This window comes from Streptococcus sanguinis (genome assembly GCF_008329445.1).
In the GTDB taxonomy this organism is placed as follows: Bacteria; Bacillota; Bacilli; order Lactobacillales; family Streptococcaceae; genus Streptococcus; species Streptococcus sanguinis_O.
Map to the genome: position 1 here is coordinate 57,387 of NZ_VIBR01000002.1, position 115,343 is coordinate 172,729.

General features: G+C 43.7%; 114 protein-coding genes, 1 tRNA gene, 1 other RNA gene and 2 pseudogenes (2 of these 118 cut by a window edge). 99 read left to right on the top strand and 19 right to left on the bottom strand.

What is annotated here, in order from left to right; genetic code table 11:
• The 14 genes and pseudogenes from adhE to FKX92_RS05300 form a co-directional block, all read left to right on the top strand.
• On the top strand, window positions 1–737 hold the 3' end of the coding sequence (gene adhE, locus FKX92_RS05240) for a bifunctional acetaldehyde-CoA/alcohol dehydrogenase (RefSeq protein WP_149565731.1). Its footprint begins 1,918 nt before the window's first position; only the last 737 of its 2,655 coding nucleotides appear in the window; its start codon lies off the left edge, out of view; it ends in the stop codon at window positions 735–737.
• Between the two features lie 82 nt (window positions 738–819).
• Window positions 820–924: pseudogene (locus FKX92_RS12225) on the top strand (shikimate dehydrogenase); the annotation flags it as partial.
• An 82-nt stretch (window positions 925–1,006) separates the two neighbouring features.
• Window positions 1,007–1,687: a DUF6796 family protein gene (locus tag FKX92_RS05245; protein ID WP_149565732.1), complete on the top strand. Its 681-nt coding sequence runs from the start codon at window positions 1,007–1,009 to the stop codon at window positions 1,685–1,687.
• Between the two features lie 116 nt (window positions 1,688–1,803).
• Window positions 1,804–2,805, top strand: coding sequence for an alpha/beta fold hydrolase (locus FKX92_RS05250; RefSeq protein ID WP_124765073.1), 1,002 nt, complete (start codon window positions 1,804–1,806; stop codon window positions 2,803–2,805).
• Between the two features lie 377 nt (window positions 2,806–3,182).
• Window positions 3,183–3,881: an N-acetylmannosamine-6-phosphate 2-epimerase gene (locus FKX92_RS05255; RefSeq protein ID WP_002898779.1), complete on the top strand. Its 699-nt coding sequence runs from the start codon at window positions 3,183–3,185 to the stop codon at window positions 3,879–3,881.
• Between the two features lie 13 nt (window positions 3,882–3,894).
• Window positions 3,895–5,028 (top strand): ABC transporter ATP-binding protein, encoded by a 1,134-nt coding sequence (locus FKX92_RS05260; protein WP_011836316.1) that lies wholly within the window; start codon window positions 3,895–3,897, stop codon window positions 5,026–5,028.
• 23 nt (window positions 5,029–5,051) lie between these two features.
• The gene (locus tag FKX92_RS05265; protein WP_002894431.1) at window positions 5,052–5,504 is read left to right on the top strand and encodes a YhcH/YjgK/YiaL family protein; all 453 of its coding nucleotides are present in this window, start codon (window positions 5,052–5,054) and stop codon (window positions 5,502–5,504) included.
• Between the two features lie 17 nt (window positions 5,505–5,521).
• Window positions 5,522–6,868 carry an ABC transporter substrate-binding protein gene (locus tag FKX92_RS05270; protein ID WP_002894432.1) on the top strand — a complete coding sequence of 449 codons (1,347 nt, stop codon included), beginning with the start codon at window positions 5,522–5,524 and terminating at the stop codon, window positions 6,866–6,868.
• A gap of 67 nt (window positions 6,869–6,935) precedes the next feature.
• Window positions 6,936–7,820, top strand: a complete 885-nt coding sequence (locus FKX92_RS05275; protein WP_002898777.1) for a carbohydrate ABC transporter permease — start codon at window positions 6,936–6,938, stop codon at window positions 7,818–7,820.
• Window positions 7,820–8,653: a carbohydrate ABC transporter permease gene (locus FKX92_RS05280; RefSeq protein ID WP_002898776.1), complete on the top strand. Its 834-nt coding sequence runs from the start codon at window positions 7,820–7,822 to the stop codon at window positions 8,651–8,653. Before FKX92_RS05275 ends, FKX92_RS05280 begins: the two co-directional genes overlap by 1 nt.
• A 72-nt stretch (window positions 8,654–8,725) precedes the next feature.
• Entirely contained in the window at window positions 8,726–9,829 is a 1,104-nt protein-coding gene (locus FKX92_RS05285; RefSeq protein WP_002894435.1) for a Gfo/Idh/MocA family protein, read from the top strand.
• Window positions 9,830–9,891: 62 nt separating this feature from the next.
• Window positions 9,892–10,809: an N-acetylneuraminate lyase gene (locus tag FKX92_RS05290; protein ID WP_124765071.1), complete on the top strand. Its 918-nt coding sequence runs from the start codon at window positions 9,892–9,894 to the stop codon at window positions 10,807–10,809.
• Between the two features lie 33 nt (window positions 10,810–10,842).
• A complete protein-coding gene (locus FKX92_RS05295; protein ID WP_124765069.1) occupies window positions 10,843–11,727 on the top strand; it encodes an ROK family protein in 885 nt (294 codons plus the stop codon).
• A gap of 45 nt (window positions 11,728–11,772) precedes the next feature.
• On the top strand, window positions 11,773–12,102 hold the full coding sequence (locus FKX92_RS05300; RefSeq protein WP_124765067.1) for a DNA helicase: 330 nt from the start codon (window positions 11,773–11,775) through the stop codon (window positions 12,100–12,102).
• A gap of 59 nt (window positions 12,103–12,161) precedes the next feature.
• Here the strand turns inward: FKX92_RS05300 and FKX92_RS05305 are convergent, their stop codons facing one another.
• Window positions 12,162–13,013 carry a MurR/RpiR family transcriptional regulator gene (locus FKX92_RS05305; protein ID WP_124765065.1) on the bottom strand — a complete coding sequence of 284 codons (852 nt, stop codon included), beginning with the start codon at window positions 13,011–13,013 and terminating at the stop codon, window positions 12,162–12,164.
• A 413-nt stretch (window positions 13,014–13,426) separates the two neighbouring features.
• Here FKX92_RS05305 and FKX92_RS05310 point away from each other — a divergent pair, with 413 nt between their 5' ends.
• From FKX92_RS05310 to thrC, 12 genes are all read left to right on the top strand, one after another.
• Window positions 13,427–13,750 (top strand): hypothetical protein, encoded by a 324-nt coding sequence (locus tag FKX92_RS05310; protein WP_004185100.1) that lies wholly within the window; start codon window positions 13,427–13,429, stop codon window positions 13,748–13,750.
• Window positions 13,740–15,695, top strand: a complete 1,956-nt coding sequence (locus FKX92_RS05315; protein WP_149565733.1) for a V-type ATP synthase subunit I — start codon at window positions 13,740–13,742, stop codon at window positions 15,693–15,695. The genes FKX92_RS05310 and FKX92_RS05315 overlap by 11 nt, the downstream gene beginning before the upstream one ends.
• A 133-nt stretch (window positions 15,696–15,828) precedes the next feature.
• Window positions 15,829–16,308 carry a V-type ATP synthase subunit K gene (locus FKX92_RS05320; RefSeq protein ID WP_002898768.1) on the top strand — a complete coding sequence of 160 codons (480 nt, stop codon included), beginning with the start codon at window positions 15,829–15,831 and terminating at the stop codon, window positions 16,306–16,308.
• 10 nt (window positions 16,309–16,318) lie between these two features.
• A complete protein-coding gene (locus tag FKX92_RS05325; RefSeq protein ID WP_149565734.1) occupies window positions 16,319–16,909 on the top strand; it encodes a hypothetical protein in 591 nt (196 codons plus the stop codon).
• A gap of 10 nt (window positions 16,910–16,919) precedes the next feature.
• Window positions 16,920–17,933 (top strand): V-type ATPase subunit, encoded by a 1,014-nt coding sequence (locus tag FKX92_RS05330; protein ID WP_149565735.1) that lies wholly within the window; start codon window positions 16,920–16,922, stop codon window positions 17,931–17,933.
• Entirely contained in the window at window positions 17,920–18,240 is a 321-nt protein-coding gene (locus tag FKX92_RS05335) for a V-type ATP synthase subunit F (RefSeq protein WP_002894448.1), read from the top strand. The genes FKX92_RS05330 and FKX92_RS05335 overlap by 14 nt, the downstream gene beginning before the upstream one ends.
• Before the next feature lie 7 nt (window positions 18,241–18,247).
• Window positions 18,248–18,943 (top strand): GNAT family N-acetyltransferase, encoded by a 696-nt coding sequence (locus FKX92_RS05340; protein ID WP_149565736.1) that lies wholly within the window; start codon window positions 18,248–18,250, stop codon window positions 18,941–18,943.
• A gap of 174 nt (window positions 18,944–19,117) precedes the next feature.
• The gene (locus FKX92_RS05345; protein ID WP_149565737.1) at window positions 19,118–20,908 is read left to right on the top strand and encodes a V-type ATP synthase subunit A; all 1,791 of its coding nucleotides are present in this window, start codon (window positions 19,118–19,120) and stop codon (window positions 20,906–20,908) included.
• Window positions 20,895–22,289 carry a V-type ATP synthase subunit B gene (locus tag FKX92_RS05350; protein WP_149565738.1) on the top strand — a complete coding sequence of 465 codons (1,395 nt, stop codon included), beginning with the start codon at window positions 20,895–20,897 and terminating at the stop codon, window positions 22,287–22,289. The genes FKX92_RS05345 and FKX92_RS05350 overlap by 14 nt, the downstream gene beginning before the upstream one ends.
• Window positions 22,286–22,909, top strand: a complete 624-nt coding sequence (locus FKX92_RS05355) for a V-type ATP synthase subunit D (protein ID WP_002894455.1) — start codon at window positions 22,286–22,288, stop codon at window positions 22,907–22,909. The genes FKX92_RS05350 and FKX92_RS05355 overlap by 4 nt, the downstream gene beginning before the upstream one ends.
• 285 nt (window positions 22,910–23,194) lie before the next feature.
• A complete protein-coding gene (locus FKX92_RS05360) occupies window positions 23,195–24,292 on the top strand; it encodes a LysM peptidoglycan-binding domain-containing protein (RefSeq protein WP_149565739.1) in 1,098 nt (365 codons plus the stop codon).
• A 112-nt stretch (window positions 24,293–24,404) separates the two neighbouring features.
• Window positions 24,405–25,889: a threonine synthase gene (gene thrC, locus FKX92_RS05365; protein WP_149565740.1), complete on the top strand. Its 1,485-nt coding sequence runs from the start codon at window positions 24,405–24,407 to the stop codon at window positions 25,887–25,889.
• 43 nt (window positions 25,890–25,932) lie between these two features.
• Here the strand turns inward: thrC and pulA are convergent, their stop codons facing one another.
• On the bottom strand, window positions 25,933–28,008 hold the full coding sequence (gene pulA, locus FKX92_RS05370) for a type I pullulanase (protein ID WP_149565741.1): 2,076 nt from the start codon (window positions 28,006–28,008) through the stop codon (window positions 25,933–25,935).
• A 117-nt stretch (window positions 28,009–28,125) separates the two neighbouring features.
• Window positions 28,126–29,109 carry a LacI family DNA-binding transcriptional regulator gene (locus FKX92_RS05375; RefSeq protein WP_149565742.1) on the bottom strand — a complete coding sequence of 328 codons (984 nt, stop codon included), beginning with the start codon at window positions 29,107–29,109 and terminating at the stop codon, window positions 28,126–28,128.
• 435 nt (window positions 29,110–29,544) lie between these two features.
• Here FKX92_RS05375 and malQ point away from each other — a divergent pair, with 435 nt between their 5' ends.
• From malQ to nrdI, 5 genes are all read left to right on the top strand, one after another.
• Window positions 29,545–31,056 carry a 4-alpha-glucanotransferase gene (gene malQ, locus FKX92_RS05380; RefSeq protein WP_002905581.1) on the top strand — a complete coding sequence of 504 codons (1,512 nt, stop codon included), beginning with the start codon at window positions 29,545–29,547 and terminating at the stop codon, window positions 31,054–31,056.
• A 32-nt stretch (window positions 31,057–31,088) separates the two neighbouring features.
• On the top strand, window positions 31,089–33,350 hold the full coding sequence (glgP, locus tag FKX92_RS05385; RefSeq protein ID WP_149565743.1) for a glycogen/starch/alpha-glucan family phosphorylase: 2,262 nt from the start codon (window positions 31,089–31,091) through the stop codon (window positions 33,348–33,350).
• Complete coding sequence (locus FKX92_RS12150) at window positions 33,332–33,457, top strand: hypothetical protein (protein ID WP_262405244.1); 126 nt, start codon at window positions 33,332–33,334, stop codon at window positions 33,455–33,457. The genes glgP and FKX92_RS12150 overlap by 19 nt, the downstream gene beginning before the upstream one ends.
• A 71-nt stretch (window positions 33,458–33,528) precedes the next feature.
• Window positions 33,529–34,047 carry an ABC transporter permease gene (locus FKX92_RS05390; protein ID WP_149565744.1) on the top strand — a complete coding sequence of 173 codons (519 nt, stop codon included), beginning with the start codon at window positions 33,529–33,531 and terminating at the stop codon, window positions 34,045–34,047.
• Window positions 34,048–34,109: 62 nt separating this feature from the next.
• Window positions 34,110–34,598 (top strand): class Ib ribonucleoside-diphosphate reductase assembly flavoprotein NrdI, encoded by a 489-nt coding sequence (gene nrdI, locus FKX92_RS05395; RefSeq protein ID WP_149565745.1) that lies wholly within the window; start codon window positions 34,110–34,112, stop codon window positions 34,596–34,598.
• A 31-nt stretch (window positions 34,599–34,629) separates the two neighbouring features.
• Here the strand turns inward: nrdI and argS are convergent, their stop codons facing one another.
• Window positions 34,630–36,318 carry an arginine--tRNA ligase gene (gene argS, locus FKX92_RS05400; protein ID WP_149565746.1) on the bottom strand — a complete coding sequence of 563 codons (1,689 nt, stop codon included), beginning with the start codon at window positions 36,316–36,318 and terminating at the stop codon, window positions 34,630–34,632.
• Window positions 36,319–36,618: 300 nt separating this feature from the next.
• On the opposite strand from argS, the gene argR reads away from it, so the two are divergent.
• Entirely contained in the window at window positions 36,619–37,056 is a 438-nt protein-coding gene (argR, locus tag FKX92_RS05405) for an arginine repressor (RefSeq protein WP_002894105.1), read from the top strand.
• A gap of 78 nt (window positions 37,057–37,134) precedes the next feature.
• A complete protein-coding gene (mutS, locus tag FKX92_RS05410; RefSeq protein ID WP_149565747.1) occupies window positions 37,135–39,684 on the top strand; it encodes a DNA mismatch repair protein MutS in 2,550 nt (849 codons plus the stop codon).
• A gap of 48 nt (window positions 39,685–39,732) precedes the next feature.
• On the opposite strand, the gene FKX92_RS05415 is transcribed toward mutS, so the two are convergent.
• Together FKX92_RS05415 and FKX92_RS05420 are read right to left on the bottom strand one after the other, a co-directional pair.
• On the bottom strand, window positions 39,733–40,203 hold the full coding sequence (locus FKX92_RS05415) for a DUF3021 family protein (RefSeq protein ID WP_002908482.1): 471 nt from the start codon (window positions 40,201–40,203) through the stop codon (window positions 39,733–39,735).
• Window positions 40,200–40,640 (bottom strand): LytTR family DNA-binding domain-containing protein, encoded by a 441-nt coding sequence (locus FKX92_RS05420; protein ID WP_002922700.1) that lies wholly within the window; start codon window positions 40,638–40,640, stop codon window positions 40,200–40,202. The genes FKX92_RS05415 and FKX92_RS05420 overlap by 4 nt, the downstream gene beginning before the upstream one ends.
• Before the next feature lie 184 nt (window positions 40,641–40,824).
• On the opposite strand from FKX92_RS05420, the gene mutL reads away from it, so the two are divergent.
• Window positions 40,825–42,768, top strand: coding sequence for a DNA mismatch repair endonuclease MutL (gene mutL / locus FKX92_RS05425; protein ID WP_149565748.1), 1,944 nt, complete (start codon window positions 40,825–40,827; stop codon window positions 42,766–42,768).
• 35 nt (window positions 42,769–42,803) lie between these two features.
• Here mutL and FKX92_RS05430 read toward each other — a convergent pair whose 3' ends face one another.
• Both FKX92_RS05430 and FKX92_RS05435 read right to left on the bottom strand, forming a co-directional pair.
• Window positions 42,804–43,325, bottom strand: a complete 522-nt coding sequence (locus tag FKX92_RS05430; protein ID WP_168956407.1) for an RDD family protein — start codon at window positions 43,323–43,325, stop codon at window positions 42,804–42,806.
• Complete coding sequence (locus tag FKX92_RS05435; protein WP_004185136.1) at window positions 43,309–43,812, bottom strand: helix-turn-helix domain-containing protein; 504 nt, start codon at window positions 43,810–43,812, stop codon at window positions 43,309–43,311. Before FKX92_RS05435 ends, FKX92_RS05430 begins: the two co-directional genes overlap by 17 nt.
• Window positions 43,813–43,979: 167 nt before the next feature.
• Between FKX92_RS05435 and ruvA the strand changes: the two genes are divergently transcribed.
• Together ruvA and FKX92_RS05445 are read left to right on the top strand one after the other, a co-directional pair.
• Window positions 43,980–44,570 (top strand): Holliday junction branch migration protein RuvA, encoded by a 591-nt coding sequence (gene ruvA, locus FKX92_RS05440; protein ID WP_009660167.1) that lies wholly within the window; start codon window positions 43,980–43,982, stop codon window positions 44,568–44,570.
• A 9-nt stretch (window positions 44,571–44,579) separates the two neighbouring features.
• Window positions 44,580–45,152, top strand: coding sequence for a DNA-3-methyladenine glycosylase I (locus tag FKX92_RS05445; protein WP_111675155.1), 573 nt, complete (start codon window positions 44,580–44,582; stop codon window positions 45,150–45,152).
• Between the two features lie 9 nt (window positions 45,153–45,161).
• Here the strand turns inward: FKX92_RS05445 and FKX92_RS05450 are convergent, their stop codons facing one another.
• The gene (locus FKX92_RS05450; protein ID WP_149565749.1) at window positions 45,162–46,010 is read right to left on the bottom strand and encodes a helix-turn-helix domain-containing protein; all 849 of its coding nucleotides are present in this window, start codon (window positions 46,008–46,010) and stop codon (window positions 45,162–45,164) included.
• 217 nt (window positions 46,011–46,227) lie between these two features.
• Here FKX92_RS05450 and FKX92_RS12190 point away from each other — a divergent pair, with 217 nt between their 5' ends.
• The 5 genes from FKX92_RS12190 (at window position 46,228) to FKX92_RS05475 (ending at window position 50,066) form a co-directional block, all read left to right on the top strand.
• Window positions 46,228–46,455, top strand: a complete 228-nt coding sequence (locus FKX92_RS12190; RefSeq protein ID WP_392392044.1) for a hypothetical protein — start codon at window positions 46,228–46,230, stop codon at window positions 46,453–46,455.
• A gap of 67 nt (window positions 46,456–46,522) precedes the next feature.
• Window positions 46,523–48,505 (top strand): ABC transporter permease, encoded by a 1,983-nt coding sequence (locus tag FKX92_RS05460; protein WP_149565750.1) that lies wholly within the window; start codon window positions 46,523–46,525, stop codon window positions 48,503–48,505.
• Window positions 48,505–49,128 (top strand): ATP-binding cassette domain-containing protein, encoded by a 624-nt coding sequence (locus tag FKX92_RS05465; RefSeq protein ID WP_002894088.1) that lies wholly within the window; start codon window positions 48,505–48,507, stop codon window positions 49,126–49,128. Before FKX92_RS05460 ends, FKX92_RS05465 begins: the two co-directional genes overlap by 1 nt.
• Entirely contained in the window at window positions 49,125–49,616 is a 492-nt protein-coding gene (locus FKX92_RS05470) for a hypothetical protein (RefSeq protein WP_002894087.1), read from the top strand. The genes FKX92_RS05465 and FKX92_RS05470 overlap by 4 nt, the downstream gene beginning before the upstream one ends.
• 168 nt (window positions 49,617–49,784) lie before the next feature.
• Window positions 49,785–50,066: a hypothetical protein gene (locus FKX92_RS05475; protein ID WP_149565751.1), complete on the top strand. Its 282-nt coding sequence runs from the start codon at window positions 49,785–49,787 to the stop codon at window positions 50,064–50,066.
• 305 nt (window positions 50,067–50,371) lie between these two features.
• Here the strand turns inward: FKX92_RS05475 and FKX92_RS05480 are convergent, their stop codons facing one another.
• A complete protein-coding gene (locus FKX92_RS05480) occupies window positions 50,372–50,782 on the bottom strand; it encodes a helix-turn-helix domain-containing protein (RefSeq protein WP_149565752.1) in 411 nt (136 codons plus the stop codon).
• 270 nt (window positions 50,783–51,052) lie between these two features.
• Between FKX92_RS05480 and FKX92_RS05490 the strand changes: the two genes are divergently transcribed.
• The 35 genes and pseudogenes from FKX92_RS05490 to FKX92_RS05660 all read left to right on the top strand — a co-directional run bounded on the left by FKX92_RS05490 (window position 51,053) and on the right by FKX92_RS05660 (window position 84,062).
• Window positions 51,053–52,309, top strand: coding sequence for a competence/damage-inducible protein A (locus tag FKX92_RS05490; RefSeq protein WP_149565753.1), 1,257 nt, complete (start codon window positions 51,053–51,055; stop codon window positions 52,307–52,309).
• A gap of 58 nt (window positions 52,310–52,367) precedes the next feature.
• Complete coding sequence (recA, locus tag FKX92_RS05495; protein WP_149565754.1) at window positions 52,368–53,516, top strand: recombinase RecA; 1,149 nt, start codon at window positions 52,368–52,370, stop codon at window positions 53,514–53,516.
• 85 nt (window positions 53,517–53,601) lie between these two features.
• Window positions 53,602–54,000, top strand: a complete 399-nt coding sequence (spx, locus tag FKX92_RS05500; protein ID WP_002894078.1) for a transcriptional regulator Spx — start codon at window positions 53,602–53,604, stop codon at window positions 53,998–54,000.
• 140 nt (window positions 54,001–54,140) lie between these two features.
• Window positions 54,141–54,713: an SP0191 family lipoprotein gene (locus FKX92_RS05505; RefSeq protein ID WP_149565755.1), complete on the top strand. Its 573-nt coding sequence runs from the start codon at window positions 54,141–54,143 to the stop codon at window positions 54,711–54,713.
• A gap of 105 nt (window positions 54,714–54,818) precedes the next feature.
• The gene (locus FKX92_RS05510) at window positions 54,819–55,361 is read left to right on the top strand and encodes a hypothetical protein (protein ID WP_149565756.1); all 543 of its coding nucleotides are present in this window, start codon (window positions 54,819–54,821) and stop codon (window positions 55,359–55,361) included.
• A 177-nt stretch (window positions 55,362–55,538) separates the two neighbouring features.
• A complete protein-coding gene (locus tag FKX92_RS05515) occupies window positions 55,539–55,805 on the top strand; it encodes an IreB family regulatory phosphoprotein (RefSeq protein WP_002894075.1) in 267 nt (88 codons plus the stop codon).
• Window positions 55,805–56,224, top strand: a complete 420-nt coding sequence (gene ruvX / locus FKX92_RS05520; protein WP_149565757.1) for a Holliday junction resolvase RuvX — start codon at window positions 55,805–55,807, stop codon at window positions 56,222–56,224. The genes FKX92_RS05515 and ruvX overlap by 1 nt, the downstream gene beginning before the upstream one ends.
• 24 nt (window positions 56,225–56,248) lie before the next feature.
• The gene (locus FKX92_RS05525) at window positions 56,249–56,560 is read left to right on the top strand and encodes a DUF1292 domain-containing protein (RefSeq protein WP_037618287.1); all 312 of its coding nucleotides are present in this window, start codon (window positions 56,249–56,251) and stop codon (window positions 56,558–56,560) included.
• Between the two features lie 181 nt (window positions 56,561–56,741).
• Window positions 56,742–57,974, top strand: a complete 1,233-nt coding sequence (locus FKX92_RS05530) for a bifunctional folylpolyglutamate synthase/dihydrofolate synthase (RefSeq protein WP_149565758.1) — start codon at window positions 56,742–56,744, stop codon at window positions 57,972–57,974.
• Window positions 57,975–58,031: 57 nt separating this feature from the next.
• A complete protein-coding gene (locus tag FKX92_RS05535; protein ID WP_149565759.1) occupies window positions 58,032–58,511 on the top strand; it encodes an SP_0198 family lipoprotein in 480 nt (159 codons plus the stop codon).
• Between the two features lie 194 nt (window positions 58,512–58,705).
• Entirely contained in the window at window positions 58,706–60,241 is a 1,536-nt protein-coding gene (gene cls, locus FKX92_RS05540) for a cardiolipin synthase (protein WP_149565760.1), read from the top strand.
• Window positions 60,242–60,417: 176 nt separating this feature from the next.
• Entirely contained in the window at window positions 60,418–60,561 is a 144-nt protein-coding gene (locus tag FKX92_RS05545; RefSeq protein ID WP_125337586.1) for a hypothetical protein, read from the top strand.
• A 38-nt stretch (window positions 60,562–60,599) separates the two neighbouring features.
• On the top strand, window positions 60,600–62,147 hold the full coding sequence (locus tag FKX92_RS05550; RefSeq protein WP_149565761.1) for a heme transporter CcmD: 1,548 nt from the start codon (window positions 60,600–60,602) through the stop codon (window positions 62,145–62,147).
• 221 nt (window positions 62,148–62,368) lie between these two features.
• Window positions 62,369–64,564, top strand: a complete 2,196-nt coding sequence (gene nrdD / locus FKX92_RS05555) for an anaerobic ribonucleoside-triphosphate reductase (protein WP_149565900.1) — start codon at window positions 62,369–62,371, stop codon at window positions 64,562–64,564.
• A 1-nt stretch (window position 64,565) separates the two neighbouring features.
• A complete protein-coding gene (locus FKX92_RS05560) occupies window positions 64,566–64,706 on the top strand; it encodes a hypothetical protein (RefSeq protein ID WP_002894059.1) in 141 nt (46 codons plus the stop codon).
• Between the two features lie 52 nt (window positions 64,707–64,758).
• Window positions 64,759–65,256 (top strand): GNAT family N-acetyltransferase, encoded by a 498-nt coding sequence (locus FKX92_RS05565; RefSeq protein ID WP_149565762.1) that lies wholly within the window; start codon window positions 64,759–64,761, stop codon window positions 65,254–65,256.
• A gap of 9 nt (window positions 65,257–65,265) precedes the next feature.
• A pseudogene (locus FKX92_RS05570) lies at window positions 65,266–65,772 on the top strand (GNAT family N-acetyltransferase).
• Window positions 65,773–65,781: 9 nt separating this feature from the next.
• On the top strand, window positions 65,782–66,327 hold the full coding sequence (locus FKX92_RS05575) for a GNAT family N-acetyltransferase (RefSeq protein ID WP_149565763.1): 546 nt from the start codon (window positions 65,782–65,784) through the stop codon (window positions 66,325–66,327).
• Window positions 66,293–66,892, top strand: a complete 600-nt coding sequence (gene nrdG, locus FKX92_RS05580; protein WP_187759391.1) for an anaerobic ribonucleoside-triphosphate reductase activating protein — start codon at window positions 66,293–66,295, stop codon at window positions 66,890–66,892. Before FKX92_RS05575 ends, nrdG begins: the two co-directional genes overlap by 35 nt.
• Window positions 66,893–67,133: 241 nt before the next feature.
• Complete coding sequence (gene cpsA, locus FKX92_RS05585) at window positions 67,134–68,606, top strand: LCP family glycopolymer transferase CpsA (protein WP_457654769.1); 1,473 nt, start codon at window positions 67,134–67,136, stop codon at window positions 68,604–68,606.
• Window positions 68,603–69,334 carry a capsular polysaccharide biosynthesis protein Cps4B gene (gene cps4B, locus FKX92_RS05590; RefSeq protein ID WP_002902058.1) on the top strand — a complete coding sequence of 244 codons (732 nt, stop codon included), beginning with the start codon at window positions 68,603–68,605 and terminating at the stop codon, window positions 69,332–69,334. The genes cpsA and cps4B overlap by 4 nt, the downstream gene beginning before the upstream one ends.
• A 7-nt stretch (window positions 69,335–69,341) precedes the next feature.
• Window positions 69,342–70,037, top strand: a complete 696-nt coding sequence (locus FKX92_RS05595) for a Wzz/FepE/Etk N-terminal domain-containing protein (RefSeq protein WP_002894051.1) — start codon at window positions 69,342–69,344, stop codon at window positions 70,035–70,037.
• Window positions 70,038–70,047: 10 nt separating this feature from the next.
• Window positions 70,048–70,746, top strand: a complete 699-nt coding sequence (locus FKX92_RS05600) for a polysaccharide biosynthesis tyrosine autokinase (protein ID WP_002911466.1) — start codon at window positions 70,048–70,050, stop codon at window positions 70,744–70,746.
• Between the two features lie 41 nt (window positions 70,747–70,787).
• Entirely contained in the window at window positions 70,788–72,590 is a 1,803-nt protein-coding gene (locus FKX92_RS05605) for a polysaccharide biosynthesis protein (protein WP_149565766.1), read from the top strand.
• A 15-nt stretch (window positions 72,591–72,605) separates the two neighbouring features.
• Entirely contained in the window at window positions 72,606–73,211 is a 606-nt protein-coding gene (locus FKX92_RS05610; RefSeq protein ID WP_149565767.1) for a sugar transferase, read from the top strand.
• A gap of 6 nt (window positions 73,212–73,217) precedes the next feature.
• The gene (locus FKX92_RS05615; protein WP_149565768.1) at window positions 73,218–74,078 is read left to right on the top strand and encodes an NAD-dependent epimerase/dehydratase family protein; all 861 of its coding nucleotides are present in this window, start codon (window positions 73,218–73,220) and stop codon (window positions 74,076–74,078) included.
• A gap of 6 nt (window positions 74,079–74,084) precedes the next feature.
• Window positions 74,085–74,924, top strand: a complete 840-nt coding sequence (locus tag FKX92_RS05620; RefSeq protein ID WP_187759392.1) for a glycosyltransferase — start codon at window positions 74,085–74,087, stop codon at window positions 74,922–74,924.
• A gap of 90 nt (window positions 74,925–75,014) precedes the next feature.
• Entirely contained in the window at window positions 75,015–75,974 is a 960-nt protein-coding gene (locus FKX92_RS05625) for a glycosyltransferase family 2 protein (protein ID WP_149565769.1), read from the top strand.
• A gap of 5 nt (window positions 75,975–75,979) precedes the next feature.
• Window positions 75,980–76,903: a LicD family protein gene (locus FKX92_RS05630; RefSeq protein WP_149565770.1), complete on the top strand. Its 924-nt coding sequence runs from the start codon at window positions 75,980–75,982 to the stop codon at window positions 76,901–76,903.
• Window positions 76,903–78,228 (top strand): O-antigen polymerase, encoded by a 1,326-nt coding sequence (locus FKX92_RS05635; protein ID WP_149565771.1) that lies wholly within the window; start codon window positions 76,903–76,905, stop codon window positions 78,226–78,228. Before FKX92_RS05630 ends, FKX92_RS05635 begins: the two co-directional genes overlap by 1 nt.
• On the top strand, window positions 78,225–78,947 hold the full coding sequence (gene ispD / locus FKX92_RS05640) for a 2-C-methyl-D-erythritol 4-phosphate cytidylyltransferase (RefSeq protein WP_002894037.1): 723 nt from the start codon (window positions 78,225–78,227) through the stop codon (window positions 78,945–78,947). The genes FKX92_RS05635 and ispD overlap by 4 nt, the downstream gene beginning before the upstream one ends.
• Window positions 78,928–80,013 (top strand): NAD-dependent epimerase/dehydratase family protein, encoded by a 1,086-nt coding sequence (locus FKX92_RS05645; RefSeq protein WP_187759393.1) that lies wholly within the window; start codon window positions 78,928–78,930, stop codon window positions 80,011–80,013. Before ispD ends, FKX92_RS05645 begins: the two co-directional genes overlap by 20 nt.
• Window positions 80,014–80,023: 10 nt before the next feature.
• Window positions 80,024–81,433: a lipopolysaccharide biosynthesis protein gene (locus FKX92_RS05650; RefSeq protein WP_149565772.1), complete on the top strand. Its 1,410-nt coding sequence runs from the start codon at window positions 80,024–80,026 to the stop codon at window positions 81,431–81,433.
• A gap of 453 nt (window positions 81,434–81,886) precedes the next feature.
• A complete protein-coding gene (galE, locus tag FKX92_RS05655) occupies window positions 81,887–82,903 on the top strand; it encodes a UDP-glucose 4-epimerase GalE (RefSeq protein WP_149565773.1) in 1,017 nt (338 codons plus the stop codon).
• A gap of 184 nt (window positions 82,904–83,087) precedes the next feature.
• Complete coding sequence (locus FKX92_RS05660) at window positions 83,088–84,062, top strand: acyltransferase family protein (RefSeq protein ID WP_149565774.1); 975 nt, start codon at window positions 83,088–83,090, stop codon at window positions 84,060–84,062.
• A gap of 74 nt (window positions 84,063–84,136) precedes the next feature.
• On the opposite strand, the gene FKX92_RS05665 is transcribed toward FKX92_RS05660, so the two are convergent.
• Window positions 84,137–85,012 (bottom strand): RluA family pseudouridine synthase, encoded by an 876-nt coding sequence (locus FKX92_RS05665; RefSeq protein WP_149565775.1) that lies wholly within the window; start codon window positions 85,010–85,012, stop codon window positions 84,137–84,139.
• 176 nt (window positions 85,013–85,188) lie between these two features.
• Between FKX92_RS05665 and pbp2a the strand changes: the two genes are divergently transcribed.
• The 4 genes from pbp2a to nusG all read left to right on the top strand — a co-directional run bounded on the left by pbp2a (window position 85,189) and on the right by nusG (window position 88,699).
• The gene (gene pbp2a, locus FKX92_RS05670; RefSeq protein ID WP_149565776.1) at window positions 85,189–87,417 is read left to right on the top strand and encodes a penicillin-binding protein PBP2A; all 2,229 of its coding nucleotides are present in this window, start codon (window positions 85,189–85,191) and stop codon (window positions 87,415–87,417) included.
• A gap of 68 nt (window positions 87,418–87,485) precedes the next feature.
• Window positions 87,486–87,638 carry a 50S ribosomal protein L33 gene (gene rpmG / locus FKX92_RS05675; protein ID WP_002894024.1) on the top strand — a complete coding sequence of 51 codons (153 nt, stop codon included), beginning with the start codon at window positions 87,486–87,488 and terminating at the stop codon, window positions 87,636–87,638.
• 9 nt (window positions 87,639–87,647) lie between these two features.
• The gene (gene secE, locus FKX92_RS05680; protein WP_002894022.1) at window positions 87,648–87,827 is read left to right on the top strand and encodes a preprotein translocase subunit SecE; all 180 of its coding nucleotides are present in this window, start codon (window positions 87,648–87,650) and stop codon (window positions 87,825–87,827) included.
• Window positions 87,828–88,162: 335 nt separating this feature from the next.
• Complete coding sequence (gene nusG / locus FKX92_RS05685) at window positions 88,163–88,699, top strand: transcription termination/antitermination protein NusG (RefSeq protein ID WP_002894018.1); 537 nt, start codon at window positions 88,163–88,165, stop codon at window positions 88,697–88,699.
• A gap of 85 nt (window positions 88,700–88,784) precedes the next feature.
• Here nusG and FKX92_RS05690 read toward each other — a convergent pair whose 3' ends face one another.
• A complete protein-coding gene (locus FKX92_RS05690) occupies window positions 88,785–89,549 on the bottom strand; it encodes a hypothetical protein (protein ID WP_149565903.1) in 765 nt (254 codons plus the stop codon).
• A gap of 129 nt (window positions 89,550–89,678) precedes the next feature.
• Window positions 89,679–89,749, bottom strand: a tRNA-Cys gene (locus tag FKX92_RS05695).
• A 307-nt stretch (window positions 89,750–90,056) separates the two neighbouring features.
• On the opposite strand from FKX92_RS05695, the gene rpsB reads away from it, so the two are divergent.
• A complete protein-coding gene (gene rpsB, locus FKX92_RS05700; RefSeq protein WP_002894015.1) occupies window positions 90,057–90,839 on the top strand; it encodes a 30S ribosomal protein S2 in 783 nt (260 codons plus the stop codon).
• A 72-nt stretch (window positions 90,840–90,911) separates the two neighbouring features.
• Window positions 90,912–91,955, top strand: a complete 1,044-nt coding sequence (gene tsf / locus FKX92_RS05705) for a translation elongation factor Ts (RefSeq protein WP_002894014.1) — start codon at window positions 90,912–90,914, stop codon at window positions 91,953–91,955.
• Window positions 91,956–92,023: 68 nt separating this feature from the next.
• Here the strand turns inward: tsf and FKX92_RS05710 are convergent, their stop codons facing one another.
• Window positions 92,024–92,551 carry a hypothetical protein gene (locus tag FKX92_RS05710; RefSeq protein WP_187759394.1) on the bottom strand — a complete coding sequence of 176 codons (528 nt, stop codon included), beginning with the start codon at window positions 92,549–92,551 and terminating at the stop codon, window positions 92,024–92,026.
• Between the two features lie 146 nt (window positions 92,552–92,697).
• On the opposite strand from FKX92_RS05710, the gene FKX92_RS05715 reads away from it, so the two are divergent.
• From FKX92_RS05715 to FKX92_RS05755, 9 genes are all read left to right on the top strand, one after another.
• Window positions 92,698–93,162: a CtsR family transcriptional regulator gene (locus tag FKX92_RS05715; RefSeq protein ID WP_149565778.1), complete on the top strand. Its 465-nt coding sequence runs from the start codon at window positions 92,698–92,700 to the stop codon at window positions 93,160–93,162.
• On the top strand, window positions 93,163–95,592 hold the full coding sequence (locus tag FKX92_RS05720; protein WP_149565779.1) for an ATP-dependent Clp protease ATP-binding subunit: 2,430 nt from the start codon (window positions 93,163–93,165) through the stop codon (window positions 95,590–95,592). It begins immediately after the preceding gene.
• A 117-nt stretch (window positions 95,593–95,709) separates the two neighbouring features.
• Window positions 95,710–96,420, top strand: coding sequence for a DUF4272 domain-containing protein (locus tag FKX92_RS05725; protein ID WP_149565780.1), 711 nt, complete (start codon window positions 95,710–95,712; stop codon window positions 96,418–96,420).
• A 42-nt stretch (window positions 96,421–96,462) separates the two neighbouring features.
• Window positions 96,463–96,948, top strand: a complete 486-nt coding sequence (locus FKX92_RS05730; RefSeq protein ID WP_187759395.1) for an ECF transporter S component — start codon at window positions 96,463–96,465, stop codon at window positions 96,946–96,948.
• On the top strand, window positions 96,932–97,333 hold the full coding sequence (locus FKX92_RS05735) for a DUF4430 domain-containing protein (RefSeq protein WP_149565781.1): 402 nt from the start codon (window positions 96,932–96,934) through the stop codon (window positions 97,331–97,333). Before FKX92_RS05730 ends, FKX92_RS05735 begins: the two co-directional genes overlap by 17 nt.
• 184 nt (window positions 97,334–97,517) lie before the next feature.
• Window positions 97,518–98,576 carry an AAA family ATPase gene (locus tag FKX92_RS05740; protein WP_149565782.1) on the top strand — a complete coding sequence of 353 codons (1,059 nt, stop codon included), beginning with the start codon at window positions 97,518–97,520 and terminating at the stop codon, window positions 98,574–98,576.
• Window positions 98,577–98,597: 21 nt separating this feature from the next.
• A complete protein-coding gene (pnuC, locus tag FKX92_RS05745) occupies window positions 98,598–99,413 on the top strand; it encodes a nicotinamide riboside transporter PnuC (RefSeq protein ID WP_149565783.1) in 816 nt (271 codons plus the stop codon).
• A gap of 53 nt (window positions 99,414–99,466) precedes the next feature.
• Window positions 99,467–100,255: an NUDIX domain-containing protein gene (locus FKX92_RS05750; protein WP_149565784.1), complete on the top strand. Its 789-nt coding sequence runs from the start codon at window positions 99,467–99,469 to the stop codon at window positions 100,253–100,255.
• A 160-nt stretch (window positions 100,256–100,415) separates the two neighbouring features.
• Complete coding sequence (locus tag FKX92_RS05755; protein ID WP_149565785.1) at window positions 100,416–101,165, top strand: DUF6287 domain-containing protein; 750 nt, start codon at window positions 100,416–100,418, stop codon at window positions 101,163–101,165.
• Between the two features lie 40 nt (window positions 101,166–101,205).
• On the opposite strand, the gene dusB is transcribed toward FKX92_RS05755, so the two are convergent.
• Together dusB and hslO are read right to left on the bottom strand one after the other, a co-directional pair.
• Window positions 101,206–102,183, bottom strand: coding sequence for a tRNA dihydrouridine synthase DusB (gene dusB, locus FKX92_RS05760; protein ID WP_187759396.1), 978 nt, complete (start codon window positions 102,181–102,183; stop codon window positions 101,206–101,208).
• Entirely contained in the window at window positions 102,170–103,042 is an 873-nt protein-coding gene (hslO, locus tag FKX92_RS05765) for an Hsp33 family molecular chaperone HslO (RefSeq protein WP_149565786.1), read from the bottom strand. The genes dusB and hslO overlap by 14 nt, the downstream gene beginning before the upstream one ends.
• 111 nt (window positions 103,043–103,153) lie before the next feature.
• Between hslO and FKX92_RS05770 the strand changes: the two genes are divergently transcribed.
• On the top strand, window positions 103,154–103,972 hold the full coding sequence (locus FKX92_RS05770) for an ADP-ribosylglycohydrolase family protein (RefSeq protein ID WP_149565787.1): 819 nt from the start codon (window positions 103,154–103,156) through the stop codon (window positions 103,970–103,972).
• Window positions 103,973–104,048: 76 nt separating this feature from the next.
• Here the strand turns inward: FKX92_RS05770 and FKX92_RS05775 are convergent, their stop codons facing one another.
• The 3 genes from FKX92_RS05775 to gshAB all read right to left on the bottom strand — a co-directional run bounded on the left by FKX92_RS05775 (window position 104,049) and on the right by gshAB (window position 108,663).
• Entirely contained in the window at window positions 104,049–105,305 is a 1,257-nt protein-coding gene (locus tag FKX92_RS05775; RefSeq protein ID WP_002907849.1) for a toxic anion resistance protein, read from the bottom strand.
• A 24-nt stretch (window positions 105,306–105,329) separates the two neighbouring features.
• Window positions 105,330–106,175 (bottom strand): hypothetical protein, encoded by an 846-nt coding sequence (locus FKX92_RS05780; protein WP_149565788.1) that lies wholly within the window; start codon window positions 106,173–106,175, stop codon window positions 105,330–105,332.
• A gap of 235 nt (window positions 106,176–106,410) precedes the next feature.
• Window positions 106,411–108,663: a bifunctional glutamate--cysteine ligase GshA/glutathione synthetase GshB gene (gene gshAB / locus FKX92_RS05785; RefSeq protein WP_149565789.1), complete on the bottom strand. Its 2,253-nt coding sequence runs from the start codon at window positions 108,661–108,663 to the stop codon at window positions 106,411–106,413.
• 297 nt (window positions 108,664–108,960) lie between these two features.
• On the opposite strand from gshAB, the gene FKX92_RS05790 reads away from it, so the two are divergent.
• The 7 genes from FKX92_RS05790 to FKX92_RS05835 form a co-directional block, all read left to right on the top strand.
• Window positions 108,961–110,253, top strand: a complete 1,293-nt coding sequence (locus tag FKX92_RS05790; RefSeq protein ID WP_149565790.1) for an adenylosuccinate synthase — start codon at window positions 108,961–108,963, stop codon at window positions 110,251–110,253.
• A gap of 243 nt (window positions 110,254–110,496) precedes the next feature.
• A complete protein-coding gene (tadA, locus tag FKX92_RS05800; RefSeq protein ID WP_011837601.1) occupies window positions 110,497–110,967 on the top strand; it encodes a tRNA adenosine(34) deaminase TadA in 471 nt (156 codons plus the stop codon).
• A 34-nt stretch (window positions 110,968–111,001) separates the two neighbouring features.
• An RNA gene (gene ffs / locus FKX92_RS05805) (signal recognition particle sRNA small type) lies at window positions 111,002–111,087 on the top strand.
• Window positions 111,088–111,746: 659 nt separating this feature from the next.
• Window positions 111,747–113,096 (top strand): glucose-6-phosphate isomerase, encoded by a 1,350-nt coding sequence (locus FKX92_RS05820; protein ID WP_071852036.1) that lies wholly within the window; start codon window positions 111,747–111,749, stop codon window positions 113,094–113,096.
• Window positions 113,097–113,230: 134 nt separating this feature from the next.
• Window positions 113,231–114,091, top strand: coding sequence for a hypothetical protein (locus tag FKX92_RS05825; protein ID WP_002926255.1), 861 nt, complete (start codon window positions 113,231–113,233; stop codon window positions 114,089–114,091).
• Between the two features lie 79 nt (window positions 114,092–114,170).
• Window positions 114,171–115,106 carry a hypothetical protein gene (locus FKX92_RS05830; RefSeq protein WP_002926252.1) on the top strand — a complete coding sequence of 312 codons (936 nt, stop codon included), beginning with the start codon at window positions 114,171–114,173 and terminating at the stop codon, window positions 115,104–115,106.
• 30 nt (window positions 115,107–115,136) lie between these two features.
• A protein-coding gene (locus tag FKX92_RS05835; RefSeq protein ID WP_149565792.1) for a hypothetical protein crosses the window boundary here: on the top strand, window positions 115,137–115,343 show its start. Its footprint extends 807 nt past the window's final position; 207 of the gene's 1,014 nt are visible here — the first part of the coding sequence; the start codon lies at window positions 115,137–115,139; its stop codon lies off the right edge, out of view.

The window sequence follows — 115,343 nt, forward strand, 5'->3', positions numbered from 1 at the left end:
ACTACTCTCTGACTCCAACTGTAGCCATCGTAGACCCAGCTCTGGTACTGACTGTTCCAGGATTTGTCGCAGCGGACACTGGTATGGACGTGCTGACTCACGCAACAGAAGCTTATGTATCTCAGATGGCCAGCGACTTTACAGATGGTTTGGCTCTCCAAGCTATCAAACTAGTCTTTGAAAACTTGGAAAGCTCTGTTAAGAATGCTGATTTCCACTCTCGCGAAAAGATGCACAATGCCTCTACTATCGCTGGTATGGCCTTTGCCAATGCCTTCCTGGGAATTTCCCACTCTATGGCCCATAAGATTGGTGCTCAGTTCCACACCATCCACGGTCGTACAAATGCGATCTTGCTGCCATACGTAATCCGCTACAACGGTACACGTCCAGCTAAGACAGCGACATGGCCTAAGTACAACTACTACCGTGCGGATGAGAAATACCAAGACATTGCTCGTATGCTTGGCTTGCCAGCTTCTACTCCAGAAGAAGGTGTTGAATCATTTGCGAAAGCTGTTTATGAACTGGGAGAACGTGTTGGTATCGAAATGAACTTCAAGGCTCAAGGTATTGACGAAAAAGAATGGAAAGAACATTCACGCGAATTGGCCTTCCTTGCTTATGAAGACCAATGTTCTCCAGCCAACCCACGCCTTCCAATGGTTGACCACATGCAGGAAATCATCGAAGACGCATACTATGGCTACAAGGAACGCCCAGGACGCCGCAAATAAACGAGCAGCTTCCTCAATTAAAAATACGACAGTTTGTCGGTCATTCCCCTACCCTTTGGTGGGGGATTTTTCTATGTATCTTAGCGAGGCAAGACCTCTGGTCGAAGCCGAGCTTAGAGACATTGATGCTGAGGAGCGTAGTGACGTGAGCGTTAGGTCTCTTAACGAAAGGAGCTTGCTGGGATAAAAAGACGTAAACCTTCTGACTACTTGTGATTGAGTGAGCTTTTGTGCTAAGATAAGGGGACAATGGAAAAAAGGAGAGCAATGTGATTTTTTTATCTTTATGGGCTGGGCTGCTGAGTGGTCTTTGCTGGTTATTGGGGGATATTCTGCTGGTTGGCTTTGAGGTAGACAAGGAAAACTATGCCTCTTTTACGGAGCAGAGTCGGATTGGCAATAAGAAGCTGGCTATGCTGATGCTGTCTGGCTCTGTCGGTCGGCTGCGTCTGGGCGCTCTGGTGGCTAACTTCTCAATCCCTCTTATGTTAGTCTCGCTTTATGCTCTCTTTGGTTTGACAAATAAGGGCTTTTGGGCCTATCTGTCAATAACCTTGTTAGGAATTGGATTTGCCCTTTCGCCGGTTGCACATGTGGCCTTTTACTACGTTGGGATCATCAGCAAAAAGGCTTATAAACGAAGCGGCGAACAGGTCTGCTCAGACGAAGATAGCGAGCTTATCAATGAAGCAGTGCTCTTTCTAGATATAACCTGGCGGACAGCTATCGCCCTGACCGGTTTAGGCTGGCTCATTTACTCACTGCTAATAGTTACCGGTCAGACAATATTGCCTGCTTATCTGGGGCTGCTGACTCCTTTACCGCTCAGTCTCTTGACTATCTTACTGGTAGAAAAGCTGAGAATCGGACGTCCCTACCTTAACGGGGCTGGCCTAAACATAGGATTTAGTTTGTTCTATTTACTGCTCCTGCTTCATATAGGTTCTTAGGCGGTGAATCGGTAAAATTTCAGAAAAAACAGAAAATCTATATATTAACCTATTGAAGATTTCCTCTTTCTATGGTATGATGAAAGAGGTTTCAAGAATCGTTGGGAGGATAAGACATGAAAAACCCTACTTTACTGAAAGAAATGTTAGATTATCGCGGAAGAGATGAAATGCCCGACGATTTTGATACCTTTTGGAATAAACAAGTGGCGGAGTTGGAAGTGCCTCAGGACTACCAGTTGCTGGAAAAAGATTTTCAAATTGCATATACGACTTGCTATGAGCTAACCTTCAAGTCTGGAAACGGTGGACAAATCTACGCTAAGCTAGTTGTGCCTAAGTTATCAGAAAAAGTTCCGGTATTGTTTCATTTTCATGGTTATATGGGACAGGGCTGGGATTGGGCTGATATGCTGGCCTATACGGCAGCGGGCTGGGGTGTGGTGTCGATGGATGTCCGTGGTCAGTCTGGCTATTCACTGGATGGTAATAGAGAAGTCCGCGGCAATACTGTTAAAGGACATATTATCCGTGGGGCTCTGGATGGACCGGATCAGCTCTTTTTCAAGGATGTCTATCTGGATGTTTACACCTTGGTCGAGCTAGTGGCTGGTTTGGACTTTGTGGATGAAAACCGTTTGTCTAGTTTTGGCGGTTCACAGGGCGGAGCCTTGGCTTTGGTAGCAGCTGCTTTAAATTCTCGGATTAAGCAGACTGTAGCCATCTATCCCTTCCTTGCTGACTTTAGACGGGTTTTGGAGATTGGCAATACCAGTGAAGCCTATGATGAGCTCTTTCGTTATTTCAAATTCCATGATCCTTTTCATGAGACAGAAGAGCAGTTGTTGCAGACACTTGCTTATATTGACGTGAAAAATCTGGCCCATCGTATTAGCTGTCCAGTGCAGATGATTATTGGCCTGGAGGATGATGTTTGCTATCCTATCACGCAGTTTGCCATTTATAACCGTTTGGCGGGAGAAAAGGAGTATCATCTCCTGCCTGAATATGGGCATGAGGCTATGAATGTCCGTGTCAGCGATACTGTCTTTAACTGGCTCTGCGGAACCAAAATAAAAAGACTTTCTCTCATTTCGGACTTTAAATCAGAGAGATAATATTCGTCCCCCCTTTGGGGCTAGGCCTTTGTCTAGCCCTTTTTACTTGCCTGAGGGAGCATAGAAATGAGAATCTTTTTAGAAGTTTGCTTGCTCCTTAAATGGCTTTCCTACAAAACGAATTCCTGAAAGTACTTTCAGGAATTTCTGTTTTTCTGGAAAATTCGGAAACTAAAATCTAAATCTCAAACAATATTGAAAGCGCTTTAAAAATTATTTATAATAACATTATGAAATACTCGAGTTAAAAAATGGAGTCTAGGATAAGGAAGTAAAAATATTTGTTTGCGGCCTTCTTCCCTGCTCTACCTGAGGTCCTAGATAGTTGTTAGACTATCTGATCAGACCGATGTCTTACGAAAGGAGATTGTATATTCATGTCACAGATTTTAAAAGATGACTTGATAGCTAAGATTAAAGACGGCATCATTGTTTCCTGTCAAGCCTTGCCGCAGGAGCCACTTTATACGGAAGCTGGAGGAGTGATTCCTCTCTTGGTTAAGGCAGCTGAGCAGGGCGGTGCTGTCGGTATTCGAGCTAATAGCGTTCGCGATATTCGGGAAATCAAGGAAGTAACTTCTCTACCCATCATCGGAATTATCAAACGCGACTATCCGCCACAAGAGCCTTTCATCACGGCTACCATGCGGGAAGTGGATGAGTTGGCTGCTCTGGATATTGAAGTCATTGCTCTGGACTGTACCAAGCGGGAACGCCATGATGGCCTGACAATTGCGGATTTCATCAAGCAGGTCAAGTCCAAGTATCCTCATCAGCTATTGATGGCAGATATCAGTACCTATGAGGAGGCTGCTGCTGCTGTAGAAGCTGGTGTAGACTTTGTCGGCACTACCTTATCGGGCTACACTTCTTACAGTCCCAAGGTTGACGGACCGGACATTGAGCTCATCCGCCGCTTGTGCCAAGCAGGCTTTGATGTCATCGCTGAAGGAAAGATTCATTATCCGAGTCAAGCCAAGCAGATACATGATTTGGGGGTAAGAGGCATCGTTGTCGGCGGAGCCATTACTCGCCCTAAAGAAATTACAGAGCGCTTTGTTGCAGGATTAAAATAAGTGAGGTAGATGAATGACAACCTTAACACTAAATAAACTATATAAAAAATATCCTAATAGTGATTTTTACTCTGTTGAAAATTTTGATTTGGATATTAAGGATAAGGAGTTTATCGTTTTTGTAGGACCTTCCGGTTGCGGGAAATCAACAACCTTGCGGATGATTGCAGGACTTGAGGATATCACAGAAGGGGAGCTCTATATTGATCAAAATCTTGTCAATGACATTGCTCCTAAAGATCGGGATATCGCCATGGTTTTCCAAAATTATGCCCTTTATCCTCACATGACTGTTTATGACAATATGGCATTCGGACTTAAGCTTCGCAAGTATGACAAGGCTGATATTGACAAAAGAGTCCAGGAAGCGGCGGAAATCCTTGGGCTGAAAGAGCTGCTGGATCGTAAACCGGCCGACTTATCTGGTGGTCAGCGTCAGCGTGTAGCTATGGGGCGGGCGATTGTTCGTGATGCCAAAGTCTTCCTTATGGATGAGCCCTTGTCTAACTTGGATGCTAAACTGCGCGTGTCCATGCGGGCAGAAATCGCAAAAATTCACCGCCGTATCGGAGCGACGACAATCTATGTAACCCACGACCAGACCGAAGCCATGACCTTGGCTGACCGCATCGTTATCATGTCAGCTACTAAGAACGAAGCAGGAACAGGTACTATCGGCCGAATTGAGCAAATCGGTACACCTCAGGAACTTTATAATGAACCAGCTAATAAATTTGTGGCAGGTTTTATCGGCAGTCCAGCTATGAATTTCTTTGAAGTGAACTTAGAGGGCGATCAGCTTACAGATGGACAAGGTTTTGCTGTTGGACTTCCAGACGGTCAGCGTAAAATCCTAGAAGAAAAAGGTTATCAAGGAAAGAAAGTGATACTGGGCATTCGACCAGAGGATATCTCAGCTGAGTTGATAGCTGCTGATGCTTTCCCAGATTCTGTTGTTGAAGCAGAGATTATAGTTTCTGAACTTTTAGGAAGCGATTCTATCCTTTATTGTAAAGTAGGAGTTCAGGAATTTTCTGCACGTGTTGCTGCTCATAATTACCATGAAGCAGGACAGAAAATAAACTTGGTATTCAATATTGCAAAAGCACACTTCTTTGAATTAGAGAACGGTTCACGTATTAAATAAAATTTTATAAGGAAATTTTAATTATGATTGTAACGGAAATTAATAATCTATCAACTTATGTAGGAGTAAATCCATATTTTGAAAGATTAATAAATTTTTTAAAAACAGTTGATTTGGGAAGTCTTCCAGAAGGGAAGATAGATATTGAAGGTGATAAATTATTTGGCAATTGTTTTAGTTATGTAGCAGATGGTCAACCAGGAGATTTCTTTGAAACTCATAGGAAATATCTTGATATCCATCTGGTGTTAGAAAATACAGAAGACATGGCAGTTTCTTCTGTTAAAAGCACAACAGTTAGTCAACCTTATAATAAGGAAAAGGATATTGAATTATATGAAGGAAAAGTGGAGCAGCTTATTCACTTGAAATCTGGAGAATGTTTAATAACATTCCCTGAGGATTTGCATCAGCCCAAAGTTCGTGTAAATGATCTACCCTTAAAAAAAGTAGTATTTAAAGTAGCTATTTCTTAAATAGAAAGAGGTAAACTATGAAAAATCTAAAGAAATTTTTATTCGTTCTTCTAACAGGACTTGTTGCACTGATAATCAGTGGTTGTTCTCCAAGTGGGGAAAATAGTAAAGGAAATGATTCAGGTGAATTATCTGGGGAAATCGTTATGTGGCACTCATTTACACAGGGACCTCGTTTAGAAAGTATCCAGAAATCTGCAGATGAATTTATGAAGAAGCATCCAAAAGTTAAGATTAAAATTGAAACTTTTTCTTGGAATGACTTTTACACCAAATGGACAACAGGCCTTGCTAACGGAAATGTACCTGATGTCAGTACAGCTTTACCGAACCAAGTAATGGAAATGATTAACTCAGATGCTATTGTTCCATTGAATGATACAATTGACAAAATTGGAAAAGATCGTTTCAATAAAACAGCTCTGAATGAAGCAAAAATTGGCAGTGATTACTATTCTGTTCCTCTTTATTCCCATGCGCAAGTGATGTGGGTACGAACAGATTTATTAAAACAACACAATATTGAAGTACCTAAAACTTGGGATGAACTTTATGAAGCATCCAAGAAATTAACAGCTGATGGAGTTTATGGTATGTCAGTGCCGCTTGGTACGAATGACTTTATGGCTACTCGTTTCCTGAATTTCTATGTTCGTAGTGCAGGAGGAAGCCTATTAACAAAGGATAAGAAGGTTGATTTAACTAGCGATTTGGCTCAAGAAGGAATCAAATACTGGGTGAAAATGTACAAGGACGTTTCTCCTAAAGATTCACTCAATTATAATGTATTACAACAAGCCACCCTATTCTATCAAGGTAAGACAGCCTTTGATTTTAACTCAGGTTTCCACATTGGAGGAGTTGAAGCGAACAGTCCACAATTATTAGAATCAATTGATGCCTATCCTATTCCGAAGGTCAAAGCATCCGATAAAGATCAAGGGATTGAAACTTCAAATGTTCCAATGGTTGTATGGAAAAATTCTAAACATCCAGAAGTTGCAAAAGCATTTTTAGAATATCTGTATGAACAAGACAACTATGTTGGTTTCTTAGATTCTACTCCAGTTGGTATGTTGCCAACGATTAGTGGTATTTCTGATTTACCAGCTTATAAGGAAAATGAAACACGCCAAAAATTCCAACATGCTGAACAAGTAATCAACGAGGCTGTTCAAAAAGGTACTGCTATTGGTTATGAAAATGGCCCAAGTGTTGAAGCTGGTATGTTGACAAACCAACACATTATTGAACAAATGTTCCAAGATATTATCACAAATGGGAAAGACCCTATGGCTGCAGCAAAAGATGCTGAAAAGCAATTAAACGATTTATTTGAAACGGTTGCAGTTGATGTGAAATAATACCTAGATTATTAGGGCTATGGTGCAGTAGCGCTATAGCCTCTTATTTTAAAGAAAGGGGTAAGAGATGGTCAGAGATCGTAATTTGACGCGTTGGATATTTGTACTGCCAGCGGTGATTATCGTAGGATTACTCTTTGTTTATCCATTTTTTTCAAGCATCTTTTATAGCTTTACCAATAAGAATTTAATTATGCCCAACTATCGTTTTGTTGGTTTGGATAATTATAAAGCAGTATTGTCAGACCCTAACTTTTTTAGTGCATTTTTTAATTCAATAAAATGGACTGTCCTTTCCTTAGCTGGACAAGTTATCATCGGATTTGTTCTGGCTCTTGCTTTGCATAGAGTGCGACGATTTAAAAAACTTTATCGGACGTTGTTAATCGTACCGTGGGCCTTTCCTACAATTGTTATTGCTTTTTCATGGCAATGGATTCTAAATGGTGTCTATGGGTATCTGCCAAATATCATTGTTAAGCTTGGTTTAATGGAGCATGCTCCAGCTTTTCTGACTGATAGCACGTGGGCCTTTATTTGCTTGGTGTTTATCAATATCTGGTTTGGAGCTCCAATGATTATGGTTAATGTTTTATCTGCACTTCAAACAGTTCCTCAGGAGCAGTTTGAGGCAGCTAAAATTGATGGTGCGACAAGTTGGCAAGTGTTCAGACATATTACTTTTCCGCATATTAAGGTCGTTGTAGGATTGCTAGTTGTACTGAGAACGGTTTGGATCTTTAACAATTTTGATATTATCTACCTCATTACTGGTGGTGGTCCGTCTAATGCGACTATGACCTTGCCGATTTTCGCTTACAACTTAGGTTGGGGAACGAAGTTATTAGGACGAGCTTCAGCAGTCACAGTATTGCTCTTTATCTTCCTATTGACAGTTTGCTTCATTTACTTCTCTGTAATTAGTAAATGGGAAAAGGAGGGTAGAAAATAATGAAGAAAAAATCAAATTTCTACTTAGATATCGGAGCTCATTTAGTTTTGATAATTGCAACAATTGTTGCAATCTTCCCGCTTGTATGGATTATTATATCTTCGATTAAAGGAAAAGGGGAGTTGACACAATTCCCAACTCGCTTCTGGCCTCAGACTTTTACGCTAGACTACTTTACACATGTTATTAATGATTTGCATTTCGTTGATAATATCCGAAATAGTTTAGTAATTTCTTTGTCCACAACAGTTATTGCAACGATTATTTCTTCCATGGCTGCTTATGGTATTGTTCGTTTCTTCCCTAAACTAGGAGCAATAATGTCACGGCTTTTGGTAACAACTTATATTTTCCCACCTATTTTGCTAGCAATACCTTATTCTATTGCAATTGCAAAAGCAGGTTTGGGAAATAGCATCATTGGCCTTATCATCATTTATTTGTCATTTAGTGTACCTTATGCGGTATGGCTGCTGGTTGGCTTCTTCCAAACGGTTCCAATTGGGATTGAAGAGGCAGCCCGTATTGATGGAGCAAATAAATTTGTTACTTTTTATAAAGTGGTATTACCAATCGTTGCTCCGGGAATTGTTGCAACAGCGATTTATACCTTTATTAATGCGTGGAATGAATTCTTATATGCATTGATACTGATTAACGATACAAGTAAAATGACCGTTGCAGTAGCACTTCGTTCATTGAATGGATCAGAGGTGCTAGACTGGGGAGATATGATGGCGGCATCTGTGATTGTTGTATTGCCTTCTATCATCTTCTTCTCAATCATTCAAAATAAGATTGCAAGTGGTCTTTCAGAAGGATCTGTAAAATAGACATTCCGAAACAACATTAGTCAGTATATAAGTTAAAAATAGGATATTGTATTAAACAACAGGAGAATAAAAATGGTTAAATATGGCGTCGTAGGAACAGGATATTTTGGAGCTGAATTGGCTCGTTATATGCAAAAAAATGATGGTGCAGAGATTACGATTGTTTACGATCCAGAAAACGCGGAAGCAGTAGCTGAAGAGTTAGGAGCGAAAGTTGCAGCTTCGATAGATGAATTAGTGGCTAGCGATGAAGTTGACTGTGTTATTGTGGCTTCTCCAAACAATCTTCATAAAGAACCGGTTATCAAAGCAGCTCAGCATGGAAAAAATGTTTTTTGTGAAAAACCAATTGCTCTTTCCTATGAGGATTGTCGCGAGATGGTAGATGCTTGTAAAGAAAATAATGTGACCTTTATGGCGGGGCATATCATGAACTTCTTTAATGGTGTTCATCATGCCAAAGAATTAATCAATCAAGGTGTGATTGGGGACGTTCTATATTGTCATACAGCTCGTAATGGATGGGAGGAGCAACAACCATCAGTATCTTGGAAGAAAATCCGCGAAAAATCTGGTGGTCACTTATATCATCATATCCATGAATTAGACTGTGTTCAATTTCTTATGGGTGGGATGCCTGAAACTGTTACAATGACTGGTGGCAATGTAGCTCATGAGGGAGAAAACTTTGGTGATGAAGATGACATGATTTTTGTCAATATGGAATTTTCAAACAAGCGTTTTGCTTTGCTAGAATGGGGTTCTGCTTATCGCTGGGGTGAACACTATGTCTTGATTCAAGGGACAAAAGGTGCGATTCGTCTGGACTTGTTCAACTGTAAAGGAACTCTCAAATTAGATGGTCAAGAAAGTTATTTCCTAATCCATGAGTCACAGGAAGAAGATGATGATCGTACTCGTATTTACCATAGTACCGAAATGGATGGAGCGATTGCTTACGGAAAACCTGGTAAACGTACTCCATTGTGGTTATCATCTGTTATTGACAAGGAAATGCGTTACCTTCATGAAATCATGCAGGGAGCACCGGTAACAGAAGAATTCAAAAAATTATTGACAGGAGAAGCAGCTCTGGAGGCTATTGCAACAGCAGATGCATGTACTCAGTCTATGTTTGAAGATCGTAAAGTTAAATTATCGGAAATTGTAAAATAAAAGATGTGGGGATGAAACAATGATTTTCGTCCCTCTCATTTCTAAAACATTAGGAGAAAACTATGTCAGATTTAAAAAAATATCAAGGTGTCATTCCTGCTTTCTACGCCTGCTATGATGAGGAAGGTGAAATCAGCCCGGAGCGGACTCGCGCTTTAGTGGAATATTTCATCGCCAAGGGCGTGCAAGGTCTTTATGTCAACGGTTCTTCGGGCGAGTGTATCTATCTGAGTGTAGAAGACCGAAAACGGGTTCTAGAAGAAGTGATGAAAGTTGCTAAGGGGCGTCTGACTATCATTGCCCACGTGGCTTGCAACAATACTAAAGACAGCGTGGAGCTGGCTCGTCATGCGGAAAGTTTGGGTGTGGATGCTATTGCAGCTATTCCGCCGATTTATTTCCGTTTGCCAGAGTATTCGGTTGCCCAATATTGGAATGACATCAGTGCGGCGGCGCCTAATACTGATTTCGTGATTTACAATATCCCTCAGCTGGCTGGTGTAGCCTTGACTCCTAGCCTTTACAAGGAAATGCTCAAGAATGAGCGCGTGATTGGTGTGAAGAACTCTTCAATGCCAGTGCAGGATATTCAGACCTTTGTAGCTCTTGGGGGAGAAGATCATGTAGTCTTTAATGGTCCAGATGAGCAATTCTTGGGTGGCCGTCTTATGGGTGCTGCAGCCGGTATCGGTGGTACATACGGAGCTATGCCAGAGCTCTTCCTCAAACTCAATCAACTGATTGCTGACAAGGAATTGGAACGGGCTAAAGAGTTGCAATATGCGATAAATGGCATCATCGGAAAATTAACCAGCGCCCACGGCAATATGTACGCTGTTATTAAGGGTGTTTTGGAAATTAACGAAGGCTTGACTATCGGATCTGTTCGTTCACCTCTGACACCAGTGCAAGAAAGTGATTGGCCAATTGTGGAAGAAGTTGCTCAGTTGATTAGACAAACCAAGGAGCAATTTTTATAAGCAACAGGATAAACACTAGAGAGAAGGTGTGCTATGAAACACTATGTTGCTATTGATATTGGCGGTACCAATATCAAGTATGGCTTAATCGACGAGGCGGAAATCTTGGTGGAAGCACATGAAATGCCAACGGAGGCCCACAAAGGCGGTCCGGGAATTATGCAGAAAGTTGAAGGCATTGTTGCAGGCTATTTAGAAAAAGGACCTCTGGCTGGGATTTGTATTTCTTCAGCTGGTATGGTAGATCCTGACAAGGGTGAAATTTTCTATGCCGGGCCGCAGATTCCGAATTATGCTGGCACCCAGTTCAAAAAAGTCCTGGAAGAAAAATTCTTCCTGCCTTGTGAGATTGAAAATGATGTCAACTGTGCTGGCTTGGCGGAGGCTATGTCGGGCAGTGGCAAGGGAGCCAAGATTGCCCTTTGTTTGACAATCGGTACAGGTATCGGAGGCTGTCTGGTCGTAGATGGTCAGGTCTTCCATGGCTTTAGTAACTCTGCCTGTGAGGTCGGTTACCTGCATCTACCGGACGGAGCTTTCCAAGATGTGGCGTCTACAACTGCTTTAGTCAACTATGTGGCTGAGCTACATGGAGAAGACGCTGAGCATTGGAATGGCCGTCGGATTTTCAAAGAAGCAACTGAGGGCAATAAACTCTGTATCGAGGGCATCGATCGCATGGTTGGCTATCTGGGTCAAGGAATTGCCAATATCTGCTATGTCGTTAATCCAGAAGTTGTTATCCTAGGAGGCGGCATCATGGGACAAGAAGCTATCCTTAGACCGCGGATTCAGGCGGCTTTGCAGGAAGCTTTAGTCCCAAGCATTGCTGACAAAACCAAACTGGCCTTTGCTCATCATCAAAATACTGCGGGTATGTTTGGAGCCTACTATCATTTCAAAAATAGACAAGTTTAACCTGAGATTTTTCTCAGGTTCCTTGTCTTTCAAGAGGAAAATCAAATGGCAGAAAGAAGTTTCATTCAGGAAGCTGCTCAGCTTCTAGGTTCCTTGATGGAAGATTTTCAAAAGAAGACAATTCAATCAAGTGATGAAATCCGCTTTTACGAGTGCTTAGCAGAAGTTTTGAGGAATTTGGAGAAAACCAAAGCTCTGGATAACCGTCTCCTCATTGCTCTTGAAAGCTTCCATAAAAGTGCTAGTTTTTTAATTGGTCTTAGTAGCCTCAAACTGGATCAGTCTACTTATCAAAAGTGGCGTGCCTACGATGCCTTTCATATGGAAAAAATTCAGCCCCAATTAGAAATCTACGGGCCAATCCTTCCCTTGTAAAAGAAAGAGGAAAAAGTTAGACCAAAAAAGAAAACGAGTCAGAAAATCCTGATTCGTTTTTATCGTTTGTGGGTATTGCGACGGTAGTAACCATTCAATTTCTGATTTTCCCAAAAGCTGTTAAAGATTCTTTCTTTCTTCTCGCGGTTAATCTCGAGGAAAAAGGCATAGATGAGGTCAATCATAAGAAGCATGGGGAATTGTGCGGAAATCCGCAAGATAAACTCAGGCTTGCTTTGAAGAGCAACAGGAACGATTTCAGTGAAGTCTTCTTGAATCTTTTCAGGCTGTCCTGTCACCAAGATGGTTTTCGCTCCCATATTTTTAGCGTCAATCAAGCTGTCAATGATAGACTGGGTCTGTCCGGATAGAGAAAATCCGATAACGAGGCAGTTCTTGTCCAGAATACTAGTTGTCCAAGCGAAGCCATCTTGGTCGGTTAGGGCTTCACAAACGACTCCCAGTCTCATGAAACGCAGCTTCATATCACGTGCTACTAAGCCAGAGCTCCCTGTCCCAAAGAAATAAACACGGTCGGCCTCTTCTAAGATTTGAGCCACTCGCTTCAGCTTTTCCTCATCTATCAGTTCTTTTGTCTGCTGGTGGATTTGATTGTAGTTGTACAAGACATGACGGGATAAGCTGCTTTGCATATTATCCGCCTCGGTTTGCGCCTTTTGTAGGTCCTGTAAATATTGAAAGCTAAATTCCCGATAACCTTTAAAGCCGCATTTTTTGGCGAAACGGGTCAAGGCTGCTTGAGAAATGTGCAAGGTTTGAGCGACTTGCAAAGAGGATAAATCCTCTTGAATACTATTTGGATCCAAAAAATAGTGACCAATCCTCTGTTCCAAGTCGGTCATCTTGTCAAGATGGCTTTCAATGATGGCCAAGATATTCTGCTGACTCATAAAATCACTTTCTTATGGGATAATGTTTAGTAAAAGTTTAAGGGCTGTTCTGGTTGGAAAGTACATTTAAAGCCACTTTTACTTTTCTGCTATTCTATATTTGTCTTAGAATTTGTTTATATTATAACATAGTTATAGACAAATAAACCGTTTACAAGACTGAAACTTATCAAGAGTGTACAGCTGAGACTGATTTGTAAGTATTGAAATGAATCAAATCTATATCGGCTTTTCTATCAGTTTGAGATAGTTATTTAGCAATCTCTGACTGTTTTTCTGAAAATATGTTATAATTTATGCAAGTACGAAGCTGTATTCCAGAAGATGACCTTGCCAGATGGTTGGCTAGTCGCTCAGGAATGCAGATTTTAAAATCCGTTTTCGAAGGTTTTTGAAAACGAGGGGGTGAATAGATGGCCAATGAAACACTTGAAAAAATGCAGGAAATTGAGACTGCTGCAGAAGAAGTTTTGATGGGCTACAGGAAGCAGACTCAGGAGCTGCGACAGCAAGTAGATGAAGATCTCAGGCAGCTGGCTCTGACTTATGACAATGAAACGCAGAAGCTGGCAGAGGAATTAACCGCGTCTTCCCAACAAAAGTTGGTGCTCCTGCAGCAAGACTTGGAGCAGACAACCCAGCAGAATGAGGACAAGGTTGCGGCCGCGCTGACAGACAAAAAAGCAGACTTGGCGCGAGCCATTGTAGAGAAGGTGGTAGAAGCCTATGGCCATTAGTCAAATGCGGCAGCTGTCTCTGCTTCTGCCCAAGGAACTGCTGGATCAGCTTCTCTTTTACCTACAGGGTTTAAAGTCGGTTCAGATTCATGACTTGCGGCAGGAAGAGGATTGGCAGGCAGCTTTTGAGCAGGCTTTAGTCGGCCGGCCGGATCAGCAGTTATCTCAGCAGGATTTGCTCAGTCGTCAAGAAAAGCTCGAGAGGCTAATTGCAGAGCTAGAGCCTTTTATGCCCAAAAAGAAACTGCTGGAATCCTTAAAAGAAGAGCCTTTGGAGCTGTCCTTTTCTGCTTTGGAGCAGGCAGGGAAGGCACGAGATGAGGAGGCGCTGCTGGAAGGAATCAGTAAGCAGCTTAAGGTCTTGCAAGAAGCCAAAGCTCAGATAGAAGCTGACCGCTTGGAAGTGGCTGCGCTGGAGAAGTGGGAGCCGCTGGAGCTAACACCGCAAGCAGCTGCGACTTTCAGTCATCTGGGAGCGTTGATTGGGACGATTCCCAATACAGACGACGATGCTCTGCGCCTGACTCTGGGAGCACATCCCGACCTGAAGTTTCAGGAAGTCTTTACCAATGATACGGAGCATGGAGTTCTTATTTTTTACAAGACAGGCTCTTTGGAAGAAGTTCGCAAAATCTTGAAAGAGTATGGCTTTAAGCCTTTTGAGTATGAACATGCGGAACTGCCTGCTGAGCGGATAGCCCAGCTCAAGGCCAATATTCGACAGCAGGAGGCTGTGGCAGATGCTATGACTAAGAGTCTGGCAGCTTCCAAGAATGAACTGGATCAGCTCAAGGTTCAGCTTGATTATCTCTGCAATCTCTCCTCCCGTCAAGAAAGTAAGAACCAGTTAGCCAGCACACAAAATCTGGCAGCCTTGGAAGGCTGGATCGAAAGCAGTCAAGTTCAAGCTCTTGAGGCATGCTTAACAGAGCAGTTCGGCCAGAGCATTCTCATCCAGACCAGAGAAATCCGAGAGGGCGAGGAAGATAAGGTTCCGACCAAGCTTAAAAACAATGCCTTGGTGGAGCCCTTCGAGCTAGTGACGGAGATGTATTCCCTGCCTAAGTATGGTGACAAGGATCCTACCCCCGTCGTTTCCCTCTTTTATTTTGTATTCTTTGGCATGATGGTTGCCGACATTGGCTACGGCCTCTTGCTCTTTGTGGGCACTAGCCTGGCGCTGCACTTCTTGCATGTCAAGCCGGTATTGGCTAAGAATCTGCGATTCTTCCGCCTGCTGGGTGTGGCAGTCATCATCTGGGGACTGGTTTATGGTTCTTTCTTTGGCTTTGAACTGCCCTTCGCTCTGATTAGCACCAGCTCCGACGCCATGACGATTCTGGTTATTTCGGTTGTCTTTGGCTTTGTTACAGTGCTAGCGGGACTTTTCCTCAGCGGTCTGAAAAATATTCGCCTCAAGGATTATGCAGAAGCTTATAATGCAGGCTTTGCTTGGGTACTGATTTTGCTGGGGCTGCTACTCTTGGCCTTGGGAAATTTCTTCCCATCCTTGGCCTTTGCAGCAACGATTGGTCAGTGGCTGGCCATCATCAATGCTCTGGGCATACTGGCGGTATCCATTGTCAGTGCTAAGAGCTTGGCAGGATTAGGGTCAGGTCTCTTTAATCTCTACAATGTTAGCGGCTATGTAGGAGACCTTGTCAGCTTTACGCGGCTGATGGCTCTGGGACTTTCTGGGGCCAGCATTGGCTCGGCTTTTAACTTGATTGTCAGCCTCTTTCCACCTGTCGCTCGCTTTAGCATTGGCATTCTGCTCTTTATTGCCCTTCATTTGGTTAATATGTTTCTATCTTTTCTGTCCGGTTATGTGCACGGAGCGCGTTTGATTTTCGTGGAATTCTTCGGAAAATTCTACGACGGTGGCGGCAAGCCTTTCACTCCGCTCAAGCCTAGTGAGAAATACGTCCAGCAAAGCAAGAAATAAAGATTAGGAACTATGGTAAGAGATGAGAAGCTCATCTTTAGAAAAACACTTTCTAAAACATCAAAACAAATATTATTCATTCAACTAGCTGTTGGTTTTTACGACGATTACAGCATTTTCATAGGAGTAAATCATGGAACATTTAGCATCATATTTTGGAACTTACGGCGGCGCCTTTTTTGCAGGTCTGGGAGTAGCTTTGGCGGTCTTTCTCAGTGGAATGGGTTCAGCGCTGGGTGTTGGAAGCACTGGTCAGGCAGCAGCAGCCCTCTTGAAAGAACAGCCGGAAAAATTCGCTCAAGCTCTGATCTTACAGCTTTTGCCAGGTACCCAAGGTCTCTACGGCTTTGTTATCGGGATTACCGTCTTCTTTAATATCAAGCCGGAATTGGCTCTGCAATCAGGCGTGGCTTATTTCCTAGCAGCTCTGCCAGTTGCGATTGTTGGTTACTTTTCAGCCAAGCATCAAGGACGAGTGGCGACAGCTGGTATTCAGATTTTGGCCAAGCGTCCAGAAGAGGTCATGAAAGGGGTTATACTCGCGGCCATGGTTGAAACCTACGCCATCTTGGCTTTCGTTGTTTCCTTCATCATGGTTCTGAATGTGAAGTAAGGAGGCTTTTATGTCTGACATATCAGATCTCAAAGCTTCTGTCTTGGAGCAGGCTCACGAGAAGGGGCGTTTGCTCTTGGTCGAGGCTACTGAGAAAATAGAACAGGAAGCCAAGGAACGTGAGGCCCAGCTGGTTCGGCAAAAGCTTGGACAGCGGGAGCAGCAGCTGAAAGAAATCAGCCGGCGTAGTCAGCGCGATATTCAGCAGCTGGAAAATCAAAAACGCCAGTCTACTCTGGTCATCAAGCAGCGGGTTCTCAGAGAGCTTTTTGAGGAAGCTTATGCTCAGATGGTGGCTTGGTCACCAGCTGAAGAAGAGCATTTTCTGAAGAGTGTCCTGGCTAAATATCCAGAGGAAGAATTGGTACTAGTTTTTGGTACTTTATCAGCTGAGAAATTCAGCTCCAGCCAGTTAGAAGGCTTGAAAAAAGCCTTTCCCAAAGTGTCTTTTTCAGACCAATCCATAGCCGGTCAGGCAGGCTTTGTGCTGAGCCAAGGACGGGTGGATGATAGTTATCTCTATCGTGACTTGCTGGACTCAGTCTGGCAGGAGGAAAGCTATCGTCTGGCTCAGGACATTTTCAAAGACCAGGCAGAATAGGAGGCGGATCATGAGTGAAACAAGTTTCTCTCAAGTCAATACAGCCATTAGTGTGCAGGAGGCTTCCTTTTTGACGCCCCAGCAATATGATCAATTGCTGCAGGCTGACGATGCTGCCAGCCGTTCGGCTCTTCTGCAGGGAACGGTCTACGCCATGGATGCTGAAGCGATTAAGGATCTCAATGCCATTGAGCAGGTGCTGATGAAGCATTTGTATTCCGTTTATAATTGGGCGCTTGAGATTAGTCCTAGTAAGGAGCTGGTGGAGATTTTCACGCTCCGCTATACCTACCACAATCTCAAAGTTTTTCTCAAGGGTCGGGCGACAGGTCAGTCCTTGGAGCATTTGCTGATGCCAGTGGGGACCTATTCGCTGGAGGTTTTAGAGCACTTGGTCATGGCCTTTTCGGCTGAGTATTGTCCAGATTTTATGCTGAACGAGGTGCTTGCGACCTGGCAAGAATACCAGGATTATCAGGATGTGCGCGTGCTTGAGATTGGCATGGATATGGCTTATTTCCAGCATCTCAAGTGCCTGACACAGGAGTTGGAAGATGACCGCTTGCTGCAGCTGGTGAATCTGACTATTGATTTTTACAATGCCATCACCGTCAAGCGGGCTGTTGATTTGGAGAAACCTCATAGCTTTATGAGGCAGCTCCTGTCTGATGAAGGAAGTCTTTCTGCTGCCAACTGGATTGCCATGGCAGAGCAGGGAGATTTCTTGACCTGGTTTAGCCAGGTCAATCCTTGTGGTTACGATCTGGATCTGCGCTCCTATGAGGAAAAAATGCGGAACCAGACCTTGACGACGGTGGAGATAGAATATCTAGCGGACCTCTTGCAGGCTAAGTTGCTGGCGACTGGTCAGTTTGAGACAGGTGGCCCACTTCCTCTGGCCCGCTATCTGCTGGGCAAGGAGCTGGAAGTCAAGAATCTGCGGCTGATTTTGACAGGTATGGACAATCAGCTGCCGGTAGAGCTTATCAGAGAAAGGATGCGACCGATTTATGGACAAGACTAGCTACAAGATTGCTGTCGTGGGGAATCGCGACACTATCCTCCCTTTTAAGCTGATTGGTTTTCAGACCTTTCCAGTAAAAGAAGCTCAGGAGACGGTCAATACCCTGCGTCGGCTCGCTCGTGAAGATTTCGGTATTATCTATCTGACGGAGGATATGGCTGCGGATATTCCAGAAACCCTGGCCTACTATGACCAGTTGGAGATTCCTGCTCTTGTGCTCATTCCTACCCATAAGGGGAGCACGGGACTGGCTCTTTCGCGGATTCATGAAAATGTCGAAAAGGCTGTCGGACAAGATATATTGTGAGGTTTTTATGCGAATGAATGAACTAGGCCAACCCATTGGGGATGCTCTGCCGGATTTTCAGCCGGGGGACTTGCCCAATCTGGAGCGAATCGAAGGCCAGTATGTTATTATCGAGCGTTTGTCCAAGGACAAGCATGGAGCGGATTTGTATGAGGTGTATGGCCCAGATTCTCCTGCGGATATGTGGACCTATCTCTTCCAAAATCCTGCCCAAAATCAGGCAGAATGGTCACAGAAGCTAGATCAGATGCTGGCAGCACAGGATCGTTTCCACTATGCGATTGTGGACAAGGAGAGCGGCAAGGCTCTAGGAACTTTTGCCTTGATGAGGATTGACCGAAATAACCGCGTTATCGAAGTGGGAGCGGTGACCTATTCACCCAAGCTGAAGCGCACCAGACTGGCTACGGAAGCCCAGTACTTACTGGCACGCTATGTCTTTGAAGGGCTGGAGTATCGCCGCTATGAATGGAAATGCGACTCCCTCAATCAGCCTTCAAGACGGGCAGCAGAGCGGCTTGGTTTCATCTATGAGGGTAGGTTTCGTCAGGCGGTAGTCTATAAGGGGCGCAATCGAGATACTGACTGGCTGTCCATGATTGACAAGGATTGGCCGGCCGTCAAGAATCGTCTAGAAAAATGGCTAAGCCAAGACAATTTCGACGAAAAGGGCCGACAAATAAAAGCTTTATCTGATTTTTAAAATAAAAAGAAACAATCCTTGCCCTAGAGTTAGCTAAGAAAGATTTCAAACTCGCGGCAAGAATCAAAAAATACTCTTTGGGAATGAAATTCAAACTAGGTCCGTATCTAACTTAGTTTGAGCTTTGATTTTCATTGAAAAGTAACAAAAATCTCCCAAGAATGGAGGAAGATTGTGAGTCAAGGAAAGATTATCAAAGTTTCTGGTCCTCTGGTGCTGGCATCAGGGATGCAGGAAGCGAATATTCAGGATATCTGCCGGGTTGGCGATTTGGGGCTGATCGGTGAAATCATTGAAATGCGACGGGACCAAGCTTCTATTCAGGTTTATGAAGAAACTTCTGGCTTGGGTCCGGGGGAGCCGGTCATCACGACTGGAAGCCCTCTGTCTGTTGAACTGGGGCCAGGCCTGATTTCCCAGATGTTTGACGGGATTCAGCGGCCTTTGGAGCGTTTCCAGACCATCACGGAGAGCGACTTCCTCGTCCGCGGTGTCCAATTGCCAAATCTAGACCGAGAGACTAAGTGGGATTTTGTTCCAAGTCTGTCTGTCGGAGATGCGGTTGAGGCTGGCGATATTCTGGGAACGGTGCAGGAGACCAATCTGGTGGAGCACCGCATCATGGTGCCAGTCGGCGTCAGTGGACGCTTGGTCAATATTTCAGCTGGCAGTTTCACTGTTGAAGAGACTGTTTACGAGATTGAGCAGGCGGATGGTTCTGTCTTTAAAGGGACTCTGATGCAAAAATGGCCGGTCCGTCGTGGGCGTCCTTTTGCTCAGAAGCTGATTCCAGTTGAGCCTTTGGTGACTGGTCAGCGGGTCATCGATACCTTCTTCCCAGTAACCAAGGGCGGAGCAGCAGCCGTACCAGGACCTTTCGGGGCTGGTAAGACTGTCGTCCAGCACCAGGTGGCCAAGTTTGCCAATGTTGACATCGTTATCTATGTCGGCTGCGGTGAGCGTGGTAATGAGATGACCGACATACTCAATGAATTTCCAGAACTAATTGACCCAGCAACTGGCCAGTCCATCATGCAGCGGACGGTGCTGATTGCCAACACTTCCAATATGCCGGTGGCAGCCCGGGAAGCATCGATTTACACAGGGATTACGATCGCAGAATACTTCCGTGACATGGGCTACTCCGTGGCCATCATGGCGGACTCTACCTCTCGCTGGGCAGAAGCCCTGCGGGAAATGTCCGGCCGTCTGGAAGAAATGCCGGGTGACGAAGGCTATCCTGCCTATCTTGGTAGTCGGATTGCTGAGTATTACGAGCGGGCTGGCCGGGTCAAGACGCTCGGTTCGACTGCGCGTGAAGGCTCTATTACCGCTATTGGGGCCGTATCGCCGCCGGGTGGTGATATTTCTGAGCCAGTGACGCAAAATACCTTGCGGATTGTCAAGGTCTTCTGGGGCTTGGATGCTCAACTTGCTCAACGTCGGCACTTCCCTGCTATCAACTGGCTGAGCTCTTATTCGCTCTACCTAGACGAGGTCGGAGCCTATATCGACCAGCATGAGAAGATTGCTTGGGCAGAAAAGGTGACCAAGGCCATGAATATCCTGCAAAAGGAAAGCGAACTGCAGGAAATCGTGCGTTTGGTGGGCTTGGATTCCTTGTCTGAAAAGGACCGCCTGACCATGAATGCAGCCAAGATGATCCGTGAGGACTACCTGCAGCAGAATGCCTTTGATGATGTTGACACCTATACTTCTTTCAAAAAGCAGGTGGCTTTATTGAGCAATATCTTGACCTTCGATGCGGAGGCCAATCGTGCCTTGGAGCTGGGAGCGTATTTCCGGGAAATCATGGAAGGAACAGTGGAGCTGCGTGACCGAATTGCCCGCAGCAAGTTTATCCATGAAGACCAGCTGGGAAAAATTCAGGCTCTCAGTCAGACTATCGAGGAAACCCTGCACCAGATTCTTGCCCAAGGAGGACTAGACAATGAGCGTCATTAAAGAATACCGCACCGTCAGTGAAGTTGTCGGCCCTCTGATGATTGTCGATCAAGTCGCTGGTGTGCATTTCAATGAACTGGTAGAAATCCAGCTGCATGACGGCAGCAAGCGTCAGGGCCAGGTCCTGGAAGTCCAGGAAGACAAGGCTATGGTCCAGCTTTTTGAAGGATCTAGCGGTATCAATCTTGAAAAAGCCAAGGTCCGCTTTACCGGCCGTCCGCTAGAGCTGCCAGTGTCAGAAGACATGGTGGGCCGGATTTTCAATGGAATGGGCAAGCCAATTGATGGTGGCCCAGCTATCTTGCCAGAAAAATATCTGGATATTGACGGTCAAGCCATCAATCCAGTAGCTCGCGACTATCCGGATGAGTTTATCCAGACTGGTATTTCAGCCATCGACCACCTCAATACTCTGGTTCGGGGACAAAAACTGCCAGTATTCTCTGGCTCTGGTCTGCCCCACAAGGAATTGGCCGCTCAAATCGCCCGTCAGGCCACAGTACTTAACTCTGATGAAAACTTCGCCGTGGTCTTTGCGGCCATGGGAATTACCTTTGAAGAAGCCGAGTTCTTCATGAATGACCTCCGGGAGACGGGAGCCATTGACCGCTCGGTGCTCTTTATCAATCTTGCTAATGATCCGGCTATCGAGCGGATTGCAACGCCGCGGATTGCCCTAACAGCAGCCGAGTACCTGGCTTATGAAAAAGACATGCACGTTCTGGTCATCATGACTGACATGACCAACTATTGCGAAGCCCTGCGGGAAGTTTCTGCAGCTCGTCGTGAAGTGCCGGGTCGCCGTGGGTATCCGGGTTACCTCTATACTAACCTATCCACCCTCTATGAGCGGGCTGGACGTCTGGTCGGAAAGAAAGGCTCTGTGACGCAGATTCCGATCCTGTCTATGCCAGAGGATGACATTACCCATCCGATTCCAGACTTGACGGGTTATATTACAGAAGGTCAGATTATCCTTTCACGCGACCTTTACAACAGCGGCTATCGTCCGCCCATCAATGTCCTGCCATCTCTGTCTCGTCTCAAGGACAAAGGCTCAGGTGAGGGCAAGACCAGAGGTGACCATGCCGCAACCATGAACCAATTATTTGCTGCCTATGCGCAAGGCAAGCAGGCTAAGGAGTTGGCTGTCGTTCTGGGGGAATCCGCCCTGTCCGAAACGGACAAGCTCTATGTACGCTTTACCGATCGCTTCGAGCAGGAATACATCAATCAAGGTTTCCAGACCAACCGAACCATTGAAGAAAGCTTGGATCTGGGCTGGGAACTCCTATCCATCTTGCCAAGAACGGAGCTTAAGCGGATTAAGGATGACATGATTGAACAATACCTGCCGCAGACCAAGGAGGAAGAAAGATGACGCGACTCAATGTCAAGCCGACTCGGATGGAGCTGAATAACTTAAAAGCCCGTCTCAAAACGGCTGTCCGTGGGCATAAATTGCTCAAGGACAAGCGGGATGAGCTGATGCGGCGCTTCATTGAGTCTGTCCGTGAGAATAATCAGCTCCGCCAAAAGGTCGAATCCGCTCTGGTCGGTCATCTGCAGGATTTTGTCATGGCCAAGGCGCTGGAGAGCGACCTCATGGTCGAGGAGATTTTCGCTGTGCCCACGCGGGAGGTCAATCTGCATGTGGAGACTGAGAATATCATGAGTGTGCGCGTGCCCAAGATGCACGCTCATATTGACAATCCGCATAGTGATGACGAGGGAGACGTGGTTTATAGCTATGTGGCGTCTAACAGCCAGATGGATGAAACCATTGAAAGCATGAGCGATCTGCTTCCTGACTTGCTGCGACTGGCTGAGATTGAGAAAAGCTGCCAGCTCATGGCGGATGAAATCGAGAAAACCCGCCGTCGGGTCAACGGGCTAGAGTATGCTACCATCCCTGACCTCAAAGAAACCATCTACTACATCGAAATGAAGCTGGAAGAAGCCGAACGAGCCAGCCTCGTCCGAATGATGAAGGTGAAGTAAGATGCGTAGGCGTTAAAAATAGGAGATTTTATCTTTTTTGCCCAGAGCTTAGGTCGGGTTCAGTTCACCAGAGTAGAAAAAATTCAAATAAGCCCAAAAGAAAAAACAGAACCTCTCTAAATGGGGTTCTTTTGCTTGCTGCAATTTTTTATATGTTACAAAAAAATCTCCATGTTACAGGGGGCAGACAGTTTTGTTAAATAGGTCGAAAAAGGCTTTTTTCTTAGAAGATTTATGGTAAGATGGTTTTCGTATCATGAATGATTAGGAAGGTGCATTTTGCATATGAAAATGAATAAGAAATTACTTTTGGCTTCAACTGTTGCTTTGTCAGCATTGCCTTTGTTGACAACGCGAGCTGAGGAGCAGCCACAAAACTGGACTGCCAGAACAGTTGAGCAAATTAAAGCAGATATTACGAGCAATGAAAACCAACAAACATACACTGTTCAATATGGAGACACTTTGGGAAATATCGCCCAAGCGATGAATATTGATCTTGTTGACTTGGCTAAAATCAACCAAATTGCCAATGCTGACTTGATTTTCCCAGGTACTGTTTTGACCATTACAACAAATGGCCACAACGAAATTGCCTCTGTAGAAATCCAAAGCTACCAAGCAGGCAATAATGCAGGTTTGGTAACGGAAGATTATACAGCAAGTGAGATTTTTGGTACTGAACAAGCCGCTCCAGCGGCACCGGCTCAAACAGCAGAAAATCCAGCTCCGGCTGTTGAGGAAGCTGTTGCAGCTCCAGCAGACCAAGCACCAGCGCCTGCTGAAGAAGCTCCTACCCCAGTAGCAGAAGTTGCAAGTGAAGCAGCCCCAGCTGCGGAAGCAAATGCAGCCGCTCCTGTAGAGGCAGCACCGCAGCCAGCAGTTGCTGCAAGTCCAGCAGCTCCAGCAGAGGCGGCTTCAGAAGTGACTGAATTAGGCCAAGACCAAGTCAGTCAAGCAACTGCCGCTGTTGAGCCAACAACTTACAATGCTCCAGCTGTAACAGATGCTGCTAGCGTGACGACTAACAATCCTGCTAATGAAGGTCTTCAGCCACAGACTGCTGCTCTGAAAGAAGAGATAGCAGCTAAATATGGCATTACAGAATTTAGTCTCTACCGCCCAGGTGATAGCGGAGATCATGGTAAGGGTTTGGCAGCTGACTTTATCGTTGGTGAGAATACTGAATTAGGAAACCAGGTCGCAGCCGATGTTACTTCTAACATGACTGAAAGAGGAATCTCTTACGTTATCTGGCAGCAACAGTTCTATGCACCATTTGAAAGCATTTATGGACCAGCTAACACTTGGAACCAAATGCCAGACCGTGGCAGCGTAACCGAAAACCACTACGACCACGTTCACGTATCTATGAATGAATAAGATGAATACAAGCCCAGAAATGGGCTTTTTCTTATATTCTCTGTGAAAAAGCGAGAATTTTCTGATAAATTTTGGTATAATAAAGCGAACTACAGATAAAGGATGAGAGAGAATGACCTTAGTTTATCAATCAACACGCGACGAAAAGAATAGAGTAACAGCCAGCCAGGCGATTCTGCAAGGCTTGGCGACAGACGGCGGGCTCTTTACGCCCATTACCTATCCGCAGGTCGATTTGGACTTTGCCAAGCTCAAAGACGCTTCTTATCAGGAAGTAGCCAAGCTGGTTTTGTCTGCATTTTTGGACGATTTTTCTGAAGAAGAGCTGGACTACTGTATCAACCATGCCTATGACAGCAAGTTTGATGATGAGGCGATTGCTCCCTTGGTCAAGCTGGATGGTCAGTACAATCTAGAGCTTTTCCACGGAGCGACCATTGCCTTTAAGGACATGGCTTTGTCCATCCTGCCTCATCTGATGACAACCGCAGCCAAAAAGCACGGCTTAGAAAACAAAATTGTTATTCTGACGGCGACTTCTGGCGACACAGGTAAGGCAGCTATGGCAGGTTTTGCGGATGTTCCTGGGACTGAAATCATCGTCTTCTATCCGAAAGACGGTGTCAGCAAGGTCCAAGAGCTGCAAATGACGACGCAGACAGGTGCCAATACGCATGTGGTGGCCATTGATGGCAACTTTGACGATGCCCAGACCAATGTCAAACACATGTTTAACGACACAGACCTACGAGCTCGTCTCTTGGAGCACAAACTCCAGTTTTCATCAGCTAACTCTATGAATATCGGCCGTTTGGTGCCGCAGATTGTCTACTATGTCTATGCCTATGCTCAGCTAGTGAAGACGGGAGAAATCACAGCAGGAGACAAGGTCAACTTTACAGTTCCGACAGGGAACTTTGGTAATATCCTGGCGGCCTACTATGCCAAGCAAATCGGTCTGCCAGTTGGCAAGCTAATCTGTGCATCGAATGAGAACAATGTCCTGACGGACTTCTTCAAGACTCAGCTTTATGACAAGAAGCGGAGCTTCAAGGTGACGTCTAGTCCGTCCATGGATATTCTGGTTTCCTCTAACTTGGAGCGCTTGATTTTCCACCTGTCTGGTAACAGCGCTGAGAAAACAGCGGCCTTGATGGCGGCTCTGAATGAGCATGGACAGTATGAACTGACGGACTTTGACGCTGGGATTTTAGAGCTCTTTGCGGCTGATTATGCGACAGAAGAAGAAACAGCAACTGAAATCAAGCGGGTCTATCAAGCATCTGACTACATCGAAGACCCTCATACAGCCGTTGCGTCTGCTGTCTATCAAAAATATCTAGCAGAAACAGCTGATCAGCGCAAGACTGTTATCGCGTCTACCGCTAGCCCTTATAAATTCCCAGTCGTGGCTGTTGAGGCTGTAACTGGCCAAACAGGACTTAGTGATTTTGAGGCTTTGGACCAACTGCACGAACTTTCTGGTGTAGCCCTTCCACCAGCTGTGGATGGCTTAGAAACAGCCCCAGTGCACCACAAAACGACGGTCGCTGCAGACCAAATGCAGGCAGCAGTCGAGGATTACTTGGGATTATAAAAAACAAAAACATCAGCTTATTCATTGGCTGATGTTTTATAATCTATTTCAATACAATCAACTGCTTCCCAGCTAGGCTGTAACTGTCAGCTAGTGGCGCAATTGGTTTTTGGGCATCAATGGCTGGATATTGGAGGTGTAGCTTTTGCTTGTTTTTGTTTTCGTAGACAGCCTCTTGGTTGCCAAAGTTGATGACGATGGTCATACTCTCTTTCCTGTCTTGAATCTTGTACTCCAATAAACTGTCTGTCAGCCAGTTGACCTGACAGGCTTGCTTGATGGCGGTGCTGGTCTTTAGATGCAGCAGCGGGTGTGCCCTGCGAAAGGCAATAAGCTTTTTAAGAAAAGCAATGTCCTCTGTGTAATGCAGGGAGCGCAGCCAGTCTAGTTTATTGATTTCGTCAGGCATATTGTAGGTGTTATCAATCAGATTTTTTGTCCGGAAAAATTCCTGACCGCTGTGGATAAAGGGAACACCTTGAGCTAGGAGGACGAGATGGAGAGCCAGCCGCGAATTGGCCAGCCGATCCCGCAGGGTGATAGCAGGGTTGACGATATCAAAGTAATCAAAAACCGTTGCATTATCATGGCACTCCACATAATTAATAGCTTGCTGGGGCGCAGTGAAGTGGGCCTCGCCTTTTAGACCAACATTGGCTGTCAGGACATTCTCAAGCTGACTGGCAGGAGTCTTGCTCTCGATTTGCCGGCCTTGGGCGATGGTCTGCTTGAGACTGTCGCGGAAATGATCGCTGAAAAATCCATAATCCGGAAGCTGGGCAGCATTGTACTGATGGGCCAATCGCTCACTTGCCAGCCCAGTATCCATCTGCCAGCCTTCGCCGTAGAGGTAGATGTTAGGATAGAGCGTCTTGAGTTCGTCAGCTATCTGCTGCATGGTTTGGATATCTAAAATCCCCATCAGATCAAAGCGGAAACCGTCAAAGCCATAGATGCTGACCCATTGCTTGACCGACTGCTTGATATAGCGGCGAACCATGGCTTTCTCACTGGCTACATCATTGCCACAGAAGGTCCCGTTGGTCCGGTAGCCCATATCATTGAGCCGGAAAAAATAGCCGGGCACGATTTTTTCAAAAGCATAGCTGTTGGCATCATAGACATGATTGTAGACCACATCCATGATGACGCTGATATCAGCATTGTGGTAGGCAGAAATGGCCGCCTGCAACTCTCTGATGCGGGCATAAGGGTCTCGCGGATCGCTGGCAAAACTGCCGTCTGGGACATTGTACTGGACAGGATCGTAGCCCCAGTTGTAGACGAGCTCTGGATGCTTTTCATCAACGCTGCCAAAGTCATAGACGGGCATGAGCTGCACATGGCTGATACCCAGCTCTTTCAGATAGTCCAGACCGAACTTCTGGCCGTGAACGACTGGAGATTCGCTCAGCGAGGCAAACTTCCCGGGATAGGAGAAGCCAATTTCTTTCTGCATAGAGAAATCGCGGACGCTCATTTCATAAATGACAGCTTCTGTCGGATTCAACTGTGTTTTTGCTCGTTTGATAGGCTTTTTAATCTTTTCTAGATTGATGACATAGCTGTTGCCCGAATTGACATCTGAGGATAGGGCGTAGGGATCATGGACTTCTACCCACTTGCCATTGATCTTATGGAGATAAGAATAGGAGGCTCCCTCTAAATCTCCCTCAATGCGGGTATGCCAGACTCCCTTATCCAGACGCTTGAGATGGTGAACCTGGTCTTTCAGATGCAGGAGGACTTTTTCGGAAATCGGCGCCCAGAGTCTGAAGTCGGTGGCTTGGGGACTGTATTGAGCTCCCAAATCGTCACCTGCATAGTCAAAAATCTCATCGAAAATAGGCTTTTTCACGATATGGCGGTACTGTAGGTCGGTATGATTGCGGTCTTGGTCATAGACCTTGTAGGACTGCGTCAGGTCAATGGGCTCATTAGCCGACACGGTGTAGATAATCCGCTCTTCCTGATTGTTGATATTTTTGATAGTTAAGGGACTAGAGCTGTTCTTGTCTTCTAGTGTAAAGTGGATGGAGTAGGCATCAAAGCTCTTTTCCAGTTCGATGGTGATGATATTTTCGTCATCTAAATAGGCTTGAAAAATACGAAAGGCCATGTTTTTCCTCTTTCTTTGTCAGTTTCTCTTCGGGTAATTGTTTTGAGTTCAGGCTCTGCCCTGGGTTGGGACAAGGCCGATATGTGAATCGTTGATAAATGAGCAAAAGCACTCGGATTAGCGAGTGCTGATGCTATGCGGGATCAACTGGCGATAGCAGATTTGCTTGTCCTCTTTATTGTCCTTGATGATTTGGAAGAGGGTCCGGAAAGACTCTTTCCCAAGCTCGAGGGCATTGATATCGATATAAGCATCCACATCAATGCGCGGTTTGAGAGAGTCAAAGGTGATAATGGGAATCTGGTAGTCCTGATCTTTAAGATAGTGCAGGGCACCTTCTGCTACCAAGGTATCAGAGGTCACGATAGCTTCAATCTCATCCAGCGGCAGCTCCTCCATAATCTTGTAACTATTATCTTCCAGAAGGAAACCGAAGGCAAATTTGATAATGCGTTCATCCAAAGGTCGGTCTGCTTCATTCAGAGCTTGCTTGTAGCCTGTGTAACGATCCTGGGAAACGACCAGCTCCTTATTCCCGGCTAGAAAGGCAATTTTCCGATAGCCCTTGTCAAGGAAATATCTGGTCGCGTCATAGCCGGCCTTGATATTGTCATTGTCCACCAGAGAGATGAAAGGTGAGACAGCTTTCCCTAGGATGAGGAAGGGGAAGTTGTTCCTAACTGCAAAGTCGACCAAAGGATCGTCCTGCTTAGAATAAAGGAAAATCAGTCCATCTACTCGCTTGCCCAAGATCATCTGCTTCAGATTTTCCAAGCGATGCTCTTCATCTTGCCCTGTGCTGATCTGGATGGCATAGTCATAGTCAGAAGCGATCTGAGAAATCCCCCGTAATACAGTTGGGAAAAAAGGGTTTTGATAGAAGACATCTGAGTCGTCCGGCAGAACCAAGCCGATGACCTGGCTGGACTGGCTGACCAGACTTCTGGCATTGAGATTGGGATGATAGTCCAGCTCCTTCATAGCAGCACGGACCCGTTTTTTGGTTTCTTCACTAATGGTTGATTTGTTTTGCACGACGCGGGTCACAGTAGAGGGTGAGACGCCTGCTAGTTTTGCGACTTCTTTGATAGTAACTCGCATAAAAACCTCCTAAAGGCCTGCATTTGCTGGAAATCCTTTCTATAACATCAACTATTTTAAACCTACTAGTAGAAGCACTTGCTTTCTAAGAGTCATGCAAACCTGTGCCAAAAATAGCTAGCAGCGACAGTGGTTTTGCCTGACTATTGTGGTCAAAAAAGCAAGTATGAGGCGGATTCTCCACAAACGCAAACGTTTTCTATTTGTAAGAACATTTTAACACAAAAAGAGAACGCTTGCAAGAAGAGAAAAACGGCAAATAATTGGGGCTGTAAGAGAGTCCTAAAAGAGCATTATATCCATTAACCAATAAATTGAAAAAAATCTCAAAAACCCCTTGCACTAAAAAAAAAAATAGGTTATAATCAAGTCGACGCAAACGTTTGCATTAAGTAAAAATGAAAAGGCGTAGAGGAAAAATAACGAGGTGACAAAATGAAAAAACGTCAAAGCGGTGTGCTCATGCACATTTCATCCCTTCCGGGCAAGTACGGTATCGGATCTTTTGGCCAAAGTGCTTATGATTTTGTAGACTTCTTGGTTCGCACCAAGCAGCGCTATTGGCAGATTTTGCCACTGGGAACGACCAGTTATGGTGATTCTCCTTATCAGTCTTTCTCTGCTTTTGCGGGGAATACCTACTTTATCGATTTTGATATTCTGATAGAAGAGGGTTTGCTGGATGAGGCGGATGTTAAGGGAGCTGATTTCGGAGATGATCCTAAAAAAGTAGATTATGCAAAGATTTTTGATGCTCGCCGTCCAATCATGGAAAAAGCAGTAGCTCGTTTCTTGAAAGCAGATGATCTGTCTGACTATGAGAGCTTTGTAGAGCAAAATGCAGCTTGGCTGGAAGTTTTCGCTGAGTACATGGCTATCAAGGAGCATTTTGATAATCTAGCTTGGACAGAGTGGCCGGATGAAGCGATCCGTCGCCGTGACGCTGCTAGTCTCGCTTCTTATCGTGAGAAGCTGGCTGACAAGCTGACCTACCATCGTGTAACTCAGTATCTCTTCTTTAAGCAGTGGTTAAGATTAAAAGCCTATGCTAATGAACATCATATCGAGATTGTCGGTGATATGCCTATCTATGTGGCAGCTGATAGTGCTGATGTGTGGGCACAGCCGCACTTCTTTAAGACAGATGCTGTTGGTAAACCGACTTGTGTGGCAGGATGTCCGCCAGATGAATTTTCAGAAACTGGCCAGCTTTGGGGCAATCCTATCTATGACTGGGAAGCTATGGACAAAGATGGCTATGCTTGGTGGATTGAGCGTCTGCGTGAAAGCTTCAAGATTTACGACATTGTCCGTATCGACCACTTCCGCGGCTTTGAGTCTTACTGGGAAGTACCTGCTGGCTCAGAAACATCTGCTTCTGGTAAGTGGGTCAAAGGACCAGACTACAAGCTCTTTGCAGCGGTTAAGGAAGCCTTGGGTGATTTGAATATCATCGCAGAAGACCTGGGCTTTATGACGGACGAAGTGATCGAGCTGCGCGAGCGCACTGGTTTCCCAGGAATGAAGATCTTGCAATTCGCCTTCAATCCTGATGATGAAAGCATCGACAGCCCGCATCTGGCGCCAAACAATTCAGTCATGTATACCGGAACCCATGATAACAATACTGTTCTGGGCTGGTACAAGGATGAGATTGACGACGCTACTCGCCAGTACATGGCTCAGTACACTAACCGTAAGGAGTACGAAACAGTACCTCATGCAATGCTGCGCACGATCTTTGCTTCAGTCAGCTTTATGGCCATTGCGACCATGCAAGATTTGCTGGAATTAGACAGTGCAGCACGGATGAATTATCCATCCACAATTGGTGGCAACTGGACTTGGCGGATGACAGCTGAAGAGCTGAATCCAATTGTCGAAGGTGAGCTTTACAGCTTGACCAAGACATACCGTCGTATGAATACCGATTTAATTAACAAATAAAGAATAGCTAATTAGACTTGGAGGGATTAATCATGTCAAACTTACAAACTTATATCAAAAATACTTATTCAAAAAATCTTGCTGATTGCAGCAACGAAGAACTCTACCTGGCTCTTTTGAACTACACTAAATTAGCCAGCGCTCAAAAGCCAGTCAACACTGGTAAGAAAAAACTCTACTACATCTCAGCTGAATTTCTGATTGGTAAACTCTTGTCTAACAACTTGATCAACCTTGGACTTTACGATGATGTGAAGCAAGAACTGGCAGATGCCGGTAAAGACTTGATCGAGGTAGAAGAAGTTGAGTTGGAGCCGTCTCTGGGTAACGGAGGCTTGGGCCGTCTGGCTGCCTGCTTCCTGGACTCTATTGCGACATTGGGTCTCAATGGTGATGGTGTAGGACTGAACTACCACTTTGGTCTTTTCCAACAGGTTTTGAAAAACAACGAACAGACAACGATTCCTAACTTCTGGCTGACTGAGCAAAACTGGTTGGTTCGCTCTAGCCGCAGCTACCAAGTGCCATTTGCTCACTTCACCCTGACATCTACTCTTTATGATATTGATGTGCCAGGTTACAAGACAGAAACTAAGAACCGTCTTCGTCTCTTTGATTTGGACTCAGTGGATGCGGATATCATCACAGACGGTATTGACTTTGATAAGACAGATATCGCTCGCAACTTGACCCTCTTCCTCTATCCAGATGATAGTGACAAGCGAGGGGAATTGCTCCGTATCTTCCAGCAGTACTTCATGGTTTCAAATGGTGCTCAGCTGATTATTGACGAAGCGATTGAAAAAGGCAGCAACCTGCACGACTTGGCAGACTATGCTGTCATCCAAATCAATGATACCCACCCATCTCTGGTTATCCCAGAAATGATTCGTCTCTTGACAGAGCGTGGTTTGGATCTGGATGAAGCAATTGCCATCGTACAGAAGATGACTGCTTATACGAACCACACAATTCTGGCAGAAGCTCTTGAAAAATGGCCTCTGGAATTCTTGAAAGAAGTAGTACCGCACCTGGTGCCAATCATCAAAGAGCTTGACAAGCGCGTTAAGGCTAAATACGCAGATCCAGCAGTGCAAATCATTGATGAGGATGATCGTGTGCACATGGCTCACATGGATATCCACTACGGATACAGTGTTAATGGGGTTGCTGCTCTGCATACAGAAATCCTGAAAAACTCTGAGCTCAAAGCCTTCTACGATATCTATCCTGAGAAATTCAATAACAAGACCAACGGTATTACTTTCCGCCGCTGGCTCATGCATGCCAACCCACGTCTGTCTCATTATCTGGATGAGTTGCTGGGCCGCGACTGGCACCATGACGCAACTAAGCTTGAAGGCTTGTTGGAATTCACTGGCGCTGCAAATGTTAAAGAAAAATTGGAAGGCATCAAGGCTCACAACAAACGTAAATTGGCTCGTCACTTGAAGGAAGCACAAGGTGTGGAAATCAATCCAGACTCTATCTTTGATATCCAAATCAAGCGTCTGCATGAGTACAAGCGCCAACAAATGAACGCTCTGTACGTTATCCACAAGTATCTGGACATCAAGGCTGGCAACATCCCTGCTCGTCCAATCACTGTCTTCTTCGGTGGTAAGGCTGCCCCTGCTTACACGATTGCACAGGACATCATCCACCTCATCCTTTGCTTGTCAGAAGTGATTGTTAATGACCCTCAAGTGGCTCCACACTTGCAAGTAGTTATGGTAGAAAACTACAATGTTACAGCGTCTAGCTTCTTGATTGCAGCTGGTGACATTTCTGAGCAGATTTCCCTGGCCTCTAAGGAAGCATCTGGTACTGGTAACATGAAGTTCATGCTTAACGGTGCTTTGACACTTGGTACTATGGATGGAGCGAACGTTGAGATTGCAGAGTTGGTCGGCGAAGACAACATCTACATCTTCGGTGAAGATTCTGAGACTGTTATTGACCTCTACGCAAAATCTGCTTACAAATCTAGTGAGTACTATGCACGTGAAGCTATCAAGCCATTGGTTGACTTTATCGTCAGCGATGAAGTATTGGCAGTTGGTAAAGCTGAACGCTTGGAACGTCTTTACAATGAACTGATCAGCAAGGACTGGTTCATGACCCTGCTGGATCTAGAAGACTATATCCAAGTCAAAGAGCGCATGCTGGCTGACTATGAAGACCGCGATGCTTGGATGGACAAAGTCATCGTCAATATCGCCAAAGCTGGCTTCTTCTCATCTGACCGTACTATCGCTCAATACGAAGAAGAAGTATGGCACTTGAACAGCTAATATTCTTTAAATCAAAAAAGCCGAGACAGCAGTGTTTCGGCTTTGATTTTTTAGTCGAAGAAATGAATAAGGATTTAGCTATTGTGAGAGTTTCTGAAAAGGTGTAAGTCAATCGGCCTTGTCAGCTTTTCCTTTTCGGTGTATAATAAGTGAAAATATTTCTTTACAGGAGGCGTTCATGAAAAAGAAACCAATTTATCTTTATATTTTGCTGGGATTGTCAGCAATCGGAACTTTACTGGGAGTATGGAGTCGTTTTTTCTCCAAGTTTTCTGAGGTAGATTATACACAAATCGGTTTCTCAAAAGAGTTGAGTGATCAGACAAATCAGTTTAATAAACTTTATTTTGAATTTCTTCGCAATGGAATGAATATGCTGATTTTTTTCGTTATGACGGCTCTGTTAATAGCATCTATCGTCTTTTTGGTTAGAAAAAATCTGCAGATGGCTAATATTAGCTATATCGTTTATATACTAATCAGTTTGTTATCTCAAGTTTACGTCTATATTTCATCGAAAGGGATTGTTGGCAAGGTATTTACAAGCCCTGAGAACATTGCAACGCATTCAAACAGTCTTCTTTTAGGAACAGTGCTGGGCTTTATTATCAGTTTAATTTATCTTTCCATCGTCGTCTTTAAGCTAATCCAGCAGCAAAAAGAGGCTGAAAAAGCAGAACTAGCTGCAAAGGAATAAAATTTGACAAATAACAGATAAGTGCTTACAATTTTAAGAAGCAATATCTGTTATTTTTTAGAATGGAGAATAAAATGACAAAAGTTTCCTTGATTTACATCAGCTTGAGCGGCAATACAGAGAGTTTTGTCCGACGGCTGACAGACTATTTGCTGGAGCAGCATCCAAGCCTAGAGGTAGAGAAGATTCATATCAAAGACCTAGTAAAGGAAGGGCAGCCCTTTTTTGAAATGGACAATCCTTTTATCGCTTTTCTGCCAACTTATCTGGAGGGTGGCAATGGTGTGGACAATGGCGATGTAGAAATTCTGACAACCGATGTAGGGGATTTTATCGCCTACGGTCAGAATGCCAGCAAGTGTCTGGGGGTCATTGGCAGCGGCAATCGTAACTTTAACAATCAGTATTGTTTGACCGCCAAGCAATATTCAGAGCGCTTCGGATTTCCGGTTTTGGCCGATTTTGAAATGCGTGGCATGTTGGGAGACATTAAGAAGGTTGCGGGGATTATTGAGGAGCTCTATCATATTGAAAAAAACGAAAACCAGTGAGGTTTTCGTTTTTTGATGTTCTAAATCAAGCTTACATCTTTTCTGGTGCTTCTACTCCCAGCAGGCGCAAAGCTTCTTTGAGGACAACAGCTGTTGAGTAGCTGAGAGCCAGACGGCTGTCGCGCTCAGGGCTTTCATCCAGAATCCGAGTGTGCGCATAGTATTTGTTAAAGGCTTGAGCCAGACTGATAGCGTATTTGGCAATCAAAGATGGCTCATAGTTGTCAGCAGCACGCTTGACAACACGGCCGAAGTCTTGGAGCAACTTGATAATTTCCCAGCTTTCTGGATCATTCAGGCTGTACGTAGCCTCTGCATCTGGCTGGAAGTTAGCCTTGCGCAGGATAGACTGGATACGAGCATAAGCATACTGGATGTAAGGACCTGTTTCTCCCTCGAAAGAAACCATAGCTTCCAGATCAAAGTCGTAACCATTGCGGCGGTCAGTTTTGAGGTCGTAGAACTTAACTGCTCCGACCCCAACTGCGCGAGCAACAGCGTCCTTATTTTCCAAATCTGGGTTTTTAGCTTCAATCTGGCTCTTAGCCCGGCTGATAGCTTCCAGCAGAGTTGGTTCGAGGAGGATGATGTTTCCTTTACGTGTAGACAGTTTTTGACGGTTCTTAGTCACCAGCCCGAAGTCAACGTGAATCATGTCATCGCTCCAGTCAAAGCCCATCTTTTTCAGAACGGCCTTGAGCTGTCTGAAGTGGTTGGCCTGCTCTTGACCTACAACATAGACATTTTTGACAAAGTTGTAAGTGCGAGCCCGGTAGATAGCTGTTGCGATATCACGTGTGATGTAGAGGGTAGCACCGTCTGATTTTTTAATCATAGCAGGCGGAAGGTTAAAGTCTTCCAAGTCTACAATGCTAGCTCCTTTTGACTCCTGTAAAAGCCCTTTTTCTTCGAGGATTTGAATCCCTTCGTCCATCTTATCGTTGTAGAAGGCTTCACCGTTTAAGCTGTCAAATTCGACACCTAGGAGTTCGTAGATACGGTTGAATTCTGTCAGACTTTCGTCGCGGAACCATTGCCAGAGCTCAGTTGCTTCTGGGTCGCCATCTTCCAACTTCTTGAACCAAAGGCGGCCTTCTTCATCCAGAGATGGGTCATTTTCAATCTCGGCATTGATACGCACGTAGAGTTTGAGAAGCTCGTCAATAGGGTTAGCTTCAACAGCTTCCTGACTTCCCCACTTCTTATAAGCTACCATCAAGAGACCAAACTGTTTGCCCCAGTCTCCCAAGTGGTTGATTTTGATGGTATTGTAGCCAATCTTGCGGAAGATGTTGGAAAGAGCATCACCGATAACAGTAGAGCGCAAGTGGCCGACTGAGAAAGGCTTGGCAATGTTTGGACTGGACAGGTCGATGGTGATATTTTCCCCATTTCCTTCATTCTGTTGGCCGTAGTCAGCTCCGTCTTTGATGATTTCTTTGATAACTTGGCCAGAAATTTCAGCCTTGCTGAGGAAAAAGTTGACATAAGGGCCAGTCGCAACGACTTTATCAAAATGCGCTGTATCAATCTTTTCAGCGATGTCAGCAGCGATGATTTGAGGAGCTTTGCGCTCAGTCTTTGCCAGAGAAAAGGCTGGGAAGGCGATATCGCCAAGTTCAGAGCTCTTTGGCTGCTCCAATAAATTTAAAATAGCGTCTTGATCAAGGCTGGCAATAACCTTGGCCAATTCGCCGGCAATCAACTGTTTGTTATCCATATTTGCTCCTTTGTGTCTTTTGTTATTATTTTATCACATTTTTCAAGGAATCTTCAATTTTTTTGGGAATAATTTTTGGGCTAATAGGAATTTTTCTGATATAATAAGAGGGATAAGAACCTGTATTTATAGATGAACTTTTCATCTAAATGCTTCCTTACCTGTCACTCTTCGTTAAAGTTTTTTGTTTATTCTCAGTATTCCTGCAAATCTTTGCCTAGATTGATGGAGAAGCAGCCTTTGATCGGATGAAGTGCCCTTCATGAATGCAGCTTCTAAATATTCAATAATGAGGTAAAAATGAGAAAGAATGACCGTCATCAGTTAGTCAAAACGATGATTAAGGAGGAAAAGCTAGGAACGCAAAAGGAGATTCAGGATCGTCTGGAAGCGCAAGGCATTTATGTGACGCAGACTACGCTGTCGCGTGACCTTCGTGAAATTGGTCTGACCAAGGTTAAGAAGAAGGGCCTGACTTATTACGTTTTGGCGCATGAGACTGAAGAGATTGATTTTATAGAATTTTTAGCCAAGCATGTGGAGAGTGTGGCCAGAGCAGAGTTTAGTCTGGTTCTTCGCACTGGCCTAGGAGAGGCCACAGTGCTGGCCAATGTCGTGGATAACTCGTTCGATAGCCGTATTCTGGGAACCGTTGCGGGTGCCAATACTCTTTTAGTGGTTTGCCGGGATCAGGCAGCTGCTCAGGAGATTGAAGAGCAAATACAGGAAGTGATGTAAGAGTCACAGTTTTTTCAGGAAAAATGGAGAGGTTTGAGACGGATGTCCTGACCTCGTTTGTTTTTAGAAAGGATAGAGATGGCAGTAGAAAAGTTATCGCCAGGCATGCAGCAGTATTTGGATATCAAAAAGGACTATCCAGATGCTTTCTTGCTCTTTCGGATGGGGGATTTCTATGAGTTGTTTTATGATGATGCGGTCAATGCCGCCCAGATTTTAGAGATTTCTCTCACTAGCCGAAATAAAAATGCAGAAAATCCCATTCCCATGGCCGGAGTTCCTTATCATTCGGCACAGCAGTATATTGATGTTTTGGTCGAGTCAGGCTATAAGGTAGCGATTGCGGAGCAGATGGAAGATCCCAAGGAAGCCAAGGGAGTTGTTAAGCGGGAGGTTGTTCAGGTTATCACTCCGGGGACGGTGGTGGACTCCAGTAAGCCGGACTCTGCGAATAACTTTCTGGTGGCTCTGGATTACTCAGATGGCCTCTATGGTCTGGCTTATATGGATTTGGTGACCGGTGAGTTTCAGGTGACCAGTCTAGAGGACTTTGCCTTGGTCTGCGGGGAAATTCGCAATTTGAAGGCTAGGGAAGTGGTGCTGGGCTATGCCTTGCCAGAAGCTGAGGAGCAGGTCTTGGCTGGGCAGATGAACCTTTTACTGTCCTATGTACAGACGGCCTTGGACGATGTCCAGCTGCTGGGCGAGGAGTTGTCTCCGATGGAACGTCAGGCAGCGGGGAAATTGCTTGAGTATGTGCACCGGACCCAGATGAGGGAGCTCAGCCATTTGAAGAAGGCTCAGCATTATGAAATCAAGGACTTTCTGCAAATGGACTATGCCACCAAGGCAAGTCTGGATTTGACAGAAAATGCTCGTTCGGGCAAGAAGCACGGCAGTCTTTATTGGCTGATGGACGAGACTAAGACGGCCATGGGGGGCCGCATGCTGCGCTCTTGGATCCAGCGGCCGCTGATTGATGAAGCGCGAATTAGCCAGCGGCAGAATGTCGTCGAGGTTTTTCTGGATCATTTCTTTGAGCGGAGTGATTTGACGGAGAGCCTCAAGGGAGTCTATGATATCGAGCGGCTGGCTAGTCGGGTGTCTTTTGGCAAGACCAATCCCAAGGATCTGCTGCAGTTGGCAGCAACATTGGGCAATGTGCCTCAGATTAAGGCTATATTGCAAGGAATCGGTAGCCCGCATCTAGCTCGTTTGATTGAGGGCTTGGATCCTATTCCAGAGTTGGCAGGCTTGATTAGCTCAGCTATTTCGCCGGATGCGCCCCATATCATCACTGAGGGCAATATTATTAGGACCGGTTTTGATGAGACCTTGGATCAGTATCGGCTTGTGCTGAGGGATGGGACCGGATGGATTGCGGAGCTGGAAGTCAAAGAACGTGCTAATAGCGGCATCAGCAATCTGAAGATTGATTACAACAAAAAAGATGGTTACTATTTCCACGTGACCAATTCCCAGCTGGCTCATGTGCCTAGTCATTTCTTCCGCAAGGCGACCCTGAAAAATTCGGAGCGTTTCGGAACGGAGGAGCTGGCCCGGATTGAGGGAGAGATGTTGGAGGCGCGTGAAAAATCTGCTAATTTGGAATACGAGATTTTCATGCGGATTCGCGAGGAAGCTGGCAAATACATCCAGCGCTTGCAGGCCTTGGCACAAACGCTGGCAGCTGTAGATGTCCTGCAGAGCTTTGCTGCGGTAGCAGAGCAACTACATTTGGTGCGCCCCGTCTTTACTGCAGAGCGCTGTCTGCAGATTGAAAAAGGCCGGCATGCCGTTGTGGAAAAGGTCATGGGAGCCCAAAGCTACATTCCAAATAGTATTCTGCTGGACCAGGAAACGGACATCCAGCTGATTACCGGGCCGAATATGAGCGGGAAATCGACTTATATGCGTCAGCTGGCTATCATCGTCATTATGGCACAGATGGGCTCTTATGTGCCCGCTCAGTCTGCCAGTCTGCCAATATTTGATGCGATTTTCACTCGCATCGGCGCAGCGGATGATCTGGTATCTGGCCAGTCCACCTTTATGGTGGAGATGATGGAGGCCAATCGGGCCATTCGACAGGCCAGCGAGCGTTCGCTCATTCTCTTTGATGAGCTGGGCCGTGGGACGGCGACTTACGATGGGATGGCGCTGGCTCAGGCTATTATTGAGCATATTCATCATTATACTGGAGCCAAGACCCTCTTTGCCACCCACTATCATGAGCTGACAGCTTTGGAGAATAGCTTGGAGCATTTGGAAAATGTCCATGTGGCAACCTTGGAGAAGGACGGGCAGGTGACTTTCCTGCATAAGATTGAGCCGGGTCCGGCTGACAAGTCCTACGGGATCCATGTGGCTAAAATTGCCGGACTTCCTGAGAAATTACTGGAGCGGGCGGATAGCATTTTGAGTCATTTGGAGAGTCAGGATACAGGACTAGGCTCAGAGCTTCCTACTGCATCCAGACCGAAGCAGTCGCAAGTGGCGGAGCAGATGTCTCTTTTTGCAGAAGGAACGGAAAATCCAGTCCTGACTGAACTACGAGACTTGGACATCTACAATATGACTCCCCTGGAAGTCATGGCAGCAGTGGCCGAGCTCAAGAAGAAGTTGTAAAAACAAAGAACAGACTTGTTAATGCCTCAAGTCTGTTCTTTTTGTTTCTCACGATTTTCTAGACAAACCGCTATTGATTTTTTGAATGTTGCGGTAAGTGCGGTAGTAGATGGCACCTGAAATGATTAGATAGATGAGGGTGAATTCCCCGACGGCAGTCAGTGTCAGGCTGAGTATTTTTTCTCTTGGAAAAAATCCAGCTAGATTAGCCAAAAGTGCAAAGGTCAGAATCATCACGCCAAAGTGGCTAACGACGGAGCGCAGGATGCTCCAGTCTCTTTGGAAGAAGCTTCCACTCCATCTGAAAATAGCTCCCATGATAAACCAGATAAGCATGCAGTAGAGCATGATAAGGGAAACATGGACATGCTGGCTCAAAAAGAAGTGGCCGATAGGAGAGCGAGGATGAAGCGGTAGATAAGCTGGATTGTAAAAATAAGAAACAATCATGGAGAAGAAGAGACCGATGAAAATCCCTCCAATCCCTCCGAAAAAGAGTTCTTTAAGACGAGTTTTCATAATTGCAACCTTTCTTTAATGGATTTGAGATAACGGCGGGACGAGTATGTCTGATCACCGTTTTTCAGAAATATTTGAATCAGGCCATTTGGAGTCAGCTTGAGGTGGCTGATTTGTCGGCTGTTGATAATTTCCGACTGAGAAATCTGCAGAAAATAGTCCGGAAGGATCTGCAGCAACTGATAAAGAGCTTGTTGAGCTCGATAGCCGTCTTTTGCTGTTCGGACCTGAATATAACGATTTTCTGTATAGACTCGGTGGATTTCCTTAGCGTCCAGCAGATAGATGTTGTCTTCTTTCTTGACATGAATCTTGTCTTCTTTGCCTAGATGTTGAGCAAAGTGGACCAATTCCTGAATGCTTTCAGTCATGAGACGAGCTTCAATGCTGACGGAGTCTTCGGCGACTTGAGAATCGATTCTTAGCTTAACTTTCATAACTTCCTCCTTTCACCTTTATTAAACCGCAACTTGGCAGCGAAAACAAGCCCTTTTGTCTATGTGGCAGCTATTTGTGTCTATCTGGTTTGTCTTGTGAGCAGAGTGGTTGAGAAAAGGCTGCCTTCTGATAGAAAGAGCCCAATGTGTTATAATAGATAGCAGAACAAATACGGAGAAAAAGATGTCAAAAATTATCGAACTTCCAGAAATTCTAGCCAATCAGATTGCGGCCGGTGAAGTCATTGAGCGGCCTAGCAGCGTGGTCAAGGAGCTAGTGGAAAATTCAATTGATGCGGGTGCCAGCCAGATTACCATCGAAATCGAAGAAGCGGGACTCAAGAGCATTCAGGTGACGGATAATGGCGAGGGTATAGACCACGAAGATGTTCCTCTGGCCCTTCGCCGCCATGCTACCAGTAAAATCAAGAAGCAGGCGGATCTCTTTCGGATTCGGACATTGGGTTTCCGTGGTGAGGCCATTCCTTCCATTGCTTCTGTCTCGCGTTTTACTATTGAGACAGCGACGGAAGCCGGCCAGCACGGGACTCTGCTGGTTGCCCAGGGTGGCGAGATCGAAGAGCATGAGCCTACCAGCAGTCCGGTAGGAACGAAAATCAAGATAGAAGATCTCTTCTTTAATACTCCAGCCCGGCTCAAGTATATGAAGAGCCAGCAGGCAGAGCTTTCCCATATCGTTGATGTGATTAATCGGCTTAGTCTGGCCCATCCGGAAGTGGCTTTCACCCTTATCAGTGACGGCCGCGAAATGACACGGACTGCCGGCAGTGGTAATCTGCGTCAGGCTATTGCAGGAATCTATGGTCTGGCAACAGCCAAGAAAATGGTGGAAATCTCTGCTTCAGATTTGGACTTTGAGGTGAGCGGCTATGTCAGTCTGCCTGAGTTGACTCGTGCGAACCGCAATTATATTACGATCCTCATCAATGGCCGCTACATTAAGAATTTCCTGCTTAATCGTGCTATTTTAGACGGCTACGGTAGCAAGCTGATGGTAGGCCGCTTTCCACTAGCGGTCATCAATATTCAGATTGACCCCTATCTGGCCGATGTCAATGTCCATCCGACCAAGCAAGAGGTGCGGATTTCTAAAGAGCGGGAACTCATGGCCTTGATTTCGCAAGCCATTGCGACCAGTCTCAAGGAGCAAGACCTTATCCCGGATGCTTTGGAAAATCTAGCCAAATCAACTGTTAAGCGTGCGACTAAGCCCGAACAGACTAGTCTTCCGCTGAAAGAAAATCGCCTCTACTACGATAAAGAGCAGAATGACTTCTTCCTCAAGCCACAGGTGGCAGAGCAGCAGTTATCCTTCGAAGAGTCAGCAAAGCCTTTTCAGGCAAATACTGACGAAAAAGCAGAACCGCAACCGACTTCGGTCAAATTTGCAGAGAGAAGGCCAGTTAGCTATGACCAACTAGACCATCCAGAGCTAGACCAAGCCAGTCTGGAGCGGGCTGTGGATAAGTTGGAACAGGAAGAGAAATCAAGTTTCCCAGAGTTAGAATATTTTGGCCAGATGCATGGTACCTATCTCTTTGCTCAGGGCAAGGGCGGTCTTTACATTATTGACCAGCATGCTGCCCAAGAGCGGGTCAAGTATGAGTATTATCGAGAGAAGATTGGGGATGTGGACAATAGCCAGCAGCAGCTCTTAGTGCCCTATATTTTTGAATTTCCAGCAGACGATATGCTGCGAATCAAGCAGCGGATGGAGCTGTTAGAAGATGCTGGCATCTTTTTAGAAGAGTACGGAGCCAATCAGTTTATCCTCCGTGAGCATCCCATTTGGTTCAAGGAAGAGGAGATTGAAGCAGGTATCTATGAGATGTGTGATATGCTTCTCCTGACCAAGGAAGTTTCCATCAAGAAATATCGAGCAGAGCTGGCCATTATGATGAGCTGCAAACGCTCCATCAAGGCCAATCACAGTCTGGATGACTACTCTGCGCGTGACTTGTTCTTTCAGCTATCCCAGTGTGACAATCCTTACAACTGCCCACACGGCCGGCCGGTCTTGGTCAACTTTACCAAGTCGGATATGGAAAAAATGTTCCGCCGCATTCAGGAAAATCATACTAGCCTGCGGGAGTTAGGGAAATACTAAACTTTATAGAAGATAAAGCAGCCCTAGTCATAGAACTAGAGCTGTTTTTGATGTTTGACCTGAACTTGTGTTCTAGCAAGCAAATCAGCTGGATGGCGTTTGTCCTTGCGAAGCAGTCCCATCAGCAGAAAGATCAAGAAGAGAATCCCTGCTGAAGTTGACAAGAAAATTGACAGGGCATCTGCTTGATAAGCACTACGGATAGCTCCCATATGTCCCAGCTGCCAAGGGAAAAATTTGATAGCAGAGCGCAAAAGGCTGTGGGAAAGGCTCCTATGTTTGTAAACCAACTGTAAACCTGCCCAACGCTTGCCAAGACTTCCTTTTCGATAGTCTAGCCAAGCAAAGATGATAGTTAGAGGCAGGACGGAGCTAGAAAAAGCCAGAAGTTGGCTCTGAGCTTCAGTGAATGAAGGAATGCCTCCTAGAACCAGATTGTAAAAGCCCATAGCTAGTAAAAAAAGAGAAATGAGATAGAATGAGATGAAGAGCCAGTCTCCAAGCAGCTCTTTCAGACGAGTTTTGACAGGTATGGGATTGTCAGTTTTTAGTTTCATCTTGAGCACCTTCTTTCTCAGAATCATCAAGGCCTATAACCTTGTCCAGATACTTTTTCTTAATCTTTAGTGCCTTGTTAATAGCCATTGCTGATGCGATTAAGAGGAAGAAAGTCAACCAGACCAGGGCAGTGAATGTTGCTGGAAAGCTGGAACCTGCGAAGAAGAGAAAAATAGCCAGAGCTGATATAAAAATATACAGAACCTGCCAGAAACCATAAGATTTCACTTCCTTATAGTAGCGATCTTTTTCGTCTTCTGAGAGGACAGGTTTTATTTCTGGTTTGTCACTTTCTTCTAAAAGCAGATAATCTGTCGTCACCTGGAAAATCTTGCTCAGCTCTACAATTTTTTCCAGCTCTGGCAGTGCTTGGCCAGATTCCCACTTGGAAATGCTTTGGCGAGAGACATTGATTTGTTCTGCCAGCTTTTCTTGTGACCAGCCTTTTTCTTTTCTTAGTTCAAATAATTTATCAGCGAGTTTCATCATCACAGCCTCCTTTTTTTCTATCTCTATCCTAACAGCTTTTATTTATCTTGAGAATACAGCTTCCTGTACATTTTGTCAACCGCTGGTTGCACTTCTATTTGCAGTTTCCAGACAGAAAATATGATATACTAGATAGGCAAAATGATACAAAAAGAAGGAAGATTATGTACGAATATTTTAAAGGAATCATCAGTAAAATTACAGCCAAGTACATCGTATTGGAAGTCAACTCTATCGGCTATATTCTTCATGTGGCCAACCCCTATGCATACTCAGGGCGTCTTCATCAGGAAGCTAAGGTCTATGTGCACCAGGTGGTGAGGGAAGACGCGGAGCTCCTGTACGGTTTTGCGACTGAGGAGGAGAAGCAACTCTTTCTCAGCTTGATTTCAGTCTCAGGTATCGGCCCAGTGTCTGCCCTGGCAATTATTGCGGCGGATGATAATGCTGGCTTAGTGCAAGCCATTGAGCAGAAAAATATCACCTACCTGACCAAGTTTCCTAAAATTGGCAAGAAAACAGCCCAGCAGATGGTGCTGGACTTGGAAGGCAAGGTAGTGGCGGCGGATGGTCTGGCAGAAAGCAAGGCACCTGTCCAGACTGTGGATAATCAGGAGCTGGAAGAAGCCATGGAAGCCATGCTGGCTCTGGGCTACAAAGCTGCTGAGCTCAAGAAAATCAAGAAATTCTTTGAAGGAACGACGGATACAGCAGAAAACTATATCAAGTCAGCCCTTAAGATGTTGGTGAAATAGGAGAAAGTTATGACCAAACGATGCGGCTGGGTAAAAATGAACAACTCCTTGTATGTAGCCTATCATGATGAGGAGTGGGGCAAACCCCTCCATGATAATCAGAAATTATTTGAATTGCTCTGCATGGAGACCTATCAGGCTGGACTTTCTTGGGAGACCATTCTGAATAAACGTCAGGCTTTTCGGGAAGCTTTTCATTTCTATGATGCCCAGAAAATTGCTCAGATGACAGATGCAGATCTGGATGGTTTGTTGGATAATCCCGACATCATCCGTAACAAGATGAAGATTTATGCAACTAGGGCTAATGCCCAAGCTTTTTTGGCTGTTCAAAAGCAGTTTGGCTCTTTTAATGACTTTGTCTGGTCCTTTGTAGATTTCAAAACGATTGACAATCAAATTACGAACTACAAGGAAGCGCCAGCTAAGACAGAGCTGTCAGAAAGCATGTCCAAGGCGCTGAAAAAGCAGGGCTTCAAATTTGTCGGTCCCGTTTGTGTCTATTCATTCCTAGAAGCCGCTGGCCTTATCAATGATCATGAAAATGATTGTGACTTTAATCCACATAGAAATACCGTTTGAGAAAGATTCTCAACGGTATTTTTCAATTTCTTCTTTTAGAGATTTTACTAGCTCTTTTTCATCGGTAAGTTGTAGTAGAGCAATCCCTTTTTTTATTAATTCGTTATCATTTTTGCAAATTCCAAGTCGAATCTGTGAAAGCCCGAGGGAATCATAACGTTTTTCTTTTTTTGACAAATCGTAAATGTACTTAGTAATGTCAGCGCATTCTCTCTTTAATCCATTATAAAGATAGATAGTAGAAAGGTTGACTAAGAGTCCGATATGTAGATTATTCCCATAGCGAAATGATTGGTATTTTTTTATGCTATTTAAAATCTTTTGGGTAAATTGTTTGATATTTTCTAAAGGGAAGAAATAAAGGATAGTAGAAAGAAGTCGAAAGTCACTTTCATACCAAGTATCCTGTTTCTCTAAATACGCCCAAATTTTATTGGTAGTAGCATTAATTTCTTTTGTCTCAGAAATGCCATTTTGTCTCAGATGAATAGTAATATTGATGCTATCTAAAGCATGTTTAATCGGAATATCGGAATGTTTATATAGATATGCCTCGCATTCTCTCTTCAATTGTAACAAACCTTTCGTCCCTACAATAGACTCACCTTGGTTATAAAGAGAATTTAAAATTTTCTGCCGTTGACTAGGTTGATAATAATCACAAATGTATTTAAATTCTTCTAGTGTCATATCTATCTGGCGAAGTAAAAAAATCATGGTATCGAACTTTGGCACGACTTGCCCGCTTTCAATTCGTGCCAAAGTTGAGCGAGCTAAAAAATCTCCACAAATTTCTTCTTGAGTCAACCTTTTTGATTTCCTAATTTCTTTATAGATTTTTCCATAATCCCAGCGCATAAGAACTCCTTTTTAAAATGTTACTAAAAGCTACATTTTGAAAAAATATTTTAAAATAGTATATCATGAAATAAAAAGGAGGGCAAAAATGAAGAAAGTGAAATACAATTCTATTTTATTGGCAATGACGCTAATAATGCTTGTAAATGCACTCCCATGGTGGTGGCCGTGGAGTTAAGGTGGATAGGATAGAAGGGGAGTGAGTTCAATGTTCTAAATATTTCAAATTATTGATGAATGGAATTATGGTGTGAATGATAACTATAGTTATTCTAATTACTATGTTAAATCTCCGAATAATATTGGTTCAAAATCTTCGATAACTAATCTTTGGGGAACTGTTAAGTCATCTGATTCTCAAAAATATGGATGGGCAATGTCAAGTTCAACAAAAAGTTGGAATGATGTTCGATTAAATGCACATTGGAACTACTTTAAATTTTAACAATAGTTTATGAAAGTTGGAAGACCCAATAATATTATCGGGTCTTTTATAATATAGGTAGGAGCTTATGAAATTAAAATTAGGTGTTATAGGACTCTTTTTTTGCTTAATTGCTGCCATTGGTCTGGTTAGTATTAGTGATACTCAAAAACCAATACCTTTACCAATTGATGGTGCCTTCTCCATTCAAGGGAAAAGCAATCTTTCTAATGAAGAAGTGTATCAAATGATTAGTGGCCTATCAGAAGAGAAAAAAGTTAAAATATACAAGCCGGTGGTTCAGAATTCAGGACAGTTGACTTATATAAATCTTGATGATGCCAGCCATGAACAATTAAAGTCTATACCGATAACAGGGATGTACTATACTCTAGGGGAAATAGATTCAAATGGTTTAAAAAAACTTACGTCTACAGGTCTGCAAGTAGTATATATGGCTTACCCTTGGTATATGGGAGGAATGATACAATTTACTGGCTCTTTAAGATTTTTGTTAATGATTTCAATTTACTTAACCTTATTAGTTGTTTTATTTGTTGTTAGAGCGAGACAGATTAAAGAAGGAGTGATACGACGTTCTTTAGGATTGCCTGTATATAACCTAAAAAAGGATTATTTAATTTCTGTTACTTTTGAGCTGATTATAGTTGCTTTATTGATGGTTTTCTATGGCTCTTTTCTGGGGAGTGGTCTCTTCACCTATAGTTCCAAGTTATTCTTCTCTCTACTTCTAACCAATTTTATAATTTTTCAAATTATTGATGCTATCACCTTTGTTCTATTTTGGTTGACTATCAAGGTTGAAAAACCTATTGAAATTATAAAAAATAAGGCCAAAAACAGCCTCATTTTTATCGTATGGCTTGCGGTTATTTCTAGCATAATAGTTGTTTCAGGAGTCTTTTTACGGGAAACAAAGGCTAGTCAATCAAAGATAAATATACAGATAAAGCATTTAGAACCATGGAGTGCAGTAAAAGATTGGAAAAGACTAGAGTTTTTGGGTATTGAAAATGAATCTGTTACTAATGGAGAAGAAGCAAATGACTCAGGAGCTAAGTATATAGAGATTGCTAAAGCCTTAAAAAAACTGGATTTTATATATATCAAATCATCTTCAGCCTATGTTCCAGATTTTATGAAAACTTCTCATGTTACAGAAGATTTTTCTAAGCAATTAAAAAGTGATGGGATAACGAATCCAGAGGTTAATAAAGAGCTGGTTTATATCAATCAAACAGGTGCTAAGGTACAAAATAAAGTTAATGGAACAAACTATCGTATTTTAGATAATAAAATAGCAACCATCTATATTCCTAATAAATTTAAAGAGAATAAGGCATCAATCGAGAATACGGTTGTAGCAGAACAATTTACTGGTACAAACTATACAAAAGATGATCTTACGGTGCAAGTCATTCCTGATGGGCAAGAATTTTTCTATTTCAATGAAAATGGCAGTAGTGTCCCTGAAAATAAAGATAATCTACCTTTGGAAAGTGTGACAAATAGTAAGAGTAATATAGTGGTTGTATTAGATACTGATAAAATGGTAGAAACTAACGATTTTATTTTGGCAAGCAATATCATATATAACTCACTTTTTAGTCCAGAAGCAATTAAGGACATCAACGATTTGAGTGCTAGTTTGAATTTTTCAATCAATCCAGTCGAGGTTTACCAAACTGTGAAACTTAATATTCAATCTTTAGAGCACCAAATTCTCCTTTCAAAAATACTGCAAATAATTATTTGTGGAATTGTATTTCTACTCATTTATCAATATGCTCAAATGTTTGTTGCCTTAAAACAGAATGACTATGTCAAAAAAATCATTTTAGGCCTATCGAAAACAGGTATGGCCATTTCAAGTCTAAAATATTTTATGATAACGATTATAATGGTTATCTTATTGACATTTATCATGACAGGACAAATAGAGTTATTGTATATTGGTCTTGCTTCTTTAACGGTTTTAATGATGTCAATAATAATAAGTTTCAGAAAATTATCTGATAGATACACTCAAATTCTAAAAGGGGATGACTAATGACAATTGAAATTGTGAATGTTACAAAAAAATATGGCTCAAAAGAAATATTTACAGATTTAAATTTAACCTTTGAAGCTGGGAAAAGCTACGCCTTGATTGGCGGTTCGGGTTCAGGTAAAAGTACCTTGCTAAACATTATAGGAAGGCTAGAAAAAATTGACAGTGGAAAAGTTTTAGTTGATAAACAGGATATTTGGAAAACCAAAGAAAGAACCTATTTTAAAAATACTATTGGGTATGTATTCCAAAATTATTCTTTGATAGAAAACAAAACAGTATATGATAATTTAAAACTCCTCAATAAAGACAAAAAGATTATATCTGAGATACTTGAAAAAGTAGGCCTTTCTACGGACTATTTAAAACATAAAATATATGAATTGTCTGGGGGACAAGCTCAGCGTGTAGCTATTGCAAGAATGTTAATGAAACCGCGTAAAATTATTTTAGCGGATGAACCTACAGGAGCCTTGGATAGTGAGATTGGGAATGAAATCATCAACTTATTATTGAGTGAAGCAGCCAAGAATAATTATGTTATTATAGCAACGCATGATCCAGCTGTATATAGTAAAGTTGATGTTATCATTGATATAAAAGATATAGGAAGTCAGGCATGAAAAAGAAAATTTATATTAGTTTGCTACTAGTCATTGGAATACTCGCAATCGTCTTAATTGGCAAACAAGTGATTAAAAAAGAAAATTCCAATAAACCTTCGGTGGATTTAACAGTCTATACAATCTCTTCGAATGATACCGAAAGATGGGATAAGGTAAGGCAAGTAGAAACAGAAGATGCTGTCTATCTAATATCTGTCAAAGAAGTAGCATCTTCAGAAGAAGTGTTTTCAAATATTATTGCAGATGGCACTGCTATGGGGTTTGGGGTTAGTGAAGAAGAAGTTAAACAATTTAACAATAATTTAGGAACTACTGTAGTAGATGCTAAAAATAATAAATTGATTGGGATAGAATTCTTCACTTTTTCTGATGATGGCAAGGGATTTTCAGTAGCGAATTTTGATTACGGCAAAAAAGAGTTTAATAATCAAAAAAAAGAAAAGAAAGAGTTCTATAAAAAACTATACGAAGCGTTTAAAAAATAATTTATGATGACACGACAAACGCATAAAGACAAAAGTTCCAATAAATTTTTGAAATACAAATGATTGCTTTATCGGATTTTTTCATACTAATCAGGAAGATATTTGATACAAATTTAGTAAAAAGGAGTCGGATATGTTAAAGGGTTACCAGCGGAGTTAGAAACTGAAATGCAGCAGCTTGGAGTTAGTTATTCAGGTGCGGATCTTCCTTGGTATCTAGTACCTGTTAATTTTCTTTTTATGAATTTACGTTCTCTGGCAATTTGGACTCTATTCTTCGTTTTTGCAGTCCTCTTTTTTGCAGTCAAGATGCTTTATATCAAAAAAGCCATGGTTCAGCGTAGTCTAGGGCTCTTTGATCGGGACTTTAAGCGTTCTCTTTGGTTGGATGCGACCATTCTCTTAGGTGCAGGAATCTTTTCTTGGTTTATGGCAAGGAAGTTTGTCTAATGTCTATGTAAAAACATTCAGCATTCTATCATGTTTAATTTTTTTGGTAAGTATCTGAACAAGGTGATTGCAGTTTTACTTTCCTCTTTTTCTTTGCGACTTTACATTTTAGAGATCTCTTTTTAACAGAATTGAGTCAAACAATTTGCCGATTTTCTAGTGAAATTTTCTTTGCTATCTTATATGTAAAAAGCGAACGCAATCTTTGCTTGCCTGCTCTCTTTCATATGTCTCATAATAGGGTGACTCTGTTTCTTATTTCATAGAAAAAATTCCTTGGTTTTCTAACATCCAAGGAATTTTGTTTAGTTATCCTTCTGCATCCAAATCTTTTCCTTGATAAAGATGCGCAGCTCGAAGAAAAGCATAAAGAGAGTGGAAATGAGGAAGCCAGCCATAAAGATATGGTGTAAATAGGCAAAGATGGCAATTTCAACCAAAGCGGAGAAGAGGTAGAAAATGACCAAATAGTGCCATTTCTTGGCCTTGCTGTCTTCGATGACCTTTTTCTCCAAGCGCTCATCCTCCTTGATGAGTGTGTCCAGACTGATATCAAATTCCCGACTGATAGCGATGAGATTTCCAATATCAGGGATACCTTTTTCGCTTTCCCAGCGGGCAATGGCAGAGCGGGAAACCTTGAGCCTTTCTGCCAAAGCCTCCTGAGTGAGTTGATTTTGTTGACGAATGTCTTTGAGCACTTGTGAAATTTTCATGATGATCTCCTTTCTTCAAATAAAAATATTTAGATGATTTCCTTTTTTCATCTTTATTATAAAAATAATGAAACCATTTGCCAATAGCATTTCCCTAACAATCTAGTTATTCTGCATAACACCAGCCCTTTTTAAAAGTTTTCCACAGCATGTTGACAAGTTTGTCAAGTAGCTTGACAACTCTATTTATTTCCTGAAATGAAAATCAACTTTTTTTAGATTTTTTGTGATAAAATAAAGCCAATTCCGAATAGTAAGGTAGGAGGTTCTATGAAAGCAGAAATTATTGCTGTGGGCACCGAGATTCTGACGGGTCAGATTGTCAATACCAATGCCCAATTTTTATCTGAAAAACTGGCGAGTCTGGGAATCGATGTCTATTTTCAGACAGCAGTGGGAGACAATGAAAACCGTCTCCTCTCTGTTTTGGAAATTGCTCAAGGACGTAGTAATCTGATTATCCTGACAGGTGGCTTGGGGCCAACAGAGGATGATTTGACCAAACAGACCTTGGCTAAGTTCTTAGGACGTGAGCTCAATTTTGACTCACAGGCTGTGGAAAAGCTAGATCGCTTTTTTGCTGGCCGACCAGATTACGCTCGAACACCCAATAATGAGCGTCAAGCTCAGCTGGTCGAAGGCTCAACTCCGTTACCAAATGCGACCGGCTTAGCTGTCGGAGGCTTGTTAGAAGCAGACGGAGTGACCTATGTAGTCTTGCCTGGCCCGCCTAGCGAGCTTAAACCTATGGTCAATAATGAGCTGGTTCCCCTCTTATCCACAGGTCAGAAATTGTACTCACGGGTGCTGCGTTTCTTTGGTATCGGCGAGAGTCAGCTAGTGACTATTTTGTCAGAGATGATTGAGCAGCAGAGTGACCCCACCATTGCTCCTTATGCAAAGACAGGGGAAGTTACTTTGCGATTGTCCACCAAGGCCTTGAGTCAGGCAGAAGCGGATGCTAAGTTCGAGGCTGTGGAAAAGGAAATTTTGGAACATAAGACTTTTGAGGGACAGCCCTTGTCAGAGATTTTCTATGGTTACGGGGATGACAATTCCTTGGCACAGGTGGCTTTTGAGTTGCTGAAGAGTCAAGGGAAGACGATTTCGGCGGCGGAGAGTCTGACAGCTGGCCTCTTTCAAGCGACCTTGGCTGATTTTGCTGGAGCCTCTTCCATTTTTTCAGGTGGCTTTGTCACCTACAGCATGGAGGAAAAGAGCCGGATGCTGGATATTCCGTTGGGAGACTTGGAGAAGCATGGAGTTGTTTCAGCTTTTACGGCTGGGAAAATGGCAGAGCAGGCTAGAAAGCTGACCGAAAGTGACCTAGCTGTCAGTCTGACAGGTGTTGCTGGACCAGATTCACTGGAAGACCATCCAGCAGGGACTGTTTTTATCGGTTTAGCTAGTGCTTCAGGAACGGAAACTATTAAGGTCAATATTGCTGGACGCAGTCGGCGTGATGTGCGGAAAATTGCTGTTCTGCACGCCTTCAACCTAGTACGAAAAACTTTATTAAATAGCTGATTTTTGGTATAATGACAAAGATGGCCAAAAGACATTTTAGAAAAAACAGGAGAAATAAATGGCAAAGAAACAAAAAAAATTAGACGAAATCTCAAAGAAATTCGGCGATGAGCGCCAAAAAGCCTTGGATAATGCTCTTAAAAATATTGAAAAGGACTTCGGTAAGGGAGCCATTATGCGTCTTGGCGAGCGGGCAGAGCAAAAGGTACAAGTTATGAGTTCAGGCTCTTTGGCCTTGGATATTGCCCTTGGTGCTGGTGGTTACCCTAAGGGACGGATTATTGAGATTTACGGACCAGAGTCTTCTGGTAAGACAACCGTTGCTCTTCACGCAGTTGCTCAAGCGCAAAAAGAAGGTGGTATCGCAGCCTTTATCGATGCTGAGCATGCTTTAGACCCGTCATACGCGGCTGCTCTGGGTGTTAATATTGATGAGTTACTGCTGTCTCAACCGGATTCTGGAGAGCAAGGACTGGAAATTGCCGGCAAGCTGATTGACTCAGGTGCGGTGGACTTGGTGGTTGTGGACTCCGTTGCAGCCCTAGTACCACGTGCGGAAATCGATGGCGATATTGGTGACAGCCATGTCGGCTTGCAGGCTCGGATGATGAGCCAGGCTATGCGCAAGCTGTCTGCTTCTATCAACAAAACGAAGACGATTGCGATTTTCATTAACCAGCTGCGCGAAAAAGTTGGCGTAATGTTTGGTAATCCTGAAACAACACCAGGTGGCCGTGCACTGAAGTTCTATGCTTCTGTCCGTCTGGATGTCCGTGGTAATACTCAAATCAAGGGAACTGGCGATGAAAAGGATACCAATGTTGGTAAAGAAACCAAGATCAAGGTCGTTAAAAATAAAGTAGCTCCGCCATTCAAAGAAGCCTTCGTGGAAATCATGTATGGAGAAGGTATTTCTAAGACAGGTGAGTTGATTAAGATTGCGACTGATTTGGATATCATCAAAAAAGCTGGTGCTTGGTACTCCTACAATGATGAAAAAATCGGCCAAGGTTCTGAAAATGCTAAGAAGTACTTGGCTGATCATCCAGAAGTCTTTGACGAAATTGACCGCCAGGTTCGTGTACGCTATGGTTTGATTGAAGGCGATGACTTGGCAGAAGCGGTTGGCAACAAGGCTGACAGTCCTGTGGAAACGCTGGAAGAAGTGACTCTGGATTTGGACGATGCCATCGAAATTGAAGAGTAATTTTACAAAATAGGTCGCAAGACCGATGGTTTTTGTGATATAATAGACTACGATATTAGTATCGTGTAGCGAAAGGAGTACTTACATGATCACAATCTATACTGTCTCAAGTTGTACTAGTTGTAAAAAAGCAAAAACCTGGCTAAACGCTCATCAATTAACTTATAAAGAACAAAATTTAGGCAAAGAAGGCATCACCAAAGAAGAACTTCTGGATATTTTAACCAAAACAGAAAATGGTATCGCGAGCATTGTTTCATCAAAGAACCGCTATGCTAAAGGCTTGGGTGTTGACATTGAGGAATTAAGTGTCAACGAAGTTCTTGACATCATCATGGAGACCCCACGTATTTTGAAAAGTCCCATTTTAGTGGATGATAAACGTCTCCAAGTTGGTTACAAAGAAGATGATATCCGTGCTTTTCTGCCTCGTTCTGTTCGCAATGTTGAAAATGCAGAAGCTCGTCTGCGGGCAGCTCTCTAATCTTTGAATATAACTGAAAGAGTCGGGAAGAGAATTTCGGCTCTTCTTTTTGTTCGGGTTGATAGAGGGGAGGGCTTTGGCGACTGGATGGATTGACAAGGAGCAGAACTGTGATACAATATCTCTGAGGAGGATGGAAGATGAAGAAAATTTTATTAGGACTGGGATTGAGTGTGGCGTTGTTAGCAGGCTGTGGACATAAAAAGATAGAGACGAATTCGAATGCGGCTGACAAGAAAGAAATCAGCAATAATCTGCCTATCATTGATAATGCCAAGCAGCAGGAAGTGATTACTCGGACACTTGTTTTTCCAAAGGATGAACGAGGAAACCAGCAGAGCCAGACAGTGACTTATCAGGGAGAGCATTTTAAACGCTTGGTTATTGAAAGGCTGACTGCGACTGATGATGAGATGAAAGAAGCCATCAAGCAGATGGGGCTGGAGGAAGCGCAGAAGTCTCTCAATGAGTCACTGGAGCAGGATGCAGACTATGTGCAGGCTCGAGGACTTCAAGGCTTTAGCGGTTCAGTGACAATTTTGAATGAGAACGAGCTGAAAATGACTTCTAGCTATGATTTTGAGAGTCTGGATATCGAAAAAGCAGCGGCTATGCCTTATTTTCAAAATCTCAAGCTCAAAGAAATGATTAAGCTGACGCCAGAAGAATATATCAACAATCTCCTGATGAATGGAGCAGAAGAGCAGAAATAAGCTGCTCTTTTTTATTACATTTTAATGACAGAGTGACAATCAGTTTGACAGCGCCGTTTTTATAATGATATGATAAAATCAGCTCAATATTGAAGGAGATAAGACATGAGAAAATTAATTGTCTTTTTGCTGGCAGCTTTGGCAATTTTAACAGCTTGCAGTCAGCAGTCAAATAACAGTTCACCCTCACAGGAAGGAGCTGGAAAAGGAGATATTGTCACTAAGTCCTATAAAACTGAGAAGCAATTAGAACATGGAAAAGAAACCAGAATCTTAACAGTAAGCTACACCGGACAGAAGTATGATAAGGTTATCCTGCATGTCAGCAAGGCTATTCCTGACAACATTAAAGAAGCTCTGTCAAAACAGGATGTTTCCACTGTGAAGAAGGAAATGCTGTCTTTGATCGAGGAAGCACTGGGTCTGAAAGAGGCGGTGAATATCACCGGTCTTGACTTGAAAACAGATATGACAGCGGAAGAGATTTCTCTGGAGATGACTATCGATCCTGAGAACCTAGACTACGAAGCAGCTAAAAAGCTTCCAAATTACGCGCAGCTGTTTGAGCAGATTGAGACCCTGAGTCCGGAAGAATTGCTGAACAAGTTTAAGGGAAGCGACGGCGTGGAAGTGCCCGCTTCAAATTAGGAAGTTTTCATCCAGTTCTCTAAAGAGAGCTGGATTTTTGCTGGATTTTAGAGCCAGGCTTCGGATAAATATTAGCTAAAGTTTATTGAAAAATTAGGGAAATTCAGGTGAATTAAATTTGTGATAAGCCTATAATTATGCTATAATAGGGATATTCTAAAGAAAGAGGGTGTAATTGTGGGATTTACAGATGAAACAGTACGTTTTAATCTCGATGATTCAAATAAAAAGGAAATTAGCGAGACTTTGACCGATGTCTACAAGTCGCTCAATGAAAAAGGATACAATCCAATCAATCAAATCGTGGGATACGTACTCAGTGGCGATCCTGCGTACGTACCTCGCTATAACAATGCCCGCAATCAAATCCGCAAATACGAGCGCGATGAGATTGTTGAGGAGTTGGTTCGTTATTATTTGAAAGGACAAGGCGTCGATCTCTAATGAGAATTATGGGATTAGATGTGGGCTCGAAAACGGTTGGGGTTGCCATTAGTGATCCTCTTGGTTTTACGGCTCAAGGACTGGAGATTATTCCGATTCATGAAGATAAGGGCGAATTCGGCCTAGAGCGTTTGGACGAGCTGGTGAAAGAGTATAAGGTTGATAAGTTTGTTATTGGCCTGCCTAAGAACATGAACAATACCAGCGGACCTCGGGTGGAGGCCAGTCAGGCTTATGGTCAGAGGATTGCTGAGCTTTTTGGTCTACCGGTTGACTACCAGGATGAGCGCCTGACGACGGTGGCTGCTGAGCGCATGCTGGTGGAGCAGGCAGACATTAGCCGCAGCAAGCGCAAGAAAGTCATTGATAAGCTGGCCGCGCAGCTGATTTTGCAGAATTATCTGGATCGAAATTTTTAGAAAAGAAATGAAGGAGACACTAGTATGGCACATGATCATAACCATGACCACGAGCATGAAGAGCGTGAATTAATCACCTTGGTTGACGAGCAAGGGAACGAAACTTTATTTGAAATTCTTTTGACTATTGATGGTAAGGAAGAGTTTGGCAAGAATTATGTTCTTTTGATTCCGGCTAATGCGGAAGAAGATGAGAACGGTGAAGTAGAGATTCAAGCTTATTCCTTTACCGAAAATGAAGATGGTACAGAAGGCGACCTGCAGCCAATCCCAGAGGACTCAGATGCTGAATGGGATATGATTGAAGAAGTCTTCAACAGCTTTATGGAAGAGTAAGACTGGCCTAGTCTCGTTTCCAGAAATGGACAAGTGCGGGCGAAAAGCTGGCTGAACTTGACAGATGAAGGAAGTAGCCAAGGCTCGGCTATTTTCCATCTCATATCATAAAGATTAGAAAGAGGAGCGAGTTGCAATTCAGATTTGAGTTCTGCTTCGCTGCTCTTTTTTGGGTAAGAAAATGAATGAAATTGAAGAATGGCTGAATAGCCGAATTGGTCTAAACTTTCGTTCGGGTCTAGGGCGGATGCAGCGGGCTGTAGCTCTTTTGGGAAATCCTGAGAAGAGTTTTCCAACGATTCATGTAACGGGTACAAATGGCAAAGGCTCTACTATTGCTTTCATGCGTCAGCTGTTTGCGGGGCATGGTCGCAAGACAGGAAGTTTTACCTCGCCCCACATGATTAGTATTCATGATCGGATTTGTATCAACGGTCAACCGATCGCTTCGGCTGATTTTATCCGTCTGGGTCAGCAGGTGCAAAAGATGGAACAAGAACTGCTCAAAAGTTATGACCAGTTGTCCTATTTTGAAATTCTGACCTTGATAGCCTTTCTCTATTTCAAGGAGCAGGAAGTAGATCTGGCCTTGATTGAGGTGGGGATTGGCGGACTCTTGGACACGACTAATGTCATTACAGGAGATATTGCGGTCATCAGCTCTGTGGGCTTGGACCATCAGGAGACTCTGGGAAGGAGCTTGACGACGATTGCGGAGCAAAAGGCAGGGATTTTCAAGCCGGGGCGGCCAGCTGTCATCGGGCCGCTGCCAGAAGAGGCACGATTGGTTTGTGAGCAGCGAGCTGAGGAGCTGGGAATAGAACTCTACCAGTATGCTCGCGATTTTTCTCTGGCAAATCAGACTTTTTCCAATTCGACTATGACCCTATCCAATCTTGAACTGGGTCTCAAGGGAGGCTATCAGGAGGAAAATGCAGGGCTGGCTTTGCAGGCATTCCTGCTCTTCATGCAGCATCAGGGCTGGGAAATAGATTCTGCTAGGATTCGGACAGCCTTGCAGGAGACTCGTTGGGCTGGGCGCTTGGAAGAAGCCAGTCCAGGTATTTATCTAGATGGGGCCCATAATCTGCCTGCGCTGGAAAAGTTAGTAGAGTTTATCCAAAGCCAGAATGGCAAAGAGTGCCTGCTTCTTTTCGGTGCTCTCAAGCGTAAGGACTATAGCGCTATGCTGGCTTATCTGCGAAAGGCTCTGCCAGATGTTCAGTTAACAGTTACTACCTTTTCTGATGGAGATTCCCTTGGTCAAGCTGACGCGGAAGGCTTCTTATACATAGAGGATTATCGGCAGCTTATTCAGAATTTTCAGGAGAGGCAAAACGATAATCAGCTGCTTTTCATTACGGGCTCTCTTTATTTTATTGCGGAAGTCAGAGCTTATTTGACAAGTTTATAAATTGACCGCCAGAGTCCCGCTTTGGTACAATAAAGACAGAAGAAAAAGGAGAATACTATGGCAATTTCTAAAAAGTTAATCTTTTCGGGTCTAACTGCTGCGGCTGTTTTGGCCTTGGCAGCTTGCGGTTCTAATCAGAACCAGACGGCGCCTTCCTCTCAGTCTCAGTCAGACGCTTCCAGTAAGCCAGCAGAGTCTTCGTCAGTAGCTAGCACGTCTAGTGCGGCCAATAACAGTTCATCTGCTTCAGCATCCTCTTCCGAGCAAGCAGCCAATGGCGAGCTGGATGGCAGATATCAGACAAGTCATGAAGGCGACCAGCTGACCTTGCAGATTTCAGGAACTACTGGCCAGCTGATCAAGGTCGAGTCGGATGGTGAGCAGGAAATTGAACAGGTTCAGATTGATGCTACCAACCAGACCATGATCATCGGAGATGATGTCAAGCGCTATCGCATTGAGGGCAATCAGCTGACAATTGAGGATCTTTCCCAAGAACCTTATGATGATGACACACTGGTCTTTACGAAACAATGATGAAAGAGCCCTGTCTTGAATAGGGCTTTTCCTTTTATCAGTTGTAATCTTGTATTGAAATTTTGAAGATAGTAGTATTCAGAAGCTGTGCTTGAATTTTCATCCACCAGAAATACGATTTGCATTGATATAAACGTTGTTTTAAGGCAGTTTTACTGATATACTAGAATATATGTAATGAGATAGGAGAGTGTATGACTTTCAGGAAATTCCGCTTATTAATGTCAAAATACGGTTTCAGCATCATTATTATGCTGCTGGAGCTAGCCTTTGTCTTTGTTGCGTTCTTCTATTTTAATGAGATTGCACCCAACTGGCTGTCAGTGGCGATGATTGTTTTCCTGTATATTGGGACTATTTTAGCGATTGTCAACCGCAATATGCCGCCTGAGAGCAAGGTGACTTGGCTCCTGATTGCTGTGGTGCCGGTATTTGGCTTCCTGCTCTATCTGATGTTTGGTGAGCGACGGTTGTCTAAAAAGGAAATGATTCAGCTGGAAAATATGGACTCCATGAAATTTCGAGAGGACAATAGCTATGATCTCCGTGTCCAGTTGAAAAAAGAAAACAAGTCGGCCTATGGTATTATTAAGTCACTGCTGAGTACGGACAATAATGCGGATGTCTATGACGGTACAGCTTCTCGTTATTTTCCTATCGGAGAGGAGATGTTTGAGTCCATGCTGGCTGATCTGCGGGCTGCTGAGAAATTCATTTTTCTGGAATTTTATATCATTGATGAAGGGCTGATGTGGGACAGTGTTCTGGAAATCTTGGTCGAAAAAGCCGCTCAGGGCGTTGAAGTCAAGCTGCTCTATGATGATATTGGCTGCATGGCCACTTTGCCAGGCGATTATACGCGTAAGCTGCGCAAGATGGGCATCGAGGCTTATAAGTTTAACAAGGTGATTCCGCGGATGACGGTATCCTACAACAATCGTGACCACCGCAAGATTTTGGTGATTGACGGTCAGGTTGGCTATACTGGCGGCATCAATCTGGCTGACGAGTATATCAATCATATCGTCCGTTTTGGCCACTGGAAAGATGGCGGTGTGCGCTTGGAAGGTCGGGCAGTCAAGGCTCTGACGCGGCTCTTTCTCATGAACTGGTACATCAACCGCGGGGAAATCACAGACTTTGACAAGTACCATCTGGAAAATAAAGCTGTTGAAGGCAAAGGGCTTTACATTCCCTATGGCAGTGGGCCTAAGCCTATTTATAAGGGTCAGGTTGGCAAAACAGTCTATCAAAATATCATTAGTCAGGCTACAGACTATGTCTACATTACCACGCCTTATCTGATCATTGACTACGACCTGACGGAGGATATTAAGAATGCTGCTATGCGGGGAGTGGATGTCCGCATCGTGACTCCTTTTATTCCGGACAAGAAACTGATTCAGATTGTTACCCGTGGAGCCTATCCGGATCTGATAGAAGCGGGAGTTAAGATCTTTGAGTATACGCCAGGGTTTATCCACAGCAAGAATGTGGTGGCTGATGATGAATTTGCCGTGATAGGGACGATTAATTTTGACTACCGCAGTCTGGTGCACCATTATGAAAATGCAGTCCTGATGTACCATACGGAGAGTATCCCAGCTATCAAGGAAGATTTTGAAGCCATTTTTGAGGCTTCTGAGGAAATTCTTCCTGAAAATCTCGATAGCAGCTGGTATCGTCGTTTTATCAAAGAAATCATGCAGCTCTTTGCCCCTATGCTCTAACGCCAGAGGCGAACAAGTTCTGCAGAAATATACAGAAAATCTGAGGCAGAAGTTTCAGATTTTTTGAATGTGCTTTTGCTAATCGTGTTGAGATGTGTTTTCCCCTTTTTGCTTTTATATAGGGATGGATTTTTGCTCTGTTTTTACGAATGTAAAAAATAAAGGAATTTTTTAAGATGACAATGGAAAAAATTTCCAGTCAGCCACTTGCCTATGAAACGAGAGAATATCGCTGTTTTCGGGAACTGGAGGAGCTGGCTAGAAGCTATAATACTCAGAAGAAGGGTCAAGAGAAAGCTGACAGGAGGACAGGAATTTGATATACTAGATGGGACTGATATCAAGGAGAATATTTTATATGCATGATACAACGGAAGAAAAAGTTTTAGAGGTTTCAGAGGAGCAGCTGACTAGGGCTGAAAGGTCTGAGCAAAAAATTACCAAGCCAGAGCCGACGCCCTATTTTTTGACGCTCTTATGTAGTTTGGCTATCAGCTTGCTGAGTGTGGTCAATCCTTTGTTGACTAATCTAGCAACGAATTTACAAAGTCAGAATCTCTATGCCGGCTGGGCCATGACTCAGGGGCAGGTGCCTTATTCGCAAATATATGGGACTAGTGGCCTGCTTTACTATCTGATGGCTTGGACCAGCAGTCTGGCTTTTGGTCAGCTTTTGTGGATGGTCTTTCAGACGCTGGCTCTGTGGCTGGCTGGACTTTTCCTGCACAAGACCTTGGTGCTCTTGCAGCCTAAACAGGATCTATCACGCAGCCTCTTGCTGCTCTTTTACCTGCTAGTCTTTGCCCTTGGATTTGGCGGTCTTTACTCTAGTATTTTTGTTCTGCCCTTTATTTTTTGGAATCTATCTTTTTTGGTGCGCTATCTGCAGGATTCAATCAAGGATGAAAAGTTCATTCTATATGGAGCTTTTGGAGCTCTTGCTTTTATGATTGATCCGGTTTCCAGCCTAGTCTTCTACTCTTTGACTGCTCTGGTACTTTTGGTCTACAATATCGCAGCCAAGCGTGCGGCTCGAGGTTTCTATCAGCTTTTAGCTGGTCTCTTTGGCTTCTCAGTGATTTTTTATCCTATCGGCTACTTTACTGTTGCCAATCAAACCTTTGGCCAAGCCATTAGTCAGGCGACCTATGCTTGGGATTCTATCAGCTTGATTGGCAGTCATAGCCTTTCTAATTTGATTTATTATGGCTTGCTGACGGTTGGTCTAGGTTTCATTTCTGCTTTGGGGGTCAATCTCTTTTCAAGAGAAAAGGGGCAAGCAACCAGCCTGCGCGTCTTGCGCTTTATCGGTCTGCTAGGGCTCTTCATTACTGTCTTTGCGACTTTTATCCTGCCAGATCAGGGCAGCTATCAACTGCTTCCTGCCCTGCCTTTTGCCATGATTCTTTTTGCTTTGTGGTTCAATAAAGGCAAGCAGCAGGAACCAGGGCGTCATCGTCGGAATCGTCGTCGCCCTACGATGTGGACTTCTTATCTCTCAGGCCAGTTCTTTCTGCCACTCTTAGCCATCTTTTATCTGATTGGCTATCCTTTGGTGAATGAGTATATCCTTTCCAGTGGTGTATCTGCTGAAAGAAGTGAAGCGGCTCAGTATATTAAGGAAAAGACCAAGGACGGGGACACTATCTATGCTTGGGATACCTCGGCTAGTCTGTATCAGAAGAGCGGCCGCCTATCAGCTATTTCTCTCTTGTCTCCAACTTTGTATGTGGGAACAGCTGAAAATCGTCTAGGTCTTCAGAATGGTCTTGAAAACAGCCAGCCCAAGTATATTTTGGTTAACAATGATGTCAAATTGCTGTCAGATGTGAAGCAGCTAATTTCCCAAAATTACAAGGAAGCTGACCTCAAACTCGACCATTTCAAGCTTTATCAACTTAAATAGTAAAAAATCAATATGTTGTGTATAAAAAGAAAAAATGACTTTTTTGCCACAACATATTGATTTTTAATTTTAACGTGCTATAATGAGACTTGTATCGACTTATTTAAAAAATACTGTTCTTTGGATGAACTGCTGTCGGAAATTTTTTGGGAATTTCTTAGCAGACGATTGGTTTAAAGAGACTTGATTTGTCCTAAGGGTAGGAAAAGGAAGTGTTCATGATGATTTTAAGGAAAGAGAAGTTTGAAACTGCTCCAGCGATTTATGTGGAGAAGCGGGACGGCCGTAGGGTGGCTTTTGATGTTTCAAAGATCTATAAGGCTATGGTGCGGGCAGCTCAGGAAGTCGGTCCGTTGAATCCGATGCTGGAAGCCAAGCTAGAAGCTATCACAGACCGCATTGTGGCAGAAATCAGCAGTCGCTTCGCTAAGTACGTCAAAATCTATGAGATTCAGAACATCGTTAAGCATGAGCTTTTGAATGCCAAGGAATATGCCATTGCAGAGAACTACATCACTTACCGCACCCAACGGGATTTTGAGCGCTCAAAAGCGACTGATATCAACTTTACTATTGACAAGCTCCTCAACAAAGACCGTACGGTAGTCAATGAGAATGCCAATAAGGACAGTGATGTTTTCAATACCCAACGGGATTTGACAGCTGGGATTGTTGGCAAGTCCATTGGGCTTAAGATGCTGCCGCCTCATGTGGCCAATGCCCACCAAAAGGGGGACATCCACTACCATGATTTGGACTACAGCCCTTATACGCCAATGACGAACTGCTGTCTAATTGACTTTGATGGCATGTTGAAAAATGGCTTCAAGATTGGGAATGCAGAAGTAGAGAGTCCCAAGTCTATTCAGACTGCGACAGCGCAAATCTCGCAAATCATTGCCAATGTGGCTTCCAGCCAGTATGGCGGTTGTTCGGCCGACCGGATTGATGAAGTCTTGGCGCCCTATGCTGAGCTTAATTATCAAAAGCACCTCAAGGATGCAGAGCAATGGGTTTTGCCGGATAAGCAGGAAGAGTACGCCTGGGCGAAGACCAAGAAGGACATCTACGATGCCATGCAGTCGCTAGAGTATGAGATTAATACCCTCTTTACCTCTAACGGTCAGACGCCTTTTACTTCGCTGGGCTTTGGTTTGGGGACCAATCGCTTTGAGCGGGAGATTCAGAAAGCTATTCTCAATATTCGTATCAAGGGACTGGGAAGCGAGCACCGCACAGCAATTTTCCCTAAGCTGATTTTCACCCTTAAGCGCGGGCTTAATCTTGAGCCAGGAACGCCTAATTACGACATCAAAGAACTGGCTCTGGAGTGTGCCACCAAGCGCATGTATCCAGATGTCCTTTCCTATGACAAGATTATCGACTTGACCGGATCGTTCAAGGTACCGATGGGCTGCCGTTCTTTCCTGCAAGGCTGGAAGGATGAAAATGGTCAGGAAGTTAATTCCGGCCGTATGAATCTAGGTGTTGTTACTGTCAATCTACCGCGGATTGCGCTTGAATCTGAGGGGGATTTGGATAAATTCTGGGAACTTTTTAACGAGCGGATGAACATCGCTGAGGATGCTTTGGTCTACCGAGTGGAGCGGACCAAGGAAGCCAGTCCAGCCAATGCACCGATTCTTTATCAGTATGGGGCTTTTGGTCAGCGTCTGGGCAAGTATGATCAAGTAGACCAGCTCTTTACTCACCGTCGTGCGACGGTTTCCCTAGGTTATATCGGTCTGTATGAAGTGGCAGCAGTCTTTTATGGCGGTAATTGGGAGACTAATCCTGAAGCCAAGGACTTTACAGTTGCCATTGTCAAAGATATGAAGCGCCGGGTGGAAGAGTGGTCCGAGCAGTATGATTATCATTTCTCTGTTTACTCAACGCCATCTGAAAGTCTGACCGACCGTTTCTGCCGTTTGGATACAGAGAAGTTTGGCGTCGTTCCAGACATTACTGACAAGGAGTACTATACTAACTCCTTCCACTACGATGTGCGCAAGAATCCAACACCTTTTGAAAAGCTGGACTTTGAGAAGATTTATCCTGAAGTGGGAGCCTCAGGTGGCTTTATCCATTACTGTGAATATCCTGTGTTACAGCAAAATCCCAAGGCACTGGAAGCTGTTTGGGACTATGCCTATGACCGAGTTGGTTACTTAGGTACAAATACACCGATTGACCGCTGTTACAAGTGTAACTTTGAGGGAGATTTCAGGCCGACCGAGCGGGGCTTCACCTGTCCAAACTGTGGCAACAGCGATCCCAAGACGGTCGATGTGGTCAAGCGGACTTGTGGTTATCTAGGAAATCCGCAAGCCCGTCCGATGGTCAATGGTCGCCACAAGGAAATATCAGCTCGGGTCAAGCATATGAATGGCTCGACTATTAAGTACGAAGGAAATTAAGATGGGAAAGTATCAGTTGGACGACAAAGGAAAGGCTCAGGTGCAGCGTTTCCACGAAAAACATTCGCAGGGCGGCAGCGGTAAGAAAGAGCGATTGGCCAAACTGCGTCAGCAATTTTTAGAAAAGAACAAGAAACAATAGAAGTCAGAGTGGGGCGCAAGGCGGTCTCACTCTCTTCGTATCAGGAGGAAGTATGGAGCTGAGACGACCGGAACTAGAAGACAAGGAAAAAATTTTAGAGATGCTGGCTGACTTTGAAGTAGCTGGTAGCCGACAGGACGGCTTCTTTGGCGGAGCAGATTTTGTCTATGAGGACTGGCTGGAGACGATTCAGCTAGCCGAGGCAGGTCTAGGCTTGCCGCAAGGTTTTGTGCCTTACATTCAGCTTGTGACTTTTACTGCGGATGGTCAGGCTGTGGGTTTTCTTAATTTGCGTTTGCAGCTCAATGAGTATCTGCTCCAAGAAGGTGGGCATATCGGCTATAGTATTCGTCCCTCTGCGCGTGGCAAAGGACTCGCAAAAGAGCAACTGCGACAAGGTTTGCAAGTAGCCGAAAGTAAAAATATTAAACGAGTCCTAGTGACTTGCGATTGTGATAATGCTGCCAGTCGAGCAGTGATTCTGGCTAATGGCGGAGCTTTAGAGGATGTTCGAGACGGGAAAGAGCGTTACTGGATTAATGTTGATTAAGGAGGGAGTATGGAGCTAAGACGACCAACTTTGGAAGATAAAGACGCGATTTTAGAGATGATTGCGGAGTTCGATGCAGCAAAATCCTATATGCACGGTGGCATGGGCTCCACTTGGAAGCGAGCAAAGGATTATGAGGGTTGGTTGAAAATTGTAGAACGGCAGGAGGATGCTGCCAATTTGCCAGCAGGCTGGGTTCCTGCAATCAAATTTTTATCCTTTGATGAGACCGGCTTGCCTCTGGGCTTTTTAGCTTTACGCCTGTCCTTAAATGACAAATTATTTGTGGAGGGTGGGCATATTGGCTATTCTATCCGGCCCAGTCAACGCAGAAAGGGATTGGCTAAGTTGCAGCTAGAGCTAGGACTTGCAGAGGCTCGAAAACAAGGATTAGAATGAGTGCTGATTACCTGTGATGAAGACAATGAAGCTAGTCGCCGCACGATTCTCTCTGCTGGCGGTGTTTACGAAAATACAATCGACAGAAGCCAGCGCTACTGGATTGATGTCAATTAAGGAGGGAGCATGGAGCTAAGACGACCAACTTTGGAAGATAAAGATGCAATTTTAGAGATGATTGCGGAGTTCAATGCTGCAAAATCCTATATGCATGGTGGCATGGGCTCCGCTTGGAAGCGAGCAAAGGATTATGAGGATTGGTTAAAGATTGTAGAGCAGCAGGAGGATGCTGCCAATTTGCCAGCAGGCTGGGTTCCTGCAATCAAATTTTTATCCTTTGATGAGACCGGCTTGCCTCTGGGATTTTTAGCTCTGCGCTTGTCCTTAAATGACAAATTATTTGTAGAGGGTGGTCATATTGGCTATTCTATTCGGCCCAGTCAACGCAGAAAGGGCTTGGCTAAGTTGCAGCTAAAGTTAGGGCTAGCAGAAGCTAGAAAGCAAGGACTAGAACGAGTGCTGGTTACCTGCGATGAAGACAACGAAGCCAGCCGCCGCACGATTCTCTCTGCTGGCGGTGTTTACGAAAATACAATAGACAGAAGTCAGCGTTACTGGATTGATTTGGAGGATGAAGATGAACAATCCCAAACCTCAAGAATGGAAAAGTGAGGAGCTGAGCAAGGGGCGAATCATTGACTATAAGGCCTTTAACTTTGTAGATGGCGAAGGCGTCCGCAACTCCCTCTATGTCAGTGGCTGTATGTTTCACTGTGAGGGCTGCTATAATGCAGCAACTTGGTCTTTCAACGCCGGCATTCCTTATACCCAAGAGTTGGAGGATCAGATTATGAAAGACTTGGCGGAACCCTATGTGCAGGGGCTGACCCTCCTAGGCGGCGAGCCTTTTCTCAATACAGGCATTCTCCTGCCCTTGGTCAAGCGGATTCGGAGAGAGCTTCCAGGCAAGGATATCTGGTCCTGGACGGGTTACACCTGGGAGGAGATGATGCTGGAAACGGAGGATAAGCTAGAGCTGCTGAGTTTGATTGATATTCTGGTGGACGGCCGTTTTGACCTTACCAAGAAGAATCTCATGTTGCAGTTCCGCGGCTCTTCTAATCAACGCATCATTGATGTGCAGAAGTCCCTTCAGTCAGGTCAAGTAGTCATCTGGGACAAGCTAAATGATGGCCTTCAGGCCTATGAGCAAGTTGACAGGGATAAGATGCTTTAAAAACCAAGTAAAGTACTGATATAAAAGAGGTTTTACCTCTTTTTTTCTGTTGTCAAAAACAGTATAAAATATCGGTTTTTCGAGAGAGAAGAAAGAATTTACCGAAAATTAATACAGACTGTCCTTTTTTGTCAACAAATTTTGGAAAAAACTAAAATATTTTTAAATATTTTAGTGTATCATAATGCATTTATGATATAATAAAATGTATTTATATCTCAGGGGAGAAAAAGGGAGAATTATGAATCAACATAGGAGAAATGTGCCTGCTTCTAAAAAGGGGAAGAAGCTGAGGCTCTTTAATGCAGCTTTACTGACATTGGTAAGCTTGGTTTCAGGTTTGCTTGTTTTTTCTATATTTAAAAATAATGTTCTGGCGTTTCATCACCTGAACCTTATTTTGTCTGCTCTTTTAGCGGCTGTTATTTTACTGGCAGCCTTCTTTGTATGGAAAAATAAGTTCAAAGTCCTGACAACCTTACTTTTGCTTGTGACTCTGCTGGTATCCTCAGGAGCTATGTACGGGGTCAAGGAGCTGATGGACTTATCTAGAGGTGTGAACTCCACCTCAAATTACTCTGAAATTGAAATGGCCGTTTATGTTCGGACAGACAACGATAAATCAGATGTGACGCAACTGAAGAAGCTGACAGCTCCGACTGAAAATGGGGATAAGGACAATGTGACAGCTCTTTTGGAGCACATCAAGAAGACTAAAAAGACAGAACTCACAGTGGAAAACAGCTCGTCTTATATCGCAGCTTACAAGGCCCTCATCAATCAAGAGACTGAGGCCATTGCCCTCAACAGCTCATTTGGAGATATGCTGGCTTCTCACGATGCTGACTATGCTTCAAAGATAAAGAAAATCTATACTTATAAAATTACCCGTCAAGTAGAGACCGGCAAGCGCAGGGATGATGCCAATGCGGATGTCTTCAATATCTATGTCAGCGGTATCGATACTTATGGCTCTATTTCATCTGTCTCTCGCTCAGATGTCAATATCATCATGACGGTTAATCGCAAGACCAAGAAAGTCCTCTTGACGACAACTCCTCGTGATTCTTATGTGGCGATTGCAGATGGAGGAACTGGGCAGATGGACAAGCTGACCCATGCAGGGATTTACGGGGTAGATGCTTCTATCCACACGCTGGAAAATCTTTACGGTATTCGCATTGACTACTATGTTCGTCTGAATTTCTCTTCTTTCCTCAAGCTGGTAGACCTGCTGGGTGGGATTGATGTTGAAAATGACCAAGAATTTACCAGCAGACACGGCAATCATCATTTCCCAGTAGGGAAAGTTCATATGAACTCAGATCAGGCATTAGGTTTTGTTCGCGAGCGATACTCTCTTCAGGGTGGCGACAATGACCGCGGGAAAAATCAAGAAAAGGTTATCGAAGCAGTCATTAAAAAGCTGACTTCAACCAGTGCTTTGAAGAACTACAATGAGATTATTTCTGGCTTGCAGGATTCTATCCAGACCAATATGGAGTTGCCTGTTCTTATGAATCTGGTCAATACCCAGCTGGAGTCAGGGGGAAGCTATCAAGTTCAGTCACAAGCCATCAGCGGAAACGGACGCATGGATTTACCATCCTATGCTATGCCAGATTCCAATCTCTACATGATGGAAATCCAGCCAGAAAGCCTTGATAATGCTAAGGCAGCGATTCAGCAGGTAATGGAAGGGAAAACACCATGATTGACATCCATTCTCATATTATCTTTGATGTGGACGACGGTCCTAAGAATTTTGAGGATTCCAAAAAACTGCTGGAAGAAAGCTATCGACAGGGAGTTCGGACTATTATCTCTACCTCTCATCGCAGAAAGGGCATGTTTGAAACGCCTGAGGAGACCATTAGAGCTAACTTTAAAATGGTAAAAGAACTGGCAGAGCTTGTAGCGCCTGACTTGACGGTTCTCTATGGGGCAGAGGTTTACTACACCAGCGATGTGGCGGATAAGTTGGAAAAGGGGATTTTCCCCAGTCTAGCTGGTACACGCTATGTGCTGATTGAGTTTAGCATGGCGACTCCTTATAAGGACATCCATAAAGGCTTGGCTCAGATTCTGCGGCTTGGTCTAACACCGGTCGTGGCTCATATTGAGCGCTATCACTGCTTGGAAAATGATGAAAAGAAGGTACAGGAACTCATTAATATGGGCTGCTATACTCAGATTAATAGCTCCAGTGTTCTGAAGCCCAAGCTGCTTGGAGACTCGCATAAATTTATGAAAAAACGGGCTCAATTCTTTTTGGAGAAGGACTTGGTCCACTTTGTTGCCAGCGACATGCACAATCTAAGCCAGAGACCGCCCTTTATGAAGGAGGCCTTTGACATCGTCGCTAAGAAATACGGTTCCCGCCGGGCAGAGGCCCTCTTTGGCGGTAATCAAGCATTATTATTAAAAAATGAATTGATTTAGGGGAAAAATGGAAAAACAAGAAAAGCAAATCGTAGAAATCGATATTCTGTCCTTGCTGAGAGCCTTATGGCTGAAGAAATTTACCATCGTATTGGGAGCGGTGCTCTTTTCTTTGCTGGCTTTTGGCTACAGCGTCTTTATTGCTAAGAAAATGTATCAGAGCACCACACGCATCTATGTGGTTAGCCGTCAGAACGAGACGCAGGCAGCTTTGACTAATCAGGACTTGCAGGCGGGGTCTTACCTCGTTAAGGACTTTAAGGAAATCATTCTGTCGCAGGCGGTTCTGTCACAGGCAATTAGCGAGCTGAAACTGCAAACGTCACCAAGAGAGCTGACGCGTCACATCACCGTTTCCGTTCCGGCGGATACTCGTATCGTTTCGATTACAGTTAAGGATGACAATCCAGAGGAAGCGGCTCGCATTGCCAATGCCTTCCGTAATATTGCTGCTGAGAAAATTATCGAAGTGACAAAAGTTTCTGATGTGACAACTTTGGAAGAAGCAACAGTCCCAGCAGAGCCTTCTTCACCAAATATTCGGCGTAATGTTATCTTAGGATTTTTAGGGGGCAGTGTCCTGATGTCGATCTTTATCATCGCTGTAGAAATCCTGGATGATCGGGTGAAGAAGCCAGAGGACATTGAAGAAGTCATGGGCTTGACGCTGTTGGGCGTTATCCCAGATATGAACAGAATGTAAGGGAGAGAAAATGGCAACCTTAGAATTAGTTAGGAAAAAAAGGAACCTTGTCAAACTAACCGAGGAATACTACAATGCTCTAAGTACTAATGTACAGCTGAGCGGCGCCAATATCAAGATGGTCGAAATAAGCTCGGTGACGGCAAATGAAGGAAAGTCTACAACCTCAGTGAATCTCGCAGCCGCCTTTGCCAGAGCTGGTCATAAGACCTTGATGATCGATGCGGATATCCGCAACTCAGTCATGTCCGGTGTGTTTAGCAGTCAGAGAAAAGTATCAGGACTGACGGACTATTTGTCAGGACAGGCTGCCCTGCACGAAGTCATCAATGATACAGATCTGGACAACCTAGATGTGATCTTGTCTGGTCCAGTATCACCTAATCCGACTGGGCTTTTGCAAAGCAAGCAGTTTGATGCGCTTTTGACGGACTTACGTGTTCGTTATGACTATATCATTGTGGATACTTCACCGATTGGTCTGGTCATTGATGCGGCTATCATCGCTCAGAAATGCGATGCCAGCTTCTTGGTGACACAAGCAGGCCATATCAAACGAAAAGCAGTCATGAAAGCTAAAGAGCAGTTGGAACAAACGGGAACTCCTTTTTTGGGTGTTGTCCTCAATAAATATAACATTGACTTGGAACGCTATGGCGCCTACGGAACTTATGGGGGATACGGCAGCTATGGCAATTATGGGAAATAATAGGGATTAAAGAGTTTTAGGATAATTGGGAGATTAGGAACATGACAAGAGCGAGAAAAAGAGTCATCTTAATTATTGTTGATATTATTTTGCTCAGTATAAGTCAGGGGATTTCAAAATTCTTCTTAGCAAAATATGTCGGGATAACGGATTTATCTTTTGTCTCTATTTTAATGGGAATTATTATACTGTATTTGACATTTGCAACACTGTCGAATGTCTTTTCTACCATTACAAGGTATACAGATTACAAAACAATGTTTCGAGTGGGGGGCTCAATTTTGGGAGCTTACTCAATTGTATACATTGCAGAGAAAATTTTTTATGAATCCACAAACAGTAGATATATTGTCCTTTCTATGCTGCTATCATTTTTGTTGGTTATTGCTTCAAGGCTGACTTGGCGGGAGATTCATGAATTCGTGCAGCACCCTTCAGCCTTACTGGGTAAGAAAGTAGATGGGACGAAGACCCTTGTTGTTGGTTCAGGGGATGGTGCTAGTCTCTTTATCAAGACAGCCCAGCAAAAATCAAAAGATTTGAAGATAGTCGCGATTGTAGATGACGATAAGAATAAGCAAAATACCTATCTTCATGGAGTAAAAGTTGTAGGAACAACCGAGCAGATACCTGAAATTGTGGGAAATTATGAAGTCGAACAAATTGTCATTGCCATTCCTTCGTTGGCTCCGGATGATTACGAGCGAATCGTAGAGTACTGCCAACAGACGGAGGTCAAGGTCAATGCCATGCCTAAGTATGAACAGGTGATTACGGGGAAACTATCTGTCAGCAAACTTCAGGAAATTGATATTGCAGATCTGTTGGGGCGTAAAGAAGTTAAGCTGGATCAGCAAAGTTTGAAATCCAATATTAAATGCAAGACTGTGCTTGTTACGGGGGCCGGTGGGTCTATCGGATCGGAACTTTGCCGTCAGATTGCTCAATTCTGCCCAGCTAGGCTCCTGCTTCTAGGTCATGGAGAAAATTCAATTTATTTGATTCATAAGGAGCTGTCAAGCCGATATAAAGATGACATTGAGTTGATTCCAATCATTGCAGATATTCAAGATAGAGAGAGGATTTTCCATATTATGGAAACCTATCGTCCTGATCGAGTGTATCATGCAGCAGCTCACAAGCATGTTCCCTTGATGGAGTACAATCCGACAGAAGCGGTCAAAAACAATATCTACGGCACGCGAAATGTAGCAGAAGCAGCAAAGGCAGCTGGTGTCGCGAAATTTGTCATGATTTCTACAGATAAGGCGGTCAACCCGCCTAATGTTATGGGAGCAACTAAACGTGTAGCAGAAATGGTCGTGACCAGTTTAAATGAAGAAGGAAAGACTCTTTTCTCAGCTGTCCGCTTTGGGAATGTTTTGGGCAGCCGAGGTAGTGTGGTTCCTTTGTTCAAGGAGCAGATTGCCAAGGGAGGTCCTATCACCGTGACGGACTTTCGAATGACACGCTATTTCATGACGATACCAGAAGCCAGCCGCTTGGTGATTCAGGCTGGAGCCTTGATGCAAGGGGGAGAGGTTTTTGTCTTGGATATGGGCGAGCCTGTGAAAATTTTGGACTTAGCTAAAAAGATGATCACGCTCAGCGGCCATACTGAAGAGGAGATTCAGATTCAGGAAGCAGGCATTCGACCGGGCGAAAAGCTATATGAAGAGCTCTTGTCTGCCAAGGAAAAGGTCAATGATCAAGTCTATGAAAAGATTTTTGTAGGAAATGTTCAGTCGCTGCCCAAGACCGAAGTGGATTCCTATGTGGACTCTCTTCTGTCTCTTGGTGCAAATGACCTCAAGGACAGCTTGGTAAAGTTTGCACAGCAATAAGTTTTTAGGATAATCATGTATAAATTTTTTAAACGAACATTAGATATAGTCTTGTCATTCTTAGGAATGATTGTCTTATCACCGTTTTTTCTGCTTCTAGTACTCGCTATTAAATTGGATTCAAAAGGACCAGTTTTGTTCAAACAGAAGCGGGTCGGTCTGCATAAGAAACACTTCTATATTTTGAAATTCAGAACAATGCGAATTGACACACCTAAGGATACCCCAACTCATTTACTGGAAAATCCTGAGCAATGGATTACAAAGGTTGGGAAATTTCTAAGGAAGACGTCTCTGGATGAGTTGCCTCAGATTTGGAATATTTTTGTCGGTGACATGAGTATCATAGGTCCAAGACCGGCTCTTTGGAATCAGTATGATTTGATTGAAGAGCGAGACCGCTATGGAGCAAATGATGTTTTACCAGGTCTGACGGGATGGGCTCAGATTCACGGGCGAGATGAGTTGCCGATTGCCAAGAAAGCTGAATTGGACGGCTACTACGTCCAGCATCTATCTTTTGGATTGGATGTCTGCTGTTTCTTTGGCACCATTAAGAGTGTTGCCAAGAGCGAAGGCGTTGTCGAAGGCGGCACGGGAAATATGGAAAAGAAAGATTAAAGGCTGATGAAAAGAATATTAATTACGGGAGAGGGTAGCTATATCGGCCGGAGCTTTAAGAGGTATGTTTCTTCACGAGAGGATGTTCAGGTTGATGAGTTGGACGTCCGCAGAGAAACTTGGAAGGAGAAAGATTTTTCGTCTTTTGATGTAATTTTGCATTTGGCGGCGATTGTCCATATCTCTAACCCATCAAAAGAGATGGAATCGGTATATAAGCAAGTCAATACTCAGCTACCTTATGAATTGGCTCAAAAGGCTAAAGGCGAAGGTGTCAAACAGTTTATCTTTATGAGCAGTATGAGCGTCTATGGTGAAGTTTTGGGAGACCGAGTTATCACAAAAGACACAGAAGAGCGTCCTGATTCTTTTTATGGCAAAAGCAAACTAGCTGCTGAACAACTTCTGGCGGAATTGGAGAGCGAAGATTTCAAATTGGCAGTTTTACGGCCGCCCATGGTTTATGGACATCAAGCTAAGGGAAATTATAAGCGACTGTCAAAGTTGGCTCAGAAGCTACCAGTCTTCCCTTTGGTTCAGAATGAACGTAGTATGATTTATATTGATAACCTTTGTGAGTTTATCAGACTGATTGTTCAGAATCAAGACAGTGGTGTTTTCTATCCTCAAAATCAGGACTATGTCAACACCTCTCAGCTAGTCAAAGAAATAAAACGGACTCATGGCCAGAGAGTAGCCTTGCTGCCTGCATTTAACTGGATTTTAAAAGGACTGTCCCGCCATGTTTCGACTCTGAATAAGTTGTTTTCAGATTTAACTTATGAAAAAGAGATGTCTAGCTATTCTCAGTCTTATCAGGTAGCAGATTTTAGGAGGTCTATTGAGAAGACGGAGAAGGGAAACTAGTTTAGGATGATTGGGGGGGGATTGTTAGTGAAGTTTTCGGTATTGATGTCTGTCTATCAGAAGGAGAATCCGGATTTCTTAAGAAAGAGCCTAAATAGCGTTCTTATAGAGCAGAGCCGCAAGCCAGATGAGCTTGTCCTTGTAGAGGATGGTCCGCTGACAGAAGAGTTGTATCAGACGATTCAAGATTTCAAGAAAACATTTCCAGAGATGAAAGTTCTACCCTTAAAGGAAAATGTCGGATTGGGAGAAGCTTTGCATCGGGGAGTTGAGGCTTGCTCTTATGACTGGATTGCTAGAATGGATACAGATGACATTGCGACACCGGATCGTTTTCAACAACAAGTTGACTATATTGAGCAGCATCCACAGTTAGATGTTCTGGGTGGCAATATTATAGAATTTGACGCGGAACCAGATCAAATAGTAGCAGAGAAACAAATGCCGCTTTCCCATGAAGAAATTATCAAAAGGTTGCAGCGGAGAAATCCTTTCTGTCACATGACGGTATTTTTCAAGAAATCATCTGTTTTAAAAGCAGGCAATTACAAGCCCCTGCCTTTAGTGGAAGACTATTATCTTTGGGCGAGAATGGCTGCTCAGGGATGTCGTTTCGCTAATCTTAATCGGGTCTTGGTTTATGCTCGTGTCGGAAATGGCATGCATACGAGAAGAAGCCAGACAGATCAGATTGCCAGCTGGAAAGTAGTCAATACTTTTTTGCTGTCACAAGGTATGTTGAACCGAGGGCAATATTATCAAAATATGTTGATGATTCGCGCTTTTGTGGGAACGCCCATTTGGATAAAAGCGTTCATTTATAAGTATCTGCTCAGAAGAAAGTAATGACTTTACAGACAGAGCAGTCTAGCTTAGACAGGGAGAAAGCTAGAAGTTAAGGGGATTTAGAATGAAAAGTTTAGGAAGGAGGGAGAAATGATTTCTGTCGTGATGGCGACCTATAATGGGGCGGAGTTTATTTTGGAGCAACTAGACTCTATCCGCACTCAAAAGCTGAAGCCTGATCAGGTCATTATCTGTGATGACTGTTCGACAGATCAGACAGTGGCGCTAATCAGGGACTACATCACCAAGCACCAACTAACTGATTGGCAGCTGCTTGAAAATCAGGAAAATTTGGGCCATTATCGAACTTTTATAAAATTAGCGAGTTTGGCTGAGCACGATATTGTTTTTTTCGCTGATCAGGATGATAAATGGCTGCCTGATAAAACAGCTGCCTTGCAGAAAGTACTGTTAGAAACAGACGCTACTATGGTGTATGGCCAGTCTTACTTGATTAATCAAAATGGTCAGGTCATCAAGGAACCTAAGGTTTCAGGAGAATGTCGAGAAAGAAATCTAGCTTGGCTTCTGAAAAATTGGCCGTCAGGTTATCAGACAGCTTTTAGAAAGTCGGTACTGACAGATATTTTGCAGCAGCAGTATACGGATTATCCTGGATTTGACTATCATGATGTTTTATTTGGTATGCTGGCTCCATTGTATGGAAAAGTTGTTTGCTTGGACCAGCTTCTAGATCAGCATCGCATTCATCAGGCGAATGTAACCCAGTCTGCGTCGTCGCTCAGTTTTAAAAAAACAAGGTTATCTAGGATTGACTATTTACAGAAGGTCATCAGTCGCTATGAGTCCGTGAAAAAAATCGCAGAGGAGCGACAGATTTCTGAGGCGGATCATCGCAAGCTTGCTAGGGCTTTGGCTTTGACCAATCTTAGACTGAAATTATTGCAGTCTAGAAATCCATTTTGGGCTTTGGGTCTGATGTTTCAAATAAGGGAGTATCGAACAATAAAAGATTTCATCAGTGATTTGGTATACACCTACTCACTGAATGGAGTTGCTAGGAGATTATTGAAAAAGTTTGGGAGGTAAGAAAAATGAGAGGAACCAGTAAGATTGAATGGGAGTTGGCTTTGGGAGAACGCTTCAGCCCCATGTATCAGAAAATTACGGATGATAAATTAAAGGTTTTACAAAAAGCTTATTTACAAATGTATAAAAAATTTGATGCAGAGTGTCGTCGGCACCATATTCATTCCTACATGGTTGCAGGGACCTTGATTGGTTCTTTGCGACATGGGGGCTATATCCCTTGGGACGATGATATCGACTTGGTGATGTTCCGAGAGGACTACAATCGTCTGCAGGAAATCTTTGCGGACAGCGAGGACTTCGAGCTGATCTCTCCTGCGGATGCGACAGACAGTGTCTTTAAGGTTCTAAAGCTGCAGAGCAAGTCACTGACCTACTATGATGTTTTGGGAGAAGGTTTCAGTAAAAAGAAACATCTTTATCTTGATATGCTGCCAATTGACTTTGTCCCAGAGAATAACATGCTTCGCAAGATCAAGGGACTTCTATTCAGAGCCTTGGATTTGTCACACAATAGCTCGCGCTGCTATACGAAGTTTACTCCGCATCTGACCTATATGGCTAAAGAATCTAAAGAACTCAGACAAAATCTTTGGATCAGAAGACTGATAGGCTTCCCTTCTTTTATCATGGGGCCGGCTAATATGTATAAGTTGATGGAAAAACTCATCCAGTCTAATAAGAAGACTTCAAAAATAACAATTGCTTATGGTGTAAAAGGCTATTTGGGAGAGACAATCGACTATGAAAGTTTCTATCCAGCTAAGAAGTATTCCTTTGAAGGCTATGAGTTCGATGGACCTAATGATGCGGACAAGTATCTGACCAATCGCTACGGTGATTACATGACACCGCCTGAAAGAAAAGAACAGACAGAACGTCATGTCAGACTGAGAGATAATTGGGTTGAATTAATAGAAGGAAGATAATGGTTTTTTTACTAATTTTGGGTGGCCTCTTCCTATTGTTTTTGACAATCAAAACAGTAGGAAGAGACTATGCTAACCCGGCTTTTATATACTTGGCAATATGGATGATAGCAAGCATTTTTACTGCATTTTATTCATCCAAATGGGGAGAGGGACTTTCTCTGATAACGGTTACTGTTATCTTTGTTGGAAATGCCATTTTTTTAATGGGAGTCCTGTTGTCATCGAATTTGTTTGCTGAGAGGAAGTTGGATGCCAAACCTAGTCAAATAAAGGTGAGTAATTTTTTCATTATTTTAGTTCTCTTGTTTTTGGCTTATGCGGTCAGGTTTATTTATTCCGATTTGCTTTACTTGGCGGCACAGAGCAAGCAGGTACCTGGGGGATTGTTTAAAACCATTGAATTGGCTCGGCATATGACTACAAATTATGATTTCTCTCTTAGTCGTCTTAGCCTCAATTTGTTGCGGGTTAACTTTTCCTTAGGAATTGTTTTCTTCTACTTTTTTTGCGAGTCTCTTTTTTCAGGAAAAGATGGTATTTTTTACAAGGGCAAGTTACTGCTGGTTAGTCTGATTTCTTTAGGTGTTTCCCTCTTGTCTACTGGACGTACGGAGTTGCTGGGCTTGGTTGCAGGCTATGCTATTGTGTATATGCTGTTTTTCTCGAAGTATTATTCGTGGAGAGACAGTAGGTATGGTGTGAAGCTTTTTCGCTCTTTGCTGATAATTGGCTTTGTATTCCTTGTCTTATTCATGGCGGTTGGAACCTTTGTTCTCAATCGAGTGGATAGTCGGGCAGAGTTCGGAATTTTGGATAATTTGGTTAAATATATGGGTTCACCCATTCAGGCTTTAGACTATTATCTGAAAAATCCTACTCTTTATAGCGATAATCAAGTCTTTGGAGAAAATACTCTTATTGCTATCTATGGAACATTGAAATCCCTTGGTCTGTCTAGCCATGAGCTGACACCTTTCTTGCCTGTTGTTCATTTTAACGACGATAAAACCAATGTTTACACAATTTATTACTACTTTATCAAGGATTTTGGCTATTTCTCAGTCCTTATCTTTCAGCTTTTATATGGCTTCTTTTATGGAAGTTTCTACTATTCTATCAAAAAACGCTATTTCACCCCGCTAAAGGTTATTGTTTTCGCTTTATTTGCGTATCCTTTAGTCATTTCATTCTTTCAGGAAACGTTGCTGTCATTGCTGACAACCCATATTAATCGGATTATCTATGCTCTTGTGATTTATATGGCAGCTGATTTACTGAGTAGAGTACGATTTACAAGGAGAGGAAGGAAAGTATCGGTATGACGACATCAGCTCTGATATTCGCAGGCGGCACAGGCAGCCGCATGAATACCAAGACCTTACCCAAGCAGTTTTTAGAGTTGCACGGTAAGCCAATTATTATTCATACGATTGAGCACTTTGAAGACCATCCAGCAGTCTCGGACATTGTGGTTGTCTGTGTAGACGGCTGGCTGGACTACTGCAGAGATTTATTAGCCAGATTCAATATCAAGAAAGTCAGTCAAGTGGTTCCTGGTGGAGAGACTGGACAAATGTCTATTTTTAATGGTCTATCTGTCTTACGGGAAAAATACAAGAACGATGACGACTATGTGTTGATTCATGATGGTGTTCGCCCCTTGATTGACGGGGGAATCATTTCTAAAAATATTGAGGCAGCCAAAAAGTATGGGGCAGCTATTACGGTTAAGCCGGTTATCGAAACGGTCATTCAGGTCGATGAGGCGGATGTTATTAATCAGGTTATCGAGCGTTCTACTTGTCAGACAGCTGTCGCCCCTCAAACCTTCGCGCTTTCGAAGATTCACTCCCTGCATTTAAAAGCTCAGGCAGAGAATCAGTTTGATATGACAGATTCTGCGACACTGGCTCGTTATTTTGGACTCCCTCTGCATACAGTCATGGGGGGCAGCGAAAATATTAAAATTACGACTCCATCTGATTTTTATATCTTTAGAGCGATTTACGAAGCGCGTGAAAATGCACAAATTTTTGGTTGATATGGCAAATAATACGATTTTACAAAAGGATATGGAAGACCTAGTTACTGTCAGTCCTATTCTTAGAGAACTGAGCAATGTCACAGTCTTGGTAACCGGAGCAACGGGACTTATAGGCAGACACTGTATTTCCGCCTTAATGGCTTTAAATGATTTGTACCAAGCTAATGTCAGAGTAGTGGCCTTGGCACGAAATCAGAAAAAAGCGGAAGATCTATTTCAGGATTTTTTACATAGTGAGAATCTGAAGCTAGTGTATGCTGACTTGCTGTCAGATTGGCAGATAGAGGAGGATTTGGATTATATTATCCATGGAGCCAGTGCGACGGACTCCTCTTTTTTCGTTGAGCATCCTGTGGAGACAATTGATCTAGCCGTAAATGGAACGAAAAAACTGCTGGAGCTGGCTAAAAATAAGAAAGTTCACAGTATGGTCTATCTCTCTTCTCTGGAAGTCTATGGGACGACAAATCCTGATGCTTCCAGCATTAGCGAGAAAGATTACGGTTATTTGGATCCAACCAGTGTCCGTAGCAGTTATTCGGAAAGCAAGCGCATGGCAGAGTCCTTGTGTGTAGGCTATTGTCATCAGTATCAGGTGCCGGTTAGAATGGCTCGTTTGTCACAAACTTTTGGCCCAGGTGTGAGCTATGAAGACAACAGAGTTTTTGCGCAGTTTGCGCGTGCTGTCCTTGAAAAGAGAGATATCATCCTCCGGACTAAAGGGGAAACCGTTCGGAACTACTGCTATACCAAAGATGCAATTGAAGCCATTTTTTACATTCTGCTGAAAGGCCAAGCAGGTCAAGCTTATAATGTCGCCAATAAAGAAACGGCTATTTCCATTCGTGAGATGGCGGAAATGGTTATTGAACTAAGTGGTAGCAATGAAACGAAGTTGGTCTTTGATTTGGCAGAAGATGTGGAAAAGCTAGGATATAATCCGACAGTCAAGATTCGTCTCAATACGGACAAGCTTGAGAGTTTGGGCTGGCAAGCTCATACTGATTTAGAAACCATGTTTTTACGTTTGATTGAGAGCATGGCGTCAGATAGGAAGAAATAGGAGGGCTAATTTGTCTGGTGGATTTAAAAAAATAGTAGCTAATTTTTCCTATGTTGTCTTGTCCAATTTGCTGACAGTAATAGTTTCTTCTCTGGTTGTCTTGATTTTGCCTAAGATCATGGGTGTAGAGGAGTATGGCTACTGGCAACTCTATATTTTCTACTTATCCTATGCTGGTTTTGTTCATCTGGGCTGGGTGGACGGAATCTACCTTCGCTACGGTGGTTTGGAGTATGCGGATCTGGATAAAGAGAATTTTTTCTCTCAGTTTCTCATGCTTTTGATCTATCTGACAGGTATTGGAATTTTATTTTTATTAGGAATTTCTGCCTTTATTAGAGATGAGAGCAGTCGGTTTGTTTTTACACTTTTGGTTTATACCATGTTGGTCACCAATCTGCGTTTTCTCTTTGTTTACGTTCTGCAGATGACTAATCGATTAAAGGAAAGTTCCTATGTTGTCAGTGGAGACCGACTCCTCTATTTACTGCTTTTACTGGTCTTTATTTTCGTGGGTTTTCGAGATTTCAAGATTATGGTCTATGCAGATTTGATTGGTAGAATTGTTTCTCTTTTTTATGCTATGTATCTGTGCCGAGATATGGCCCTGCGACCTCTCAATCAGTTTAAGCTTGATATACAGGAAACGGTTCGCAATATTGCTGTCGGTATCAATCTGATGCTATCAAATGTAGCCAGTATGCTCATTATCGGAACCGTTCGAATGGGGATTCAAAAGGTATGGAACATTGCTACATTTGGGAAAGTATCCTTGACCCTGAGCATTTCCAATCTGCTGATGACCTTTATCAACGCTATTGGTTTGGTCATCTTTCCGATTTTGAAACGGACGGACAAAAGCAGGTTACCTAAGATTTACAATCAGTTGCGGAATGTCCTTATGGTTCTTATGTTTGGAGTGCTTTTGCTGTATTATCCCCTGAAAATAGCTTTGGACAGCTGGCTGCCGGCTTACAGAGAGTCCTTGATATTTATGGCTCTAGTCTTTCCTATGTCTGTCTACGAGGGAAAAATGGCTCTGCTTATCAATACCTACTTAAAAGCCTTACGAATGGAGAGGCAGATTTTTAAAGTAAATGTAATTGCCATGCTCTTAAGCTTTGCTACTACCTTGATTTTTGCAGTTTTTCTGCGCAATCTGAATGCTACAGTGCTGTCTATCGTGCTGTTGCTGGCGACTAGGAGTATATTGGCAGAGCTAATCTTAGCCAAGAGGATGAAGATTGAGGTCGTCAAAGATATCTGGGTTGAGTTGCTAATGACACTTGTATTTATTGCTTCGAATTGGTTTTTATCAGTTTATCTAGCTGCAGCAGCCTACGGATTTGTCTATCTGACCTACAGCATTTACAAATACCAAAGTTTAAAAGGCATGCTCCAACAATTGCGGGCTCGTTGATGCTTGAGAAATTATAAATAGTTTAACAATCTAAATACTAAGCCCTGTCTGGGCTTTTTACGTTTGTAATGTAGTGTTAGCATACAAAGTTACTTATAAAGTTACTCTGGCTACAATCAGTTTGCTGAACTATATATTGTATATAGTGGAAATGAAAGACAATTTTTCCAGTAACTTATTGCGGATTATGGTATTTTTTTGAGAATAATTAGAAATTAGCTAAAATAATTCCGTTCTTTATGCCTCTGAATATAAATGATTTTGCAAGTTATTCTACCATGAAGAGACTTCAAAAATCATCAGCAGAGCAGAGCTATAGGGTAGCAAAGTGGACTAGGTTTTGGTGTTTTTAGTAAGTGCAGAATTTGGCAGTCAACTTTGAGAAGAGAAGTATCTGTTAGTTGCAATAGTAAAATTAAAGAGAACTTGAGGATTAGCAAGCAGAGGTGTCCTATGAAAAAAATTTTAGTTACGGGCGGAACGGGGTATATAGGAAGTCACACAGTGGTTGAACTAGTCGCCGCGGGCTATGGAGCTATTGTTGTGGATAACTTTTCGAATAGCTCTCCAAAAGTGCTAGAGCGCTTAGAAACTATCACTGGTGTGAACATCCCGTTTTACAAGGGTTCGATTTCTGATAAAGATCTGATGAACCAGATTTTCGAATACAACCACATTGATGCAGTCATTCATTTAGCAGCCTATAAGTCAGTAGAAGAATCGGTGCGGGAACCACTAAAATATTACGAAAATAATGTCAGTGCTGGTATTGCTCTTCTTGAAGTTATGAAAGAGCAGGAAGTAGACAATATTATCTTTAGTTCTAGTGCCACTGTCTATGGTATGAATCATGTTTCACCCTTGACAGAAGATTTACCTACTTCAGCGACCAATCCATATGGTTACACCAAGCTGATGATGGAACAGATTTTGACGGATCTTGCTCTTGCACATTCAGATTGGTCTGTAACCAATCTTCGTTACTTCAATCCAATTGGTGCTCACGAGTCTGGTCTGATTGGTGAGGCTCCAAATGGAATTCCTCATAACCTCATGCCTTATATAACTCAGGTTGCGGTCGGTAAATTACAAGAGCTTAGCGTTTTTGGAAATGATTATGATACGCATGACGGTACAGGAGTGCGGGATTATATCCATGTAGTCGATTTAGCCAAGGGCCATGTTTTGGCTTTGAAACATAATTTAGAAAACAAGGGGGTCGCTGTTTTCAATCTTGGTACAGGGATTGGTTATAGTGTACTGGATATGGTTAAAGCATTTGAAAATGTCAATGGTGTGAAAATTCCTTATACTATAAAGGATAGGCGACCTGGAGATGTGGCGACTTGCTTCGCTGATGCAAGTAAAGCAAATGACATTTTGGGCTGGAAAGCTGAGAAAACTCTCCAAGATATGATGCGAGATTCTTGGAGATGGCAAAGTTCAAATCCTAATGGCTATGAAGGCTAATGTAGAATACCAGTCAGGTGAATAAAACTCTTCTGTAATAGTGCAGAAGAGTTTTTCTATATAAGAGCTGTTTTCTCCTACAGATGCAAAACTTTTTAAAGCATGTCATCAATTGATATGTTTTTTAATGGGCATGTAATCTGGTCTTGATGAGCTGTAATAATAAACATGCTATAATGTCTGCATGAAGACTGAAAACACAACTTTGCACGCTTTCAAGGCCCTAGCTTGCTTTAGTATTGTTTCCTTACACTTTCTGTTGCCAGGGCAATTTGGCGTTTTTTATCAAATTGTGGCCCGCTTTGCAGTTCCCTTTTTCATGATGCTGTCGGGCTATTTTTCCTTTAATATTTCCAGAGACAAGGTCAAGTATCGTCTCAAGCAGATGCTTCTTTTGACAGCTGCCAGTCTCCTATTTTACACGATTGTGCATTTTGTCAACCTAGTGCTGACCAGAGAGTTGACAGAAAAGATGGCATCTATAGACCTGTCTGATTTTGCAGACTTTTTCCTCTTTAACAGTCCCAGAGACTTGATTGGTTCAGCTGCTACACCGACTTGGTATTTGCTGGCTATCTCCTATATCTACACGCTTTATCTGGTTTTTTATAAGCATTTCCACCACTTAACTAGCTTTGGTGTGTCCTTATTCTTGTTGGTCCTGGCCTTTTGTATCGAGTTCAATACAGATAGCGAATTTTACTATCGCAACTTCCTGTTTATGGGTCTTCCCTTTTTCATTCTAGGGATGCAGTTTGCCAAGCATCGGGATCGGATTTTAGCCTATGACTTGTCATCTGTCAGGAAATGGGCGATTGGCTTGGGAATAGCGGGTTTGATTTTGTTTGAGTACTGTTTCATGGGTACGGAATATGACCTCTATCCCAGCACTCTTTTTTCATCCAGTGCAATTTTCTTCTATGCGGTCAGAAATGGGACCAATATTGACATTCCTGTTTTGAACAATATCGCCAAGAGATACGCGACCATGATTTATATCATTCATCCCTTCATTATCTTCGTTTTTAGATCGATTATGCCTCGGAATACCATTTATAGTTTTGGCTTTTTTATCATTTTCTTACTGTCTTACTTGCTGAGCATAGCTTTTCAGAAAACCATCAGGCCCAGACTTATCAGTGCACTTCCGGCTCAGTGATGTAAGCTGTCATAGCTTATCCTCGCTTTGACTCCAAACTAAAAGCAACAGAGAATACTGTTGCTTTTCTTGGTCTATCTTGGGTTCTGACTGCTCAATACTTTTTCAAAACTGTCAGAGCGGGCTTCGACTGTTATTTTTTCTAGCGTAAAAGGGTGGGTGAAGGTCAGCCGATGGGCGTGGAGCATAAGCCGCCCTTTGGGCTGCGGATGATAGAGGGGGTCACCGATAAGTGGGTGTCCGTGGTGAGCTAGATGAACACGGATCTGATGGGTGCGGCCCGTCTTGAGTTGGCATTTGACCAAGGCAGCCTGTCCAAATTGCTTGAGTCGAGTCACATGAGTCTCTGCATAGAGTCCTTTTCGGGGGTCGACCAGCCGTTTTCTGCGATCATGGCGGTCGCGGCCGATCTTGTCTTTATAGATAAGTTTTTTGCTTGGGAACTTGCCTTGGACCAAAGCCCAATATGCGCGGCTGATTTCTCGCTTTTCCAGCAGTCGATTGAGGATGGGCAGGACAAAGGGATTCTTGGCAAAGAGGACAGCACCGCTGGTTTCTTTATCCAACCGGTGAACGACATAGCAGGTCTCACCGACATAGGCGGAAACATGATTGAGCAGAGCCAGCTCTCTTGGCTCATTAGCGTGAGTCTTTATACCCTCGGGTTTATTGACGATGATGAGGTGCTGGTCCTGGTAGAGTTCTTCTATGAATTCAGGATGACCAAGCAAGATTGTTTTTCGAGGATAATCCTCTTCATCAAATATCAGACAGATATCATCTCCAGGTTTGACTACAGTCTGCCAGTTAATAGCTAGGCCGTTGACGGACACATGCTTCTTGGTCCGCAGAAAGTGTCGGATTTTTCGTGGAATGAGAAATTGTTCTTCCAGCAGTTCTTTGACTGTCATGGCGGGCAGTCCATCTGGGATAGTGAGTGTGAATTTCATACATTTATTGTAGCAGAAAGCCTGCTGTTTGGAAATAGGAAGTGTCGGATAAGGCTTGCAGCAGAGGGCTTTAAAAGGCTATTTAATATACCCTTTTTCTTAAAAATAACTAAAAATCAGACGGGAAATAGGGTACTTTCTTGTCTGCACCTAAATAAGGTGATAAAATAAGGTTTATGAAGAATTTAAAAGATTTGTTTGAAAAATTAGTAGATTATTTTACCATACAGAAACCTCAAAAAGAAGCAGCAGAGGAGGTGGAGCTGACAGAAGAGCAGGCTAAATCTGGTCTCAGCCGTTCGGGCAAGGCCAAAAAGAAACCTCTCTCTCAGCATCCTATCCGCCGTTTTTGGCGCAGGTTTCATCTGACCAAGATATTCCTGATTCTCGGCTTGACCTTTGGTCTGGTGGTCGGTGGCTATCTCTTTTATGTGGCTAAGACGACCAATGTCAAGGATTTGCAGAATGCCCTCAAAGCTACCACGCTCATCTTTGACAAGGATGGTAATGAAGCGGGAAGCCTGTCTGGTCAGAAAGGAACTTATGTTGAGCTGACCGAGATTAGTCAAGACCTGCAGAATGCTGTCATCGCGACAGAGGACCGGACTTTCTATGAGAATGGCGGGATTAACTACAGTCGTTTTATCCTAGCTATCCTGACAGCTGGTCGCTCGGGTGGGGGGTCTACCATCACCCAGCAGCTGGCCAAGAATGCCTATCTGTCTCAGGACCAGACCATTGAGCGGAAGGCCAAGGAATTTTTCCTGGCTCTGGAAATCAATAAGAAATACAGCAAGCAAGAAATCCTGACCATGTACCTCAATAATTCCTATTTTGGAAATGGGGTCTGGGGTGTGGAGGATGCCTCTAAGAAATATTTCGGAGTCTCGGCTAGCCAGCTTAGTCTGGACCAGTCTGCTGTTCTGGCTGGTATGCTCAAGGGACCAGAGATTTATAATCCGCTGTACTCAGTTGAAAATGCGACCAATCGCCGCGATACGGTGCTGCAAAATATGGTTGCTGCAGGCTTTATTGATCAGGGGACAGCTGATCAGGCTGCCGCTGTAGGAATCGGTGGCCAGCTGGTTGATGCGTATGCCGGTAAGTCAGAAGACTATCGCTATCCATCCTATTTCGATGCGGTCATCAATGAAGCTGTCAATGACTACGGCTTGACTGAAGAAGAGATTGTTAATAATGGCTACCGCATTTATACTGAACTGGATCAGAACTACCAAGCCAGCATGCAGGTTATTTACAGCAATGTCTCTCTCTTTCCTGTAGCAGAAGATGGCACTATGGCTGAGTCGGGCAGTGTTGCCTTGGATCCAAAAACCGGCGGTGTGCGAGCACTAGTAGGGCGAGTCAATAGTGCAGAAGGCTCGACCTTCAGAAGCTTTAACTATGCAACCCAGTCTTCTCGCAGCCCCGGCTCTACTATCAAGCCCTTGGTTGCTTACAGTCCAGCCGTCGCTGCTGGTTGGCCGACAGATAAGGAGCTGGATAATACCAGAACCACCTTTGGCGACTATACCATTAACAACTACGGCAATATCCAAAGCTCCCCTAAAGTTCCAATGTATCAAGCCTTGGCAGAATCTTTGAACATTCCAGCTGTTTCAACTGTAGATGAGTTAGGCATTAACAAAGCCTTTGAGTACGGGAAAAAGTTTGGTCTGAATATGGACAAGGTTGATAAGACTTTGGGCGTGGCTCTAGGAAGCGGAGTTACAACCAATCCAATGCAAATGGCTCAGGCCTACTCAGTCTTTGCCAATGGCGGTGTGATGAATGATGCCCATCTCATTACAAAAATTGAAAATGCCAGCGGTCAGGTTGTCAAGACCCATCGCCAAACCTCTACCCGAGTTCTCAATAGCTCAACGACTGACAAGATGAACAGCATGATGCTGGGGACTTTCTCCAACGGTACAGGTATCTATGCGGCTCCGTATGGTTATACAATGGCTGGTAAGACCGGTACGACTGAAACGGACTTTAACCCAGATCTATCTGGTGACCAATGGGTTATTGGTTATACGCCGGATGTGGTTATCAGCCAGTGGCTAGGCTTTCCAAAAACTGATGAAACCCACTATCTGACTGGAACCAGTGCGAATGAAGCTTCGGCAGTTTTCCGGAATGTTGCCAATAGCATCCTGCCATATACAGAAGGAACTTCCTTTGAAGGGCAGAAGAATGCCTATGCTGCCAACGGTATTGCCCCTGTGGATACCTATGGTACCGAGGAAACGGGTACTACAACTGAAAACAAAGACTTCTTGCAGGATGTTCAGGACCGAGCTCAAAATCTGGTAGATGAAGCCAAGAAAGCAATTGATGACACTGGTATTCCTGAGAAAGCTAAGAATCTCTGGGATACTGTTACCAGTTGGTTTCAATAGGATTTAAAAGAGCTGAACGGCTTGTCAAAAGTATAGAATCCTGCTATAATAAGAAAGATGGAGGCGTTATGGCATTAAAAAAAGCGAGTCTAGCGTGTACAGTCTGTGGTTCTAGGAACTACTCGGTTAAGCTCAGTAGCACTCCAAAACCAACGCGTTTAGAAGTTAATAAATTTTGTAAGCATTGCAGTAAATACACCCTGCATAAAGAAACTAGATAGGAGATTGTTGTGAAATTCTTTAAAGATGTTTTTAAACTATTGAAAGATACAACTTGGCCTACCCGAAAAGAAAGATGGACAGATTTTATTTCTGTCATGGAATACACTGCATTCTTTGTAGTAATCATCTATATCTTTGACAAAGTAGTGGCAAGCGGTCTTTTCCAGATTCTGAATATTTTCTCTTAATGATTTAAGTAGAAATAAAAAAGTCTACAACAGGCATATTATTCAAAGTCCCACCTATTGTGAGTAGGTGGGACTTTTGACGTATGTCCTTATTTACTAGCGGATAATTTTAGTCAGCTTCAAAAAAATCAAATCTATCTATAATTCATCGTTTGAAATAAAAATTTCTCATACTAGACAATACTGATTCAAGATTTTTTGGGCAGAATTGCAAGGCTTTGATTTATCTGGGAAAATAGTTACTAAATTCCTTTGCATTTGAGGAAATTATGGTATAATAGGGCTAGAAAGAAGCAGAAGCCCGCAGGCTTTTTTATTTAGGAAAGGATGAATTCATGGACAGTTTTGACAAAGGCTGGTTTGTACTGCAGACCTATTCAGGTTATGAAAACAAGGTAAAAGAAAATCTTTTGCAGCGCGCTCAGACTTATAATATGCTGGAAAATATCTTGCGTGTGGAAATCCCCACTCAGACCGTGCAAGTAGAGAAAAATGGCAAGACCAAGGAAATCGAAGAAAATCGCTTCCCTGGTTATGTCTTGGTGGAAATGGTCATGACAGATGAAGCTTGGTTTGTCGTGCGGAACACTCCGAATGTAACAGGATTTGTCGGTTCGCACGGAAACCGCTCTAAACCAACGCCACTCTTGGAAGAAGAAATTCGCAACATTCTCATCTCCATGGGCCAAACAGTGCAGGAATTTGACTTGGATGTCAAGGTTGGTGACACTGTTCGTATCATTGATGGTGCCTTTACTGACTATACAGGTAAGATTACTGAGATTGATAATAACAAGGTCAAGATGATTATTTCCATGTTTGGTAATGACACCGTGGCCGAAGTTAATCTTAGCCAGATTGCAGAGCTTTAATTGACGAAGCCGTTATCCTCGTCAAAAATAAAATCCAAGACTAAAAACGTCTTGGATTTTTGTGTTTTTGGAGCCAATTGTAAGATTACTTATCTTTAATGACAGAGTCAATAATGTCTTTGGTTTGTTTCATTTGATAGGTAGACATTACCCCAACGATTTGATTGTTCTGGGTAGAGAAACTAAACTGTTCATCATTAGAATTTTTATAGACAAAGGTTGTATCGCGTTCTGAACGTATAATCATTTCCGGACGACCAAGCTTGTCGAAAGCTGTCTTGGGAGTGTCGGATGTGGTGATGCTAGAATAGCTGCTTTTGGCTGGTTGAGCGTCTTTTAGACTAAAACTCAAATTTGTCAGGACATTATTGGTAAAGTAGCACATAATGTCTCCGTTGTCTGTGTGCCAGATGTTGACAGAGTTGCCAGGGTCATTCTCATCAGTGCTGAATGTAGGTTGGCCTAGAGCTGCTGTTACTTCATCGTAAGACGTTTTAGGTTTGTCACCATTGATATCCTCTCCGTTTACCTGAATGACAAAGCCAGTGGAAATATGGAAATTTCTTATTTTCTCTAATTCAGGAATAGAAGCTGCATCTGGTATGTATTGTAGTGCAGAAGCATCATCTGGATCAAAGGTAGCACGTTTCTGAAATACCTCATCACTACTTTCATAGGTGCTAGAGCTACTGCTAGATGATTTGCTGGATATTTCCTTAGAGGATGAACTTTTCGAAGCTTTGAGGGAGCTAGGTGTCTTTTTTCTTTGTTGCGTCTGCTTGACAGGCATGCAGGCTGAGAGAGCTAGTAAAGAGAGGAGAGTAAGGGCATAGAAGCTGACTTTTTTCATAATCAATCTTTTTCCTTTCGCTGATGATGAATGATATTTTTATAATATTATATCAGCAAAGTTTGCTAGAAACAATAGGAAGTGCAATAAAAAAAAGCCCTTTGAGGACTTCTAGAAATATATTTACGAAGGCGGTAGACGGATTTGAACCGACGATCAAGCTTTTGCAGAGCCGTGCCTTACCACTTGGCTATACCGCCGCAACTCTTATTATTCTATCGTAAATACTTGCTTTCGTCAAGAGTCTTTCATAGCCAAAGCAGAAAATGTTAGACGCTGCCATTCAGAACTCTTCGGGAAATACATGTTCTAATGAGAGGTAGAATTCATTCTTAGTGGCAGAAAATCCAGTAAATGCCTTGTCAAAGAGCTGCGTTTTTGTTATAATAGAAGGTGCCGTGTAAATGGCGAAATACTCATTTTAGATGAATTGTGGGAGTGTTGCCCTCGGGTGGTCCTGCGAGCTGAAATCTAAAAGAGGAAAAAAACAAAAAGGAGAATTTACTCATGGCAGTAATTTCAATGAAACAACTTCTTGAGGCTGGTGTTCACTTTGGTCACCAAACTCGTCGCTGGAACCCTAAGATGGCTAAATACATCTTCACTGAGCGTAACGGTATCCACGTAATCGACTTGCAGCAAACTGTAAAGTATGCTGACCAAGCTTACGACTTTATGCGTGATGCTGCTGCTAACGATGCAGTTATCCTCTTCGTTGGTACTAAAAAGCAAGCTGCTGACGCTGTCAAAGAAGAAGCAGAACGTTCAGGTCAATACTTCATCAACCACCGTTGGTTGGGTGGAACTCTTACAAACTGGTCTACTATCCAAAAACGTGTAGCTCGTTTGAAAGAAATCAAACGCATGGAAGAAGACGGAACTTTCGAAGTTCTTCCTAAGAAAGAAGTCGCTCTTCTCAACAAACAACGTGCTCGTCTTGAAAAATTCTTGGGCGGTATCGAAGATATGCCTCGTATCCCAGATGTGATGTACGTAGTTGACCCTCATAAAGAGCAAATCGCTGTTAAGGAAGCTAAGAAATTAGGTATCCCAGTGGTTGCCATGGTTGATACTAACACTGATCCTGATGATATCGATGTGATTATCCCAGCGAACGACGATGCAATCCGTGCGGTTAAATTGATCACTGCGAAAATGGCTGATGCTGTTATCGAAGGCCGTCAAGGTGAAGATAGCGTTGAATCAGTAGAAGCAGAATTGGCTGCAACTGAAACTCAAGCAGATTCTATCGAAGAAATCGTTGAAGTTGTTGAAGGTTCAAACGAATAATCAGTAAACTAACCTAAAGGGGCAGGGCTCAGCCCAGCTCCTTTATTTAAATTAAAAAATAGGAGAAGAAAAATGGCAGAAATTACAGCTAAGCTTGTCAAAGAATTGCGTGAAAAATCTGGTGCTGGTGTCATGGACGCTAAGAAAGCACTTGTTGAAACTGATGGTGACATCGAAAAAGCGATTGAATTGCTTCGCGAAAAAGGGATGGCAAAAGCAGCTAAGAAGGCTGACCGTGTTGCCGCTGAAGGTCTGACAGGTGTTTACGTAAACGGTAATGTTGCCGCTGTTGTTGAAGTGAATGCTGAAACTGACTTCGTTGCGAAAAATGCTCAATTTGTTGACTTGGTAAATGCAACTGCGAAAGTAATCGCTGAAGGCAAACCAGCTAACAACGAAGAAGCACTTGCTTTGACAATGCCTTCAGGTGAAACTCTTGAAGCTGCATACGTATCTGCAACTGCAACTATCGGAGAAAAGATCTCTTTCCGTCGCTTTGCTTTGATTGAAAAGACAGATGCTCAACACTTTGGTGCTTACCAACACAACGGTGGCCGTATCGGAGTTATCTCCGTTATCGAAGGTGGAGACGATGCTCTTGCTAAGCAAATCTCTATGCACATTGCTGCGATGAAACCAACTGTTCTTTCATATAAAGAATTGGATGAGCAATTTGTTAAAGATGAATTGGCACAATTGAACCATGTCATCGATCAAGACAACGAAAGCCGTGCAATGGTTGGTAAACCAGCTCTTCCACACTTGAAATACGGTTCTAAAGCTCAATTGACTGATGCAGTCGTTGCACAAGCTGAAGAAGACATCAAGGCTGAGTTGGCTGCTGAAGGCAAACCAGAAAAGATCTGGGACAAGATTATCCCAGGTAAAATGGATCGCTTCATGCTTGACAACACTAAAGTTGACCAAGCATACACACTTCTTGCACAAGTATACATCATGGATGACAGCAAGACAGTTGAAGCTTACCTTGAATCAGTAAATGCTTCAGTAGTTGAATTCGCTCGCTTTGAAGTTGGTGAAGGTATCGAAAAAGCTGCTAACGACTTTGAAAACGAAGTAGCTGCAACAATGGCTGCTGCTCTTGGTCAAAACTAATCGTTTTTAGCTTAGAAATAGAACGATAAAAAGGTCTGAGATTTTTTCTCAGACCTTTTTATAGATTTTTAAACATCAAGTTTAGAATGGTGAGCAGTATCACTTAGCTGCTTTTTCTCTTTCTTCCTTATGAGCTTATGAGCAATCAAGCCATTGGTAAAAATCAATACTGCCAAGAGGAAGAGAAGTATTGTCGTTTGTGGGTAAGTCAGGCTAAACTGGTAGACTTTGGTAATAAACAAAAGGGGCAGAGTAACCACCATCATGATCAGAAAGCTATACCATTTGACTCGGTTGCTGACCAGCTCCTGTTCGAAGAGTAGGGGAGCATAAAGACAGGCGATGAGAGCTCCGATAGGAATATCAACGTAATCAGCAGAAAAGATGGTGAAAATACTCAGAGCTACAAAGAGCCATTTGAGTACATGACGAGAATAGTTGAGCCAATCCATTTTCATTGGATTATCCTCCTTGTTTAGATGATAGTTGGCAGGCAGGAGTTTCTGTCTGTGTTTTCCTTGTGGATTTCCACCTATATTATAACGCTTTAAAAGCAAAAAGCAAGCGGTTACACAAGCCTGACAAAGCTTTTTCACTAGTTTGAATTGTCAGACCTTTCAGTCATCCCTTTTTCTTTCAAAATAGAGACTTTTCCGGTATAATATTAGTCAAAGATAGTCAATGTTAGAGAAACGATGAAAGAAGAAATTTATTTTGGAATTCTTAGTTGGAAAGGGAAGTCATGGGTGCAAAAAACACATCGGACAGTATTGAAGCATATATCAAGTCTATTCTGGCTCAGGCTGGGATGGTTGAACTGAAACGCAGTGAACTGGCTGATGTTTTTCAGGTGGTTCCCAGTCAGATTAACTATGTGATTAAGACGCGTTTTACGGAAAGCCGGGGCTATATCGTCGAGAGTAAGCGTGGCGGCGGAGGCTATATTCGGATTGGAAAGATAGAATTTTCCGACCGGCATCAGATGCTTTGCGGCCTGTACGACAGTGTGGGAGAGCGTGTCAGCCAGCAGGTTTTCACAGATGTTATTCAGCTTCTTTTTGACGAGAAGATTATTACTGAACGTGAGGGCAATCTAATCTTATCAACAGCATCGGACTCGATTTTAGGTGATGGAGCTGCGGTGATTCGTGCCCGGATATTAAAAAAGATTTTACAACAACTAGACAGAAAAGGAATGGAATCATAAATGAAATACTCAAAAGCCTTAATAGAAAGCTTGGAAGCAGCCCAGCTCTTGGCCGGCCATTTTACGACAGATTATCTGGAATCATGGCATCTGCTGATTGCTCTGGCTAATAATCCCTACAGCGTTGCTGGTTCAGTCCTCAATGAGTTTCCTGTGGAAGTGGATGGATTTGAAGAAGCAGCTTTTCAGATTACTGGTCAGGCTTATCAGAAAGACGGTCACTTCGAGCTGCTGCCTTTTTCTTATCGCTTAGAGGAGTTGTTTGAGGAGGCGGGCCAGATTGCAGAAGCTGTTCGCGCTAAGCATGTAGGTACTGAGCATGTGCTGTTGGCCATACTATTTGACCGGGGGACCTTGGCCTCTCGTATTCTGGAATTTACTGGCTTTAGCTACGAGGACAAGGAGCAGGGACCGAAAATCAGTGATTTGCGTAAGGTCTTGGAGCAGCGAGCTGGCTGGGGCAAGGAAGATATCAAGGCTATTCGCAGTCTGAATAAGGGAGTAATGGCTGCCAAGCAGACCATGGCAAATATGATGGGCATGCCAGCTTCTACTAGCGGTGGTCTGGAAGACTACACCCGTGATCTAACCGAGCTGGCTAGAGATGGCCGATTGGAGCCCGTCATTGGCCGCGAGCAAGAAATTTCACGGATAGTTCAGATTCTCAGTCGTAAGACTAAAAACAATCCAGTGCTGGTTGGAGATGCTGGGGTTGGTAAGACAGCTCTGGCTTTAGGACTGGCTCAGCGTGTAGCGGCTGGTCAGGTTCCGGCTGAACTTGCCAAGATGCGGGTTTTGGAGCTGGACTTGATGAATGTAGTCGCTGGCACTCGCTTTCGCGGAGACTTCGAGGAACGGATGAACAACATCATCAATGACATTGAAGAAGATGGTCATGTCATTCTCTTCATCGATGAGCTGCATACTATCATGGGATCTGGCAGCGGTATTGACTCGACCTTGGATGCGGCCAATATTCTGAAACCGGCTCTGGCTCGCGGCACTCTGCGGACAGTTGGCGCCACGACGCAGGAAGAGTATCAGAAACATATTGAAAAAGATGCGGCCCTTTCCCGGCGTTTTGCTAAGGTCAGCATAGAAGAGCCTAATGTGGCTGACAGCATTGCTATTTTACAAGGCTTGAGAAAGAGCTATGAGGACCATCACAAGGTGCAGATTAGTGATCAAGCGATTGAGACGGCGGTGAAATATGCTCATCGCTATCTGACTAGCAAGCATCTGCCGGACTCTGCCATTGATCTTTTGGACGAGGCTAGTGCGACAGTCCAGAACAGAGGACCGCAAAATTACGAGCAGTCGGATTTGACGCCAGTGGATCAAGCCTTGATGGCAGCGGACTTTAAAAAGGTTTCACAACTGCTTGAGCAAGAGCAGCAACCCAAGCTCTATAAACTGAAAGTGGAAGAAGACGATGTTTTGGCTACTCTGAGTGGCTTGTCTGGTATTCCAGTGCAGAAGCTGACTCAGACAGATGCGAAGAAATACCTCAATTTGGAAACAGAACTGCATAAACGCGTGATTGGGCAGGACGAGGCGATTTCAGCTATCAGCCGAGCCATCCGACGGAATCAGTCTGGTATCCGCAGCAGCAAGCGGCCGATTGGCTCCTTTATGTTCCTAGGTCCGACAGGAGTCGGGAAGACAGAGCTAGCCAAGGCCTTGGCCGAAAGTCTCTTTGATGATGAGTCTGCTCTCATCCGCTTTGATATGAGTGAGTACATGGAGAAATTCGCGGCTAGCCGCCTCAACGGAGCGCCTCCAGGCTATGTAGGCTATGAAGAAGGAGGGGAGCTGACGGAGAAGGTACGCAACCGACCTTATTCTGTCCTGCTCTTTGACGAGGTGGAAAAGGCGCATCCGGATATTTTCAATGTTCTCCTGCAGGTCTTGGATGATGGTCAGTTGACTGACAGCAAGGGCCGCAAGGTGGACTTCTCCAACACGATTATTATCATGACCAGCAATCTGGGGGCAACTAGTTTGCGGGATGATAAGACGGTGGGCTTTGGAGCGCGGGATATTCGCTTGGACCATGCCAATATGGAAAAACGGATGCTGGAAGAGCTTAAGAAAGCATATAGACCGGAGTTTATCAACCGTATTGACGAGAAGGTAGTTTTCCACAGCTTATCTGCAGAAGATATGCAGGAAGTGGTCAAGGTTATGGTCAAACCGCTCATTGCCAGTCTCGCCGAGAAGGGAATTGAGCTGAAGTTTCAGACTAGTGCCCTTAAGCTACTGGCTCAGGAAGGCTACGATGTGGAAATGGGAGCACGGCCATTGCGCCGAACTCTGCAAACCCAGGTAGAGGACAAGCTGTCTGAGCTCCTCTTGACAGGAGATTTGACGACGGGTCAAACTCTTAAGGTCGGGGTCAAGGCTGGGCAACTCAAGTTTGAAATGGCCTAGAAAGCGAAACTTTGCAATGGGAAATGGTGTGCTCGCGGTTAATCTCTGATAGCAATTATACCGAACAGTTATTTCATCATTCAATGAAACTGGGAAATTGAAGGATTGGAGGCTGATATGTCGTTTTTTAAAGATTTGTTTGCTGGCAAGAAAGCCAAATTGAAAACGCCAGAAGAACGCAAGGCGGCTAGTATCCAGCGCTTGAAAAAGGAAGGGATTCCTTACATTGAGCATTTGCCAGTCATCGAAAGTGTTGGGCAGGTGAGGACGCGCTCGTTAGAAGAAATTGCGCGTCGGGCTACTACCAGCCTCTTGATTATTCAGGCGGCCTTGGATATCGAAAATAATAATTATAATGAGGAGAGCCGCCATTGGCTGCAGGATAAACTGCAGCAATACGGGGGGCAGGAAGAGTTGACGCCCAAAGGAAGGGCAGTCTTGGAAGATCGTGCTGACTCGTCCACTATCATCAATATGGTTTGGAAATACGAGGCCTATTGGTCCCTGATTTGGTACTTAGGTCTAGTAGATACTTTGCCATTTCCAGATAAGATTTGTGATTGTGATGCTGCTATTGATGCAGTCGCTAGTGCGGTTGACTTTCAGGAATTTCTGGGTAAATGCCAACCGCGCAGCATAGAAGAGCTACTGGATGAGGATGACTTGATTTATCGTTATCATTGGGCCTGTGTCGATGCTCGGATTCATGACCAGCCAGCACCGGCTGGCCTTGATGAAAGTGTTGTTCTGGAGAGGCGGTCTGGTCTTGACTGGCTGCTGGGGCTGAATACGGCCCAGGACTGGGATGCTGTTGAGCTGCATACCTAGTCCAACTTCTATTGATTCACTCAATTAGAAAAGGAGGTACCTTTGTCTGCTCGCAAAATGGCTAAAATTGCCATCCTATCGGCTCTATGTGTGGCCTTCCGCTATGCATTTTCCTTTCTGCCCAATGTGCAGCCTATCTCAGCTATCTTTTTCCTGATAGTTATCTTTGAGGATTTGCCGACTTCACTCCTAGTGATGGCTGTGACGATGTTTACATCAGCCTTTCTTTTGGGAATGAGTCCAATCGTCCTCTTTCAGTTGCTGTCCTTTGGACTGATTCTTTGCCTTTGGCAGCTGCTCTATCCTCGGTTAAATCTAGTGGGACAGGGAATAGTAGCAGTTCTCCTATCCTTTGGCTATGGCATTGCCATCGATACACTGACAGCCTTGCTGTACAACTATCACTGGTGGTCTTATGCGATTATCAATGCTTTGACCTTCAATATAGCGCACGGACTGTCGACCTTGTTTTTTTACCCACTCTTGTACCCTATTTTAAGGAGGCTCTATAATGAAAAAAATCTTTAGTTTGCTCACACTTGCTTTTGCCCTTCTCCTTGTAGGTTGCGGCAGCAGCCAGACAAATACTGACAAGAGCTCTAGCTCCGCTGATTCTTCTGTTAAAAAGGAACTGAAAATCAGCATCAGTATTGCGCCAGAAGGTCAGGAGAAGAGCGAGAAAACGGTGGCTGTTGAAGAAGGAAAGACAGCTATGGATGCTTTGAAGAAGGCCTATAAGGTCGAAGAAAAAGATGGTTTTATCACTTCTATTGACGGTCATGCTCAGGATGAAGCAAAGGGCCTCTACTGGATGTTTAAGGTCAGCGGAGAAATGGCTCCTAAGGCAGCCAATCAAATCACTGTCAAGGATGGAGACAAGCTGGAATTCTACCAAGAAGTCTATCAGCAATAAATCTTGTAAAAAGAATCTGATGCTTAAGACATTAGGTTCTTTTTTGTGCCCTTGATACAGTTTTAAAGTGTCTGAAAAATATTTTTATAAAATTTTATAAAAAACTATTGACAAAAGAAAAATATAGTTTATAATAAAATCATAGAAATAATAAAATATAATAAATGATAAAAAGGTTAAGTGTATGAAAGAAAAAATTGCGATCGTCTTTGGAACATTTGCTCCCTTGCATCAGGGGCATATCGATTTGATACAGAAGGCTAAGCGTTCTTATGATAAGGTGCGCGTGGTGGTTTCAGGTTATGAGGGAGACCGTGGGCAGGAAGTGGGTCTATCTCTGCAGAAGCGATTCCGCTATACGCGGGAGACTTTCGCTGATGATGAGTTAACACAGGTTTATAAGCTAGATGAAACTTCCTTTCCCCGCTATCCTCTAGGTTGGGATAAGTGGCTGTCGGCTTTATTGGAGTTGGTGGGCTATGATGCAGAACGCGAGGAACTGATTTTCTTTGTTGGTGAGGCTGACTATCAGGAAGAGATAGAAAAGCGTGACTTCAAAACTTCTTTGCAGGAGCGCCAGTTTGGTATCTCAGCTACGATGATTCGGGAAAATCCTAGTCGTTATTGGAAATATATCGCCCAACCTTTCCGCCGTCACTTTACTAAGAAAGTGCTGATTATGGGTAGTGCCAGCAATGGTAAAACGACCTTGGCTAAGGATTTGGCTCGCTTTTATGATGCTCCGGTTAGTCTGGAATATGCTCGAGAATACCAGATTCAAAATAACGTGCGAGACGATGAGCTGACCCCTAAAGACTACTATTATCTGCTCTTGGGACAATATGCTCAGACTTCCCACTTAATTGACAGCAGCGCCAACCGTGGTCTGGTCGTGGCTGATACAAATTCGCTGGTAACCAAGGCTTACTATGATTACTATCTGAAAGAAAGTCCGGTTCAAGACGAAGAGACAGATACCTTTGACAATCTCTTTGCCAGCATTTTGTCCAAGGAAAAATGGGATTTGATTCTCTTTGCTGAGCCGGTCGGCACCTATGTTAACGACGGCTTTCGTGATATGAGCATGGCAGACGAGGCTATCCGCAGTGATTTTTCAAGCCATCTAAAAAGGCTGAAAGAGGAGTGTTTGGCTCATATTCCGACGGTCTATCTGGCTGGCAGTTATTTGGACAATTATCAGGCGGCCAAAGAAGCGATTGACATGATTTATCAAGCGGATTAAAAAAGAAAGTGGTAAAATAGAATGGTAGTAAAAAATCAAAAACTCTCTCCTGCAGCTCTCTACGCAGGACTGAAACAAAAATTTCAAACCTTTGCTCGGAATTTCCGCAATGTCTGTGCCGCAGCTAAAAAGCAGGGGATAAAAGGAATCGCGAAATTGCTCTGGAAGGATTTATTTGGCGGGCGTAGCTTGACTCAATGGCTCTACTTGCTTGCTCTTTCTAGCTTGCCTTTTATTTTGGAGTTTACCAGTGGTCAGGAGCAGCATGACTGGCTGGGACTCTTTGCTTCTTGGACAGGCATCGTTTGCGTTATTCTAGTAGCCGAGGGGCGGGCCAGCAATTACCTCTTTGGAGCGGTTAATTCGGCAATTTATCTCCTATTGTCCTTTCAGGCTAGCTTTTATGGAGAAGTGCTGACTACGGTCTACTTCTTTATCATGCAGCCAATCGGCCTCTATACTTGGCTGTCCAATCGGGTCAATGAACAAGATAAGGAAGAGCCATCTCATTTTGAAGCTAAGAAGTTAGACTGGCGTGGCTGGCTTAAATATTTGGCCTTGACTGCCTTGATTTGGATTGGCATGGGCTTTGCTTATAAGAGCATTCACAGTCACCGTCCTTTCCGTGATAGCGTGACAGATGCGACCAATGGTATCGGTCAGCTTCTCATGACTGGTCTCTACCGCGAACAGTGGATTTTCTGGATTGCGACCAATCTCTTCAGTATCTATCTCTGGTGGGGTAGCAACCTTCACATACAGGCTATGTACTGGGTCTATACTCTCAATAGTATCGTTGGATGGTATCAGTGGACCAAGGCGGTGAAGAAAGCTTAGACTAAGATTTGAGATTTTTTGATAGAAAAATAGCTTAGGAAAGGAAGAAACTCATGACCAAACAGGATATCCCAGCGGGAATGTCGGAAAAAGAGTACTATGAAACCATGGCGGATGAGTCCGCCTTTTTGGCATGGTACAAGACACAGGATTTACCTAAGTATGAAACGCCTAGTGTAACAGCGGATATGGTGGCCTACTGCTTCGTGGAAGGGCTGATAAAACTTTTGGTCATCAAGCGCAAGGCTCACCCTTATCAAAATAAATATGCTTTGGTCGGAGGTTTTGTAGACAAGCATGAGGATGCCTATCAGGCCTGCATTCGGGAAGTCAAGGAAGAGGTGGGGCTCGAGATACCGCTGGAAAAGGTGGAACAGCTGATGACGGTATCTACTCCAGGGCGTGATCCACGCGGATGGGTCATCACCATTGCCCATCTGGTCTATCTGCCGGCCATAGCAGTAGATCAAGCACAAGCTGGGGATGATGCCAAGGAAGTCACCTTTCTTGATGTAGACTTTAAGACAAGGAGTTTTAGAGACGGTGAGCGAATCCTGACAGCAGAGGACTTTGCCTTTGACCACTACCAAATCCTGCTGGAATCTATCAAGCGGATTCAGGGAAGACTGGACTGGAATCCAACTTTTCTCCATCTGCTGGAATCACCGTTTACTGTTTATGAAGGGACTGAGTTGGTCAATCTCATCTCGCCTAGACGACCTATCGTCAGCAATAATTTTCTAGTTAAATTCGGAGAATACTTGGAGGAGGTAGGCGTTAAGCGCGTGCCAAAGAAGAAGCCGAGAAAAGTGTATCGGCTTAAGGCAGAAAAATCAAATTAAAAGAAAGTTGATCATATATTTCTCTTGCAGGACAGATTTGTCCTGTTTTTTCGTTTTTAATTACGAATAGACAAGTAGAAGCAAGTTTCTCATGACAAAAGAAACAGATTGAGAAACAGAACTTCGCTTGAGTAAAAAATTTTTTAAGAATTTTGCATAAATGATTGACATAGTAAAATTACAGTGTTACAATAATATTACAAAAAGATTTCTTAATATTACAAGGAGACAAAAGATGAAAACACGTACTTATACAAAAATGATGGCAGCTGCAGTTCTGGCTTCTAGTTTGCTTTTAGGGGCATGTGGTAAGAAAGAAGAAAGTGCAACAAGTGCTAGTTCTAGCAAGACTGTTCAAGCTTCTTCTAGCTCAAAAGTTGCGTCATCCAGCAAGGCCAGCGCTTCTCCTAAGGCTAGCAATAGCGCTTCTTCAGAAGGAGCAGTTAGCCAGCCTGGACAAACCCAAGCTCCTGCCAGTCAGCAACAGTCTACTGTAGAAGCGCCTCAAGCCCAACAACCGCAGCCGCAGCAAGCTTCAGGTCGACAAAATACTCAGTCTCAGCCGACTCAACCAGCCCAATCGCCAGAAAGCAATCGTCAGCTTCAGAATAAGCAGGCAGCCAGCAATGCTCGCTATAAAGGTGTCTTGACTATGGTGGATGGGGATTTCTCAGCGGCTGCTGGAACTTGGAAGGATGCCAATGGAAATACTGTGACTGTATCAGGTAATGGTCAATTCACCGTCCAGTCTGCAGATGGAAAGACTGATAATTATTCCATCGCTTCCTACTCCTATACGCTGGATGATGGCAAATACAATGCGCAGTTAAGCGGGCAAGGCAATGCCAATCTGCAGATTACAACAGGAGCAGATGGCTCAGTAACAAGTGTTGTGGTGACCCAACCCTAAACAGAACAAAAAAGGAAGTCCAATTGGCTTCCTTTTGTTTTTATTTTTGAATTTGTAAGAGTTCTTCAATTTCAGCCAGACTTTCAGCTTGTGAAATAGCACCGCGGAGCTTGGCTGCTCCGGCAGTACCACGCAAATAATGCGGAGCTAGACCACGGAATTCGCGGATGGCCACATATTCTCCTTTGAGATTTACCAAGCGGGAGAGGTGGTCGTGGGCGATTTTCATCTTGTCCTCAAAGCTGAGGTCTGGAAGAACTTCGCCGGTTTCAAAGTAGTGGTTGATTTGGTTAAAGAGATAAGGATTTCCCATAGCTGCTCGACCTACCATGACGGCATCGGCGCCGACTTCCTCGATACGCTGTTTAGCATCTTGGACACTGCGGATATCACCGTTAGCGATAAAAGGAATCTTAGTCAGAGCATGGGCTACATCGTGCAGGGTCTCAAGGTCGGCATGACCAGTATACATTTGCTCACGGGTGCGACCGTGCATAGCCAGGGCAGAGACTCCAGCGGCTTCAGCTGCCAGAGCATTTTCTACAGCTAGTGAGCTGTCGGACCAACCCGTCCGCATCTTGACTGTCAGAGGAATATCCAGAACGGACTGGACCTTGTTGATGATTTTATAGATTTTCTCAGGGTCCTTGAGCCATTTAGCTCCAGCTTCGTTTTTAACGATTTTATTGACCGGGCAGCCCATATTGATATCGACAATATCCGTCTTGGTATTTTCTTGGATAAATTCTGCTGCGCGAGCCAAACTGTCCTCGTCGCTACCGAAAAGCTGGATAGAAACGGGATTTTCTCCTTCATCGATGTGGAGCATATGGAGGGTTTTTTCGTTGTTATACTGGATGCCCTTGTCAGAAACCATTTCCATTACGACCAAGCCTGCTCCCAACTCTTTGGCAATGGTTCGGAAAGCAGAGTTGGTTACACCGGCCATAGGTGCCAGAACTGTGCGGTTGGGAATTTCAACATTCCCAATCATAAAAGGGGTATTAAGATTTGTCACGAATCAGTTCCTCCAGGTCGTTTTGGTCAAAGTGATAGGCTGTCTGGCAGAATTGGCAGACGATTTCAGCCCCTTGGTCTTGGTCACGCATCTCTTCTAAGTCAGCCTTTGGCAGAGTAGCCAAGGCATTCATAAAGCGCTCTTTGCTGCAGTCGCACTGGAAGCGGATTTCCTCTTCAGACAGGCGTTTGTATGGCTCATCACCATAGATGGTAGCCAGCAGAGCTTCGATATGGTCATCGGATTCCAGCAGTCTTGAGATAGCAGGCATTTCTTGGATTCGCTTCTCAAAGCGGGCAATTTCAGCTTCTTTGGCACCAGGCAGAACTTGTACCAAGAAACCGCCAGCGACCTTGACTTTATCATTCTCATCCAAGAGAACATTGAGACCAACTGCGGAAGGTGTTTGCTGGCTTTCGGTTAGGTAGAAAGCTAGGTCTTCGCCGATTTCTCCAGAGATGAGAGGAGTCATGGAGCTGTAAGGATTGCCAGTACCGTAGTCCGTGATAACGAGGAATTCGCCTTGGCCAACAAAAGGACCAACTAGAACCTCACCGGTGGCAGTCTTTTTGATATCTACTCCGGGATTTTGCACATAGCCTTTGACATTACCCTCGGTATCTGCCACTGTGATGATCGCGCCTAGTGAGCTGGTCCCGAGGACCTTGACGGTAATCTTGGTCTGGCCTTTTTCATTTGCAGCCAAAATTTGACTGGCAATCAGTGTGCGGCCAAGTGCAACAGTAGAACTTGCTTGAGTTTGATGTTTTTCTTGAGCGGTCTGAACCGTCTCTGTGTTATCCAGCACATAAGCGCGGAAAGAACCATTTTCTGAGATAGTTTTGATAATTTTGTCCATACCCTTTATTTTAACACAAAAAAGAAAAACAAGCGCGTGACTGCGCTTGTTTTTTGGGGTTAGGAAGAATTTTAAGACCAAAAATAGTATAATAAAACAAAGGAGGCTAGCATGAACCAATTTTTGAAAGCGGCAGTCTATGGTCTGGCAGTGGCTGATGCATTAGGAGTTCCGTATGAATTTTTAGCCCGAGGCAGTTTTAAAGCGGTTGAGATGGTGGGCTATGGCAGCCATCAGCAACCTGCTGGCACTTGGTCAGATGACACCAGCCTTGTTTTGGCGACCTGTGATTCTATCAGGGAAAAAGGTAAGTTTGATCTTACTGATATGCAGCAGCGGTTTAAAAATTGGCTCTTCGAGGGAGCCTACACGCCAGATGGTTTGACCTTTGATGTAGGAAAAGCGACTCGCGAAGCCTTGACAAGAGGACACGGTCTGTCTGATGAATATTCCAATGGAAATGGTTCTTTGATGCGGATTCTGCCCCTAGCCTTTACTGCAGCTGGTCCATCTGATATTGAGGCTGTTTCCAGTATTACACATGCCCATGCGACTTCCGTAGAGGCCTGCTTGCTTTATGTGGATATTGCTCGTAGGCTCTTAAAAGGCCAGCAACTACCGGAAATACTATCAGGCTTAGAGACTAGTACGACCTACGCTCGTTTGCAAACTTTAGCAGAGCTGACCGAAGATGACATTCGCTCTACTGGCTATGTGGTGGATACCTTGGAAGCAGCGCTGTGGTGTCTGCTGACTAGCACTTCTTATCCGAGAACTGTCCTGAAAGCTGTTAATTTGGGCGATGACACTGATACAGTAGCAGCAGTTGCTGGTGGCTTGGCTGGTATCATCTATGGTTTGGAAGGGATTCCTGACAACTGGCTAGCCCAGCTGCGTAATAAAGAACTGTTGGAAAGCTGCTTGTTTTAAAGGGATAATCGGAAGACAGGACTGTATTGATCATTTAAAAAGTAAAACATTAAAAGAGCCATCTAGGCTCTTTTGCTTATTCTGTAGTTAATTCTTTCTGGGCTTCCTTGCCTTGGTCCAACAGGGCTTGGATAATCTTTTGATCACGCAGTTTGACAGAGTTGTTGATGGTCTCTGCAGATTGGATAACAGTGGCTTCTAGCAGAGCGCGTTTTTCTCGTCCTTTATCAATGGCTTCGATAATGCCTTGATTTTGTGCGACGAGGCTTTCTGCCAGCTTAGTGACAGATTCAACAGCGATAGTAGGGCTTTGGGAAATCCGCTCCAGTTGAGGAATGACTTCCTTGCTCGTTTCGGCGAGCATTTGCAGGGCAGCGTTATTCGCATTAGAGATAGCGTCAGCTACCTGACCAGACTTCATCGATTGCTGGAGAATGCCTAACTGGGCGATAGACAGTTTCATAGTTGGAATGGTATTTCGACGGAGCATTCCAAGTTTTTGGCGCATATCAGAGGAAACCTTGACCAGATTACGCATTTGAGGGGTAGTTGCCCAAGCCACATAGAGACGGCTGACATATTCAGTATGTTGCTGCTCTAAGGTATTGACCACCTCTGTCATTCGGGCTAATTCTTGCGATTTTACTTGGTAGTCAACAGTTGTCATATCTAGCTGAGCAACTTCAGCCTGCAGTTTGAGCGCTCGATTGCCAGATTCTTGCTGAGCAGCTTCGATAAAGGAAATAACTCCAACTAGGTTTTCAATCGATTTGGTATTGTCTTCGATCAGCATTTCAGCAGAAACAATATTGCGAGCCAGAACATCCTCTTGCTTGACGACAGTTGCAGCCATGCCGTCCATTTTCTGCTCAATATTTTGTGAGTCAAAATAGAATTCTTGAAGGGTATTTTTGCTTTGTTTGAAGAGTTTTTCCAAGAAATTAGGCTTTTTGTCCAGTTCTGCTACTTGAGCATCCTTATATTTTGCGACAAAGCCATTGAGTTCCTTGTTGGTATTTTTTAAAAGCTCATCCACCTGGGGAATTTGTAATTTTTTCTGCTCGGCTAAGATACGATTGACAGTACCGTTGACCTCTTCTACAGCAGATTGGCCAAAGTCCAGCAAGGCATTTTGGTCTGATACGAAGTTATCCACCAGCTGCGGAGCTTTAGCCGTAATCGCACTCTGTTGCTCAGGAGTCAGCTTTTCCAGAAAAGTTAGCTGACCATTTTCTTGAGTCGTGTTGGCTTCGATGATTTCTGTTGTTTTGTCGCTTTTGCTGATAGCATTATTGGCAATTTTATCAATATCAAAATTAAATTCTTGGCTCATAGTTTCTCCTTTGGTTTATCTAGCTTAAAAGCCGGTGTCTGTGTGCTTTTCTTTATCTAAGATGCGCAGGCTAATGTCAAAGTCCCTCAAATCAGCTTCATTTAATTGGCGCAGCGCTTCGTCTAGGTCCAAGTCAAACTGCTCGATGGCTGCTTTGGCCTTGGCTAGCCGCTCCTCTGCATTGTAAAAATCTTTGGGAGAAGCTTTGATTTTGAGGTAGCCTTCTAAAATATCTTCGTAGTGCTCCATCTGGGACTGATGAATGGCAGTCAGCTCTTCCTTATTGTTGCTTTCAGATTGAGAGATTTTTTGAAGAATGGCCTCATGGTCAATCTGAATATTGTGAACCGTAGCGACCAATTCTGGGGCTAGCTCTTCTAGACTAGTTTTCTTAGGCAGCGCTTCTTTTCGTTTTTTCTCTCGTTCAATCTTTCTCAGTTGTTCATCAATTTCATCGGTTACGGTACGAATTTTGGTTTGGATTCGCTGGTAGACTGAAGCAGGAATTTCTCCCCGTAGGTCGTTAGCAGCATTTTTGATATAGGTTAGCTGGGGAAGAATTTCTAGAGCTAAATTCTGATAGCTTTCTTGGTCCCCATCTTCTTGGTAGCCTTCCAATTCTTTAATGCGGCGGTCAGCATGACCAATCTCTGATTTCAAATCTTCAATACGACCAATGCTGGCTTGTTTAGCTTCAATCCGAACTTTTTTCTGGCTTTGGTGGCGATAGATTCCGTAGCCAATAGCTCCCAGAATAGCTATGGGAATAAGATAGCTGGCTACAGCTCCAGAACCAAATACAAATACAAGTATCCAAATCCAGCTAAACCATTCTGGTTGCTGGTTAGAATCATCCTTTTTTCTCGACATGGACTTTGCTCTTTCTTCTCAATGTGATATCTCTATTTTAACATAAAAGCTGGTTTTTGAAGGATAAAGATTGAAATGATTTTATATATTGAGACCATTTTTTATATTTGCTTAATTCAAAAAGACATTTGATTCCTATCAATAAAGCAAGCGTCATTTCTAAAACGAAAGTTTCTTCGTTTCTCTCAAGTATTCAAACAAAAATCGCAAGGAATACCCTGCGATTCGTCTTTTATCAGTCCATTTCTGGGAAAAGTTTAGCAAGTATTTTAGGTGTGATGCTTTGTCCCGGTCCCTCAGCACAATAGGTGTGCATATACATAGAGGGATTGAAGTTGAGCTCGATGCAGGTACAGTTGGGATTTTCCTTTGTGGAAATAGCAGAGCTGTCAGGGATGATTAGGTCAACGCCACAAGCCCAAGCTCCCATAGCCTTTGCCATGTCCGCAGCGAGTTCCTTATAAGATGGGTGCATGCTGTCTGTGACATCGATCGAGTCTCCACCGGTAGAAATGTTGGAATTGCGCCGCAAGTCAACCTTGACTCCAGCAGGCAGGATATCATCTGGTCCATAACCTTGCTGGTCCAGCATAAGCAGTTCAATGTCCCCCAGTTCAATGATTTCGAGTGGTGAACGATGGTCTCGCCCGCGCAGAGGATTGTCATTTTTGATGGCAACCAATTCTCTCACGGTATGCTGACCGTCTCCGACTACATTGGCTGCTACTCGCAAGAGGACTGCCTCACACTGACCGTCTAAGACAAAGAAGCGGTACTCTGTTCCAGCGATAAATTCTTCGACTAAGACAGCAGCGTCTTCTGAAAAAGCAATCTCCAAAGCTTTGCGATAAGCTTCTAGACTAGCTGGTTCTTGGAAGATAGAGATGCCCAGTCCGAAGTTGGTTGACTTAGGTTTGACAACAATTTGTCGATCCTTAATCAAAGGGTAATAGGCTAGTCCATCCTCTAGGGAAGAAAATTCTGCTCCAGCCGGAACGGGAAAGTCAGCTGCAGCCAAAATCTTTTTGGTGACCGTTTTATTGGCCATAGCCAGAGGGATGACATAGTTATCCTTGGCGGTCATATTGCCGTTCTTGACATATTCCACATGGTGACCATGCCAAAGCTTGAGAAATTGGTCATTTTCATCTAAAATTTCAACATTCAGGCCCTTTTGAATAGCATCAAAGAGCAGCATCTGGGTGGACAGTTCCATATTTTCGTAGCCTTTGAGGGCATAAGGAGCAATCCAAGTGTAGCGGTGATATTCCTCTGCTTTATCTAGTCCAAAGGCTATTAAGGAATCCTGCTGGATATGAGGCAGGAGCTGACCAGATAGGGTTAGCTGAGGTTTTAGCAGTGCCTCCTTAAGCTGCTGAAGCAAGCTTTGGTAGTAAGTTGGCAGTTCAAAATGCTGGATGAGCTCTTCCATGGCTTGGAGAAGGGCTGAGCTGTCTGCCTCATCTGGCAGGGCAGTCAGCGGGTGGCTACAAGCAATTTTTTGGTTCAAGTCGTGGGCAGCTTTTAATACTGCATCAACATTTTCTACATCATCTAGCCAGAGCAGGCTCAGTAAAAAGAGATGGACGGTATCTAAGGTCTCTTGGCTAATGCCTAAATGGTCAAAAGGATTGAGGTCAAAGCAGCGGAATTCCAGATAGGTGATACCCTGATCCAGATAGGCACGATTGTGCTTCTGTCCACGGAAGCGAACGGCTGAGTAAAATTCTTTTTCAGCGCTGAGCTCGCCTGACTGAACGTAGTTTTCAATATCAGTTACATATTGCTCCAAAGAAGCGTAGGACACCTGAATATTTTCGTCATTGACATAGCCGTAGTCGCTGTTACGAAAAGAGCGGATAGGCTGGGAAATTTCCTGACTGTAGAAGCCAGTTTCTGCCAGAGGGGCAGCACCGTAGAGATAGGTTAAGATCCAGCGGAAGCGCAGAAAGTTTCGAGCCAGCTTGAGATAAAGGTCATTTTTAAAGTCCTTGAGCGAATGGTGGGAGCTGACTTGAAAGAGAGCAGTGATTAGATCTTTCCCTAGTTCCATGTTGTAGTGGATACCAGAGATAGCCTGTAGTTTTTTACCATATTTTTCCGCTAAGCCCTCTCGGTAGTGGCGCTCATAGTCGTTTTCCAGATGGGCGATGGCAATCTCTTCTTCCGTCAGCTGTGGTGGCATGGACAGAGGCCAGAGGCGTTCATTCTGGTCAATCGAGCGACCAGCCACATCGCTAATAGCTCCCAGTAAGCGTCGTGCTTCCTTAGTCGAGTGAGCGATAGGTGTAATTAGTTCCAGTTGTTGCTCGCTGAAGTCTGTTTGGATGGTCGGGTGGAAATTGCGGGAACCAAGCTGACTCGGATGGGCAGTTTGAGCTAAGTGTCCGTCAGCTGTCACACGCAGATTTTCCCTTTCCAGACCAAAGGTCGCTTGGAGAATGGGGCTTGATGTATCCAGTTTCTGCAGTAATTGATTAATCGTCATCGTTTCACCGTCCTATGATAGTAATTTTAGTCTATTACAAACAGAAAAAGAAAACAAATTTTCGCTACGATTTTACAAAAATTCCGAACTTTTATTTTTAATAAACTAACAACTTTCAGAAAAAACAGATTTTTTGAAAATTTAATTCATTTTCAAAAGGAAAAAAGCAAATCAAGAATGGATCCCACCTTGAAAAATTGTTAAATTTTTCATATAATGAGGTATAAAACATAATCGCAGGTGAGATTCCTGCCTGCTTTTCAAGAAAGGAAGAGCTGCTTCAGCTCAGACAGAATTATGACATCAGTAGTTGTTGTAGGAACCCAGTGGGGAGATGAAGGAAAAGGGAAGATTACAGACTTCCTTTCAGCCAATGCCGAAGTGATTGCCCGCTATCAGGGTGGTGACAATGCCGGCCACACTATCGTGATTGATGGCAAAAAGTACAAGCTGCACCTGATTCCGTCAGGGATTTTCTTCCCAGAAAAAATTTCTGTTATAGGAAATGGAATGGTGGTGAATCCTAAATCTCTGGTCAAAGAATTGAACTACCTGCATGAAGAGGGTGTGACGACAGATAACCTCCGCATCTCTGATCGAGCGCATGTCATCCTGCCTTACCATATCGAGCTGGATCGCCTGCAGGAAGAAGCAAAAGGTGACAATAAAATCGGAACAACAATCAAGGGAATAGGCCCTGCCTATATGGACAAGGCTGCTCGTGTCGGTATCCGCATCGCTGACCTTTTGGATAAAGATATTTTCAGAGAGCGCTTGGAGCGTAATTTAGCTGAGAAGAACCGCCTCTTTGAGAAATTGTACGATAGTATAGCAATCAGCTTTGATGATATTTTTGAAGAATACTATGAATATGGTCAGCAAATCAAGCAGTATGTGACGGACACTTCTGTTATCCTCAACGATGCGCTGGATCAAGGGAAGCGAGTGCTCTTTGAAGGGGCTCAAGGGGTTATGCTGGATATTGACCAAGGGACTTATCCATTTGTAACTTCTTCTAATCCAGTTGCAGGGGGAGTCACCATCGGTTCCGGTGTTGGTCCGAGCAAGATTGACAAGGTAGTTGGTGTCTGCAAGGCCTACACCAGTCGGGTCGGAGATGGACCATTCCCAACAGAGCTTTTCGATAAAGTAGGTGACCGCATTCGTGATATCGGCCACGAATATGGCACTACCACTGGTCGTCCGCGTCGGGTAGGCTGGTTTGACTCTGTTGTTATGCGCCATAGCCGCCGTGTGTCAGGGATTACCAATCTTTCGCTTAACTCCATTGATGTGTTGAGCGGTCTGGATACAGTGAAAATCTGTGTAGCCTATGACTTGGATGGGCAGCGAATTGACCATTACCCAGCTAGTCTTGAACAGCTCAAGCGCTGCAAGCCGATTTATGAAGAGCTGCCAGGCTGGTCAGAGGACATCACCGGTGTCCGCAGTCTGGAAGACTTGCCAGAAAATGCCCGCAACTATGTTCGCCGAGTGAGTGAGCTGGTTGGCGTTCGCATTTCTACCTTCTCAGTCGGTCCTGGCCGTGAGCAGACCAATATCTTGGAAAGCGTCTGGTCAAATTTATAAAAAAGTCAGCACAAGGAAATTGCTTCTTGTGCTTTTTTGTAAGAAAATTTCATCTTAAGATTCATTTAAGATATATATTTTATACTAACGGCATAAACAAAGACCTCCTAACTTTGTTTAAAAATCCTAAACTTTTTCATAATAATCTCCTGAAAGTCACCCCAGTGGTGGCTTTTGCTTTTTCTGAGAAGTGCAGCAGGCTTGTGGTATAATGGGATAGACGACTATAGTTTTAGAAAGACAATGATGAATTATACGATTGAAGAAAAAGAAGCATTTATGCGGGAAGCTTTAAAGGAGGCGGAGATTGCCCTAGCTCATGATGAAATTCCTATCGGCTGTGTTTTGGTTAAAGAAGGTAAGATTATCGGCCGCGGTCACAATGCACGTGAGGAGCTGCAACGGGCTGTTATGCATGCGGAAATTATGGCTATCGAAGAGGCGAATCGGCATGAAAATAGCTGGCGCTTGCTGGATACAACGCTTTTTGTGACTATTGAGCCCTGTGTCATGTGCAGCGGAGCGATTGGTCTAGCGCGCATACCCCATGTTGTCTATGGAGCAGCAAATCAGAAGTTTGGAGCAGCTGGCAGCCTTTATGATATTTTGACAGATGAGCGCCTGAACCACCGAGTAGAGGTGGAGGCAGGTGTTCTCCAAGAAGAGTGCGCTCAAATCATGCAGGAATTTTTCAGACAGAGAAGGAAAAAATAAAATTAGCCAAAATCAAAAGTTTGTGTTATACTAATTAACGGAGCAACAGTTTTGCGTGAAGCGGGTCAGGGGAGGAATCCAGCAGCCCTAAGCGAAGTAAGCTGTGTGCTCTTTTTCTATACCTCTTAACGAATCAAGCCTGAAAGGCGCAGATGAATCTTAGAGCAATGGATGCAGTTTTTCCCATAAGGGAAAAATCTGTAAACCGGATAGAGTCTTTTAACGAATCAACTCCGAAGGAGGAAGATGAGTTTAGAGACATTGACGCAGTTTGAGCGAAGCGAGAACTACGTTCCGATGTTGAATGAATCAAGCCTGAAAGGCACAGATGAATTTTAGAGCAATGGATGCAGTTTTTCCCATAAGGGAAAAATCTGTAAACCGGATAGAGTCTTTGAGTGAATTAAGTCCGAAGGACACAAAAGAACTTAGGTACATTGATGCAGTTTGAGCGAAGCGATATCTACGTTCCAATGTTGAATGAATCAAGCCTGAAAGGCGCAGATGAATATTGGAGCAGTGAATCTAGTTCGAACGAATCTGAAATGAATTCAGTTGACATCCAATCTTAAGAAGCATATTGGCTTTCTTGTTAATCAAAAATATTCTTATTAGTAGGGCTAAAATTTTCCGACTTACGCAAACGATTGCTTTCAGATGGCTACTAGGATTAGCTCATTTATAAAAAATTAAATTGGAAGCGTTTTAAAACAATAAATTACTTGCTAAATAAGTATGAAAGCGATATGATAGAGTGGAATAAAAAATGGAGGAATATCATGTCACATATTAAATTTGATTATTCAAAAGTTTTAGATAAATTTGTTGCCCCGCATGAAGTGGAGTATATGCAAGCACAAGTAACAGCAGCAGATGAATTAATACGCAAAGGAACTGGTGCTGGTAGCGACTTTTTGGGTTGGTTGGACCTTCCTGAAAACTATGACCGTGAAGAATTCGACCGCATTTTGAAAGCTGCTGAGCAAATCAAATCAGACAGCGATGTCTTGGTTGTGATTGGTATCGGTGGATCTTACCTTGGTGCCAAAGCAGCCATTGACTTCTTGAACCACCACTTTGCAAACTTGCAAACAAAAGAAGAGCGCAAAGCGCCACAAATCCTTTACGCTGGAAACTCAATTTCATCTACTTACCTTGCTGACTTGGTAGAGTATGTAGCTGACAAAGATTTCTCAGTAAACGTAATTTCTAAATCTGGTACAACAACTGAACCAGCGATTGCCTTCCGTGTCTTTAAAGAGCTTTTGGTTAAGAAATACGGCCAAGAAGAAGCTAACAAACGTATCTATGCAACAACTGACCGTCAAAAAGGTGCTGTTAAGGTTGAAGCGGATGCGAACGGTTGGGAAACATTTGTTGTTCCAGATGATATCGGTGGACGTTTCTCAGTCTTGACAGCAGTTGGCTTGCTTCCAATCGCTGCATCAGGTGCGGACATCAAAGCCCTTATGGAAGGTGCAAATGCAGCTCGTAAAGACTACACTTCAGACAAACTTTCAGAAAACGAAGCTTACCAATATGCAGCCGTTCGTAATATCCTTTACCGCAAAGGCTACGCTACTGAAATCTTGGTAAACTACGAGCCATCACTTCAATACTTCTCAGAATGGTGGAAACAATTGGCTGGTGAATCAGAAGGGAAAGATCAAAAAGGGATCTACCCAACTTCAGCAAACTTCTCAACTGACTTGCACTCATTGGGTCAATTTATCCAAGAAGGAACTCGCATCATGTTTGAAACAGTTGTCCGTGTTGATAAACCACGTAAAAACGTGATTATCCCTAGCTTGGAAGAAGACCTTGACGGACTTGGTTACCTTCAAGGAAAAGACGTTGACTTTGTAAACAAAAAAGCGACCGACGGCGTTCTTCTTGCCCACACTGATGGTGACGTACCAAACATGTATGTGACTCTTCCAGAGCAAGATGCTTTCACTCTTGGCTACACCATCTACTTCTTCGAATTGGCAATTGCCCTTTCAGGTTACTTGAATGCAATTAACCCATTTGACCAACCAGGGGTTGAAGCCTACAAGAGAAATATGTTTGCCCTTCTTGGTAAACCAGGATTTGAAGAATTGAGCAAAGAATTGAATGCACGTTTGTAATAGGAAACGCAGCCTCCCTTAGGGGAGGTTTTTTGATTGAAAGAACAATTTATGTTATAATGTTGTAAAATTTGTCATTGTTTTTCAATGTTTTCGCAATATGACAAATCAATGAAATTTATAAGGAGAAAACCATGTCAGATAAAGATGGTCAAGGTCAAGAGCAAGGGGCTTGGCAAGAAAATCAAACTAGCAGCCAGCCATTGCAAGGGAATTTCCAGCAGATTCAGCCGCAAGGATTGCCTGATAAGAAGGGTAATATCGGAAAAGTCATAGGACTTTCAATTTTTGCTCTCATAATTGGTCTTTTGATTGGCAGCGGTTCAGCTTATTTTATCGGCAAGCAGGCGCAGACAAATAAGGATATACAAAGGATTAAGCGTCTGAGTAAGGCTCAGGAAGAAGCCAAAGACAAGAGTGACAGCTTTACTACAGACGGGCAGTCGGTTCAGTTTAATTGGACTTTGAAAGACTTGGGACGGTTGAGCTATACAAACGATGAAGGATTAGGTCTGACGGCTGATCAAATCGTTGAAACTTATGGCTTGGCTAGTTCAGCAGAATATGATCGTAATCGTCTGTTACTCCGATGGGGCCCTTCTGTCAGGGACAAGGAGCAAAATATTTCTTTTCAATTTGATAAAGTTGACCAGAACTACTATCTGAGGCAAGTGGTAGTTGGAGATTCTTTTAAAGAATATAGAAAAGGGAAGGAAACGACAGATTGGAGCGTATTATCTCCCAAAGACCTTGAACGTTTGAAAGAAGGAGACAAGGAAACGGGTGAAGGAGGAACAGCTTTATCAGAGGTTCTGAAGAGGCATCCTGTTCCGTCAGAAATTGTTATCACAAGCGAGCGTGACGTAGATAATAAGATTATCTCCAACCGTCTGATTGCTGAGGTGACTTATAAAACAGAAGATGGTTATGAATACCTATTGTTTGTAGGCCAGCCAGATGGAAATTTCTTATATATAAAGTCAGAGGAAATGTAAGTTTTTAGTTATTTAGTTTATCTTTTGTGACTGACTGCTTTCAAAGCATTTCGTTATTAAAAGAGAACTGATAAGACTATTGGAAATAAACAAGAAAGAGGAAAGAAGATTGACAGAACAGCAATCACAGCATTCTTTTGAGCCTTCAAGGAATACTCAGTCGCAAGAGGAATTCCCGCATCATTTTCAACCTAAGCAAGGCCATGTTTCAAGTCCGCAGGGACCAACTCCGCCTTTGACCAAGAATAAATCCTGGAAAGGAATCCTGATAGGCGGAGCCTTGCTTTCTCTTGGTCTTGGACTAATCGGAGGGGGAATCTGGGGATTTAGAATGGGAGTAGCGGATGTCATCAAAGGGGAATATCCTGTGCTCCATCCTTTGGCAGATGCTGGGGAATCAAAGAGAGATCAATCAGATCAGTACATTGACCCTGATACTACAGAGTTCAAGTGGGATATTGATAGTTTGTCAGAGTTACGATTCAATACTATTCAGACAGATACGAATGGTACTTCTGTGGAAGATATTCTTGATAAATATGGTAAGGCTCTAAAAGAAGAAATCTCTCGTGACAGCCTTGATTTAGAGTGGGGAACGCTTCAAGATTCTGATGATGAGGAGGACTGGCCAGTTTATTATACAGATCAAACCGCTTCTCTGGCTTTTGAGAAGAAAAAAGATGGTTTCTATCTGAATAGCCTTCATATCTATAATATTCGCTTTGAAGGAAGCAAACATAATGCTGAGGACGAAGCGATGGCGGCTGATTACTTTGAAAAATTGAAAAAAGGCGATGCAAAGACTGGTAAGGATGGCATTTCCTATAAGGAAGTTTTTAAGGAATATGGTAGTCCGAGGAGTATCTCTATTCGTGTAGATGAAGATTTTAGTGAGGATACTAGTCAAACCATTATGGAGGTGGCTTATGACGCTCCTAATGATGGTACTTACAGGTTGTTCTTCGTTCAGCAGGAGGACGGAAACTATCTTTTGTCCACTACTGCCAATAAATAAAACAGAACTCAAATAATAAAAGGAGAAACGATGTCAGAACAAAATAAACCGCAGGAACAATCTTTAGAAGGATTTGCTCCGTACCCGCAGCAAGTCCAGTCATCAGACTCAGGACAATTTGTAGCTAACTCAACAGAGGGGCAGCCTCTCCCAGTAGAAGGGGGCAGTCCTGAAATGCCGAATCCTAATCAAGATTTTGGTGTTCAGCAACCAATTTTTGATGCTCCTCAGCAGCAG

Coding starts and splice junctions, on each gene's coding strand:
- FKX92_RS05250 (WP_124765073.1), top strand. CDS start 1,804: ATGAAAAACCCTACTTTACTGAAAGAAATGTTAGATTATCGCGGAAGA.
- FKX92_RS05255 (WP_002898779.1), top strand. CDS start 3,183: ATGTCACAGATTTTAAAAGATGACTTGATAGCTAAGATTAAAGACGGC.
- FKX92_RS05260 (WP_011836316.1), top strand. CDS start 3,895: ATGACAACCTTAACACTAAATAAACTATATAAAAAATATCCTAATAGT.
- FKX92_RS05265 (WP_002894431.1), top strand. CDS start 5,052: ATGATTGTAACGGAAATTAATAATCTATCAACTTATGTAGGAGTAAAT.
- FKX92_RS05270 (WP_002894432.1), top strand. CDS start 5,522: ATGAAAAATCTAAAGAAATTTTTATTCGTTCTTCTAACAGGACTTGTT.
- FKX92_RS05275 (WP_002898777.1), top strand. CDS start 6,936: ATGGTCAGAGATCGTAATTTGACGCGTTGGATATTTGTACTGCCAGCG.
- FKX92_RS05280 (WP_002898776.1), top strand. CDS start 7,820: ATGAAGAAAAAATCAAATTTCTACTTAGATATCGGAGCTCATTTAGTT.
- FKX92_RS05285 (WP_002894435.1), top strand. CDS start 8,726: ATGGTTAAATATGGCGTCGTAGGAACAGGATATTTTGGAGCTGAATTG.
- FKX92_RS05290 (WP_124765071.1), top strand. CDS start 9,892: ATGTCAGATTTAAAAAAATATCAAGGTGTCATTCCTGCTTTCTACGCC.
- FKX92_RS05295 (WP_124765069.1), top strand. CDS start 10,843: ATGAAACACTATGTTGCTATTGATATTGGCGGTACCAATATCAAGTAT.
- FKX92_RS05300 (WP_124765067.1), top strand. CDS start 11,773: ATGGCAGAAAGAAGTTTCATTCAGGAAGCTGCTCAGCTTCTAGGTTCC.
- FKX92_RS05305 (WP_124765065.1), bottom strand. CDS start 13,013: ATGAGTCAGCAGAATATCTTGGCCATCATTGAAAGCCATCTTGACAAG.
- FKX92_RS05310 (WP_004185100.1), top strand. CDS start 13,427: ATGGCCAATGAAACACTTGAAAAAATGCAGGAAATTGAGACTGCTGCA.
- FKX92_RS05315 (WP_149565733.1), top strand. CDS start 13,740: ATGGCCATTAGTCAAATGCGGCAGCTGTCTCTGCTTCTGCCCAAGGAA.
- FKX92_RS05320 (WP_002898768.1), top strand. CDS start 15,829: ATGGAACATTTAGCATCATATTTTGGAACTTACGGCGGCGCCTTTTTT.
- FKX92_RS05325 (WP_149565734.1), top strand. CDS start 16,319: ATGTCTGACATATCAGATCTCAAAGCTTCTGTCTTGGAGCAGGCTCAC.
- FKX92_RS05330 (WP_149565735.1), top strand. CDS start 16,920: ATGAGTGAAACAAGTTTCTCTCAAGTCAATACAGCCATTAGTGTGCAG.
- FKX92_RS05335 (WP_002894448.1), top strand. CDS start 17,920: ATGGACAAGACTAGCTACAAGATTGCTGTCGTGGGGAATCGCGACACT.
- FKX92_RS05340 (WP_149565736.1), top strand. CDS start 18,248: ATGCGAATGAATGAACTAGGCCAACCCATTGGGGATGCTCTGCCGGAT.
- FKX92_RS05350 (WP_149565738.1), top strand. CDS start 20,895: ATGAGCGTCATTAAAGAATACCGCACCGTCAGTGAAGTTGTCGGCCCT.
- FKX92_RS05355 (WP_002894455.1), top strand. CDS start 22,286: ATGACGCGACTCAATGTCAAGCCGACTCGGATGGAGCTGAATAACTTA.
- FKX92_RS05360 (WP_149565739.1), top strand. CDS start 23,195: ATGAAAATGAATAAGAAATTACTTTTGGCTTCAACTGTTGCTTTGTCA.
- thrC (WP_149565740.1), top strand. CDS start 24,405: ATGACCTTAGTTTATCAATCAACACGCGACGAAAAGAATAGAGTAACA.
- pulA (WP_149565741.1), bottom strand. CDS start 28,008: ATGGCCTTTCGTATTTTTCAAGCCTATTTAGATGACGAAAATATCATC.
- FKX92_RS05375 (WP_149565742.1), bottom strand. CDS start 29,109: ATGCGAGTTACTATCAAAGAAGTCGCAAAACTAGCAGGCGTCTCACCC.
- malQ (WP_002905581.1), top strand. CDS start 29,545: ATGAAAAAACGTCAAAGCGGTGTGCTCATGCACATTTCATCCCTTCCG.
- glgP (WP_149565743.1), top strand. CDS start 31,089: ATGTCAAACTTACAAACTTATATCAAAAATACTTATTCAAAAAATCTT.
- FKX92_RS12150 (WP_262405244.1), top strand. CDS start 33,332: ATGGCACTTGAACAGCTAATATTCTTTAAATCAAAAAAGCCGAGACAG.
- FKX92_RS05390 (WP_149565744.1), top strand. CDS start 33,529: ATGAAAAAGAAACCAATTTATCTTTATATTTTGCTGGGATTGTCAGCA.
- nrdI (WP_149565745.1), top strand. CDS start 34,110: ATGGAGAATAAAATGACAAAAGTTTCCTTGATTTACATCAGCTTGAGC.
- argS (WP_149565746.1), bottom strand. CDS start 36,318: ATGGATAACAAACAGTTGATTGCCGGCGAATTGGCCAAGGTTATTGCC.
- argR (WP_002894105.1), top strand. CDS start 36,619: ATGAGAAAGAATGACCGTCATCAGTTAGTCAAAACGATGATTAAGGAG.
- mutS (WP_149565747.1), top strand. CDS start 37,135: ATGGCAGTAGAAAAGTTATCGCCAGGCATGCAGCAGTATTTGGATATC.
- FKX92_RS05415 (WP_002908482.1), bottom strand. CDS start 40,203: ATGAAAACTCGTCTTAAAGAACTCTTTTTCGGAGGGATTGGAGGGATT.
- FKX92_RS05420 (WP_002922700.1), bottom strand. CDS start 40,640: ATGAAAGTTAAGCTAAGAATCGATTCTCAAGTCGCCGAAGACTCCGTC.
- mutL (WP_149565748.1), top strand. CDS start 40,825: ATGTCAAAAATTATCGAACTTCCAGAAATTCTAGCCAATCAGATTGCG.
- FKX92_RS05430 (WP_168956407.1), bottom strand. CDS start 43,325: ATGAAACTAAAAACTGACAATCCCATACCTGTCAAAACTCGTCTGAAA.
- FKX92_RS05435 (WP_004185136.1), bottom strand. CDS start 43,812: ATGAAACTCGCTGATAAATTATTTGAACTAAGAAAAGAAAAAGGCTGG.
- ruvA (WP_009660167.1), top strand. CDS start 43,980: ATGTACGAATATTTTAAAGGAATCATCAGTAAAATTACAGCCAAGTAC.
- FKX92_RS05445 (WP_111675155.1), top strand. CDS start 44,580: ATGACCAAACGATGCGGCTGGGTAAAAATGAACAACTCCTTGTATGTA.
- FKX92_RS05450 (WP_149565749.1), bottom strand. CDS start 46,010: ATGCGCTGGGATTATGGAAAAATCTATAAAGAAATTAGGAAATCAAAA.
- FKX92_RS05460 (WP_149565750.1), top strand. CDS start 46,523: ATGAAATTAAAATTAGGTGTTATAGGACTCTTTTTTTGCTTAATTGCT.
- FKX92_RS05465 (WP_002894088.1), top strand. CDS start 48,505: ATGACAATTGAAATTGTGAATGTTACAAAAAAATATGGCTCAAAAGAA.
- FKX92_RS05470 (WP_002894087.1), top strand. CDS start 49,125: ATGAAAAAGAAAATTTATATTAGTTTGCTACTAGTCATTGGAATACTC.
- FKX92_RS05475 (WP_149565751.1), top strand. CDS start 49,785: ATGCAGCAGCTTGGAGTTAGTTATTCAGGTGCGGATCTTCCTTGGTAT.
- FKX92_RS05480 (WP_149565752.1), bottom strand. CDS start 50,782: ATGAAAATTTCACAAGTGCTCAAAGACATTCGTCAACAAAATCAACTC.
- FKX92_RS05490 (WP_149565753.1), top strand. CDS start 51,053: ATGAAAGCAGAAATTATTGCTGTGGGCACCGAGATTCTGACGGGTCAG.
- recA (WP_149565754.1), top strand. CDS start 52,368: ATGGCAAAGAAACAAAAAAAATTAGACGAAATCTCAAAGAAATTCGGC.
- spx (WP_002894078.1), top strand. CDS start 53,602: ATGATCACAATCTATACTGTCTCAAGTTGTACTAGTTGTAAAAAAGCA.
- FKX92_RS05505 (WP_149565755.1), top strand. CDS start 54,141: ATGAAGAAAATTTTATTAGGACTGGGATTGAGTGTGGCGTTGTTAGCA.
- FKX92_RS05510 (WP_149565756.1), top strand. CDS start 54,819: ATGAGAAAATTAATTGTCTTTTTGCTGGCAGCTTTGGCAATTTTAACA.
- ruvX (WP_149565757.1), top strand. CDS start 55,805: ATGAGAATTATGGGATTAGATGTGGGCTCGAAAACGGTTGGGGTTGCC.
- FKX92_RS05525 (WP_037618287.1), top strand. CDS start 56,249: ATGGCACATGATCATAACCATGACCACGAGCATGAAGAGCGTGAATTA.
- FKX92_RS05530 (WP_149565758.1), top strand. CDS start 56,742: ATGAATGAAATTGAAGAATGGCTGAATAGCCGAATTGGTCTAAACTTT.
- FKX92_RS05535 (WP_149565759.1), top strand. CDS start 58,032: ATGGCAATTTCTAAAAAGTTAATCTTTTCGGGTCTAACTGCTGCGGCT.
- cls (WP_149565760.1), top strand. CDS start 58,706: ATGACTTTCAGGAAATTCCGCTTATTAATGTCAAAATACGGTTTCAGC.
- FKX92_RS05545 (WP_125337586.1), top strand. CDS start 60,418: ATGACAATGGAAAAAATTTCCAGTCAGCCACTTGCCTATGAAACGAGA.
- FKX92_RS05550 (WP_149565761.1), top strand. CDS start 60,600: ATGCATGATACAACGGAAGAAAAAGTTTTAGAGGTTTCAGAGGAGCAG.
- nrdD (WP_149565900.1), top strand. CDS start 62,369: ATGATTTTAAGGAAAGAGAAGTTTGAAACTGCTCCAGCGATTTATGTG.
- FKX92_RS05560 (WP_002894059.1), top strand. CDS start 64,566: ATGGGAAAGTATCAGTTGGACGACAAAGGAAAGGCTCAGGTGCAGCGT.
- FKX92_RS05565 (WP_149565762.1), top strand. CDS start 64,759: ATGGAGCTGAGACGACCGGAACTAGAAGACAAGGAAAAAATTTTAGAG.
- FKX92_RS05575 (WP_149565763.1), top strand. CDS start 65,782: ATGGAGCTAAGACGACCAACTTTGGAAGATAAAGATGCAATTTTAGAG.
- nrdG (WP_187759391.1), top strand. CDS start 66,293: ATGAACAATCCCAAACCTCAAGAATGGAAAAGTGAGGAGCTGAGCAAG.
- cpsA (WP_457654769.1), top strand. CDS start 67,134: ATGAATCAACATAGGAGAAATGTGCCTGCTTCTAAAAAGGGGAAGAAG.
- cps4B (WP_002902058.1), top strand. CDS start 68,603: ATGATTGACATCCATTCTCATATTATCTTTGATGTGGACGACGGTCCT.
- FKX92_RS05595 (WP_002894051.1), top strand. CDS start 69,342: ATGGAAAAACAAGAAAAGCAAATCGTAGAAATCGATATTCTGTCCTTG.
- FKX92_RS05600 (WP_002911466.1), top strand. CDS start 70,048: ATGGCAACCTTAGAATTAGTTAGGAAAAAAAGGAACCTTGTCAAACTA.
- FKX92_RS05605 (WP_149565766.1), top strand. CDS start 70,788: ATGACAAGAGCGAGAAAAAGAGTCATCTTAATTATTGTTGATATTATT.
- FKX92_RS05610 (WP_149565767.1), top strand. CDS start 72,606: ATGTATAAATTTTTTAAACGAACATTAGATATAGTCTTGTCATTCTTA.
- FKX92_RS05615 (WP_149565768.1), top strand. CDS start 73,218: ATGAAAAGAATATTAATTACGGGAGAGGGTAGCTATATCGGCCGGAGC.
- FKX92_RS05620 (WP_187759392.1), top strand. CDS start 74,085: ATGATTGGGGGGGGATTGTTAGTGAAGTTTTCGGTATTGATGTCTGTC.
- FKX92_RS05625 (WP_149565769.1), top strand. CDS start 75,015: ATGATTTCTGTCGTGATGGCGACCTATAATGGGGCGGAGTTTATTTTG.
- FKX92_RS05630 (WP_149565770.1), top strand. CDS start 75,980: ATGAGAGGAACCAGTAAGATTGAATGGGAGTTGGCTTTGGGAGAACGC.
- FKX92_RS05635 (WP_149565771.1), top strand. CDS start 76,903: ATGGTTTTTTTACTAATTTTGGGTGGCCTCTTCCTATTGTTTTTGACA.
- ispD (WP_002894037.1), top strand. CDS start 78,225: ATGACGACATCAGCTCTGATATTCGCAGGCGGCACAGGCAGCCGCATG.
- FKX92_RS05645 (WP_187759393.1), top strand. CDS start 78,928: ATGCACAAATTTTTGGTTGATATGGCAAATAATACGATTTTACAAAAG.
- galE (WP_149565773.1), top strand. CDS start 81,887: ATGAAAAAAATTTTAGTTACGGGCGGAACGGGGTATATAGGAAGTCAC.
- FKX92_RS05660 (WP_149565774.1), top strand. CDS start 83,088: ATGAAGACTGAAAACACAACTTTGCACGCTTTCAAGGCCCTAGCTTGC.
- FKX92_RS05665 (WP_149565775.1), bottom strand. CDS start 85,012: ATGAAATTCACACTCACTATCCCAGATGGACTGCCCGCCATGACAGTC.
- pbp2a (WP_149565776.1), top strand. CDS start 85,189: ATGAAGAATTTAAAAGATTTGTTTGAAAAATTAGTAGATTATTTTACC.
- rpmG (WP_002894024.1), top strand. CDS start 87,486: ATGGCATTAAAAAAAGCGAGTCTAGCGTGTACAGTCTGTGGTTCTAGG.
- nusG (WP_002894018.1), top strand. CDS start 88,163: ATGGACAGTTTTGACAAAGGCTGGTTTGTACTGCAGACCTATTCAGGT.
- FKX92_RS05690 (WP_149565903.1), bottom strand. CDS start 89,549: ATGAAAAAAGTCAGCTTCTATGCCCTTACTCTCCTCTCTTTACTAGCT.
- rpsB (WP_002894015.1), top strand. CDS start 90,057: ATGGCAGTAATTTCAATGAAACAACTTCTTGAGGCTGGTGTTCACTTT.
- tsf (WP_002894014.1), top strand. CDS start 90,912: ATGGCAGAAATTACAGCTAAGCTTGTCAAAGAATTGCGTGAAAAATCT.
- FKX92_RS05715 (WP_149565778.1), top strand. CDS start 92,698: ATGGGTGCAAAAAACACATCGGACAGTATTGAAGCATATATCAAGTCT.
- FKX92_RS05720 (WP_149565779.1), top strand. CDS start 93,163: ATGAAATACTCAAAAGCCTTAATAGAAAGCTTGGAAGCAGCCCAGCTC.
- FKX92_RS05725 (WP_149565780.1), top strand. CDS start 95,710: ATGTCGTTTTTTAAAGATTTGTTTGCTGGCAAGAAAGCCAAATTGAAA.
- FKX92_RS05735 (WP_149565781.1), top strand. CDS start 96,932: ATGAAAAAAATCTTTAGTTTGCTCACACTTGCTTTTGCCCTTCTCCTT.
- FKX92_RS05740 (WP_149565782.1), top strand. CDS start 97,518: ATGAAAGAAAAAATTGCGATCGTCTTTGGAACATTTGCTCCCTTGCAT.
- pnuC (WP_149565783.1), top strand. CDS start 98,598: ATGGTAGTAAAAAATCAAAAACTCTCTCCTGCAGCTCTCTACGCAGGA.
- FKX92_RS05750 (WP_149565784.1), top strand. CDS start 99,467: ATGACCAAACAGGATATCCCAGCGGGAATGTCGGAAAAAGAGTACTAT.
- FKX92_RS05755 (WP_149565785.1), top strand. CDS start 100,416: ATGATTGACATAGTAAAATTACAGTGTTACAATAATATTACAAAAAGA.
- hslO (WP_149565786.1), bottom strand. CDS start 103,042: ATGGACAAAATTATCAAAACTATCTCAGAAAATGGTTCTTTCCGCGCT.
- FKX92_RS05770 (WP_149565787.1), top strand. CDS start 103,154: ATGAACCAATTTTTGAAAGCGGCAGTCTATGGTCTGGCAGTGGCTGAT.
- FKX92_RS05775 (WP_002907849.1), bottom strand. CDS start 105,305: ATGAGCCAAGAATTTAATTTTGATATTGATAAAATTGCCAATAATGCT.
- FKX92_RS05780 (WP_149565788.1), bottom strand. CDS start 106,175: ATGTCGAGAAAAAAGGATGATTCTAACCAGCAACCAGAATGGTTTAGC.
- gshAB (WP_149565789.1), bottom strand. CDS start 108,663: ATGACGATTAATCAATTACTGCAGAAACTGGATACATCAAGCCCCATT.
- FKX92_RS05790 (WP_149565790.1), top strand. CDS start 108,961: ATGACATCAGTAGTTGTTGTAGGAACCCAGTGGGGAGATGAAGGAAAA.
- tadA (WP_011837601.1), top strand. CDS start 110,497: ATGATGAATTATACGATTGAAGAAAAAGAAGCATTTATGCGGGAAGCT.
- FKX92_RS05820 (WP_071852036.1), top strand. CDS start 111,747: ATGTCACATATTAAATTTGATTATTCAAAAGTTTTAGATAAATTTGTT.
- FKX92_RS05825 (WP_002926255.1), top strand. CDS start 113,231: ATGTCAGATAAAGATGGTCAAGGTCAAGAGCAAGGGGCTTGGCAAGAA.